Genomic DNA, 115,343 nt, shown 5'->3' with positions numbered 1-115,343 from the left:
TGTCAGTAAGATACCAAGCACAAACAATAGCAGCTGACTGAAATTGACTTGATGATTCAACAGGACGCTATCGATGATTTTACCGATCAACATACTTTGTGTGATAATGACTCCTGCAAGCAGTAACGCAGAAGTAATCATAAGTAGGTGAAGGTAAAGGTAGCGTCTCGATAAGTTTGTTAAGTATTTCACATTATCACATCCTAACTAGTATTATATAGCAATAGCTTAAAAACAAAAGCAATTTGATTACAGAATAAGTAGAAGATATTTTGTCCATTATGATATACTTTTGAAAGTATTTATTTCATAGAAGGTGGTTACTCAATGGAATTATTTGAACTCGTCAAAGCATTTATACTCGGTGTTGTCGAAGGATTGACTGAATTTGCACCGATTTCTTCTACAGGTCATCAAATTTTAGTGGATGATATGTGGCTCCATTCAAAGGAAATATTGAAATCACAGGACTCTGCCAACACATTCAAAATCGTTATCCAGCTCGGCTCAATAGTTGCAGCGGCATGGGTGTTCAGACACCGTTTCGTAGACTTGCTCAGCTTCAAAAATGATTCATCAGAACATCATCTTAAATTATCTCATGTCCTTATCGGTTTGGTTCCAGCTGGTATCGCCGGTCTACTGTTCGATGATTTCATTGATGAGCATTTATTCTCAGTTCCTACTGTTTTGATCGGACTGGCATTAGGAGCCGTATTGATGATTATTGCAGATTTATACGCTAAAAATGTCAAAAATCCTATTTCAGTTGATGGGATTACTCATAAACAGGCGCTGATTATCGGTCTGACTCAAGTGTTAGCTCTATGGCCGGGATTTTCGCGTTCAGGGTCAACCATCTCTGCTGGTGTCCTTACTAAAATGACACATAAAGGGGCTTCAGACTTCACATTCATTATGGCAGTTCCAATCATGGCAGCTGCCAGTGCTAAAAGTCTACTGAGTAATTATCAGTATATTACAGGAGATACGATATGGTTTTATATTGTCGGCTTCATCGCCGCCTTTATATTCGGCCTGCTCTCCATCAGATTATTCCTCGATTTAATCGGCAGAATCAAATTGATTCCATTCGCTATCTATCGACTTGTGTTAGTAGCAGTTATTGCCATTCTTTACTTTGGCTTCGGTATCGGTAAAGGAATTTAAGCCATCCATTATGAAGACAATCCTTCCTAAAGAAAATTAGGAAGGATTGTTTTGTCTTCAGGTCATATAATTAATTTATTTATTTTTTAATCTCTTAATATAATATAGCTTTATATTCATTAATAACCATGTTATTATTAAAATGTTATTTTAAATGCATAAATACATAAAGGAGTTTCCATGAAAAATGATTCGAGTGTTGCTTACCGCTTGTACCTCGCGCAGCGTGAAATTATTAAATATTATAATAGAAATAAATTAAAACCATATGAGTTAAGTTATCAGCATTATCTTGTCCTGATGGTGCTGGTTGAGAATGGTCCAATCCCTGTGCTTCAGCTTGGTGAATATCTTGCTTTTCAATCCGGGACAATCACCCCTATCATTAAAAAGATGGAATCTCGCGGTCTTATTGAACGTGAACGTCTGAAGAAAGACGAGAGAATCGTGCTCGTCCAGCTCACGGAAGAAGGTCGAGAGCTGATCAAGCAGTTAAACCATATTCCAGAGGAAATGCTGGATGCATCCCGTCTAACGACAAAAGAATATACGACATTGATGCAGATTACGCGCAAAATCGTCCGTAATATGCGTTATTAATAACGGCCCCGCGCTTTGCGGAGCCGTTTATTGTGTATATAATGAGGGTAGGAACAAAGTATTCAGTTTCATCAACAAGGAGAGATAATCATGAATCAAAAAATTAAGACAGCAGTCAATGTTGGAGCCGTCATTCTCGTTCCACTCATCAAAGAACGCCACCGTCTCAAGCAGAATCAAGACTATATCAGAATGCGCAATCGAACGATGCACACATTATCTACTACTAAAGATCTGGCTGTGATGACGAAAGATAAGACCGTCACAACAGGTCACAAAATTACTGATAACGCAGCCAATGTCAAAGACCGCACTGTCAGAACAGCAGCTTTTGTCTCTCAGACCACTCATGATCTTCAGCAGAAGAAAAAGATGAAGAACGAAGAGAAAATGAACCAGCACCTTGCAAAAGAGATGGAGAAGCGCCACTCTGAAGAAGAAAAAGAAGCTAAGAAACGTCAAAAAGAAATGGTCAAAGCCATGAAAGCAGCAGAAAAACGCGATAAAAAGATTCCACTTGAAAGCAAGCAGGCAACACAGTTTGTTCAGCACCAAGTGACCCAGCAGCGAATGAAAGACGAAGACCGTCACAACATCAATGACTACATTGAAAACCGAGTCATGGCTACCAACTATACTGAAAATGTTGATAACCCTCCTCTATTTGAACAACACAGAAGACAGATGGCAGAAAAAATCAGACTTCGCGGAAAATATTAATCCATGATTCAACGAATTATCGTCGATGCTGACGCATCACCCGTTATTAATGAAATCATCGATATTGCACAACAAAAAATGATTGAAGTTCTTCTCGTCAGAAACTTCAATCATTTTTCTCATCGTATTTATCCCGACTTCGTTAAGATTCAGTATGTAGATGACGGATTGGACAGCGCTGATTATAAAATTGTCCAGCTGTCGAAACCTGGCGATCTTGTTGTCACTCAAGATTATGGACTTGCTAGTCTGCTGCTGAATAAAGACGTCATCGTCATGCATCATAACGGCAGACAATATACATCAGATTACATTGATCAGCTGTTAATGATGCGTCATGAGTCCAGCCAATTACGGCAGGCAGGCATAAGGACAAAAGGTCCTTCAAAATTCACTGCTGACCATAGACGGACATTTAAGAAGACACTATCAGCTCTGCTGAATGATTGACTTAGCTAATACTTTAAGCGTATACAGTCTTTTCACCGTTCTCTGCTGATCTTTGAATCCAGCTCGGATAAAGGCATAGTAGGCATCATCATTGTGGACATTGACCATTACATATAAGTCAGTGATGCTGCTATCCTGTCTGTTAATATATTGTTCTACGGCTTTTATTACTTGCTTGAAGTAACCTTTCTTCTGATGCGGTCTATCAAAGGATAGATCCCGCAAGCAAATAGCTGTTGTCGGTGCATTGATTGGTATAAGTATGTCTCCTCGTTCCAGAGCAAATGCACCGATGATTTCGTCATCCTTCACGATAATAAAAGGAAAATAATTGGACCGCTGACGGTTAATGACGTATCTCGGGTGAGCCGCATACAGCATCTGCTTAAGTGTTAACTGATAATGATTGAAGGAAATCTCCATAGTTGGGTCTACTTGTAGGACTCTTAACATAATAACACCTCATTTCAATAGTCATATCATATCATACAAAAGGAAGGTATTTATGAAAACAGTCGCAGTATTCTGCGGATCACGTCTCGGTGACCCGATTTATGAAGAAAGTGCCAAACGTCTCGGCGAATGTCTGGCAGCAGAAAACATCACCCTTGTCTATGGCGGAGGGAAAGTAGGTCTTATGGGGGTTATCGCTGATAGCGTGATGGCGAATGGCGGCACAGTGATCGGTGTCATTCCTGATTTTCTTCATCAGCGTGAAATCGCTCATAATCATATTACAGAACTTTACGTTGTCGAAACGATGCATGAGCGTAAGAAAATGATGGCGGACTTTGCGGAAGGATTTATTATGATACCCGGCGGGGCGGGAACGTTAGAAGAATTCTTCGAAGTTTTTACTTGGCGGCAGATTGGACTTCATCAAAAACCTATCGGTATTTTAAATACTGCTGGATTTTACGAACCTTTAAGAACGATGTTAACAGCCATGACCAATCAAGGATTTATAGATACACTTCACCTTGATGCAGCCATTTATGAAGATGATCCAGCCGCACTGATTTCAGCCATGCAGCAATAGTTGAATCGAACTGGAATCAAACCGAAAATGTATATTCATTATGGACTGTAATGCCATTTGCTGTCAGTAAAGCAGTGGTGACACCTGGTGCATTAATTTTGCTGCCAGTAAATGAACCGTCATAGATTGCTGCTGAACCACAGCTCGGGCTGTTCTCTTTCAGCACGACGGTTGTGATGTAGTGATTGTGACAAATTTCAAGAAACCGCTTTGCTCCTGACTGATAAGCCTGTGTGACATCACGCCCTGAAATAGTCACGACACGTGCTGTACCGTTCCATACATCTTCACCATTTCCCTCGATGATTTCTGCAGGTTCACGCGGGATGAGTAGTCCTCCCATCACTTCCGGACATGCAGCCATAGCTTTACCCTCATCCACCAATGATTTCAATAGTGGATTCAACTGATGCTTTCCGTCATAACGGACTTCTTCTCCAATCAGGCAGCTGCTTATAAGAATCATTGACTCACATCCTTGTAGAGAACCTGCAAGTTCATCGGATGCCGTGAATCGATCAGTGGATGTTTGAACGTCTTGATGCGTTTCAGACCGATTTTCTCCATCACATTCATGCTGGCTTCATTATTAACACTTGTGAAACTATAGAGCGGCAGATCAATTCTCGGTCGTACATAGTCGAGAACAGCCTGTGCTCCTTCTGTAGCATAGCCTTTCCCCCATGCCTGTTGAATGAGGCGCCAACCAATTTCATAACACGGCATAATATCCATTGAATAATCAGGTGTCGCTTCCATATACTGTACACCAATGAAACCAATGAATTCACCACTTGCTTTCTCTTCAACCGCATAGAGTCCAAGACCTGTCGCTTCAATTTCTTTCTGCATATGCCACAGTGCCATTTCAGACCGTTTGAAACTCATCATATCCGAAAAATACTTTCTGACTTCAGGATCAACGTTCATATGCTTGAACACTTCAAGATCTTGCTGCTTATAATCTCGTAGTTTCAACCGTTCTGTCTCGATATAAATCATCCGACTCACCCCTTTCTTCCATTATAACAAAAACAATGTCCAAAAAAATACACTCATGACGTCTCCCATTGAAACTGTCATGAGTGTATGATAATTATTTGTAAATAACGACTTTACCTGTAGATTTGTCTTTAGATTCGCCGACCACTTGTACTTTTAGTCCGGTATTAGGTAGGATTTTACCTGCATGCGGTTGTTCAGGGTTAGAGTAATCTTTAGAGTCATCAAATATTGGGCTTGATTTTAAGTTTTTGTCAACCATTGTAGAACCATCAGCGAGTTTCAAGCTCAGTGGATCTTGTGGTGTCAAGCTGAATGATGCATCGCGTACTTGATACTGAGTAGACGCCACTGAAGGTGTTGTTCCTTCCCATTTCAGAGCATTCTGATCAGCATCGACGATACCGACGAAGCCGTAACCTGGGTGCTTTCCTACATGGTTATCTGTATAGCTCTTATCTACATAGTAGACATTTAATCCAGTGTTGTAGCTCATCAATGAACCGCCTCTTGGGATGTGAGCAAGTCCTGCATCCACTTTGTTGTGACTTCTCCATTGTAATAAGTAATAGTTTTCATCGTATTTCTTACCATCACTTACAGAGAATCCATTCAAACCAAATTTAGCATCGCCTTCAGCACCGTCTGAGAAGACAGTAGAACCGTCAGCAGTCACTTTAATATCATCTACATAGAGACCTGGTGCTGTGAATCCAGCATCTGTCACATATAAATAGCGTAATTGAACATTTTTGCCGGCAAATGCATCAAGATTAAAAGTTGCATCAACCCAGCTATTGCTCTGTCCATCAATACCGTTACCTGCATTAGCACCGGCACCTTCTGGATCATCATTATTAGTGATGTTTCCTTCTAAGTTTGTCCAAGTCTTACCGTCAGTAGATGCTTGAACATACGCGTAGTCATAGCCCTTTTCAATGTCATACCAAGCTTTGAATGTTAACTCAGCAGATTGTTTACCAGTTAAATCCACTTGTACTGATGCACTGTTTGTTAAGTCATCGCCGGAACCACTGAAGTATGCCTTTTCACCTTCAGCAGATTTCAACACTTCTGTCACTTTGTCAGGAAGATTAATACGTACTGTATCATTATTTGTACCTTTAGTTACTGCTTCATCTAATAAGAATTCTTGTGGTGTTGAAGTGACATCATCAGCGTCAATTTCGCTGCCTGTCTGCCAGTTACCACCATGCATATCCTGCAATTGTTCTTTCATGTATGCATCAAAACCAGTCGGTTCTGTCCCTGGAATCTTACCAGCCCAGCTGCCGCTTGACATGATTGACCAGAACGATACCGGTTCACCTTTACCAGAATAGATCGTATCATATTCATCTGGTAATCCTAAATCGTGACCATATTCATGAGAGAATACGCCGGCAGCACCATCTTCAGGTTGAATCGTATAGTCGATAACTGCTAATTTACCACCAAACTGCTTCTGACCGGAAGAAGTCCCTGGAATTGTGTAGGGCTCGCCTGTATTCGTGAAGTTCAAGCTCCATCTGTGAGACCAGATTGCATCAGGACCTAATTTACCACCACCTGCTTCTTCGCCAGGAGAGGCATGGATGATCATGACATGATCAACGATGCCATCTTTTTCATTTAATACGCCGTCACCATCAAGGTCATAACGGTCCCATTGATCGTATTCAGATAGATTGATGTTTGGATCTTTTGCAGCTTGTTCCAACGCTTCTTTGACTAATTCTTTCGGACGACCATCACTGTCATCAACAGTCGGGTAGTTACCACCGTAGTATTTCGCAGGATATTTTGCTTTGTACCAGCCATGTACTTCACCATCCACATCATAGCTGCCGCCTGATTGGTTTTGGTAGAACTGTTTCATACTGACTAAATTCTCACCATTCGGTCCTTCGTAACCATTTTCACCGAACACCATGTCCTGGAAGTGGCTCATCGGATAATCTTCATAGAACATATCCGTCTCTTCTTTAGTGATGGTTGAATTTTGATAATCCGGGAATTCAATCGCTAACAACAGAACTTTGTCTGTACGTTTCTCGCCAGTATAATTTTCTTCAACAACCGGCTTCAAGTTTTTAGCATGCCCTTTTTTCTTACCATTCCCTTTTGTGTACTTGCTGCGTTTACCATTGCTGTTTTTCTCAGTCACTTTTTTATATTTTTTTACGAATTTTCCTTCGTTTTTAACTTTGTTGTCAGAATTTTCCTGTTTCTTGTTTAAATAATTAGAGACTGCTTTCTCAGCTTGCGCACGGGTCGCATTTTTACTGATGACACCTTCATCTTTCAGCATCTTGATCAGACGATCTTCATTGGCAATGACGCTATCATGACTTGAGCCTGAATAATAATGATCCTTCTTTACTTTTAAGGCTTCGTCTGCATATGCCGCACCACTTGTCAGCCCTAAGCTCGTTACTCCTAACGTTACCGCAAGTAATGATGATACTACTGCTTTTTTCTTCATGTACTTTCCCCCGTTAAAATGATATGAATTACTTAAGTACATTATGTATAGAAATTTCTGAATTGTAAATAACAATTTGAATTTTCAGATATTAATATTGTGTTACAAAAATGATTGAAGCAGTATATTTATACATTATAAAAATGCACATCATCATAATAGATGACGTACATTATATTGATAGGGCTTATTTATAGATTTTAATTTTAGCGACTGTACCGTCTTTATTCTGATCGACGACTTTAATTTTCAGTCCAAGCTGAGGCAGTACTCTGCCGGCTTCCTGGATGGTCAATGAATTCAAATCTTTTTGTGTGTAATTTTTATCACTGAACGTTGATACTGGTTTTGTGGAAGGTTTCTTAAAGTAATAATCAGGCTTTGAATTATAATTGCCGTAATCGCGTGTATTAAAAGCAGCATCATATATTTGTGTATCTGTGATTGGACTGAAGCCGCTTTTTGCCATAATAGATTTCGGATTGGCATCAACCACACCGAGAAGACTCTTACCTGGATGTTTCACTAAATTACCGTTATTCTCATACGATTCATCAACATACCAGATGACCAGGCCTTTTCCATATTTATTGCGGCCGAACGGATCGTAAATAGCACCCAGTCCTTTGTCCAGACCATTATGACTCCGCCATTCAAGCAAATAATATTGATTAAAGCGTTTAACTTTGCCGCCCCGAATCTTTTTGACCGACGGCAGATTGACTTTGACAACGTCATTGTTCGATCCTTTAATCCCCGCTTGATCTAATAAGAACTCCTTCCCCTTACTGTCTATCGTGCGGTAATTCACTTCAGAGCCGAGCGTCCAGTTACCACCGTAAAGCTGCTGTAAGTCAGATTTAGCAAGTGGACTCATACCGACTGGCTGCGTGCCGTGAATTTTTCCTGCATCTGCTCCGTAACTCATCAATGACCAGTATCGTACCGGTTCACCGGCATGATCTACTGAACTCGGTGATACATCATATTCATCAATCAAGCCGAGCATATGACCGAATTCATGAGCAACTGTACCGACCGTGCTGTCTTCAGCCATAATGCCGTATTCTGCAACTGCCAGACGATCTTTGTAAAATTTTGAGTATTTGCTTTTAGTACCGACGATGGTCTTAGGGTTACCGTGTTCAGTGAATGGAACTTCACTGACATGTTCCCATATAGACTTGCTGCCGAGTTTGCCGCCACCTTCACTTTCTCCGACACCACTGAAGATGACAACTAGTTTATCGATTAAGCCGTCCGGCTCATATATATTGCCGTCATTATCAAAATCATAATAATCATAACGGTCATAATCTGTCATTTTTACTTTTGGATCTTGTGCGGCTTTACGCGCCGCTTCCATTATCAGTTCACCGACCTTCTTATCGTCTCCGCCACCGTAATATTTAAGCGGATGTTTCGCACGGTACCATCCTGAGACCTGCCCCTTAATATTGAGACTATTGCCTGATGCCTGCTTGTAATACGTTTTAAGCGTATTATAGGATTTACCGTCCGGCGCCTTATACGTATCACCAAAAAATAATTGATTATAATAAGACTTCGTGTAGTTCTCATAATAATTTTGAGTATCTTTCTTCGTTAATGTCGACTGCTTGCTGTCAGAGAAATCCATCAATACAACGAGTACATTCTCATTTCTAACTTTCCCTTTATATTGGCGCGCCTTAAAATTAGGGACCTTGACCGTACGTGCCATCTGCTGTTTTACGACGACCGGTTCATTGACTTTTACCTTCTCTGTATTTTCGAACTCTACTTTGTCACCATTTGTCTTCGTCTCGCTGAAATCTCCTTCTGCATGAGCGATGTTCATTGTCAATGTAGACAATAGCAATGAAGAAATAATTGTTTTTTTCATATGACTACTCCTATTCGAGATTCAGCTGTGCTGTCGCTGCAGTCTCATTATTCTGAATGACTTGAATCGTTAATGGCCCTTGTGCTTCTCTTGCAATTCTACCATTAAAATAGCATTCGTAATAATCATCATACTGCTTTGGTATATAAGCATTGGATACGCCGGGTGGACGGCCATTGAACAAGCCGACGTGCTGACCATTTGCCATGACAATTGCTATTTTTGTGGACTCAGCACTTGCTGTTCTGACTTTCACTTGAATATTTTCTTTTGGTGCAATGGCCGCTGGACTTAAAATCTGAATGTCATGATTCATCTGTTGATGCGTCCGTTCTTCATTGACCACAGCACCGTAACTTCCTTGTGCATAAGTTGAACGGTCGTACCATAAATAACCAGATTCAGGCTGCGCCCACGGTTCTTTTTTTGGTTCAACTGATGTTGATGGATTTTCTGATGCAAGGAGCGGTGTCACTTTGTCCTCATTCTGATCGAATGACGCGTCCTCTTCTTGAGTCGTCAGCCACTTTGTAAGATTGAGCAGCAGTTTACGGTGATCCGCTTCCTCAAAGCCATCATAAGTTTTTTTGTCACTGCCGTTGTCTTCACGTTTATATTTTGGTGAAGCATCTTCAACAATCGAGGAATCCCCGATAAAGGCGGCCTTCCCTTTCCCTGTTTTACTGATAGCAATAAACGGCCCTTCGTCTTCACCACCCCCGTTGTAAACGCCTTGATCAACAGCATGTTCCCAGCGATATCTGTTACTGAGCTTCGGCAGAAAGACCAGGCCTTTTGCTTTCTTTGGATCGGTGATAGCAAGCGTCGAACCCGCGTGCATCGTTACTTCATCGACGCCATCTGTAATATCGAATATATCCGACATTGTTGTCATCGTCACATCATCAATAGCATTATACCTGAATCTGACGCCGAATGTATCACTCAGAAAATCACTTGATGTGACGTCAGTCATCATCTCTGATTGTCGTTCTGCCTGTGACATGCCTTTTGCCGGGTCTGAATACGCACCTCTACGATATCCATTGAGTACTTCAGAAGCATCAAACCGGTTCATATTGCGGTCTGCATTGTAATGATCACTAATGAACAGCAGACTGCCACCACTTTCTGTATATTGCTTGAGCGCCGCCTGTTCACTGCTTTTCAGTGGAATATTAGGTTCAGCAAGCACAAACAAATCATGACTTTTCAGTAAATCATAAGTCAATAAGTCATCTGCTGCGGTCTGTTTCAATGTATAACCGGAACGTTTAAGAGCATCTCCGAAGTCGGAGAAGGCACCGTCTATGACCCAGTCAGCTGCTCCTGCTGTTTCTCCGTGCGCTGTATCAAATAATATAGAAGACTCTGTTGCTGTCGGTTTCAAACTCTGCATCTGCTCGCTGCATCCTGAAAAGGCGAGCAGTAGTACAAACATCCATGTTTTTTTCATATAAGATCTCCAATAGCTAAACATAAAAAATTAACACTTTAATTAAACAATCAGTGCTGTTTAAAGTAAAGTGTTAAATCATATATTATCGTGATTTGTATGACAATAATCGTAATTTTACTGAATCTGATTTAAAATTAATTTTTTCATCGCGCGGCGTGATGACCGTTGCATCGACAATATCATCTGATTCATTGAACTCATAAGTCACAAGAAAGCTTTCAAAGTCATCATCAAAATTAGGTTTTTGTGCGACGATGCGGTTCACTTCACCGAAGCTGTCCTTCACTGTATAGCCGGTAATCGCTTCAAGTTCCTGTGCGATTTCATTTAACGTCATGGATTGGTTTTCCATCAATACAAATTTTTCTTCATGCATGTCAATTCCCTCTTCCCACTTGTTTCTCTATAAATTCCCGTTCAGTGTTTCATACAAACATTTATTTGAAGGTATATTCTCCCGATGCTAGTTCTGATTTATCAGTGAACTGTGCATCAGAAGCGATACCTCCTTGAATGACTAACGATGCTTTACCGTTCTTTAAGTCGTCATATTCATCGGTAGCCAGAACAATGGATTTATAACTTGTCGTCTTTTCATGAGGGGCATATTCATTAAAGTTGTTTTTACTTTTCTTCATGCTCATTTCCTGATAATCACTCGGTATAAATGATGCATAGTCCGAGAATTTTGTATGACCTCCGACCGTCAACTTCGTATCGTTGTTATAATATAGTGTCTCATCTGATGTATTCTCGGTCGTCACTTGATAGATAATGACATAACCCTCTGTTTCACCGTCAAACAGCAGCACTTGGCCTTCAGGCATTTCTGTGACACTGAATATTTGAAGCTGTCCGATATTGACCGTCATCCCGCTGTCTTTTAGTTCGAGCGGTAGATCATCTTTTTTCAGGACGACTTCTGCTTTGCCGTTAGTGGAAGCTTCTATTGTATTCGGCATAACGGCTTTGACAGCTGCAGCTGATTGAGATTTGGCCGCAGCTTTTTTATCTTCTTCCTGCTGTCTTTTCTTTTCAAGTTCTTTTTGTTTTTCTTCTTCTTCGATTTGTTTCTTCAGTGCATCTTCTTTGTCTTTCTTAATAGTTGCAAGTTCTTCTTCTTTATCTTTTATCTCTTTATCTTTTTGATCATTCTGCTCTTTAAGTGCGTCATATTCTTTCTGAGCTTCAGTTTTTTTCTTTTCGAGTGCTTTAATGTCCTGAGACAGTCGATCACTGTCATCATTACCACATGCAGTCAAAATCACTGAAGTTGAAACGAGACTGATTACAAGTCGGTTCAATGTATTTCTCCACCTTCTATTACTTTAACTTGATTTTAGCACAACAGATATCATTCAACTAATATTTCACTAATGTTCATGTGAACTGAGCAGTGCCATCTCATCGTAATTAATGGACTGTCTCAGTTTCACTGCGACTTCTGAGGATATTTTCTCCTGCTGCCCAAGTCGATAGATATAATCACGCTCAAAATTCAGTACGTCCAGTGCAAACAGGGTTTCGTCTGTATTCACCCCTTCTGTCACAGCACTTCTATTTAACTGATTGATTCGATTCAAATAGCTTTCTGTCACAGTAACGATTTCAATCTTATTGCTTTTGACCATCTCTTTTGATAACCGCTCAACTATATTACTATGAACAATTTTAGCAATTCTCTCTATTTCGATGATATTATTTTTAAACGATAATGAACTAGCCGCATTAGTTTGATTGATGAAGTGTCTCGCTTTTCTTCTCATTTTGAAGATAAAGGATAACTTCGTAAAAAAGCTCGAGTTAGCGAAGTTTCTTGTACGTTCTACATAAGTCACATAGTTATTGAACATACTTTCGTTAATTTCTCCGGACTCAATCAGATGATCCAATGTTTCCATCTCTGTATTCATGGCAATGGTCTGTAGTCTTGCCAATTCTTTCGTGTTTTGCCCATTGTCCTCCACTTCCCGGAAAAATTTAATCTGAACTGCATACTGCCGTGTTAAATTGCTGGCAATCAACCGGTTATCAGCTCCGGTATTACGCTGGATGTACATCAAACCTTGTTCTTTCATCATCAGTCGCGCTTCTCTGAACGACAGTTTTGAAACATTGTTTTTAGCTTCAATCCTGGTTAATAACGGCAGAACAATTTGTGCAGTGATCAAACTGATGATGACTACACCGGCTGCTATAAAGAGCATATCATCTCTCGTCGCAAAAGATTCATTATTGAAAATATGAGTCGGCAAGGTCAGTGCGATAGCCATTGAAATCGTTCCATGCACACCACACACCGATGCCAGCAATGAATATTTAAAGCGAGAAGGTCTTTTTTCTGCTGAAGTCACTGGTTCATTGTTCAATATTCTTTCGAACCGGCTCTCAGGAATGAAAAATCTATTATAAAGAATATAAACCCAGACAAACCTGAAAATATAGACGAGCAGCGCAATAAGAAACGTATAGATGAGCAGCTGCATGATAGTTTCTGATTCATTGTTAAATATCGTCATCGTTACTTCCGGCACGATATAGCCAAGCATCGTGAAGACAAAACCATTCAGTACTGTGGATAATAATCCCCACGTATTATCGTAACCAAGCTGCAGACGAGTCGTTGCCTGACTGATTCGGTCGCGTTCCATACCATGGATGATACCGCCAATGACCGCTGCAATGACACCTGATACATGAACTGCTTCTGCTGCCAAATAAAGAACAAACGGTGTTAACAACTGAATTAAGATGAAGACGTAGTCATTATGAAATCCTGTTCTGATCAACCACATCCGTGTTTGAACAAAGAGCGTGCCAATGACAATTCCGACGACAAGGCCACCGACAGTTGTGACTACAAACTGCAGAACAGCTCCTTGAACACTGAATGCTCCAGTCGTCAACGCAATAAGTGCAATGTTGAAGCTCAATATACCAGCTGCATCATTCAGCAGTGACTCTCCGCTAAGGATGGTCATCAGTCCTCTAGGTAATTTCCGTCCTTTGGCTATGGCCTGTACGGCAACCGCATCTGTCGGACAAATAATGGCAGCCAGTGCAAAACAAGCAGCAAACGGGATGACAGGCAGCATCCAATGGACGATATAGCCAAGTCCGATCACTGTCGTAAAGACTAGACCGATTGCCATTAAAATAACTGGTTTCAAATATTTAAGTAGATTAATACGGGAAACATGATTCCCCTCCAAAAAGAGCAGCGGTGCAATGATACCGATTAAAAACAATTCCGGCTCAAATTCCAGATGAATAGGAATAGGCGTTAAATAGATTAACATCCCGAGACCAATCTGAATAAAAACAAGTGGAACTTTACTGAAATAATGATTGATGACCGCTGATATAATAACAGCCACAATAAAACTAGTAATGACTATAAAATTTTCCATAACTCACCTCAAACCTCTCGATTAAATCATATAATAGATATGTAACGTATGCGATTAATTACTATGTGATCAGGGAATAGTCTTTATTATAACCATATCAGGAGGTTTTTAAATGTCTTACAAAATCATTCATGCACCTGTTTCACCTTCCACACCGAACCACATCATCTATCCAGTGATTGTCTATCCACAAGCAGTGACCGATCCTGCTGCAACATTTCAGTCAAACGGCTGGACTGGCGTATGGGAAGACGGCATATTCGATTACCATCATTTCCATCCTAACTCCCATGAAGTGCTAGGCGTCAGATCAGGCGAGGCAGAACTGATGATCGGCGGAGAAAAAGGACAGAAACTCAAAGTACAGACCGGTGACGTCCTGCTGCTGCCTGCAGGATACGGCCACCAATGTCTGAGTCAGTCCGATGATTTCAAGGTAGTCGGTGCTTACCCTGAAGATAAAAATATAGAATTATTGACATCCTATGACGATCTTACCAAAATCCAGAGCCAAGTCAGCAGTGTCATGCTGCCTGATACGGACCCTGTTGAAGGAAACAGCGGACCGATGTTTAAAGAATGGGCAGGCTTATATCACTGCAGTACAGTGACCGGCAGGAAATAATTAATTAAACGGCTCTCTAATTAATAGAGGGCCGTTTTATAATACTGCTAAAACCATTTCATCTTCTTGAAATAGCCGATCAATCCAAATGAAATACTGATCATTAAAATCCATACTCCTAAATAACCATATTTCCAGTGCAGTTCCGGCATAACATCAAAATTCATGCCATAAATACCGACGAGTAATGTCAGCGGCATGAAGATTACAGAGTAGATAGTCAAAATTTTCATAATGTTGTTCATCTTAAATGAGTTAAGAGAAATATAATTATCTCTTATATCCGCCGTCATTTCACGTGAAGATTCAATCATCTCGGCTTGTTTTACAAGATGATCATTAATATGGTGCATGAAGATTTTCTGTTTTTTGGTCAGCGGCATGATCCGTCCTTCAATGAGACGATAGACGAGATCTTTCATCGGCAGCACCGTTCTCCGAATGATCAGCAAGTCTTCTCTCAAATCAAATGTTTCCTCGATCAGTACTTCTGTTGATATATCAACTGAGTGACGATCTTCAAATGAAAAGACTTTGTCTTCAAGTTCATAAACAAAGGGAAAGTAATTATCGACGATAGCGTCAAGTGTACGAAACATCACTTCAGCTGTCGTCAACTTTTCATTTGCCTGTTTATATATGACGGAATTCCATACTTTGTCCACTTCTTCTGAATGTTCTTTGTGATACGTGACTATCATATTGTTGTTAATGAACACATCAATTTCTTCCGGCAGCATCGTATTCAAATCAATCGCATGAAAGACAAAAAATAAATAGTTGTCATATTCTTTATACTTCGGCCGCTGTCTAACCGATACTGCGTCTTCAATAGAGAGCGGATGAAAGTGGAAGTATTGACTTAATAACAGATTTTCATGCAGTGTCGGTTCAGACATATCGACCCACAACCATTTTGCCTGACCGGTCATCTCGTAAGGCGAGTCGCATGTTTTGAGTTCATTCATTTCGTCGATATAGAGCGTTCTAATCATTGGGCACCTCTAATTTATAAATCATTTCGTTTCCTATTTGATCATAGCCGAGTTTGTGATTCAGCTGTATCATTTTTTTGTTATGCGGATGAACGTGACTAGTGATGGTCATCACTCCAGCCGCTGACGACTGTTGTTTGACGTAGTTCTTCAGCTTTATAGCGAGTCCTCTACGCCTATAAGACGGGGCTACCCACAATGATTTAATCGTTGTGACGTCACTGATGACGTACCAGATAAATGCAATCACTTCTTGTTCTTCAACGATAGCAGCAATTTCATCTCCCGAGTAAGTCATCAATAACTTCATAGATTCAAGGCGCAGTTCAATGTCCATAGAAGTGACATTCCAGTCTTTGTAATGCTTTGGAATCCGTTCATGGATCTTGGCGATATCTGCCAACCGTTCATCGTCAATTGTTATTTTTTTCATAAGTTCACCTGTCATCAGTTTATCAATTAGCACGCTTCTTGACCATCAAAAAAAGCTTAAAGCTTTCGCTTTAAGCTTACTCTGAATCTCGTGATGGTCCATAAATCGGTGGAACATGTAGTTCCGCCTGACGCATCAATACAGTCATCTGTCCACGATGATGCACTTGGTGTGTAATGAAACTAAAAAGAAATGCATTTTTAGGTGTAGGATGTCCAAAGAAATCTACATCATCTGCCAAATTGTCATCTGTGATATGGCCTTCGTACGCTTGTAGTGATGATTGAAATTCCTGTTCATAAGCCTGTGCCAGTTCACGGGCAGTTGCAGGTTGTGCAGTGCCATAAGTCAATCCTTTGTAATCAGGTACGACGCGAGAAGCAAATTCACCGACTGTTGCAGTGATGTGCCACGCAATCTCACCGAGTGTTCTATCTTGTTCAGATACTGCCTGACTTAACGATTCATCAGTCAGTTCTTTCAGACAGGCAAGCGTTAATTCACCTTCCTGACGATATGCCGTAGCAAAATCTTGTGCTGTTCGGAACATGTCATGACCTCCTCAATTATTTCCCTTGTAAGTTTAATGCATCTATCATCACTGCGCAACTGATTGACATCTTATTGTCAGTCAATTATGATAATAAAAAAGGAGCGTGATGACCATGAGACTATTAACAATGACGATGTTTCTGCAATTACGGTCATCACTGGCTCGTTAATTCTTTTTCAGTGTGCCCGTGGTTGCTGCCACGGGTATTTTTTTATTATCTGAAAAAGGATGACAGACATGAACCGACTTAAACAATTAGGATTTACAGACGACCAATTAGAACAGAAAGAACTCTATGTCCCTGGTAGAATTTCAACACAATCAAAAGGCATCTATAAAGTAATGACCGAACGTGGGAGTATCCTTGCGACATTGCCCGGGAAATTTATGCACACATTGACTGACCCGCTTGATATTCCGGCAGTCGGTGATTTTGTATTGTTGACATTGCAGTCTGGGGAACAGAGAGCATTAATTGAACGAGTCCTACCAAGAAAACAAGCATTTATTAGACAGGCTGCAGGTAATGAAACAAAACCTCAAATAATCTCAACTAATATCGACTATGCATTTTTAGCAATGAGCTGTAACGAAAATTTCAATGTCAATCGTATGCAGCGCTTCTTAATCGCTGCACGCGATTCTGGTGCAGCACCGATTATCTTGTTGACGAAAGCCGATCTTGCAGATGAACTGGAAAAGGAAATTATGGCCGCTGAATTGTCATGTATTACTGAAGAAGTTCCCGTCTATTTCATCAGTATGTTAACGACTGATCACATAGCTGACTTACGTCAATTGCTTACGGACAATAAAACTGCCACAATACTCGGTTCAAGTGGTATCGGCAAATCGACTTTAATCAACCAGTTGATGGGACAAGATGTGATGGCGACAAATGACATTCGTGAAAGTGACAGCAAGGGAAAACACACGACAACACATCGGGAGCTGCTGCTGCTTCCGAGCGGAGGTATTATTATAGATACACCCGGGATGCGTGAATTTCAACTATGGTCATCGGGTGAGCATACAGGATTAAGTGAAGAATTTTCTGACGTCGAGGAATTGATGACACAGTGTCGTTTTAACGATTGCAGTCATACTAACGAACCAGGCTGTGCTGTAAGACAAGCTTTGGAAGACGGCCTGTTAAGTGCTGGCCGCTATGAACAGTACAGAAAGTACGAAAAAGAACTTGCTTATCAGGAACGCCGCAGCAACGAGGCGATGCAGCGTGCGGAGCTGGATAAATGGAAGAAAATCACTAAAATCGGCAGACAGAATCGTGATAAAAAGGGTCGTAGATAATAAGATAGTGGATTTGTCCTGATATGTGTTAATCGGGACAAATCTTTTTTTGATTTGTTCTGATAATAAAAAATCCTGAACCTACTTGGCCCAGGAACTAGAAAACATCTATTAAAAACCATATTGTCATGATGACTAATATTAAGAACTTAGCGAATGTACTCGTTAAAAATCCAAATAGTGAACCGATACTCGCCTTAACTGCACGTTCAGGCTCTTTCACCACAATGAGTTCTATTACAAAGACCGCAATCAACGGTACGATGATGACACCAAACGGCGGCATCACAAAGCTACCGACGAGAACACTTAGCGCTGCAGTGATCCCTCCTGCTTTACTTCCGCCATAACGTTTAACAAAATAACTTCCGGCGATATAATCACTGACTAACGTGATCACAGTCAATATGGTCATCACTACCCAGAAAAACCACGACAACTCACTGTCATCAATCATGAAATGATACAAAAAGAATCCAATCCACATCATCAATATGCCAGGTATCACAGGTACCGCTAAAGCAACAAAGGCTAAAATAAATGCGGCGATTATCAACAGCCATATTAATGTTGTCATATGACGTCCTCCATCTTAACAGGTTTAGTAAATATCAATAGCACGAAGGCAACTGCTATGAATGCTGCAGAAACATAGAATACATTTCCTAGACCGACCATATCACTCATAACGCCTCCAAGCAAATTCCCAATCAATTGACCAGCAATCATTGCGTTCGAAAACAACGTCGATGCATAACCCGGAAAGTCAGGAAGAATGTCCTGAAAATAGCTGATGCCTAATCCAAGCAGAATGGCGAGGAAGAAAGCAAGTGCCGATTGACCGATCAGCATCGCCATGACTGAATCAAACAATCCGATTGAGAAATAATAGCCTCCCCCAAGAAGTGCTCCAATCATCAATAATGTTCTCGTTTGAAAGCGACTTGCCAATAAACCAAGAATAATCATAAAAGGAACTTCTAGTCCTGCGCATAAACTCGCTAAATATCCGACATTGTTTTCGGATTCCTGCAAGTATTCTGTAACAAACAGCGGCATGTTAAGCGTATACATCCATTGACCGACATGCAGCATGACAAATGCAAGAAACGGTATCAGTAAGTACATGTCTTTAAACAAATTAGGTGCTACTGGTTCTATATAGTTCTGCGTTCGTGTCGGGCGTTCCGTTGTCACATCGCGGAATAAGAGTATCATGGATACTAATACGACCAAGTACAATAAAATGGTCCCGCCAAACAGTCCGTCATAGCCAAATTTACTTAACAGCACTGTCCCAACCAATGGCCCGAACAAAAATCCAAGACTGAACATAGAACGTAACACAGTGTTTGCGAATACAGCATTCTTATTGGAAGCAGAAACGTTGATGCTTTCACGGGCAGAAGCATACATCTGCGGCATAGCAGGTGCGGCAAATCCAGTGAAAATAGTATACAAAATAATGAACCATAGAACATTATTTATGAAGAAATAGACACTGAACGCGAAGGCTGCCATGAGCAATGAGAAAATAATCAACGATTTACGGTTAACGCGACCCGTATCAGAGAATCCGCCCGACAAACGTATTCATCAAAAATCCGGCCAGTGCCGCGAGTGCCATCAATAGACCATACTGCCCTTTCGTCATCCCAAGCTCCTGAGTAGCATAGAGTATGAAGAATGGCACTGTGACAGCAAGCCCCATCCCTAGAAGGGCCATATTAATCAGAAATAACTTATAGTTTTTAATACTCAACAGCTGCTTAAACATAGTTTCACAAACTTTCTACTTAATGATATTGTTTAATTATATAGTAATTCAGTCAAATGAAAAGAGCGGGGGAATTATCATGAATTATGACATCGTCAAAATTTGTACGGGTAAAGTCAAAACTGAAGTATTCGGGACACATCCTCCGAAAAGGACAGCAGTATCAAAAACACCTATTACTCAGCCGACATACTTATCTTTCCTCGGTCTTGAAGGTGATGAGCATGCATACCATGGCCATGGAGGCATCAATAAAGCTATCTGCCTCTATGATCAACTGGATTATGAATTATGGCGTCCATATATTGATGACATGCCTGACTATGCAGCATTCGGTGAAAATATTACAACAGTCGGTCTGACAAAAGATTACGTTGCCATCGGTGATACATTCAAGTTCGGCGGCGCCATCATTCAAGTCACTGAAGGCCGCGGTCCATGTCACACTATCGCCAAAAAGTATGGCGTGCCGAATCTCGTCAAATTGATGAGTGCGGCTCACGCAACGGGATGTTATTTCAGAGTGCTCGAAGAAGGAATCGTTGAACAAGACAGCTCACTCGAACTACTCGAACTGCACCCTGTCCAGTTGACACTCGAAGAATATAATGCACTGCAGTACACTGACAAAAAAAACGTTGCTCTACTGGAAAAAGCACTCAGTGTCGACGCATTGCCTGAAGAACATCAAGTGAAATTCCGGAGACAACTTCATAAGCTCTCGCTATAGCGATTCATCACTGACAGCTTTTCTTTTCATCAAATCAATGAATGCTTTGACCTGCGGCAGAGCGAGCACATCATTTTCATAGCTGATATACGTTTCCCGCAGCAGCTGATGCTGATTGACTTCAAGCAGTTCGACAGCAAAGCGGTCGTGATCGATATCACCGATGACGATTTCAGGGAGGACAGTCACACCGACTCCTGACAATAACAGCTCTTTACACGTTGCAATTTGATCTGTTTTGATCTGCGGAGCATAAGTCTGATTGAACTGTTCCGTATACCATAGCTCGATTTCCTTCAAGTAGACAGGATCAGCTTGAAATTCAATCATCGGCAGCGTATGCAGCTGGTTCTTTTTAGACTTGGGATATATGAAATAATGCTTATCCGTCAGCAATACATCGTTGTTTAAGTTCATAATTTTCATTCCTCGAATGACTGCCACATGGAAATCATGACGATTTGCCATAATCCTGCCGCTTGACCCGACCTGCAGCCGAATCTTCACTTCAGGATACAGCTCAATATATTCACCGAGAACACGCGGCAAGATCGTATGGCCGATCAATGATGATACACCGATAGACAGCTTCCCGTTGACAACGCCTTCAGACGACTGAATCATTTCTTTAAGATTAGTTTCTTCCTTCAGCATTTTGCGTGCGTGCTGCAAAATGATTTCGCCATTAGTCGTGACGATGAGTTTTTTCTTAGTACGAATAAAAATAGCCGTCCCCCACTCCTGTTCAATCGATTTTAGACGCTGACTGACTGCAGGTTGTGAGATATAAAGCGTATCCGCTGCTTTTCTTAACGTTTCTTCATCTGCCAGAGCTACTAGCAGACGATAATCATCGATCTTCATTCATAACCTCATTTCTGATAACCCGCTTCGCTGAGTTAATCGATGCAATCTCATCCATTATAGCAGACAAATGTCTCATCATTTCAGTTATATTTGTTTTACATATTCATATTGAGGTATAGAAGATTATCAAATCTTTTAAGGAGAGGTGTCATCAATGGATAAATTTGAAAAACTCGATAAAGAAATTAAAGGTTACACACAGGATAAGCAGCCCGGCAGCGAACGTGAGATGAATCCAAAACCGATTGCTGAAGATGACGATTATCAGGCGGGCGGTAAGCTGAAAGGCAAGATTGCTTTAATTACAGGCGGCGACTCTGGTATCGGCCGTGCAGTAGCGATTCTTTACGCTAAAGAAGGCGCAGATGTTGCTATCGGCTACTATGACGAGACAGATGACGCTGAAGATACTGTAAAACGTCTTGAAGAGCTCGGCGCTAAAGCGAAAGCTTATGCATTTGATTTAAAAGACGTCGAGCAGTGCAAAAAATTAGTGTCGGATGTCGTGTCTGACTTCGGTGGTCTGAACATTCTTGTCAATAACGGCGGGGTTCAGTTCCCGCAGGAAGACTTTCTGGCGATTACGCCTGAACAGATTCAGACGACGTTCTCGACGAATATATTCGGTATGATGTATGTCTCGCAGGCTGCCATCCCTCATCTGTCTGAAGGGGATACTATTATCAACACGAGCAGCGTGACAGCTTACCGCGGCTCTGAGTCACTCATTGATTACTCAGCGACAAAAGGTGCAATCACTGCTTTCACCCGCTCTTTAGCACAGAACTTGGCACCTAAAAAAATCCGCGTCAACAGCGTCGCGCCAGGTCCTATATATACACCGCTAATTCCTGCTACATTCCCAGCCGAAAAAGTAGAAAAACACGGTCAGGAAACAGCACTTGAACGTCGCGGTCAACCTAGCGAAAATGCTCCTGCCTATGTCTTCCTTGCCTCTCAAGATTCCACTTACATTACCGGACAGGCCATTCATATTAACGGCGGCGATTATATTTCAAGCTGATAACAAATAACACGATCAGAATCATGATTCTGATCGTGTTATTTGATTTCTGCAGTAATCAATCATCGACGTGAATGTTTCAAAATCGTCTTGAACGCTCTTCATCAGCTGCTGTGCTGTTTCATAAGCAAAATCATACTGTTCTTTTGTGATAGTGCCCTTTTTGAGAGCAAACTTCAAATCTGCTTCATCTACTAGTTCATAGGCGCCGTTTGGCAGTACCAGTACATCCAGAAACAAATCATGTGCACGAGCTTCACCCAGTTCAATGAAATTATGTTCATTGATGTCGATATAATATTGAACTGGGCGGCCGTGATTATCATACATCGCAGTGATGCTGTAAAACTTATCTTTTGGCAGTATTTGCAACCACTGATAACCTGCATCTGCTACAGTAATAGAGTGACCTACCACTTCGACTTGTAAGGGAGATTTGACTTTTCGCATTGTCACCAGACCGATGATTCCATCAAATGTCTCATCTTCCAGTCGTATTTCCTTGTAGTCTCGCTTCTGCAGTCTACGCCAATGCCTTTTATCGATATATTTAATCTTCAAGTCGTCCAACTCCTTACAAATCATTATATAAAAATAAACAAGTTGAAGAAATAGTTAATTTCAACTTGTTTATTACAATCGTTATTTACGCTTCATCTGAACGATAATGATCTTTGCCTTTCAGGAAGAATGACAGTATGAAAGCAAGCAGACTGAAGGCAGTAGCCAGCCAGAAAGCATCTGTAATACCATTGACTGTCGCGAGCTGCTGCAATTTACCCATCATTGCCTGCATCCCTAAAGTAGATCCTGTTGCCTGACTCATCTGGCTTAATTGATCTGCAGTTGATGGCAATGTTTTGTCCATTGCATTGGTCATATCGCCAATGTGAGCAGTGGCCTGCTGTGTCATCACCGTGACAAGGATAGCAGTACCAATTGAACCAGCGAGCTGACGTACAGTATTACTAATAGCATTACCATGAGGAATCATTCGTCCTGGTAGTGCATTCATCCCTGCTGTCATAATCGGCATCATAATAAACGACATACCGAATGAACGAAGGACGTAAATCCCTAAAATAGTGCTGTATGATGTATCTAAATTAATACGAGTCAATTCCCATGTTGCATAAGTCATAATCGCTAGACCGAAAACAGCCAGTGGTTTAATACCAAATCTGTCAAATAATCGTCCGGCGATAGGTCCCATAACACCCATCAATAATGATCCGGGCAGTAACAATAGCCCAGAGTCAAGAGGGCTGAATCCACGAATAGATTGTAAGTATACCGGCAGCAGAATCATACCACCGAACAAACTCATCGTTACGACGATGTTAATTAATAATGTGAATGAGAAACCTGAATATTTGAGTGCCGTCAAATCCATCATTGGTGCTTTCATCGATAATTCTCTAATGACAAATGCAGCTACGAAGATGAGACCGATGACAATTGTCGTAATAACAACGGGTGAATCCCATCCTTTATTACCTGCTTCACTGAAACCGTATAATACACTACCAAAACCGAGTGTACTGAAAATAACACCGAGAACATCCAGTTTTGCATTGAAAGTAGGCTGCACAATCTTGAACCAGAATAAACCGATAACTAATGATAATACACCGATAGCAAACATACCATAGAACATCACATTCCAATGATAGTTTTGGATGATCCAGCCTGTTAATGTGGGTCCGATCGCTGGGGCAAGGATAAATGCAATACCCAATGTCCCCATCGCTGCCCCGCGCTTTTCAGGCGGAAATATAGTCATAAATACGTTAGTCCCCAGCGGCATCAGAATACCTGCGCCGACAGCCTGGATAACACGGCCAGTCATCATCATCGGGAAGTTAGTGGAAATGGCACAGATTAATGATCCGATTGTAAAGAAAATCATCGCTGTCAAAAACAGCTGACGGTACGTAAATCTCTGAATCATATAGGCACTGATCGGTACAAGAATCCCGTTCACTAACATGAATCCTGTCGTCAACCACTGCGCTGTTGCTGTTGAAACATTGAAATCACTGATCATGACGGGTAACGCCACATTGATCAATGTCTGATTCAAAATAGCGACGAACATACCGATCATCAGCGCCGTCACAATCTTACCGATAGTAATGCCTTTACCTAATGTATGAGAAGGTTGAGTCGCTTGTTGATGAATAGGTTCTTCTTTTTGAACGTCTTCTTCATAAGGTTGTTCAACAATGAGATCATCATCTTCATTGTGTTCGCCTTCAACATATTTATCCCGACGTGACTCACTATTATAAATCACTTCATTATCTTTGTCCTGTAGTCTTGGTGCTGGTTCTGGTTCTGGACGAACAGGTCGCTCAGGACGGTGTTCATACACCTCATGTGTATGAGTCGCCTCTACTTCGGGTTGGACCGCATTCTGTTTTCTTCTACGATTAAGCAGAAAACGATTCAATAGGAAGAAGATGACCAGTGACAGAAGGACATAGCCTATAATCATGAAGGTCATACAAATCCCCCCCTTAGTTTTTATGAATGCGTACAGTTACATTCATCCCTGGAATAACATCTAATGATTTTTCTTTTGATAACAAGATTTTCACTGGAACTACTTGCGTTACTTTAGTAAAGTTGGCATTTCCGTTAGATGCTGGTAGTACTGAGAAACTTGAAGCTGTCGCTAAACCGATTTTTTCGACTTCTCCGTCTAATGTTGTATCTTTGAAACCATCAACGTATATATCAACGTTCTGCCCTTCTTTAATTCCGTCAAGATCTGTTTCTTTAATGTTAGCTGTCACATATAATTCTTTCATGTTATAGGCATAAGCAATCGGTGTCCCTGCTCCGACAAAACCATTTTCAGTGGCTTGTGTTTTTACGATTGTACCTTCCTGAGGCATTTCGATATCTGTTTTAGATGGTTTACCATCTGCGCCCATACTAGTTACTGAACCGACTGTATCACCTTTAGAAACTTTGTCCCCTACTTCTTTGTCGAAAGATGTCAATTTACCTGCAACTGGACTTGCAATCGTTAGTTGTGTTCCGTCGATTTTTGCATTGTCTGTTTTTACATAGTTAGTTGCTTCATCGTAGAAATGAAAAGCAGTAATTCCAGCAATCGCTAGAATAATTAATGTAAGAATGTTGATTAAAACTAGTTTTTTCATTGTAATTCCTCCATTTGATATTTTTTCACATAACCATTATTATAATCGCCTCAAACTTTCTTTCAACCAACAATATTTGTCTAAATGTCGGTTTTACTTTAAAATAGTTCTATCAATGAAAAATAAATAGTGAGATATGTGATAACCATGAAGGAAAAACACCATTTAATAGAAACTGAATTTTTAAATTTACTGGAAATCCATCGTTTCAGAACCATCACCATTAAAATGATCTGCGAGGCAGCAGATATCAACCGTTCAACTTTTTACGCCTACTATCTGGACAAATACGATCTGTTGGACCGCATGATTGATAATCACTTAAATGCGATCAGTCAACTCGTTGAAGAGACGTCTCACAATATGTTATCTGCCGAAGACAAAAAACCACTGATCAAAAAGTACTTCATTGATTTGTTTACCTATATATATGATCACCAGCAGTTCTTCCGAGTATTGATGACTATCCACCCTGCACAGGACTTCACTCAGAAATTAATCAAAACACTGCGAATGAACTACACGAAATCCATCAATGATAATGCTTCTTTGAAGGATCCCAAATACTTCGTCAACTATACACTGGGCGGCCAGTTCGGTATTATTTTCTTCTGGCTTCAAAATCATTGTGCAGAGCCGCCTGAATTGATCGCTGATATTGTTTATCGCAATATGATTCGACTGAATAGATAATTATTAAAATCTTGTAAAAGCAGCCCGATATCATGTTATTTCATGTATACTGTTTTTAACTAGCTGACGGAGGTAATATATGAAGTATTTAAGGAGAACATTAGGCTTAACCGCAGTATCGATGTTACTGCTGTCGCAACATGTGTCTGCAGCTGAGAATCTACGCGTAGGTAACATTAAAAATACCAACGCCGTCATTGTGACCAATAAAACAATGCTGGCAAAAAAAGTGGCTGGAGATTATGCAAACTATACATTGTATATCAACGACAAAGTCACAATCGAAGATGAAACGTATTATAGAGTACAGACGTCAGAAAATATTAACAATGCGATCGGCTACGTCAAAGCAGCGGATCTAACAATACAGCCGGTCAAAGCTGTAAGTCCAAAGGAACAGACCATTACATTCGGCACAAGCACTAAAATTTATAACGTTCCTGCTGGTACTGAACGACAAGTGATAGACCGGGCAGGTAAAAATGAAACAATGACAGTCGCTGAAGCCCTCAAAGTAGGTCAAGATACCTACTTATACGGAACATTCACAGCAGGAGCAACCGGCTGGGTCAAAGCAGATAAGAATGTTACAGTGAAACAACCAAAGGTGAAACCTGAAGCGAAGCCTCAACCTAAGACAGAACCGCAACAAGTTCAAGAAAAAGTCCAAGTGAAACAAACTGAAGTAAAATCTGAAGAGCCAGCTGTCGAACCTGCAGCTCCTATCCTTCCAGGAGCTGCAGTGACTCATACAACTGTGCCTGTCACTTTAAAAGACGCACTTAATCATCAGATGAAGCTCAATCCCAGCCCTCAAATATCCAACGGGGTCAAATGGAAAGACGCTGATATCAAGCTGGTGAAAGACTATGTCGACACTGAACGCTTGATCAGTGATGCCGTTAATAAATATCAATTCCTTGTGCTTAATGAACCTCAAGGGCTGACGGCTGAACAGTTGAATGTCCTGTTAAAAGGGAAAGGGATTCTTGAAGGCCGAGGTCAGGCATTCAAGACAGCTAGTGAAACCTATCGTATCAATGAAATCTATTTGATTTCACATGCATTCCTTGAGACGGCTGAAGGTAGGAGCAAGCTGGCCAATGGCCTGAAAGTCAAAGGTGAACCGAATGACAAACGTTTCTATAACATGTTCGGTGTCGGTGCTTATGATCACAACGCACTGAAATACGGTGCTCAATATGCAGCCAATGTCGGCTGGGATACCCCTGAAAAAGCCATTATCGGCGGTGCTGAATTTATTTCCAACGGCTTCTTATCAGAGTCACAGAATACACTTTATACGATGCGCTGGAATCCGTCATCACCTGGTGACTCACAATATGCGACAGATGTCATGTGGGCTTCTTCCAATGCCCGCTATATTTCAGGGTTCTATCAGCAGCTCGGTATTGAAGGCGGCAAATATCACTTCGTCCATTACACGAAATAATGACCCGCATAATAAACAGGCGGCATGATCAATAAACAGTTGTTCATACGATATATCTCACAGATCATGGCATTGACTTCTTTTCTTTAAGATCCATTAATAGCTGTCACAGACGTGATGGCTAATGATGGATCTTAAATTATTTTTCAACCTCTCCATGCATCTTTTAGTATGATCATGCCTCATTAATAAGATCTCAACAATCATGAATGGTCATTCATTTGCATATCAAGTTTCAGTTTTGTTGTCATGCAGGCTGCAATTCATTAAAAAACTTCCTCTTCAATGAAGAGGAAGTTCCCTATTCAACCCAGCGGCCTTGTCTGAATATCGGTTCGCTTGTACCATCTTTGTAGATACCGTCGATATCCAGCTGGTCACTCCCAATCATAAAATCAACATGCGTCAAGCTGTCATTGATGCCCATCTCGACTTGAGCTTGTATCGATTGGTCTTCTGCACCGTCGATGACTTCAGCAAATCCGCTGCCGAGTGCTATATGGCATGATGCATTTTCATCGAATAATGTATTATAAAATAACAATCCGCTTTCGTAGATCGGGGAATTAACTGGCACTAATGCAATTTCACCTAAGCGTCTCGCGCCTTCATCTATTTCAAGTAAGTTTTTCAATGTTTCATAACCTACTGCAGCCTCATAATCAACAACTGAACCATTTTCAAAAGTCAGCTTGAAATCATCCACGATCTTACCAGACAGACTGAGCGGCAGTGTATTTGAGACGTAGCCGTCCACACGTTCCCAGTCAGGTGTCGTATAGACTTCTTCTGTCGGCATATTGACAATAATCTCTGTTCCCTGTTTATTGACTTTGCCTGCTTTCAGCCAGTTACCATTGTTATGAAGCCCCACTGTCAGATTGGTTCCCGGAGCGCTGTAATGTAACCGATCGAATCCTTTTTGTGTCAGCCACTCTGCCCGTTTGTTCAAATGATCAATATGTGATTTCCATGCATCCACCGGGTCATTCTGATCGACACGCACTGCTTTGTAGATGGCTTGAAGAAGCGCGTCTGTCGCTGCTTCACCTGATAAGTCGGGGAACACCATTTCCGCCCATTCAACAGACGGATAGGCTGCAATGCACCATGTCTGCTTAAAGTTACCGAGACTATCTGACAGACTTTCGTTGGCTTTCATCATCACTTTACTGCGGGCCGTAATGTTTTGTGCGGGCTGATCTTTCAGTGCTTCCGGTGACACACTAGTAATGCTTAGCAGCGTTACCTTTTCATCTTCATAATACTGAATTTCCTGCTTGATATAATCCGGTACTTCCTGCAATGTTTCTATCGTCTGATAATCGTATGTATGTTTGATGACTTCTATATCTGAATAGTTGACGATGACTTTTTTCGCTCCTTGCTCATAAGCGATTTTGACAACCGGTCGCACTAATGATGATGCATTGATATCTGCATCGATGACTACAATTTCATTGTGCTGGACGTTCAATCCTATTTTGACGATGACACTTGCATATTTCTCTAATAATTGCTGGTTGTTCAAGTAAATCGCTCCTATCTAAATTTTCTGATAACTATATAATACTGGAATACCCCTTGATTTCCAACAATAATCAACAAAAAAGACCACCTCTTCTATAAAAGGTGGTCGAGAATTTATTTCAAGCTGTCTTCAATTTCATCAATCTCTTGCTGTGATAATTTTTTGACGATTTCACCGTCGTTTGAATCTTGTTCAACTGCTTTTACCGCTTCATCTGAATGATAATATTCGATGATTTTTTTGTAATCTTTATTATCTTTGTCGCTTGTTTTAGCAGCGATGACGTTGATATAAGGTTTAGCACCTTCTGATTCAGGGTCTTCGCGGTAAATCGGATCATCTTTAGGATTCATTCCTGCTTTACCTGCTACACCATTATTGATAATAGCTACAGCCACATCCGGTAATACACGTGGTGTCTGCTGTGCATCAATCGCTTTGATTTTCAGGTCTAGTTTGTTTTCAGTGATTTTGGAAGGATCTCCGAACAAGCCAAAATCATCAGCTAATTTGAGGACTCCTGCTGTTTCCAATAATTTCAATGAACGTGCTTGATTCGTGACGTCGTTTGGAATGGCAATAGTATCGCCTTTTTTCAATTCTTTAATATCTTTGATTTTGTCAGAATATGCACCAAGTGGAGCAAATACTGTTGTACCGACTACAGATAAATCCATGTTGTGGTCTTTTTTGAACTGATCGAGAAATGCGAAGTGCTGGAAGGCGTTCAAGTCGATATCTCCTTCGTTCAACGCATTGTTCGGTGCTGTGTAATCTTGAAATTCAACAAGTTCAATTTTCATGCCGTCAGCTTCAGCTTTCTTTTTGACGACATCCCATACTTTGCCGTCTACACCTGTGACGCCAATTTTGATCGTTTTCTCTTTTTCATCTTTGTTACCACACGCTGCCAGTAATAGTACTGTAGTCAACACTAATAATAATAATTTTTTCATATGATTCTCTCCTTATAATCTGCTTGTATATATATTTGCAATCTTATTGCCGATAAACTGTGTGATCTGTACGAGGATGATCAGTATCAATACAGTGACAAACATCACTGCCACGTCAAATCGCTGATAACCATACGTAAAAGCAAGATAACCGATACCTCCTGCTCCAACAAGGCCTGCCACTGCGGAAAATTCAATGAGCGAGACCGTGGTGAAAGTCAGACCGAGAATTAAAGATCCTGCTGCTTCTGGAACTAATACTTTGAATAAGATATCGAATTTAGATGAGCCCATTGCTTCAGCCGCTTCAATGACGCCTTTATCCACTGAGATGATGTTATTTTCTACGACGCGGGCAATGGATAATGAAGCGGCGAGAGTCATCGGGAAAATGGCTGCCCATATACCGATTGTAGTCCCCACAAGAAACCTTGTAATTGGAATCAATGCCACCAGGAAGATGATGAAAGGGATCGGTCGAACCGTATTGATAAAGAAGTTCAAAATGATATTGACTACTTTGTTCTCAAGCACATGTCCTCTTCCCGTGGCATAGAGAATGATGCCAAGCGGTAGACCGATAAGCACGGCAAGTACTAAAGTAATGCCTACCATTATCAGAGTATTGATTGTTTCCTGAATAATGACCGGATAGAATTCTGTTAAATCAGTTTTCAAAGCCGTTAACCTCCTTAATCTGAATATCATGACGTGTCAGCTCATTCAGTGCATCATGAATATTCACCTCATTGCCGACTGCTTCAATCAGTAGATTACCGAACAGCTTATCTGTCAACTCTGTAATCCCGCCGTACAAAATATTGAAATCAACATCGAACTCTCTACCGATTCGACTGAGCACCGGCTGCAGAATCTGCTGGTGATTGAAGATGAAGCGATATAGCTGACGTGACTTGACATCTACTTCAGCCGGAATATCATCATTCAACACAGAATGAACAAAACGTTTTGTCGTCGGATGGACAGGATTGGTAAACAGTTCGAATACTTTGTTCTGCTCAACAATCTTACCTTTTTCCATGACGGCGACTTCATCACAAATACTTTTTACGACTTCCATTTCGTGAGTAATCAGGACAATGGTAATATTCAGTTCTTCATTGATGCGCTTCAACAGCCTCAAGATTTCATCTGTAGTTTCAGGATCAAGCGCTGACGTCGCTTCATCACAGAGAAGAATATCAGGGTTCGTTGCAAGTGCTCGTGCGATACCGATACGCTGCTTCTGACCACCCGACAGCTGACTTGGATAGTCATATTTCTTATCCAGCAGTCCGACGAACTGTAATAATTCATCGACTCGCTTATCAATATCAGCTTTTGAGTACTTCTTCGTCAGCTTGAGTGGATATTTGATGTTATCCTCCACTGTCTTCGCACGAAACAAGTTGAACTGCTGAAAGATCATCCCGATGTTTTGACGGCGTTTACGTAGTAATGCCTGTTTGAGACTTGTTATATCTTCACCTTCGATGATGACGCGTCCTGCAGTTGGCTTTTCTAATTTGTTGATCAATCTGACGAGCGTCGACTTACCTGCACCGGAATAACCGACGATGCCAAATATCTGCCCTTTTTCAATAGTCAGTGACACGTCAGACAATGCTTCAACGATGCCTTTTTTCGTTTGAAACTGTTTGGTCACATGCTCGATTTCAATGATTGCCATAACTTCCTCCTCTGAATAAAAAAACGACTTTCCGGCAGATGCCGGAAAGTCGTTTTACGTCCCTTTATCTGCCAAGCCTCGCTTGATGGATTTAGCACAGTGCTCAAATGAGTCCGCTGCTGAGATGTCATCGGGCCATATCCCTCAATCTCTCTTGATAATTTTTTATTAAGTTAATTGCATTATTGCAAACATCCATAGAGCCTGTCAATCACTTTTTTTGATTAGAAGCTTGATAACCCTGTGAATTCCTGTATTCGATAGAGCACTGTCTTCAGGAACGACGCATCTTTTTTCACTTCATAGTGGTCGGTGATATGCCCGTAATCATTGGTCCATTTGGCGTCGAAGTCCAAATCCAGCTGCTTAAATACCGGCAGATCTGATCGACCCGTAATAATAACATCTGTCTCCATGTTGTAATCACCGATATTACGGCGTGTCAAGTTGGCACTGCCGACAAATAAAGACGACTCCTTATTGCGGTCATCAGTCAGCAGAATGTATTTCGCATGGAACTGTTCGCCGTGTGACACTGCCCATTTTACTTGAATGCGATCATTACTTCCTGCCACGAGTTCATGGGCAGCAGGCTTATTCGGAATACCCGGCTTCTCTTTACCAAATGCTTCTTTGTTAACGTCAAGTATGACCTTCACATGGACACCGCGCTCTGCTGCGCGAATCAGCGCCTTAATGACATCGCGGTCAGCGAGATAGAACATCCCCATTTTAAGTTCATCATTATCATTGGCAAGGTTGATATATTCAATTAATGATTCTTTGATTTTGCCTTCAGTGACAAGTGTCGTTTCGTAGTCCATCGTATTGTCATAAGCGCGCGTATTAATCGCAAAATCACTGCGGTCAAGCTTACCACCGCTCATATTGATGGCTGCAACTTCACTGTGTATTAAGTCTTCCTGCAGCTGTCCGCTCAACTGAACAGCGATGTTTTGATGATGACCACTTGAATCATGCGGGTTGCTGCTGGCAATGATAGCCGATTTTTCAGAGACGATGGTCTTACGGTGATTCGCTTTGAAATTCAGCATTCGTGCATAGCCTCTCACGGTGACATCAGGTTCTTTTTTTGAGAATATATTGGGCAGCGTCCCATTGTCACTATTGCCTAACCAGTGGAAAGTCGACCGCCATAACCCTGAATAGAGTGGATTTGAGTCACGTAATTTCGTCAAGTCCGTTTCGTATACGAATATGCCATTGTCACGAAGTTTCTTGTAATGGTCGGGTGTATAGCTCCCGTAGAATGAATTGATTGGATCAGTCAGCACATAGATCGGCATGTCCGGTCGCTGCTCTTTCTTCGCAATCAAGTGCCGAGTCAGCTCAGCAGATAATTTCGGGAAGTGTTGCGTGCCGTCATAAGCCGCATTGAACAAAAACATATCCATGATAATAAAATCTTCTGCGTCATCGATGAGCTGATACACTTCACTGAATATATGGTGGTCGTAGGTCATAGTGCCGTCCTGCTCATAACTATTATCGAGCAGCAGTTTGACATCATTAGTTCTGCTTGGTTCATAGCGTTTCGAAATTCCAGCAGGCAATGGTTTGAAGATGTTCCATACAGTGACCAGTAGTAAAACAAAAAACAATAATCCGGCAATCCACTTAAACCGTATCTTATGTTGTTTTTTCGGTTTAGTTTTTTTCTTCTGCACTGTTTTTGCAGCAGGTTTCTTCCTGCTGACTGTCTGCTTTTTTACTGTTGATTGTTTTGCTGCGGTTCTTTTCTTGTCAGCCACTGTCATCCCTCCTTTTTTTAATTATAACAAATTGATTTGACAACTTGTCATGTTGATGATAGATTTATATGCAATCCGATAGCAATCACCATAAAAAGAAAAGTAGTAAATCATTCATTTCCAGCGAGCTTGTGTCTGGTGAAAACAAGCATTGAATCTTTATGAAGATGGTCTTTTTGTGATTACAATGTGAGTCTGTGATGAGCATTGTACGTATACTTACGTTACAAGTTTGAGGTGACAACACGTCACGAATTAAGGTGGTACCACGAAACTTTCGTCCTTTTACGAGGAGGGAAGTTTTTTTATTTTATACAGAAAAGAGGAATATATATGTCAACTATACCGTTCAAAGCAGATCATGTCGGCAGCCTGCTCCGCCCGAAAGAACTATTGCAGGCAAGAGAAGATTTCAAGAAACAGCTTATTTCACAAACTGAATTGACTCAACTTGAGAATAGATTGATTTTAGATATTGTGACTAAACAAGTGGATGTCGGCCTACAAAGTATCACAGACGGCGAATTCCGTCGTGCCTGGTGGCATTTCGATTTTCTTGAAGGATTGAATGGTGTAACAGGTTATGTTCCTGATGAAGGCCTGCAGTTCAGTGGCGTTCAGACAAAGGCCTATGACGTCAAGGTCACAGCTCCAGTCACTGCAAATTTAAACCATCCGCACTTTGAACATGCTGACTTCTTACGCAATGCAGTAGGCAGCCAAGGAACCGCAAAAGTGACCATTCCAAGTCCAAATCAATTGTTTCATCCCAATATTTTAAACGATGAGCTCTATCCTGATATCCACGACTATCAGCGCGATGTATCCAGAGCCTATCACGACAGCTTGACAGCACTTTATGACATCGGCATCCGCTACGTCCAGCTGGACGATGTCTATTGGGCCGGTCTTGCAGCTACCGAGCACCGTATTAAACGAAGACTCCGCTCAGAAGAAGACAAGCAGCAAGCCATTCAAATCGCAGCTGCAACTGTCAATGAGGCTATCGCGGGACTGCCGGATGACTTACATATCACGACTCATATTTGCCGTGGTAACTTCCGCTCCAGCTGGGCGATGAAAGGCGGCTACGGCCCTATCGCAGAAGCACTGTTCACAGAAAATCTGGACGGATTCTTCCTGGAATATGATGATGAACGTTCCGGTGACTTTGAACCGCTCAGACACTTTAAACGCGATGATGCTAAAATTGTACTCGGCCTGTTCACTTCAAAACACGGTGACTTAGAAAACAAAGAGACAATCATTGAACGTGTCGAAGAAGCGAGTCATTATATCCCAAAAGAACAACTGTCACTCAGTCCGCAGTGCGGCTTCAGTTCTACAGAAGAAGGCAACATCCTGACTGAAGAAGAACAATGGCGTAAACTCAAATATGTCGTTGAAATTGCCGAGGAAATACTCTAATTAGAAAATAAGTCCTGACGCTGCCTATAGGTGCGTCGGGACTTATTAATTAGTGAGATCGGTATCCATATAAATCAATGAATAGCTATCTTGATTGATGAACACATAGGCGTATTTGCCGTCTATTACTGCATGTTTATTATCCAGCGCCTGTCTCATAGTTTTATCTTGAATTTCCACACCTTTTCCTTTAGTGATTGTATCAGCATCTATAGATGAATAACTATATTTATCTTCAGGATCTGTCAGCTGATAAAACTGCCCCTCTGCAAAGATGTCACTCTGCCGGTTAATCGTTCCTTTGTTGATTAAATAGTCTATCGTTGCATGATAATACGGAGATAACGCTGCTCTTTTGTCATTTCCATATTGCGTCTTCGAATGAAGCAGGATTTCAGATGAAGAGGCAGAAAGTTTAGTCAATGGATCTACTAATAATGCTTTATTTATATCTTGTCTGAAGGCAGTATAAAACGCACTGTTTGATTTGAACTGCGCTGTGGAGTAAGCATTATTCATCAAATTCGTCGGAGTATTGATCTCCCCTTTGTATGAAGCAATGTCTTTCCAGTTATATCCTGCCGCAATGACATCACCATACTTTTCAGTTCTGAGAAGTTTCAGCATGTTGTGCTCTTGCTGTTCAGAAATCGTTTCATAAGCTCTATTCACTTCTCGGCCATCTGTCATCTTGTAGCTTAATGCAGCCATCGCTGAATAATCATCACGTCGCGTATCTTTATCTGTCTGCAGCTGTACATGCAGATTTCTAACTTCGTCAATATATGACTTATCAGTAACCGCCGACGGAAACCACAGTTCGTCAGAGTATTCATCATAGTAATAAGGCATTACAGATACTGAAGCGACTTCATCAGACGCCGGTACGTACTGACGCTCCCAGTTGCCATAAGCAAAAATGCCAACGATCACTACAGCTATCACCGTCAACGTGATGAACATATTTTTCAGGTTAAGATGCACTCTCACAGTCTTCTGATTGAACATCAGGAAGATGATATAAATGATGATGAATGCCAGCAAGTAAATGACAACCACCATAATGATGTTGCGAAACACTGCAGAAAACATCCATCCTATAATCATCATACCGATAAGTGTCAGCAGACTGCCGACAATCCATTCGATCCAGACATTTTGAAAAGCATTTTTGACATTTTCATTTTTTCGATAACGGTAGATTATATATGTGCAGAGGAGTAACAGTAATCCAAAAAACATGACGATACTTAAGTAACCCCATTCTATTTTGTCGTGAGTCACCTGCTCGATGATACCTTCAGGAAGTGTCCATGCAAAACTTTTATCGTCTATATTCTGACTGTTATATGGACGAGAATATGACAGTCCGTTAAACAGATTGACATAGGTGCCCTGGATTAACCCGCTGAGTAACCATGGCAGTATGATGATAAGCAGCGTCATACCAAGATGAGAATAATAGTTATTGACCCACTGACCGATGAAAAGCGTCAGAAAAAAGATAGTGGTCGCAATAATAATAGTCACCATCATCCATTGTCCGATTTTTGCCAATGTAATTTGTGAATAATAAAATGATAGCAGCCATGTTAATGCACCGTTGATCATTAAGTTGATAATCAAGTGAGTCATAAACACGACGACAATATGGGCAAGCAGTGTGCCTCGTCTAAATTTCAGACTATGAAAGAAATCTGAGGCCTCTTCACTCTTCAGGAAATACGTCATCATCAATCCGGAGATCACTGCGTATAACATCGTTCCAACATAGAACCAGTTGGCAAAAAACGTATCTGCCCCGAGATGCACTGACTGATACTGTTCTATCATATCTATATTCGTCACAGTCATCATGATATAAGAGAATGGAATCAGTAGAAACGTACAGATGATATTGATCAGTGACATCATCATGATATGATTTGAAAAGTGCTGGAGCAGTCCTTTATTCAACGATAATGTTTTCAATGGCATAACCATGGCCTCCCATCTCATAAGTAAATATTTCTTCTAGTGTCAAAGGCAGCATGTCGTACATCAACGGATGATACTTCGTAATCTGTTGTTCGATATGCTGATTTCTTCCTTTGACAATGCATGTGACAACGCGTCCACGAATCTGCCGGTCAACGACGTCTAGTTCTTTATAAAATGACTCCGGAGGTAATTTTTCAAAGGCAGCTTGAATTTTAAAGTGTTCTTTTTTAAGATCATCCAGCTGTTTGTTCAGCAGCATCTCTCCTTCATGCATGATAGCGATACTGTCACAGAAATCTTCCATTTCACGTAGATTATGACTCGATACAAGGAGCGACATATTACGATCAGTCACATCTTGTATCAATAAGTTTTTAATGATATGCTTCACGACTGGATCCAGTCCATCGAAAGGTTCATCCATGAGCATCACTTCAGGATTACTGGATAATGCCAGTACAAATAATGCCTGTCGCTTCATCCCTTTAGACATTCGGTTGAATCGCTGCTTTGGATTTAGTTTTAACATTTTGATGAGCTGAGCAAAGCGCTCAATACTGAACTGACTATACGACTGACGGTAAAATGCACCCATTTCGTATAGATTGGACGCTGTGAAAAAGTAAGGATGGTCAGGCATAAAGATGACGCGATCTTTAATGAGGCTGTTCTCATAAACAGGCTGTCCATCATAAGTGATAGTCCCTGAATCCTCGGTATAAATACCTGCAAGTAATTTGAGCAGCGTTGTCTTTCCTGCACCATTTGAGCCGAGTAAACCTTGAATAGTGCCCGCTTCAAGAGAAATATCGACATGGCTGACGGCGACTTCTTGTTCAAAACGCTTGGTCACGTTAGCTGCGCTGAGAATCATTCTGCTTACCTCCTGATATTTGATTAATGGTGCTGATAATCTCTTCTTTTGACATGCCTAAAAACATCAATTCTTCTACTAACTTCTCAAGTTCAGTTTTCAGCATAGTGACCCGCTCCTTGTTGATAGTATCTTCAATTTGCTGCACAAAACTTCCTTTACCAGGAATTGAATAGGTGAATCCTTCCCGTTCAAGCTCACGATATGCCTTTTGGATGGTATTCGGATTTATCGTCAATTCCTGTGCCAGTTGTCTGACGGACGGCAGCTGTTCATCTTGTTTAAGTACACCTTTCATGATCTGCAGCTTAAATGCCTCGATCAGCTGTTCATAGATTGGCATACGACTTCGGTAATCAATAGAAATCATCCACTGATCTCCCTTCTGTATTAACTGTACTATTTAATATAATACAGTTATTCTAAAAATAATCAAGAAAAAAAGAAACCTGAATCATTATCAGGTTTCTTTTTGTCAAAGCGCAGGTGATGTTCCGCCGTCTATATTGACTGCTGCACCTGTTACATAGCTTGCAGCATCCGATACAAGGAATGATATGACGTTCGCTGCTTCTCTTGTGTCACCGATCCGACCAAGCGGAATATTAAATTTTGGATCACGGGCATAGTCATCCCACGACTGTTCGGGTGCTTCAGATTGCCATCGTTTTTCTATTTGACTGCTGCGGATTAAACCGATACATACAGCATTGACTCTTATATTAAAAGGTGCAAGGTCCTTACTTAATGTATTCGTTAGTGCAAGACCGGCTGCTCTAGAGACAGAAGTCGGTGATGTATTGGCTGGAGGTGTCTTACCTGCCACAGCTGTTAAGTTCAAGATAGCACCGCCATGTTTTTTGAGTTCCGGCAGCGCTGCATGGATCATATGAATCCAACCGAACAGTTTCAAGTTCATATCATTCTGCCAATCACTTAACGTCACATTCTCAAAAGGTTCCGCAAACGCAGAGCCTGCATTATTAATCAGAATATCCAACCGACCATACGTTTGAGTAGCCATATCGATGATTTGCCTGGCGTCGTCTTCACGTGTTACATCTCCGACGACATATTTGAGTTTCCTGCCCGTTCTTTCCTGAATATCCTCCACCGCTTGTTTCAGCCCTTCTTCATGACGGGCAGCAAGAATGACTTTTGCGCCTTCTTCTGTCAATACGACAGCTGTTTCTTTACCGATTCCCTTGCTAGAACCTGTAATAACAGCAACTTTGCCAGTTAACTTGAGATCCATAATCACCGGTCCTTTATTTGTATGATATATGTGGACATTCAGTTCCACAACTATAATTCCCGCTACGCGAAATCCTGCCCTACTCTCCGAATGATGGTAGGTTCAACTGCCAGCTGACGCCAAATCGGTCTTCAACCCATGCAAACTTTCGTGCGACGGGTTCCATAGGTACGAGGTCCATCATCACTTTGCCGTTAGTAGATAGCCGTGCAAATAAGTAATCGATTTCTTCCTCGCTGTCACAGTTGACCGCAAAAGACATGGCCGGTGTAAATGGCACGTCTGTCCCATTGGCATTGTCGAGCGCCATGAACTGCTGGTTATTCAATGTAAATATACTGTGATTCACTGTTCCTGCTACGCCGGGTCCGTCTTCACCGTACTTATCCATCGAGATAATCTGACTGTTTCTAAAAATCGTCGTGTAAAAATCAACTGCTTCTTCAGCTTGTCCATTGAACATTAGAAATGGTACTACTTTTTGCATTCTCATTTCATCAGCCCCCTTTTTTCTTCAGTGTAAAGAAATCCCCTTAAAAAAGCGAAAGAAACGCCTAATCTATTCAGATTGGCGTTTCTCCTTAATCTCTTCCAGCAATGGCATCAAGTCCTTTTTAATATAAGGTGCCAATGTTTCATTGAATGATTTTGTCATATGGCCTTTATCAAAGTAACCGACAACGTTACCGATAACTGGTCGACATCGCTCTTCCGGACAGATTTTATCGGTATAGTCGAAGTAATGAACATTTGCCGGGGGATCGGCAAGTTTTGACCAGTCTGTTTTTTCGGGAACAACACGGTCTTTCTCAACTGTACATTTGATGCTGTTGCGACCATATTTTTGGATGCATGTCGGTACATCAATTTTGAAATACGGTGTATCTCTTACGCCGAACACTTCGATGCCTTCGTCCGCCAGTGCTTCAAACTGCTCAATATACCCCTGTGGAACATCTGTTACATTGAAATAAGAAATTTCTGCAGTTGTAAATACGAGATCCGGCTGTTCCGCTGCAATTTTTTCAATGACGTTTTCGTTCCACGTATCACATGACGGTAGTCCTTTTCTATCAGTTGATAGGCGACAGCCACTCTTTGTAATATTTAAGAGGCGTATATTTTCTTCTGCTGCGATTTGAGCTAATGCAGGGTGCCAGTGAGTAGAATGAGAACCACCGACCAGCGCCACGGTATAATCATAATTGTTGTCTGATCCGTACGTACATATTTTGACTTCTGGATCATCTCCAGCCACTTGACACCCATCAGCATAAGGGGCTGCTTTGTCTGACTTAATGGACGCATCTCGCGGCAGATAGTCTTTCTCTTCAACATGTGACAGATCATAGACTTGTGCCCCCGGATAATCTCTTGAACCGATGAGTTTATCGGCTCCTTCTGCCTGTGATACGGCATAATATTTCCATGCACTATTGAAGAGCAGTACTGGTGCCATGATGAGCAGCAGAACACCTGCCAGCTTCCAGCTGGCATTGTTGAATGGAAGCGTCCGTACCGGCTTCTCTATAATGTAAGTCAGCAGCCATGATAAGACCGCCGAAATCAATATGATCAGCAGACCGTCTATTAATAGTACATCCTTACTGTCCTGCCATATGTAATAAAATGTAAGTATTACCCAGTGCCATAAGTAAAAGCCATATGATATACTACCAAGTTTGACCATGAATGGTAGTCCGAGAAAACGCTCGACTCCGAACTTTGATGAATTTTCACCGGACACTAAAATAAAGACTGCTGCAAGTGTCGGCCATAGAGCAATATAGCCTGGAAACATAGATGAGACGTTCAGTAATAAGCCACAGAACAGCAGCATAAACAGTCCGAACCAACCGAGTACACCTGCCACTAATGAATTCAATTTGAGCTTAGTCAATGTCAGACAAAGTAGACCACCGAGTGCAAACTCAAAGGCGCGTGTTCGTGTATCAAAATAAGCCCAAGGTTGATTTACTGCTGTCAAATAGACCGAATAACCTAGTGACAGTATGAATATCATGACGAGCATGACAAAGAGCGGCAGACGAATGTCCCGCTTCAGCCATTTACTGATCCAGAGCGCTGCCGTGATGACTACAAACCAGATGACATAGAACTGCCCTTGTATACTCATCGCCCAGAAATGCTGCACCGGACTTTTTTCGTTGGATGCATCCAAGTAATCTGTCGATGAAAGCGCCAGCTGCCAGTTTTCATAATAGAGTGACGATGCGAATACTTCTTTGATTGTCTGCACCCATCTGACTTCCGGCATGAAAAAGAAGCTCAGTATGACTACGGTGAGCAGCACGAAAAATGCAGACGGCATCAATCGTTTCAATAAACCGAATATAAAATCAAAGAAATGAACAGTGCCGTTTTTTCTGACTTTTGATAACAGACTTGTCGTAATCAAAAATCCGGAGACGACGAAGAACACGTCGACGCCTCCAGATACTTTGCCGAGCCATATATGATAAATAGCGACGAGTAATGCTGCGACTGCACGCAATCCTTCAATTTCAGGCCTGAATTTCTTGTGAGTTGGTACTTGTTGTAATTGCATATGTTCACCTATCTATTAAGAAGTTATTACTTAATGATATACAATTAATGTTAATTCAATGTAAATCTATTATGAAGATTATAAAGCATATTGACTGATGACTGCTTCATGCTCCGGGTAGATCGGCAGCAGGTCTGCTTTTTTAAATAATTCGAAGTCATCGAATGAAAACCCCGGTGCAACCATACAGCCGACAAAGCTCCACTGTGCATCATCATCCACGGTTGAAGCAAATATCGTACGTGCAGGCACGAGAAACTGCGGAACTTCTCCTGCTGCAAGGTCCATACCGAGCTTCACTTGTTCATAACGATGATCTGGATGAATCATGTGAATCGTAATCGCATCACCTGCGTGATAATACCATAGTTCGTCCGATGCTATCCGGTGGAAATGAGAAATGTTGCCGGACTCAATCAAGAAATATATGCTTGTGAATAAATGGTGGTCATCCATGGTCTTATCAGAAATATAAGATTGATGGAAATAGCCGCCTTCAGGATGCGGCAGTAAATTCAATCGTTGAATAATCTCTTCTTTCGTTATCATAAACTCTCTCCTATAAAAAATGCTGAGACTCATGCCTCAGCTCTTTAAGTTTATTCTGTTAATGCAACGTTATGGTGAACCGTTTGTACATCTTCAAGATCTTCAATAGCATCGACCAGTTTCTCAAAAACTTCCAAGTCAGCTGCTGACAGCTCAAGTTCATTCTGTGCCACCATGGACAATTCAGCTACAGTAAACTCTTCAATACCTGACTGCTTCAATGTATTCTGTACAGCAGCGAACTGATCAGGCTCTGCATAGACAATGACTTGTCCGTCCTCTTCAACAACGTCGCGCACATCAATATCCTCTTCCATCAGCAGCTCCAATGTCTCATCAGCTGTCTTACCTTCAAAGCCGACGATTGCCGTGTTGTCGAACATATAGGCAACAGAGCCTGATACACCCATGTTTCCGCCGTTTTTACCGAATGCTGCACGGACATCACTCGCTGTACGGTTGACATTGTTTGTCAGTGCATCAACAATCAGCATAGAACCCCCTGGTCCGAATCCTTCGTAGCGAAGTTCATCAAAGTTTTCTTCAGCGCCGCCCTTCGCTTTTTCAATCGCACGGTCGATGATGTGCTTCGGCACTGAATAAGTTTTCGCACGCTCCAGTGTGAATTTCAAGTTCTGGTTGGATTCTGGATCCGGTTCCCCAGACTTAGCAGCCACATAGATTTCACGGCCGAACTTTGCATAAATACGGCTTGTATTTTTATCTTTTGCAGCTTTTTTCTCTTTAATATTATTCCATTTACGACCCATAATGTTATCCTTCTTTCAAATAATATAATCCTATTATACACCAATTATGCCACAAAAAAAGAGACGGTATGACCGTCTCGTTAATCTCTTAAAATACTAGCTAGTCTCAGCACATCCATAATGATGTTCAGCAGATTGATGAACAGATTGAAGCCCATCTCACGCGCTGAAAAATTGCCCCGCTTCATTCTGTTGAAATCATAAATCGTATATAGCAGGAAGATGGCAAGTCCAGCAATCGTGATCACTAAGTGGAACATCGGCATCTGAATGAATAATCCGACAAAACTAGCAAGTACGAGAACAACTAATGCCGGAAACAGCAGACGTCCTAAGTTTGTTGCATCACCGACAACAAAATAACCGAGGAAGCCGAAAGCAAAAAACGCACCGACCGCTAAGCCGACATTCTGATAGAAACCAACTGTTCCTAAATCAGCGATATAGTACATGAATGCTGTATAGCTGACGACACCGAGTAAAAATGCAAGAATGTTCGATAACATTGAATCGAATTTACGGGATGCTTTGACAAACAATGAAATCAGCACGATAGCAAAAATTAAGATGGTAATCGGAAATCTTAAAGCATCAGGCACAAATTGTCCGACAAATGTCCCTGCTAAAAAGACCACCCAGTAGTAAATAAAATATAACCAGGCTTGTTTAACGCTGCTTGAGCGGGATCCTGAATATGATGTTTGATAGTTCATAGCATAACCTCTTTAATATAGAATTCATCCGGTAGGATTAATTTACATTTTACATGGTCAGCCGGACAATTACAAACTTTCAAATTAGACGAACATGCTGAGCAGCAGAATGAACATCAGACCAGTGACAGAGATGATTGTTTCAAGCAGTGTCCATGTCAATAGAGTCTCTTTCACAGACAGACCAAAGTACTCCTTGAACATCCAGAAGCCTGCATCGTTGACGTGAGATGCAATAACGCTGCCGGCGCCAGTCGCAAGAACGACGAGTGCCACATTGACATCACTTGCTGCCAGCAGCGGGATGATAATACCGGTCGTAGAAATGGCTGCGACAGTGGCAGAACCAAGTGCAATCCGTAATACAGCAGCAACCAGCCACGCTAAAACAATCGGTGAAAAGCTGGAATTTGTAAACAATGTTTCTACATGTTTGCCGACGCCGCCATCAATCAGCACTTGCTTGAAGGCCCCGCCTGCTCCGATAATAAGCAGCATCATGCCGATTGGATAGATGGCGTCAGTGACTGACTGCATGACATCTTTCATCTGACGTCTGCGTCCAAGACCCATCGTAAAGATGGCAAAGATAATAGACAGCAGCATAGCAGTCGATGCATCCCCTAATAAGTAGAGCGCTTTAATGCCATTGCCCGGTGTTATATGTTGTGCACCAACAATCAGTTTAACAATGGTCGCCATAAGCATTAAGATGACCGGAAACAATGCAGTCAGTGTACTGATACCGAAGCCCGGTGTGTCTTCAAGCTTGAAGTGAACATTCTTTCCTAATGACGAAATATCTCCTTCTTTTGTGAAAGCAGTTGGTGCGATTTTCTTCGCGAGTTTATTGAATACGGGACCTGCGATAATTGCGACCGGAACACCGACGATGAAACCATACAGCAGCACTTCCCCTAAATTCGCACCGTATTCCTTAGCGATCAGCACAGGACCTGGATGCGGTGGCAGGAAGCCATGAGTGACAGAGAGTGCAGCGGCCATCGGAATACCAAGATGAAGCGCCGGTAATTTTGTTTCTTTTGCAATCGTGTAGACAATCGGTATCAGTAGTACAAGACCGACTTCAAAGAATAAAGCAATACCGATAATGAATGAAGCGATGACAACCGCCCATTGAATGTTTTTCAGACCGAAGCGGTTGATCAGTGTGCTGGCGATACGGGTTGCACCGCCGCCGTCAGCTAACAGCTTACCGAGCATGGCACCTAGGCCGAAGATCAACGCGATATGGCCGAGCGTCCCACCCATCCCCGTCTCAATGGTTAATACGACCTTATCCAGCGGCATCCCCAGCAGCAGCGCCGTCGTGAATGCCGTGATAATCAATGCGATGAACGTGTTCAGTTTTAGTGCCATAATCAGGACAAGTAGTATCATAATTGCGATGGCTACTGTAATCAGCGGCCATTGTTCTACAAAAAAGTTCATTTAATAGTCCTCCTGTTTTACTTCTCTTCGAGCAGCTGTTCATGACGGCGCTGGAAGGCGGCGATTGCTGCGTAGTTCTCTTCCAGGCTCTGTGTCAAGTTAATATAAAGCGGGAGTATTTCCCGGTAAATTTTCACGTGGTCAAATAATGGTGTATGTTCGAACGAAGCACCGACCATGTCGCTGATATGAGAGAAATCCTTTTTTATCCCTAAGGCGACCTGGCCAAGTGCCATCGCACCGAGACACGAGCTTTCATGGCTTTCCGGCACGATTAAGTCGTGCTCGAAAATATCCGCCATCATTTGACGCCACAGTTCACTTTTAGCAAATCCACCGGTCGCCTTCAATGACTTGACCGGCTCATCCATCAAAACATTCAGCGCGATGAACACGGAGTACAAGTTAAAGATGACGCCTTCCAGTGCCGCACGGATCATATGTTCCTTCTTATGGGACAATGTCAGCCCGAAAAATGAACCTCTGACGTCAGCGTTCCAGTGCGGCGCCCGCTCTCCTGCTAAGTACGGATGAAAGAGCAGACCGTTACTGCCGGCAGGTACGCGTGCTGCAATCTTCATGAGGACATCGTAGCTCTCGACACCGAGACGTTTTGCGGTCTCTGTTTCGCTCGCTGCAAACTCATCGCGTATCCATCTGAGGACGATGCCGCCGTTATTCACCGGCCCGCCGATAACCCACTGGTCTTTCGTCAGTGCATAACAGAACAATCGGCCCTGTTTATCTGTCTTCGGCTGGTCGATGACTGTGCGGATTGCACCGCTTGTACCGATAGTGACAGCAACTTCACCCGGTTTAAAGGCATCGACACCGAGGTTACTGAGCACTCCGTCAGAAGCACCGATAACAAACGGTGTCCCGGCATCGATGCCCATCATATCCGCAAACCGTCTGTCCATATCTTCATAATATGTTGTTGTATCAACGGGTTCAGATAACTGTGAATCATCAATACCCAAGAGCTGCAGCACGTCCTGATCGTAGTTAAGCTCATGAATATTGAACAGCCCGGTCGCTGAAGCGATGGAATAATCAATGACGTAGCGGTTGAACAGCTTACAGAAGATGAACTCCTTAATGCCGATGAACTTCTTCGCCCGCTTGAACAGTTCCGGTTTCTCTTCTTTCAGCCACATTATTTTAGAGAGCGGGCTCATCGGATGAATCGGCGTTCCCGTCCGGTGATATATATCAAGACCGTTATAATCTTCATTGATCTTCTTCGCATACTGGTAGCTTCTGTTATCAGCCCACGTGATGCTGCGAGTCATCGGTTCATTATCAGCATCCATGACAATCAGACTATGCATGGCACTTGAGAAGCTGACAAAGGCAATCTCATTTTTGGCGGCTCCTGCTTCCCGGACAACATGTTTAATCGTCATCATGACCGCATCAAATATTTCATTCGGATCCTGCTCAGCCGTATCAGCGGTCGGTGTGTGCAGCGGATATTCTACGTGATGGACGGCTTTAATCGTCCCCTTATCATCATAAATGACAGCTTTCGTACTTGTCGTACCGATATCGGCACCGATCATAAATTTCATGTTACTCACCCTTCCTATGTTTGCTGGAATGCCATAAGGCGTCAATGTGACTGTCGACATCGTCAAAGTTCAAATGCATCGCCTGCTTGAATAATGTTCTGTCATTCGTAGCAATCGCCTGAATATATAACAAGTGATTGTCAATCACGCGGTCAAAATCGTGCATATCCTCAATCATCCGCTTCCTCATCGAAATCAGAATGAGCGTCTCCATGATCGGCTTTAAGTTCTGCCATAAATAAAGGACCTGCTGATGGTTGGCGAAGCGAATGATGGTCTGATGGAACAGCATATCCTGCAGACTGAATTCATCAGCATCCTTGAACTTAACGGCCACTTCCATCATTGCGATAATTTTATTCAGCTGGTTTAACAGTTCAGCTGACTCGAGCTTCATCAGTTTTTCGAAGACGAACCCTTCAATCAGCAGTCTAATATCATAGATTTCTTCAATATCTTTTGGTGATAATCCAACGACTGTCACGCCCATCCGTTCGCTGCTGATTAAATTATCAGAAGCGAGCATCTTAATAGCATCTCGTATCGGCGAGCGGCTCGTTTCATACATTTGTGCCAGCTGGTTTTCAGTCAGCTTATCACCCGGCTTGTAGCTGCCGTCGATGATTTTCAGTCGGAGGTCAGCTGCAATTCTCTCTCCAGATGATGCTTTATCGAGCCATTGTTCAGGAAACATATCATCCCTCCTACATACTTGTATACAAGTATATTAATATAAAAACGCTTTCTTGTAAACGATTTCTCTTTACTTCTTCCTGGATAAGATAAAAATCTCCATAAAAAAACAGGTAGACTATTAAAATAGTCTACCCATTAAATAAATATATTCAGACCCCAGAAAATCAAAGCTGCAGTCAAGGCCGAAATCGGCAGTGTGATGACCCATGTAATAATCATACGCTGTGCCGTCGTCCATTTCACACCTTTGACGCGGTGAGATGACCCGACCCCGAGAATAGATGATGAGACCACATGTGTCGTTGAAACCGGCAGATGAATATGCGTCGCACCGAAGATGATCAATGCTGAACTTAAGTCAGCTGCAACACCATTCGCGGGACGGATTTTCATAATGTTGCCACCTACTGTTTTGATGATTTTCCATCCGCCGATCGCTGTTCCGAGACCCATTGCAGTGGCACATGAAACCTGTACCCAGTGCTGAATGTCATCGCCTGTCTGCAGTCCTGCAGTAATCAGCGCCATCGTAATGATACCCATCGCTTTTTGTGCATCATTCGTACCATGCGAGAACGCTTGAAGTGCCGCCGTAAAAATCTGTACAAATCTGAAGTTACGATTAGTTCTTGTTAAGTTGTTATTTTTGAAAAACACCTTGAAAATTGAATACATGATATAACCGACAACAAATGCAAGCAGCGGTGATACAATCAAGGCAATGATAATTTTGATGAATCCTGAATAATGCAGTGCACTAAATCCGGCAGAAGCAATCGCCGCACCTGCAACAGCCCCGATCAAGGCATGTGAAGATGAACTTGGTATACCGTAATACCATGTCACTAAGTTCCAGATGATTGCTGCAAGCAGCGCTGCTAGAATAACGACTGAACCATTGTTCAAAGTGAATGGGTCAACGATATCTTTAGTGATTGTCTTCGCTACTCCTGTAAACATCAATGCCCCGAGAAAGTTCATGATGGCTGCCATAATAATGGCATGACGTGGTTTAAGGGCTTTAGTTGACACGGCAGTTGCAATCGCATTGGCAGTATCATGGAATCCATTGATAAAGTCAAAAGCCAGCGCACATATAACAATCGCTATCGTGATAATAAATATAGGTTCCATTCAAAAAACTCCTTAACTGTTTTTCATAATGATAGATTCAAGATTGTGGGCCACCGTCTGACATTTATTCGCAATATCTTCAAGTGACTGATAAATATCTTTGATCTTCATAATCGTGACTGGATCTGTTTCAACAGATAGGATGTGCTTGATTGATTGACGAAGAATACCGTCGCAGTTCGTTTCATGCTCTTTAATGTTGATTGAATGCACACGAATATGTGAAAATTTCTTCTGTGCAACTAATTCTACAGAAATTTTAATTTCATCTGCGCAAGCTTGTATATTTTTGACGAATTCAGCAGTGAATTCATCTGTATATTCAATAGAGTACATTTCGAACATGGCAGCCGTCTCTTCCATACCATCAAGAACATCATCAATTGCATTGGCAAGTGCCAGAATGTCTTCACGTTCAATCGGCGTGATGAATGTCTGGTTCAAGTCAGAGATGATCTGATGCATTAAATTATCACCATTCGTTTCAAATGCTTTAATGCCATCTGCGTATTTTTTTAAATCAAACGCTGTATGGAAATTCATTTTTCCGAATGCTAATGATGCACGCTGCAGGTTTTCTGCCATCGCTTCAAGCTGTACTGCAAATTTGTCTTTTTTTCTGTTAAACATTATGTAATGCCTCCTATAGGGATATCCATCAATTATTGTGCAAGGTTAACGTTAATATTCTATATGATATTGCGCTATAACGATAGCATATTTGTTAAGAAAAAGTAAATTTCGTGTACTTATTATTTAATTAGTGAATAAATAATGACGTTTGTAAATTTAATATTTATTTTATGTTACAGAATTGTAAATGTGTCTTATAACAATCGGGTTTATGTAAACATCAGTCATACGATAGATTCATTAAAGATAATAAAAACCAGCTGAAATTAAATTCAGCTGGTTTTTATTATGATTTTATTTCGTGTATGACCGAATAATTCCGTTATTCTTATCTTCATTGAACCTCTGAATCCTCATCTCTACATCAAATACACGTGTTGTGATGAGATGGAAGGGAGATTGACAGAACTGATAGAACCATTTAGGCATGGATGGAATATAATCATATATACCGATGATGATTTCATCAGTTTCTATCATCCGTCTGAATTCAAGTCTGCCTTTACCGTCATGACGCTGCTGTACTAATGAGCCTGCTGTAATCTCAAATAATTGTCTGTCATTATTAGTGCCATCCGTCAATTGCTTCAATATAACGAGATCCATTGATCTTGCCCGTAAATAATAAGTATCATCCAAATGTCTGACTTTCGATACATTAGGAACGATATCATTATAATAATTAAAGTAATGGCTGACGAAGCGCTCAAGTGTCCATGTATCAGGAATTTTGTATCGGGCAAGCACCCGCACATCATCATGACGAGACGACTGGTCAGAGGCCATGATGCCTTGACGTCTGATTTTAGTGTTTGTCACTATGACCGGCGTTTTGTAATGCCTTAAAATTTTCAGCGTCTCTTGATCTTTTGTGTCTCCTGCAATATAGATGACTGCCTTGACTTGGTTCTTCTCAGCGGCACGTGCGTAGTTATCGGCAGCAAGCGCATTCAAATCAGTGAATGTCGCTTCTGTCGTCTTACTTGAACGCTTTGTGGGGTCAAGATAATAGATTGCAAAGTCAATACCTTCCATTGCATGTTCGACATCTTCAAGATTGAAGATGTCGCCTTGAAACCACGACAGATTCGCCTTTCTTGCTTCAGGATACTTTGACATCGTGACAATATCCAGATCTTCTTTCAGCATATGGTATAGATGACTACCGATATATCCTGATGTCCCTGTTAATAGAACTTTTGACTGCATATCTCTGCCCCCTTGTTCAACATAACTCCATTTTAATACGACTTGCTAGTTGGTATCAATCATCGTTGTCTGTTGCGCATACGGTGCCTGTTTCGTATACCGGCCGAGAAACATCAATAACTTCTGATATGTCAACTGAGATTCTTTCAGCTCCATATGAAACTGATATTGATGACGAAGATCGTGTGTCCCGTCAAAAAATGATGTTTGGAACGGGACCCCTTTTGCCTTGAATACTTGTACAAGTTCTCGTGCCTGCGAGTCAAATGGATCGGCATCCCCGACCGTCAGAAAGGTCGGCGGGTAGTCTTTAGTCACATGTCTAGTCGTTGACATTTGATTGATCGGCACAAAGTTTTTTTCCCACTCAGCCTCGCCGGTGTAACTTTCCATAAATAATTTAATTCGAGGAAATTTAGTTGCTCTGACAGTCTTCATATCATAGAATCCACCGAATAATATGACGGCTTTCAGCTGCTCTTTAGTGAAGCTCTGTTTGATTTCCATTGTCTTTCGTAACTTGTCATTCGTCTGAATCGCGGCAAATTGACTGGCAAGCTGTGCGCCTGCGGAATCCCCGCCAATAATAATTTGATTTTCATCTATCGGCAGCTCGAGTGAGTTCTCCATCAGAAATTGACTGGCTGCTGCCTGCTGCTTGATCGGTGTCGGATATTGATATTCGGGTGCAAGCGCGTAATTCATATTCGCAATGATGAATCCTTTCTCCGCAAGTTGTGCAAGATAAGGATTTTTATGCTTTTTGTCACCAGCAATAAATCCGCCTCCGTGTGTCCAGATAATCAGCGGCAGTTTATCACCTTTTTTTATCTTTTCAGGCATCAATATATCCAGTTGACTGCCGGGTATATCACTATATGTCTGGTTGTAATATACCTTAACATCTTCATTCTGCAGCGCGGCATCTGACACTTGTGCCGGTTTCTCTAAAATAGCAGTGCCGAGATAACACACACTGTACAGCCAGAGTACACTGCCGATGATCCATACTATATTCTTCATTCCAGTACTCCAATCAATAGTGAGCGATGATAACTTATTATACTATATGTTTCTTACCTAGACGCTTTCTCGAGAAATATTTCACGAGTATTCCTAGACATAATATCAGACCGATGTAGCCCATGGCAGGGTATAGTTTTCCGACTAAATCTACAAATCCGATAAAGCTTAGGAAATAACCGATCATCATAGCAATGATCAGTAACGTGACATATTTTTTTGAATAAGGTTCTGTAAATCTTGCAACGAATGAGTACATTAAACCGACAATCGTATTATAAATAACCGTCAGCATAATCAAGCTGAGTACAATTCCGATAGCCGGATGAATCATACGGCCTAGTACAAGGGATGGAATCGCTGAGTCTTTCACTACAGTCAATTCTGAAAGAAGCCCTGAATTGACCATTAACAGCAGTACGAGCAATACCATGCCCCCGATAGTGCCGCCTCTTCCTGCGATGACTTTGCGGCTGGAATCGCCGCCGATCGCTGTCAGCATACTGAATGCTGTCGAAAATGCCAGACCCCCGTATAATATACCGTCCCACCACCAAAGGTTAGAAGGTTGTATATCTTCATCGATATACTGGTTCACTTCGCTGAATGGTACTTGACCATTGAAGAAAAAGTAGACGGCGATAATCGTAACCGTCACAATGAGAAACGGCGTCACTATACCGAGTGCACTGACAATCTTATTGAAATCCATCATTAATGTCACAATGACTGCTATCAGCATGATGAGTGACCCGATCCAGATCGGAATACCGAAACTTTCATGAAATGCACTCCCCGCTCCAGCAAGCATTATGATAGAAATCGCGTACAGGAAGAACACGAGAACATAATCGATGATTTTTCCAAATTTTTCACCAAATAGGTAATTGATAGCACTTTGATGACTATCGGCATCTAAGCCTTGACCGATCTTCGTAATCTCACGGCCGAAAAATGCGAGCATCAACCCCGATATTAAAATTGCCAAATAGCTGTACGTACCGTAATTCGTGAAAAATTTCAAAACTTCCTGCCCTGTTGAAAAACCTGCCCCTACTACGACACCTACATAGGCAGATCCTATTTTAATTGCTTCAGTGTTTTTTGACACATCGTCTCCTCCTTATGATATGTTATGTCTGTAAAACAAAACGAAACATCTCCATGAAGTATGGGGATGTTTTGAAATGCTGAAAAATAACGACTTTATAAGGTTACCCTGTTTTTTTCGTTTTAATACAGAAATTTTCGGTATAATGAATACGTACTACATAAACGGAGGGAAAAATGATGGAAATTAATAAGCAGGTCGTTCATATGTTTGTCAGAGAACTCCATGTCAGAGACTTTGAACAGACCTCTACAGAAGTGACAAAAATGCACCGTATCGATATTGAACAGAATGACAAAGATCCTCAAGTGTTTGAATTTACATTGAATTTCATGTTTGCACATTTCGGCACACAGGTAGACGGTGTCATTGAAGCAACCATTCTCGCAAATAGTGACGATGACTCAGTCGATGTACTCGCTGAATTAAGAAGTGATGAGAAGATGTATGCAGTGCCGTTGTTCTCGAAAGCCTCTGCATTAATTGTAAAAGCAACTGAAGACAGAGGGATGTTCCCTGTGATTTTACCAGTTGAAGTATGGCTGGAAGATTAATGTCTTCCAAATTAAAACGCCTGAAGTTCTACTTCAGGCGTTTTTCATATGATTGAAATCAACAACGACTGAATCAAGTTTCTTCGCTGTCTCTTTCATAATATTACGTGCTACTTTGTTGTTAGGATCAAGTTTCAATATCTCTTTTGCTACATTGAATGCTTCCTTATGTGAAATAACCGGGTCCGGTATCGCATATAAAAAGAGCAGCTGAAGCAAGCTTTTCACTTCTTTGTGCTCTGTCAGGCGGACAGAGCATTTGGCATGGTGGTAAGCAGCATTAAATGCTCCTCTCACTTCGCTTAATGGATAGACGAGCAGTAGGAATGCCAAATCATGCAGTTCAACTGATTCTTCATCTTTCATCATTTCGACGATGAATGTATAGAACATCATTGATTCACTATCATGAGCAGCACTGATGAATGCTTCTTCGAACACCATAAAATCACTTTCAGACATCATCTTTTTTACGGCAGCGAAATTTCCGCTGAGGATTAAATATTCTATTTCATCTCTCATGATGTCCCTCCTTCGTTATTATAGCTTTCTTATTTTAACACATTCTACTCAACATGCCTATTAGTTACATCGCAATCGACCCATTCATTATTCCAAGTATGTTATCTTACGCCAGATGTATTCGAGCGGCCCCTGCTTGAATCTCTTCAAATACAATGAAGCGAACAATATATTGACTAAATAAATCAGTATGGCGATAGCATACGTCTCAATGAGGTTCATCTTACCATACAGCTGAAAGCCGTAAATCATTGCAAACATCAATAAACTTTGTGTGATATAGGTCGTGAAACTTATCTTGCCGACTTTACTGATCGGTAATGTCCAGCGCTTAAATGAGTCATTTTCACTGAGCAGTACAATCGTCGTAATATAACCGGCAGCGAGAATGATGCCGCCTGTATAAATACCGACTGCATCAAGGCTGTAACGCCCGTAATACATCAGCGGCAGACTCTTGATAGCGAGCCCTAGTATAAAGAATATCCCAGCAAGCAGAATAGATAGTCGGCGATTGCTGACAATCAGCTGAAATAAATTCACCCGCTTGGCAAACATACCGAGTAAGATGAGTGGAAGTAACGACGTTGCTCTGAACAGAAATGAATTCACATCGCTCACAAAGAAGTAAGTGAAGAAATTGTCCTGCGTCAACTCAATAATCTGACTTAAGTCACGGCTGTTAAAGACATTCATGCTATAGGCAGCGGCGTTCGGATTACTGCTCATATAATCCTGGTCGGGATGCTGCAGTGCAAATGCGAGAGTCGGTACCCAGTACAATGCGGCATACATCAGCCAGAGAAATAATGCAGCAATCAAGCTGTAGAGCCGGTCAACAAACAGGAACAAGGCCCCGACCAGCGTCACGATAGCATAGGACTGCAATATATCACCGGAGAAGATCAACATCCCGTGAATGACACCAAAGATGATCATTGCGATCAGGCGACGGTAGACAATCGGAACAAAGTTTTTGTTTCTCTTTTTTGCACTGTCGTGCATCATCGCAAGTCCGTAGCCAAATAAAAATGCGAAGATCGGATAGAAAGAATTTTGTACAAATAATACTTCGAGACTGTATAACACCCGGTTCCAGCCATACTGAAACATGACATAAGGATTCATATGAAAGGTATCATGTGTAAATCCGATGATGTTCATCAAGATGATACCGAATAAACTAAACCCCCGAAGAACATCCAGACTATAAATACGTTCTTTAGTGACAACCTTATTACTCTGCATAACTGATTCCTTCTATATCAAGCAATTGCCGTTTAATATGAAGACCGCCTGAAAACCCTGTTAGTCTGCCGTTTTTACCGATGACTCGGTGGCAGGGGATAGCTATCATCACTGGATTTCTGCCGATTGCTCCGCCTACCGCCCGCACTGCTGACTTCTTATTGAGACGTTCAGCAATTTCACCGTAAGTGACCGTTTCACCGTATGGCACTTGAAGCAGCTGCTGCCATACTTGCTGCTGGAATGGAGTCCCGCGCAGATCATACTTCCAGTCGAAGGTCTGCAGACTGCCGTCAAAATATCTCTCCATATCTATAAGATAACGATGGTTTTTGTCATCTGCCATAGGGCCGATCATCACATCTTCTTCATAATGCTCGGTCAATAACGTCATGACCGTACTGCGTGCTGCATTACCCAGATAACAGACACCTTTGTCTGATGAAGCAATCGAATAATCACGCCATTCACTGAAATAAATCATTAAGCCATCTCCCTTAAAATTGATTGGATGCTTTAAATGCTGGCCGCTCCATGTCGATGTGTGGAATCATATCTTCAAGATACACGTCTGATACTGCTTTGAATCCGAATGAAGCATAAAAATCATGTAAGTGCGCCTGTCCCTGCAAATGGACTGGCGTATGTGCATGATGAGTCTTGATATAGTTCATCACTTCATTCATCAGTGCCCGCCCTGCACCAGCACCACGCCTACTTTCTGCTACGATGACTCTGCCGATGTGCAGCGGTTCATCCATAATCAATCTGGCATAACTCAGTACTTCACCATCTTCCCAGTCATATATGTGAACAGCACGGAGGTCTTTGTCGTCTATTTCAGGATAGGCGCACTGCTGTTCGACAACAAATGTATCTACGCGCAATTTGTAAATTTTGAACAGTTCTAATGTCGACAACTGTTCAAAAGTTTGATACTTCCACATCTCGATCACCTCAAGTAGTTTTCTTCATTCTACTATATTCATTATAGCGTTACCTTAATTTTAAGAATAAATTCTAAAAGTCTGGGTAAATAATAATTAACTTATTTTTTTGAGGAGGATCCGTATGGCTAAAATATTAGTAGTTTCAACGAATGTTGAAAAATATGACACAGCTGACCGTGCAACCGGTGTCTGGCTTGGAGAAGTGACCCACTTTGTTGAAGCGGTGACAAAGGCGGGACACGAAGTCGATTATGTCAGCCCGAAAGGGGGCTATGTCCCGATTGATCCAGCCAGTTTAAAAGCTGCTGATGACACAGACTGGAAGTGGTATCACAACGAGACATTCAAGCAGCGTGCACTGGCTGACACATTGAAGCCGGTAGACGTCAACCCAGCCGACTACGCTGCCATCTATTATGTAGGTGGTCACGGAGCGATGTGGGATTTCAAGAATAACAATGAACTGAAACAGCTTGCGGAATCCATCTACGCGAATGGCGGCTACGTCACAGGTGTGTGCCATGGGGTCGTAGGTTTAGTTAATCTCGTTGACCCATCAAGCGGCAGACGCATCATTGAAGGCAAAAAAGTGACAGGTTTCAGTACGATGGAAGAACGATTGAATGGAACAAAAAAACAGATGCCCTACTTAACTCAGGACGCCCTATCTGCATCCGGCGCTAAATATAAATCAAAACGTCCCATGAAATCACACGTTCGTGTCGATGGTCGTGTCATCACTGGACAGAATCCGCCATCAGCAAAGAAAGTCGGCGAACAATTAGCCACTGCACTGCAGCAATAAAAAAACCGGACAGCATCTGCTGTCCGGCCTTATCCTTATTAGTATCTGTAGTAACCTGTGACTGATCCGCTGATGTATGATACTGCACGTTGTCCAACGCCTGCAGCTGGATTCAATGCATCAACCATTTGACCGTTACCGATGTATACGCCAACGTGTGATCCACCGTTGAAGAATACTAAGTCACCTGGCTGTGGAGTTGATACTGGTGTACCAGCAGCCATTTGAGCGTAAGTTGTACGAGGTACTGATTTACCAAGTGCAGCTAATACTTGTTGAGCGAACGCAGAGCAGTCTACTGCTGAAGCACTGTTAGAACCGTATACGTATGAACGTGATGCAGCCATGCTGTTTGCAAGGGCAGCTACATTGTTGTTAACGTTTGTTGTTGATGCAGCTGGTTTTTTAGCTACTGTTTCCTGGCTGAATGATCTTACTGATGCATCAGCTGAAGTTGACACTGTACGTACTACTGGAGCTGCTGCTTCTGCTGTAGTGTTAGATGCATAGCTTGCTGCTGTCGTATTAGATGTATAGTTTGTTGTAGTGTTTGTTGTATAGTCATAAGAATAAGAATAGCTGTAGCTGTAATTGTTAGTTGATGCGTTAGAAGTGTAAGTGACATTGCTTGCAGCGTCGTCTCTACCGTGTGCTGCTGCGTCAGCGTTGTTTGCTCCAAGAGCTGATAAGCTTGCTAATGTTGTTAAGGCGATTACTGTCTTTTTCATAGAAATAAATCCTCCGATATATGTTTTGTATCAATTTTTATAATATTTGCTGTCGTATCTGTTTCTCTAAGACAAAATGAATCATACCACACAAAAAAGTAATAGTGATTGATGTTATCGATTTGTCACGACATTGAAAATAATGAGGGGTACGATGTAACAAAGAACATTTTACACTTTTATCTCTTGAAAGCCGTGCTGACAACAGTTATATTCTAAATTTAACCATTTAAATGACATTAAATGGTTAAATTATTACATCGCTATTTTTAACTGCAATATCTTGAAATATTATATGACTACGCAAAATCCCTTCGCCTAAGCGAAGGGATGCTTCATATTAATATCTATAAAATCCAGTGATTGTACCATAAATATAGTAAATAGAACGTTGTTTTACACCATCACGAGGATTCAGTGCATCCACCATCTGACCATTACCAATATAGACGCCGACATGTGATCCACCGTTGAAAAATACTAGATCTCCAGCTTTCGGACTATAGACACGTTTACCTGCTCTCATCTGAGCATGTGTCGTTCTTGGTACATTTTTGCCGACAGCACGCATGACTTGCTGAGCAAATGCTGAACAATCTACTGCATAGCTGTTGTTCGCACCATAACGATAGACACGGTTTGCTGCAATGCTTCTTGCAACGGCACCTACATTGTTTGTTGATTTTTTATATTTGACGGTTTTCTTTTTAGCTGCTGCATCAGCCTGCTCTGCAGGCAGTGCAATTCCAGTTGTTAATAAAGCTGCTGTCGTCAATGCTAATAATGTTTTCTTCATATTATAAATCATCCTCCGAAATTTTTTAATCAATGGGCGTTGTCAGCTCTCTTCTTTAGTTGAGTTCATCATAGCATGCAATGATGAGTCAAAAGGCATTGTCACGCAGTTGTTACATAAGTGATATAAAATATGCTGTTATATTACAAATGTTTAGAAAATTAACCGTATTATTGAGGAGGAGTGTTATGGCTTTTAATTATGAACAGGATTTCAGAACGATAGATTTTCGGAAGCACCCGGAATTATATGAAGTCGGCCGCGGAGAGCAGGGCGTCCTTCTAGTCGAACCATACAAAAGTGAAATACTACCATATTGGCGCTTCAAAACACCGGAGATTGCCAAAGAATCCAGCGCTAAAATTTACGAATTATACGAAGCCTACAAAAAAGACGGAGATTTTGTCGGTATGGATATGGCTAGAAAATTCATCCAGATGGGATACACACGAGCGATGCGTTATGCGCATCACCGCTCCGGCCGAAAATACGACGAAGATAAAAAAGTTCTTCCAAACGAAGATGATGATATCAAGCGGCAGTCTGCTGTTATCTTCAAAGAATACTGGGACCGGATTCGAGCAGATGACATCTATCAACAGATGAAAAAAGAACACAATGATCACTATAAAAAATAATCTCTTGCCGCTTCATTAAAAATAGACCACCGGGATGTTCCCGGTGGTCTATTGATATGCTATTTTATGACTGGCGATTGACGATTTTTTCTGTTCGGTCGACCAAATATTTGGAATCCAATGTTTTAGCGAGCAGCTTTGTCTCGTAACCAAACAATGTCATGACAATCAAATGAATTCTTGCCTGTGTGACCGTGTATAAGAACCACGGTAATGTCGGTTCATATTCATGAATTGCAATTAAACATTCATTGGTATCCAGTACCCGCCTGAACTCCAGTCTTGCTTGTCCACCTTCTACTGATTTGGCAAACTTACCGCCTCTAATAAAGAAGAGCACGCGATTGTCATCTGAGCGATCCGTCGATTTCTCGAGAATCAATATCGGATCTTTAAATATCGGGAGACTGATCATCAATTTGTTATTTTCAATCGCTGTATTAATGAATGAGTATCCGATACGTGACAACCAGTTAGCATAATAGTTGGCTGTTTGTTCAATCGTCCAGCTCGATGGAATCATAATGCGCTGCACTGATTTGACATCACTCTTCTTCAGTTGTTCTGCAATGGATTGTGATTGCTTCTTATTCTTCTTGCTGTCCTGGTCTTCGTCCAATGCTTTTCGAATACTTTCTTTTGTTGATGTCTGCGCATTGGAAATCCCTTCTACATAGTTTTCCTTGCTCGGAACCATGTCATGCACAAGGCTATCAAGAAGCGGATAAACCAGTTCTTTCGATTCACCGGCAATTAATCTGACCCATAGCTTTGATAACCAGACTGGAATAATCGGCAGATCCATCATCGGCAGCTTTTTATCCATCACTTCTGCTGTTTCTTTGAACATTTCTTTGTAGGTCGTCACTTCATGACTAATATCAATTACTTCATTATGTTCAGGCTTACGGTCAACCAGCTTGGTCAATCCTTGTACGACATCGTCAAGTGCAACAGGGGCCGTTTGACTATGGGCCCATGATGGTAATACTAATGCCGGCAGTCGTTCAGTTAATTTTTTAAGAATCGGGAATGATGACCCTTTCGGCCCGATAATCAATCCTGCTCTTAAAGTAGACACTGGAACACCATAGAATCCTAAGATCTTCTCACATTCTTTACGACTCTTCAAATGATCAGATAAGTCATCTTCATCTTCATTCGGCGGCATAATACCACTCATAAAGATAATATGCTTAACTCCTTTGGTTTTTGCTGCACGACCGAAATTATCAGCAAGAATGGCATCCATATCGATGAATGACGCCTGTGTGAGTTTAGCAGACGGCATCATCGAATGGACGAGGTAGATGGCTGTATCGATACCTTCCATGGCGTCTTCTACATCTTTAAGTGAGAACAAATCGACTTTCTTCCATTCAACATTCTCTTCGTTCTCTTTATTTTTAATACTACGTGATGCTGCAACAATGTGATGCTCTTTTTTAAGTTCTTTGAGTAAGTTTCCTCCAATATAGCCGGATGCGCCAGTTAATAATATTTTGCCCATTATTATCGTCTCCTATGAATAGATATAACTACCTATACCCGTATCTTACATCTCTACACTATTGATTGATGCAGGAAGTGACAGTTTTGGGACAGACGGGTATATACTCCTCATGTCACCGGTCTTGTGGGAAAAGAGATTACTTTGACGATAAAAACACTTTAATCAAAGGAAGCTCTTGAGCCAGTAACTGCTTTTGAGTCATCCCTTTTGCGCTGTCACCCCAGAACGATAAAGCAGAACCCGACGACCGCGTCGTTGTGACTGCATCATAAAAACGGTTGTTCTGATGGAACGTATAAGGTGTGTAATACTTCTGAATATATCGCGACTGTTCTTTAATCGACGCACTGCTATATTTTATTGAAGGAATGAAATAAAGTGACATTGAATTGTAATTATAAACATTAAATCCTTTGTTTGTTATATCTTGTACAGTGACGTTTGAACCACTCGACTTACCGCCATTTTGAGCCCAGTATAAGATCGATACTTCCTTATACAGCTTGTTGAGTCCAGATGATGTTAAACTATCATTCCATATTTGCGGCTTATAGCCGGATTGTTTGCTATGTCTGGCGATCTGATTGATATAGTCAATGAGTTGATTTTGATATTGATGTGCACCTGCCACTTCATCACCACCAATGACAATGCGCTGACGGCCGTTATACTTTGACTGCTTGAACTGCGTCATCACTTCTGACAGTAACGCTTTTGAATGTTTCACTGCTGACTTGTTGTCAAAGTAGTCGACAATGCCTGCATCAAAGTCAGTGGTAATACGTTCTCCTTTTTTCAATCTCGGTTTCACTTTAGTCAGCCAGCTTGTTGAATGGGCCGGCATATCTATATCAGGAATGACCATAATAGAACGGTCATTGCTGTACTTAATAAAAGCCTTTAATTCAGCTGCAGTTAAATAGTGCGAGTTGGTTTTTGTGCGCGTCTGCTTTAAATAATTTGATGCAATCGCGTAATTTTGATCATCTGAAAAGTGAAGTTGGATGTAATGTCCTTTATTTTTCTTGATTTCATCGACGATGGTTTTAAGTGTGGATAACGAATAATATTTGCGGGCAATATCAATCATGATCCCCTTTTCATAAATAGGTGATTGTGCTACTTTTTCATTGATGGGCAAAGAAATGGTGGATAGTAACAGAAAGGACAATATAATCTTCGTAATCATCGATAACTCCTTTATTTTTCTCTGTGCTCATTATATAAAGGAATTTTCAATAATACTAGCTCATTTTGTAAAGATATAATATTTTTTATGTTAATATACATTTTTAAATCGTGTTTCTTCTATTTCATTAAAATCCATCAATCTGTTCGAACTGGGACATATAGAGTTGATAGTAGCGACCGCCTCGTGCCATCAAGTCATCATGGCTTCCAGATTCACTGATGGCTCCATTCTCGATATATAAAATACGATCGACGTCACGTATCGTCGATAAACGATGCGCAATAATCAACGACGTTCGACCTTCAGACAGTTTTTTGAATGCCGCCTGAATTTTATTTTCTGTTTCGACATCAAGTGCACTTGTCGCTTCGTCAAGAATAATAATCGGTGGGTTTTTCAAGAACATTCGTGCAATAGAGACCCGTTGTTTCTGACCGCCTGACAGCTTGGTCCCCCGCTCACCGACGAGTGTATCCAGTCCATGCGGCAGGCCATCAACAAATTCCTTTAATTGTGCATGTTCAACTGCCTCCATGATGTCTGCATCCGTTGCCTCCATATTGCCATACTTAATGTTTTCTCTTAAGGTCGCAGCAAACATGAAGACATCCTGCTGGACAATGCCGATCTGCTGTCTGAGGGATGACAACGTATAACGGTTAATATTGCGGCCGTTAATCCGGATTTCACCAGAAGCAGGATCATAAAATCTCGGCAGCATTGAACAGATGGTTGTTTTTCCACCGCCGCTCGGTCCGACAAGAGCTATTTTCTCACCTTGTGACACAGTGAATGACAACTGATCCAATACAACCTTATCCCCATACTTGAACGTCACTTGATCATAGTCAATCACATTCGGTGCTTCAGTGAACGGTACGGCATCCTTCTCATTTTGAACATCTGGAGCTGTAGACATGAGCTCTTTGAAATTTTTGAAACCTGCGATGCCTTTAGGAAACAGTTCAATAATTAAATTGATGGATTGCAGCGGTTTGAATAGTAGATCGGTAATCATGACAAATGCGACAAACCCACCATACGTCATGCTGTCTTGAATGACAAAGTAACAGCCGAGTATTAACACGATGACAAGCGTCAGCTTCTGAGCCATATATCCGATAGACGAATTCCATGACATGTAGGAATATGCCTTCAATTTAGTCGCACGGAATTCTTCATTGGCCATTTCGAATTTAGCACGTTCGTGACGTTCGTTCGTAAATGCCTGGACAAGGCGGATGCCCCCGATGCTGTCTGCAATCACTTCATTGAATGTCGATACATTGCTGAACAGCCGTTCGAATGAAGTCGTCATCTTCTGATTGAAGAATATCGTCAGCACGAATATGATCGGCACGATACAGAAAGTGATGAGCGCAAGCTTAACGTCAATCGTCAACATAATGACCAGTGCCCCGATGACCGTCATCACTGCCACGAACACTTCTTCCGGTCCGTGATGAGCCACTTCCCCGATATCCATCAAGTCATTCGTCAAGCGACCAATGATTTTACCTGTTTTCTGATTGTCAAAAAAACCGAAGCTTAATTTTTGGATATGTTGATACAGTTCATTCCTGATATCTCGTTCAATATTCGTTCCGAGCTTATGCCCCCAGTACGTGACAATAAATTTCAGCCCTGAGACGATAAGGAATGTGATAAGAAGCAGTGTGCCTGAGATGACAATCCACTCCCAGTTTCCGGACGGCAGCAGTTCGTCAATAAATACACTGGTCAACAGCGGAAACAATAGTTCCAGCACGCCGACAAATACGGCTGAACCGAAATCCAGCATAAAGAGCTTCTTGTACGGTAAATAATATTTAAAGAAATCTTTCATAATGCCCTCCACGTATACTGATTGAATATTAAAACAAAAAAAGCCTGATACAGTTATCGCATGTTTCTGATAATTGTCTCAAGCTTGTCAAAACTATACTTCGTGACTCACTGCTTCACTTTTCTTCACGAGATTCAATGCTTCGGATACTTCTTCATTCACTTGTCTGAACAGTTCTTCGTTATCACCCAGCTGCTGGCCGTAAGAAGGAATCATTGCTTTGATTTTCGGTTCCCATTCAGGCATATCATCTTTGAAACATCTGCTCAAGACATTCAGCATCACGTGAACCGCAGTGGATGCACCAGGAGATGCGCCGAGGAGTGCAGACACCGTACCATCTTCTGATGTAATGACTTCAGTACCAAATTGCAGCGTCCCTCTGCCTTGTTCTGTATCTTTAATCACCTGTACACGCTGACCGGCAACGACCACTTCCCAGTCATCCGCGTTGGCATTTGGAACAAATTCACGCAGTTCTTCCATACGGTCTTCGTGCGACTGAATCACCTGGCTGATCAAATACTGTGTCAGTTTCATTTCTTTCGCTCCGGCAGACAGCATAGTGAACAAATTATTCGGTTTGACAGAGCCGAATAAATCGAAGTATGAGCCTTCTTTAAGGAACTTCGGTGAGAAGCCCGCATAAGGTCCGAATAATAATGACTGTTTACCGTCAATATAGCGCGTGTCTAAATGCGGTACAGACATCGGCGGCGCACCGACTTTTGCTTTGCCGTATACTTTCGCGAAATGCTTCTCGACGATTTCTTCCTTATTACATACTAAGAAAATGCCGCTGACCGGGAATCCGCCGATGTGTTTGGATTCCGGAATATTGGTTTTCTGTAACAGTGGCAGGCTGTAACCACCTGCACCAATGAACACAAACCGCGCCGTATGTGTGTCGTTTTTACCTGTTTCTTCGTTATGGACTTTCACTTTCCAGCCGCGGCCGTCACGTTTCAAGTCTTTTACTGAATGGTTGTAATTCAGTTCAACACCTTGTTCCTCTAGTAACTGGAACAGTTCTTCAGTCAATCTGCCGAAGTTGATATCTGTCCCTGAATCCATCTTCGTAATAGCGATTTTTTCTGAAGGATCACGGCCCTCCATCATCACTGGAACCCATTGTTTTAATGTGTCGTGGTCTTCAGTAATTTCCATACCGCGGAACAATGGATTGTCCTGCAGTGCTGCTAGACGACGTTTCAAGAAGTCGATGTTCTCTTCACCCTGCACAAAGCTCATATGCGGCACTGTTCTGATGAAGTTTTCAGGATGGCTCAGCTTGCCTTCTTTTACTAAATGCGCCCAGAATTGTTTGGACAGCTGGAATTGTTCATTGATATTCATCGCTTTGCTGATGTCGATATTACCGTCTGCATCTTCTGTCGTATAATTCAATTCACATAAGGCTGAATGTCCAGTTCCTGCATTATTCCATGCATTGGAACTTTCAAGTGCTGGTGCTGGCAGCTGTTCGAACATCTTTATGTTAAGATCCGGCTTGAGTTCTTTTAAGAAGACGCCGAGTGTTGCGCTCATAATTCCGCCACCAATTAAGATGACATCTGTTTTAGTTGAATTGCTGTTAACAAAATTGCTCATACCTTAGTTGCCTCCCGAAATGATATACAGCGCAAATGATAGCGCTTAAACTCTTTGCCTTTTATTATAGACCTTTTGAACTAAAATCAATAGGGGAACACTCAACTTTTACCAAAAAAACCGTCTGTGACGAATCACTTCAGACGGTTTTATTATGAGTCACGAGCTTCATGATGAAGATGACGGACAATACTATTACTGCGGCAATGATGACCCATGAATCTGACAGTACTTTCATTCTGTCCCATAACGACGGGTCTCCAACTGTCCGCGGTGCTTTCGGGATGAGGGTCGTGCCGTCTTTAGTCGTACGTTCAGCGTAGATTAACAGCCGCTCTTCACCAGAAGGGGTGCATGTCAGCAGTGTCAGAATATCCCTCCCCTTCTTAACAGCCATCGCTTCTACCTGGTCAGGCGTCACAATGACGCGGTCGTAGACAGTGTAATACAACGTCTCCTTGAAATTATTGATAATCACCTGATCGCCGTTTTTCAGGCGGTCGATATGCGTGAACCATTCATGGTAAGGCGAATAGCTGTGTGCAGCAAGGACGCTGTTGGTCGAGCGGCCGCCGACTGGGTAGCTCGTGCCGGCTACTCGGGAGACGCCGCGATTCAAGTTTTCAGGCGTCGCTTCGTCATAGACCGGGTAATGCAGCTTAAGTGCGGGTATTTTGACGGTTGCGATGACGTCATCTGAGAACATCTTCTCGTCGGCAGCATCATCTTTTTTTACCTGCACAGCCGGGGCTTTTATTTCCTGTTCTTCAGTCATGCGACCGTTATATTCTTCGAACTGAAGGTACCTCTGTTTCTGGTCATCAGAATCCACTTGGAACTGCTCGTTTATTTCGTCGGACTGTCGTGACATGTTGTAGTTATAATAGACTTTTGTGACGAGCGGATAGAGGCAGATGACAGCTCCTAAGACAAATATAATGACAGCTGTCCGTTTTCTCATCGTTCTGAACGCTTCTTCCGACGTTTATTCCATAGACGGTATAATAAGTACAGTGCAAGGGCAACAGCAATTCCGATCAAATAATTTTTGTAGACATTCAGGAACTTATACCACCACGGCTCCTGTGCTGCTTCATGCTTCTTCGCTTCTTCGGGTGTATAAGGTACACGGTGACCCGTCACTATCAGCCGGTGCGAATTGATCATATATGGTGTACACGTCAGTAACGTTAGCTGGTCCTTACCTTTATCAATCTTCAGCGGGCTGAAATCATCCGGCTCAATCACCTCAATATGATCCACTTTATAGGCAATCACGCCTTGAATATTGTGTACGTAGATCATATCACCGACCTTCATCTTATCAAGATCCGTGAACAGTTTCTTATCCGGCAATCCCCGGTGCCCGGTAATAACACTGTGCGTCGACTCCCCACCGACCGGCAGAGACGTGTTCTCCAGATGACCTAATCCTTCCTGCAGCACCCGTTCAGAAGTCCCTGCATAGAGGGGCAGATCCTGATGGATTCTTGGAATTTCAACGTGCCCCATCTTTTCGCGGACTTCCAGCATCTTGGCATATTGTTTCTTACCCGCCGCTTCTTCTTCCTTACTATAAGCGTCGTGCAGCACTTCATTGCCGCTCAGCGATTCATTGTATGCTTTCGCCCGCTCAATGCGTGCGTCAATTTCCTTATCAGACAGTAACTCCACTTCTTTTTTGAAGTCGTTCACTTCAGTCCCTGATTCATAGTCATAATAGACAGCGCTGATCATCGGGTAAATCAATATCCCAAGACCAATGAGAAATATAAGGGCGAATATTAAATTAGAAAGACGATTATTCTTTTTCTTTTTCTGTTTTTTCTCGGAGCTCAAAATGATTCTCCTCCTTATAAAAAATAAGGCAGACCAAAGTCTACCTTATGATTATACAGCATGATGTTAAGCTTGTTGTCTTCTTCTTAACAATACGAACGCAAGTAACATTAATGCAAGACCTACGACCGTGAAGATCACTGTACCGATACCACCTGTGTTAGGGATTTCAGTCTTCTTGTTGATGACTTCCTGTGGTGCAGCGTCTGTTAACTGTGCAGCTGTAGGATCTGCATAATATGATGTTGAATTTACTGTGAATGGTGTTTCAGGATTAGTCGGTAAAGTATAACCTGCTGGTGCAGTGATCTCTTCAATTTTATAGTCAGTTGCACCTTTATTATTCGAGCCATCTTCACCATAAGCGAGACCCTTTACTTCGAATGAACCATCAGTTTCAGAAGTAAACTTTGTTGCTGTGTCTTTACTGTCAACCCAAGTAGCAACTAATTTACTATTTTGTACTAAATATTTGCCTTCTGCATTTTTAACAACGAATACTGCACCTGGAAGATTTGTTCCAGATCCATTTGTTTTAATGAATTTTTTACCGCCTGTATAAACGATTGGTGTGTCTGTTGGTGGAACTGTCGGCGGTGTTACCGGTGGATTCTGACCACCCGGTTCAGTCGTCACACCGTGACCGTTATCAAATGATAAAGTAGCATTATTTTTAATAGGAAGCCCCATGACTGCTGTATCATTGATTACTGTCGGGATGAATATATTCAATTTTGGATTTTCAACTTTTAATTTTGCTAAACCTGCTTTAGTAAATTCTACAATAACTTTTGAATCAACAGTCGTTACTTTGTAGTCTGTATCAGGCGTTAATTTAGTTCCATTAATTTCTACAACTACTTTATCTGCTCCTGCAAATGTCAACTTTGAATCAATAGTATCTGTTACTTTGAACATATCGTATTCTTCTATACCAACTGGTACTGATGGCTGGATGATCCAGTTGAATTCTTCACCGACAGCAAATGATGCAGATTTGTTTCCATCTGTTTTAACATCTTTGTCGATAGTCGGTAACTCTTGTAATGTATTTTTCGGGAATACATTTAAGTCTGTGATGTAACCATTACCTGCTTCATTTGTAATCGGTAATTCAAGTGCAAAAGGAACAGCGTTTGATGTTTTCACTGCTGATGAATAGTCTTCCACGAACCAGTAGAAACCTTCAGCTAAATCAGAAATTGTTGTTTTACCATCTGCTGTAGTTTTCGCTGTTGTTCCAAGTTTAGTACCAACATATGCTGTTACTGCATCTTCTTTACTGTATTTTGTCTGATCAGCTTTCAGTGCCTCTAATTGTTCTTTAGTTACTTTCCAATAAGTAAATGAAATATTTGAAATCGGTTGTGATCCTTCTGGCGCCGTTCCATTAACCAGTTGATTGTAAGTTGCAGCTTGTTCTGTTGAACCTGTTACTTTATGAATTGTTAAATTCGTTGCAGGACCTGCTGCAAATACTTTTGCGAATGGCGTCACAAAACTTAAAAGTAATGTGATGATAAGAAATAATGATATACGTTGTGTAAATTTAGACATATTAGCCTCCTAGATAAATTTTATATTTTATCTTAATCCGCATTAGCGGTTTAATTAGTAATCAATTTTTGCATTAAATTTTCTTCTAAAGAGTAAAGAACTGATAATCATTACAAGTCCAACCCCTAAATACAACAATGGTCCTGGGCCGCCAGTATTAGGTAATATTGCTGAATTGCTCTTATTCGCTACCTTTATAACTACTTTAGTATCATTAGTCACTTGAACAGTTATAGGATCGGTTTTCAGCTGATAACCTGATGGTGCTTTTGTTTCAACCAAAGTATAACTTCCAAGCTGCAATGAACTAAATAAAGCCTTTCCATCTGTTCCTGTAGTTACTGTATTAATTACTTTACCTGTAGAATCTCTGAGTTCAAAACTAGCTCCAGCAAGTAATTTGCTTTCATCACCACTCTGGTGTTTAACGACTTCAATAGAACCAAGTATTTTCTTATTGATGACCTTGAAGACATTCGTACCTGTGTATAACACGCCGTCCACTTTGATATCGCCGTTACTTGCAATGACAACTGTATAGGTCTTTGGATCTTTGCTGTAATTGGACGGAGCAACAGTTTCGGTTAATGTATACGTTCCTTTCTTCAGGTTGTCGAATTTAACCAAGCCGTTTGAACTGGAAGTCTGAGTCATCACCTTGCCGGTAGCGTCTTTCAGTTCGAAAGTAGCACCACCTAGCGGCGTATTGCTATCACTCAGTTTATTGAAGCTGAAACTATAGACCGGACTCGTCGCTCTCGCTTCAGGAACCGGATATTCTCTTAATTCAGTAGCATTTGAACTTGGCTTTAACGTAGTGGTTCCATTCATCGGATACCACTGGTTTTCAACAAAGTTGTCATCTGTAACCCGTAACTTAACTTTATAGTTAATATTGACCCATTCGCCTTTACCTAATGTTAAACCGTTAAGCTTAATTGTTCTTGTAACAGAATCATAGGTAACTGTAACACCTGTTAATAGTGCAGAATCAGATGCTGTTAATGTGTAATCTGATGCATCAAACACATTGTTCGAACCTAGATTTAAATCATACATTGTACCAATCGGATCAGTAATTACACCATTTGAGATGCTATTTGAAACATTTTGAGAAATAGTATTAAGTACATTCGAAATATTACTGGATGAACCGGTAGTTTGATAAGCATAATCCTTTTTTGAAGCAATACTGTTTAATACATTGTAAAAGTCTTGTTTTGTTGCAGTAGTCCCATTACTATAAGTTTGATCATTCACATCAATACCTATAGAGAAGATATTTATATTAGGATTATTCGTCTTGTTCAATAAGGCTTGAGAAATGGTTGGCTGACCATGATTAGATACAGAGAAATTATTAACACTATATGGTGTTACTTGAAATGAAGTACCATTTCCTTTTATCGTTTCATTGAATTTAGTCATAGTTACTGCACTTGCACCATCGGTTCCTTGATAGCTTAACGTTGGCGCTCCATCAGTTAAAACAATCATTGCTTTTTTAACAGCTTTTGAACTGTTTAATAAACTAATCCCACTATTCAAGCCTGCTTGAGTAAATGTACCTCCACCCTGTCCACTTGGAACATAACTCGGATATAATTTTGACTTAATTACATTAGGGTCTCCAGAGAATCCCGCATTGAGTGTTGGCCTAATAGCAGAAGCATAGTTCACAACATCAATTCTAACTCGAGGATTTGTCGTACTATTGCTTCTAGTAACGTCATCTATGAATGTATTAATACTGCTTATCATATTCTGCCATCTAGAGACTCCATTAATAGATTCACTCATACTAGCTGAGTTATCTACTACAAGTACGATATCTAACGGATCGTCAGTTACACTGGCTCGTCCTTGGGTTTTTAAATCAATTGCATACTCATTGGTCACTGTAGTGGGTTTAGCCGCTTTCCATTGAAATGATTCGTTATATTCTACCGGTTGAGGAACTCTATTACGGTATAACCCACGTTCATCCCAGTTCATATCAGATATTAAGCCCTTATATGTCGGACTCGGCTCAATAATTGTTACGCCGGTTCCTGGTGTCCCTGTACTTGCAGCAGCAAGGACAGTTGTAGTTGCTGTTTTCATGCCAACAGTAGAAACCGCTTCACCCGTAATCATCGTTCCTGCGCTTAAAGGACGATAAAGTTCAACAAAGTAAAGACCGTCAGGAGATGCTTTGGTGCTGCCAAGCACTGTCCCCATTGAATTTTTAATAGTAACCATTGCCCCAGGTTCTGCAGTCCCGGTTACGTAAGTCTGATTGCTATAAACACTATTTATAGTCATAGTCACAGAACTAGAAACAGTCACATTTGTTGGATCACTCACCCGTTTGTTTGTTTCAGTTGAAGTGATACTTAAAACTGTTCCTGCCGTTTGTTTAGGGATTGTCACTGAGTAATTACCCGAACTATCAGCTGTCGCCGTTCCTAGTTGGGTTGTACCTTTCATTACATTGATTACAGCCCCAGGCGCTGCAGTTCCTGTTACTGATGAATCTACTATAGATACAGGTTTTACAACAGGAGCTGCAGATTTCGCTTTCAATGTAAAAGTACCTGTAAGATTCAGCGGCAAGGAATTAGATGCAGATATGCTCGGGATAGTCAGTGTATATGACTCTTTATTAGTTGTAGTAATAGGTGTGGAAAATTTCAGGATAGTGTCATATAGTCTTGCTGTAAAATTCTCACTTGTACCATTGCTATAAGTAATATTTCCATTAGTTAAGGAGTTCGAGTAGCTATATGCCATTGTTGTTGGAAGTGAGATATTGATGCCATTGAGATTTTTAAGAGTAACATTGTAGATAGTTCCATAATTATTAGAAAATGTGAAAGTCCAATCGATTTTACTCTGATCAGCTGACATGACACCGTCCAATGTCGCTTTGTAGCTACCACTTGTATAAGTATTACTTGTGTACGTATAATCACTAGCTGTATAAGAAGTTGCCGCCGCTAATGATGCAGCTGTTGTTGGCGCTGCTAAACTGAAACTTCTTAAACTGAATTTACTTGGAGCAGGTGGTGTATAAACAATAGAATCTTCTACTGGTGCTTTTACTACTGGCTCACTTGTAGATTCACTTTCTTCTGATATCTCAACAGCTGTTTCAATCGTTGGTTCTTCTGTGCTCTCTCCAGCTGCATCAGGTTTGTCTTCAGTAGTTGATTGTTCTGTACTTTCTTCAGCAACAGCTTCTTCCGTTGTCGGTTCTTCTGTTGTCAGTTCTTCTGTTGTCAGTTCTTCTGTTGTGACATCCGCTTCTTTTGTCACTTCAATATCAAACGTATCAATATCTGTTTGATATCCTTCTAGTTTCTGCACAGACACCTCATAATCAATTTTCTGCCCTTGTTCATCATTCAGAGGCAGTTGATCGGCAGCGTATGTTTCAGCATCTTTATCAACCGTAACTGAATCGATCGTTTCCTTCGTACCTTGATTCACGACATCAATCGTAAGTTCTTTACCCGATTCATTCTTAATTTCTCCACTGATCTCAGTCGTCAAATACTGCTGCTCAATATTCATCTCTTCGATAGTCGTTTTATAATTACCCAGCGCTTCTGTCGTCACTTCATACTGGATAGGTTCGTCTTCATCATTTAATGTTTTTATATCTTTAAATATATAATTTGTCGTTTCAGACGTTAAAGTCTGCTTGCTTACCACTTCTTTTGTGTCTGCATTCACTAATGAGAGAATCGTTTCGGGAGGTATCACTTTATCAGGTACTTCTTTGTATACCAGCTCGCCGGTCAAGTCGGTCTTCTGGTAATAGGTGTCTTGCGCAGTAACTTTGACGTTGTTGAATGTTGTTGCAAGTTCAACCGTATCGTTCGTTTTATCATCAGTCATCGTTGACTCGAATTCAAAACTCACTGCTTGATCAATTTCTTGTAAAGTGATCACATATTCACTTACCATCTGATCCGGCTGCGTTATAACAAGTTTCCTATCGTCTGCCTTCAAGCTTTCGTTGATCTTGTTTAAATCAATGACATGATGGCCTTTCAGCGTCATCTGAATCATTTGATTGTCAAGCTTAGCGTTCTGCTTATTAATATCGACATGCCATTTTACATCATTACCATTAATACCAGTTTCCTCTACTGATATAACATCGCTATTATCTGATCGTTGTGTCGTTGTATCAGCAAACAAATCAGGGCTGTAAAATGATGTCATTACCATATTGAACAAAAGTAACAGCAAAATGTAAATTGTTATTTTTTTAATAAAAATACTTCCCTCAGAAGTCTTTCCTACTGGATATTAACACTTGTCAAATAAGTATGGCAATACTTATTTAAAAATAAATTTTATTAGAGATTAAAATATATGACTTAATATTTAGAAATTTAAAGTTTTTTAACATATAAATATTATATTACAATAATTTTTATTTTTGAAAATTATAAGTAAATACGAATTTGATAACTATTTAAGCGTTTACATTTGACATATTACAAAAGTATTCAATTGTTAACAAATGAAATATCATCGGAACACGAAATATATGTTAACTTTTTATTTAAATTGTTAACTTTTCTGTACTGGATTAAATGATTAAAGCGTTTATAATTAACACTTTGACTAAAATTTCTTTATAATATGACTAAAGGGAGTGGTTAATATGAAGGCAATGGCAATCGAAAGATACGGTAAAAAAGTCCCGTTGAAGGAAATGGAATTACCTGTTCCAAAACTTGGCGCAGATGAAGTGCTGGTCGAAATTTATGCGGCGAGCATCAATCCTGTTGACTACAAATTGCGAGACGGTGCTCTAAGAGTGCTGCGCAGCTATAAGATGCCGCTTATTCTCGGTGGTGATTTCGCCGGGGTCGTAAAACAAGTCGGTATAAATGTCACAAAATTTAACGTCGGTGATGCTGTATATGGTCGCGTTGAAAATGACAATTACGGAACATTTGCAGAATATGCAGTGATCGGTGAAGATAATGCGGCCCTTAAACCAGACAGCTTATCATTTGTCGAAGCTGCTGCGATTCCGCTCGCTGGTCTGACTGCTTATCAGGCATTGACTGAAAAGATGCATGTCCAGCCCGGAGATCATGTGCTCATTCATGCAGGGGCAGGTGGTGTCGGCAGTTATGCTGTACAGCTCGGCAAGGCACTCGGCGTTCATGTGACGACTACTGTCAGCAGTAAAGGCGAAGCACTCGCAAAAGAGCTCGGTGCAGATGAACTGATCAACTATAAGGAAGTCGATTTCAGTGAACCAGCCGGCCGTTTTGACAGCGTATTTGATACCGTCGGCGGCGATACAACTAAGCAGTCGTTCAAAGCTGTGAAAGACGGCGGTCATGTGGTGTCAATAGCCGCTGTTCCGAATGCACGGTTCGCTGTCGAGAATAACCTCGGCTATTTGCGCCAGGGACTGTTTAAAGTAGTCGCTGCAAAATACGAAAAAGCCGCTAAAGAACACAAGGCTCATTACAGCTATATGTTCATGCATCCAAGCGGTGAACAGCTGGAGTATTTCAACGAATTGATCGCAGAAGACAGACTCCGCCCCATTATCGACCGCGTCTTCTCCTTCAGTGAATCACAGAAAGCTTTAGACTACGTAGAGAACGGCAGTACTAAAGGTAAAGTCGTTATTCAGATGAAAGAGTAATGTGAATGGAATTTCAGCTTTCAGCATCTATATTAAGAAATCTCTCATGACCTGGTCATGAGAGATTTCTTAATATTTCACTCTGTTTTTAGGATCTTCTCCGTATTTATTAGCTCCGCGTGTGCCATCAAGCGCAAACATAATGATGAAGACAATAAACATAACAAGCAGAACGGCTAATACAAGTAACGCCGTTGTGATTACCACTCCAGGGTTAGCTGCTTCCTTTAAAATGCTAAAAATAATCGCTCCTACGCCTACCAGTGATATAACCATCGGTACAAGATTCACCCAGCCGTTAATGTTGATATCCTGAAGACGTCTTGCACCGACCGTAAAGTTAGGAACAAGCAGAATCAGTCCTGTGAGCCCTTGGACAACTTGAGAGACAGAACTCGGATCTTCTGTATTCCGTCCCATACTAGAATCGATAAAGCCGGCAAGCAGAGTAAGAACAATGGACAATGCCATATGTATCAGCACAGGAACCCAGTATTCTTTACGCCTCGCTCTTCCCTTCATCACAAATGCTTTGCGCCAGAAATTCAAGTAAGCATCTTTAAACGACAGTTCTCTTTCCAATATTACCACCCCTTATATATTATTCTATTTAATGGTAACATAAGACCTGTTTTGTTAATCTTAAAGTTTCCTTAAAAATTACATACTGTCATTTTTATCAATCATCCACCACTTCGGATAAGTTTTATGATCAGAGAAAACAAGCTGCGAAATCAGCAGCATAAGAAGGCGTGTACGCAGACGACGGTATTGAACAAATGAAAGAAGTGAAATGACAAAGAAACCCCGACAATTAAAATTGTCGGGGTAATCATTATTTCTGTTCTTCTAATTTCAATGGAATTTTGATTTCTTTTTTGACTGCTTTATCATCTTTTAAATCTTTCACAGTTTTGACCGCTTTTTTGCCCATTTCATCTGGCTGCTGAGCAATAGTTGCATCCAGTTTACCATTTTTAATAGATTTCATTGCATCATCATTACCATCGAACCCTACTACTAAAATATCTTTGTTGCCGATCGCTTCGATAGCACCTAATGCCATTTCATCATTATGTGCAAAGATGGCTTTAATATCTGGGTTTGACTGCAGAATATTTTGAGCGACGTTTAATCCTTCTGCACGATTGAATTTAGCGGTCTGCTTCGCTACAATATTTAATTCTTTGTCCGCTACTTCATGGAATCCTTTACCTCTTTCGCGTGTTGCACTAGCTCCTGGGACACCTTCAAGTTCTGCCACTTCTGCGTCTTTACCTACTTTTTCGACGATATAATCGCCGGCCATTTTACCACCTTCTACGTTATCAGAAGCGATAAATGCTGCGACATCGCCGCTATCAACTGAACGGTCTAATGTCACTACTGGAATGTTCTCAGTATTAGCATTCTCAACTGCTGAAGAAATAGCTGCTGAATCTGTTGGATTGATGATTAAATAATCTACATTTTGTTGAATTAAATCATCGATATCGTTTGATTGTTTTGCTGAATCATCTTGAGCATCCACTACTTTTACTTTGTAATTATTTGCTTTTGCTTCTTCTTCAATGGCATCTTTAATAGCAACGAAAAATGGGTTGTTTAATGTAGACAAGCTGACACCAATCGTAATATCCTTGTTTTTCTTATCCTTGCCTGCACTGCCTTTTTCTTCCGGTGATTCTAAGCTGCATGCTGATAATACAAAAATAAACACGAGTAAAGATACTAACATCTTCTTCATTTGTAACACTCCTTATATGTTTTTTATTACTGCTTATTTTTTGCGGTCGATCAATACCGCAATCAAAATGACAATCCCTTTAATGACCTGCTGATAGAATGATGACACGCCCAGCAGGTTAAGACCATTGTTCAGGACACCAATAATCAGCACACCGATCAACGTACCGAATATTCTTCCTTTACCGCCTGTCAGCGATGTTCCACCCAGCACAACTGCTGCAATAGCATCCAGTTCGTAAGATGTTCCTGCTGTCGGCTGTGCTGAATTAAGTCGTGACGTTAAAATGGCCCCTGCGAGTGAAGCCATTAATCCTGATATGGCATAGATCATAATCTTAACTTTGTTCACTTTAATGCCGGAGATGAATGCTGCTTTTTCGTTACCACCGATGGCATACGTATGCTTACCGAAAACTGTTTTATGAAGTACAAAGTAAAGAATCAGGAAAATAACAAACATCGTTATCGCCGGCACCGGTATGCCGAAGAAGTAACCTTTTCCGAACATCTGGAATAAAATGTTATCTCCTAGGTTAGTAATCGGGTTGCCTTCAGTGACGACTAATGTCAGTCCTCTGAAAATAGTCATAGTCGCAAGTGTCGCGATAAATGGAGCCATGTTGCCAAACGTCACTAATACGCCGTTAAAGGCTCCGAGAATAATACCTATCAATGCACCGAGTAATAATGCGATGATCGGGTCGATACCATTGGTCATCATCAGTGCTGTCAGTGCGCTGGATAATGCGAGAATAGAACCGACACTCAGGTCAATCCCACCAGTCAGAATAACGAATGTCATACCGAATGCAATCAATCCATTGATTGAAACTTGTCTTAACAGATTAAAAATATTACTTGGTGCAATGAAATTATTGTTCAGCACTGTAATCACAACGACTAATAGTACTAACCCGAGCAGCGGCCCTAATTTTTCTATAATACTACTCTGCTTTAATGATTTATCCATTTAATTGCCCTCCTGTAGCTAGCGTCATGATATTTTCCTGGGAAATATCCGCTTTATCGAGTTCACCTGTCATTCGTCCTTCCTGTAATACATATACTCTGTCGCTGAGTCCGATGATTTCAGGCATTTCAGAAGATACCATGATGATAGATATTCCTCGCTCAGTCAATTCGTTCATCAATGTATAGATTTCACGTTTCGCACCGACGTCGATACCTCGTGTAGGCTCATCAAGAATCAGTACTTTCGGACCATTACCCACCCATTTAGCGAGTACGACTTTTTGCTGGTTCCCACCCGATAATGATGACACCATTAATTCTTTGTCTGATTTGATCGTTAAGCGGTCTGACATTCGACTGACAAATTCATCAAGCGGCGCATTCATGATGACCCCTTGTTTTGAAAAACTCGATAAATTAGCGAGTGACATATTATCTTTAATAGAGGCACCGAGTACTAATCCTTCATCTTTACGGTCTTCAGTAATAAAGCCGAATCCATTTTTAATAGCGTCCTGAGGGTTGTTAATCGTAATTTCTTTGCCATTCAGCACAACGCGTTTACTTCCTTTATCAAGACCGAACAAACTGCGCATGATCTCAGTACGTCCTGCACCCATTAACCCACTGAATCCAAGGATTTCACCTTTTCGGAGTGAGAAATTAATTCCATCCATACCAAATGATTGATTGCTTAAATCCGTCACTTCAAGAATGGTTTCACCTGGTACAGTCGTTCTATCAGGAAATTGCTGCTCAAGACTGCGCCCCACCATTGCATGGACGATGTCATTATAATTGGTCTGTTCTGTTGGGCTGGACATGACTGATACACCGTCACGCATCACTGTCACTTCATCAGCAATTTTGAATATTTCATCCATCCGATGACTGATATAGACGAATGATACACCTTCTGATTTCAATTGATTGATCATATCAAACAATCGATCAATTTCTTTGTCAGTGAGTGCTGCTGTCGGTTCATCCATAATGATCACTTTGGCATCGGTCATCAACGCTTTCGAAATTTCTATCATCTGCTGTTCACCAATAGAACAATCTCCTGCGCGTTTATTAAGCGGAAGTTTGAAATCAAGACGGTCAAAAATTTTATTTGCTTCAGCTGTCATTTGGCGTTCATTCACCTTACCGAACACATTGCGGATTTCTTTGCCGACAAACAAGTTTTCAAGTACAGTCATTTCCGGCCAGACATTCAGTTCCTGATGGATGAACTGGATACCAGCCGCTTCAGAGAATTTTGGAGATTGGTAATCCACTTCTTGTCCATTGACTCGGATAATCCCTTTGTCTCTTCGGTGAATACCGGCAAGAATATTCATTAATGTCGATTTACCTGCCCCGTTCTCACCCATTAATGCATGGACTGTTTGATCATTCAACGTGAAATCAACACCTTGAAGAACGTTATTCCTGCCAAACGATTTGTAAATCTGATGCATTTCTATCATCTTGTCACCCCCTTAAAAATTAACGCTGCTTCTTAAGATGATATTAGCGTACGGCGTTGCTTCCCCTGTTCGAATAATAGCTTTTGCTGTCTGTGATTCATGTTTGAATGTATCATGGTCAACATATATGGTCTCTGTTCCTTCAAACAGCTGTTTCACTTGCTGATGAACTCCATCATTAGCTTCGTTAATTTCCGCGGCTAGTGTTATTTGTTCAATTACCATGTGAGATCGCACTTCTGTCAGAACATCGATGAAACTTGGCAGTCCGTGTTTAACAGCCAGATCAATTTTCTTGACCCCATCAGGGACAGGCAGGCCGCAGTCGGCAATCACAATAGTATCTGTATGTCCCAGGTCACTTAGTACTTTGGAAATGTCACTGTTTAATATTCCTGTTTTATACATTAGTTCATCTCCTCTCTTTTTGGCATGCCACCTTGAGCACCAAGTCCAGTCACTGAAATACCAGCTGCCTTATTACCGAATGCAATGGCATCAGCCAGCGACTGGTCTTCGCTGAGGGCAACTGCTAATGCACCATTGAAGGTATCCCCTGCTCCTGTAGTATCTACGACCGTTGTTTTGAGTGCCGGAACGTTGATGAGTTCATCATCAAAGTAAGTCGCACCTTGTTCACCAAGAGTCACAATCATCTGCTGTGGATATTGACTGATGACTGCTTCATATTGTCGGCCGAACAGTTCATTCACTTCTGTTTCATTCGGTGTAAAGTGCGTGACTTTGTCAAGCAGCTCATGATTCATTTCTATATAGGGTGCTGGATTATATATAATCGTTAAATCTCTTTGAGCGGCAGCATCAATGACAAACTCGATGACTTCAACCGGAATTTCATTTTGGAGCACGATCAAGCTATCATCACCTGCCTGCTCGATAACGGGTCTGACTTGATCAATCGTGATTTCGAAGTTCGCGCTCGGAACGACAATAATCGAATTATCGCCCTCTGCCAAAGTGATGGATGCAGTACCACTAGCCACACCTGTAATCGTTTCCACATTGTCGATGTTGACATCATTGGCCTGCAAATTTTCTAAAATCATCTGGCCGAACTGATCATCGCCGACACAGCCGACCATATAGACACGACCACCGAGGCGCGCTGCACTCACTGCTTGATTTGCCCCTTTGCCACCTGTCGTCATAAAAAATTTGCTGCCAAGAAGCGTTTCTCCTTTTTTAGGACTTCTCGCTGCTTCAGTCACTAAATCGACTGACATACTTCCGATGACATAAATATCTCTCATCTGTTAACACTCCTTGTACTATTTCTTTTGATTAATTCAACAGGAATCTCTATATGCTGCTGAATAGGTTCACCTTTGATCAATTGAATCAGCTGCTCACAGGCGATTTTGCCCAGCAAGTAAGCAGGTTGTCTAATAGTCGTCAGACTCGGATAATAATGCCGGCTCATCTGAATATCATCATAGCCGACTACTTGAACTGTATCTGGAATACGGATGCCATTATTCTGCAGCAGGCCCATCACTTGAATAGCCATCAAATCGTTATAGCAGATAATACCGTCAAATCGTTCGTTTTGTATTTTGTACAGTAATTCGTCATTAATCTCTTCCGGCTGCACTTCGATACTTTGATAATCAATATTACTTGCCTTCAAGACTTCTATCGCTCCGTTTAATCGTTTGCTGAAGGAATTATAGACAGGGTTGCCGCTGATAATGAGAATACGACGACATCCACCATCAATCAGGCACTTGGCTTGTGCAATCCCGCCCTCTGTATGCGCCGCTTCAATAGAATAAGACGTTTCGTCGGTCCGGTCTAATGTCACGTGAATCATACCAGATTGTTTGACATAGTCAGGAAAATCATCCATCAGTAAGATTGAAGAAATAAATCCCACACAATTGTTCACTTTGAATGTATCAATATACTTGAGCTCTTTGTCTTTACGTTGATCACTGTTGCCAATAATAATATGAAAGCCGTTCTCAAGCGCTGTATCTTCCACACCACGTGCCACTAAAGTGAAGAATGGATTACTGATGTCAGGTAATAACAATCCAAGAATTTTGGATTGTCTGTTATAAAGAGCTCTTGCCGTTTCATTAGGTTTATAGTTTAAAGCGCTGATAGCTGCATTGATTTTTTTCAATGTATCTTCATGCACATAGCCAGAACTGTTGATCGCCCTCGATACAGTAGCTACAGACACACCGGAGTATTTTGCTACATCTTTGATTGTCGGCATAAAGAACCTCCATGTGTAATCGTTTACACACATACTAACATGGATAGAAAACGCTTGCAATAAATTTTAAAAAATAAACTGTACATTTGCACTGCACAGTTTGATCATCTCATATTTTTTCGGCCTTTGTCCTTCTTAGCCAGTCAGAATGTTATTTACTCTCTTCAGCAATAATGATTATCTAAAAACTTGATAAACTTCTCAACAGCATACATAAAAGTTAGAAACACTATAATAATAAAAAAGATATCAACTATAAATGAATCTAACATGGAATCAATCACCATCACTACAACGGATAATAATAAGTGAATCGGTAAATACAAAAAGCATTTATGATTATGCCGCCATGGATCATATCTATTTTTGAATACCTTAATAGTCATCATATTCAACACGACAAGCATGGAAAGTGATTCATCCACTGGTTTCATAAATATTGAAAGTCCTATGAGTAACAGTAAATTAGAAAACAATGAAAAATAGAAATAACCCATCTTTACCTCAAACTTCCTTTTTTGAAATTATATCATATTCTCATAAACATAGATGGATTCCACATGAAAACGTTACATTTTATTTTTGCTTTCTAAAACTGATATGATAGTCTTATCAAACATAGGGGTGATGAAATGTCTGAAACAGTGAACAACAAAGACTTTGATAATGCATTTGAAGATGTCTTCAAAACTGAAACGAAGAAAATCAACGATCAGTTAGCGCAGCAGATTATGATTGCATTAGTAGGTGACGTCAACAGCGGAAAATCATCCACCATCAACCAGTTAATGCAGGAAGAACTTGTATCAGTCGGTGCCAAACCTGGTGAGACGGTGGCGCTGAAGGAAATTCCTTATATGGATAATATTCTGTTCGTCGATACGCCTGGACTTGATGATGTTAATGCGGTGAACTCACAAGTGACGCTTGATTATTACAAGAAAGCTGATGTCATTTTATTTTTCTTAAATGCAGCAGGTACGGTGCTGTCGGATAATGAACTGAAGAACTTAAAGGACATCAGCAAAACCAATAAAGACATCATCATCGTGCTGAACAAAATCGATGCGTCAGATGACGTCCCTGAACAAGTGAAGTATATAGAAGACAAAACAGAGAACAAGTTTCTCATTGCACCGATTTCTTCACGTACGGGTGAGAATATGACGATGCTGCAGAAGCATTTACTTGAAGTGCTGCAGAAAAAATCAAAAGATTTATTGATGGGAAAGCATATGAAGGATAAAAGCAGCATCGCGACTAAATGGATATTAGGTGCAGGCGTGTCCGCAACAGCTGTCGGTGCACTGCCGGTTCCAGGCTCTGACTTTATCCCCCTTACGTCTATTCAAATCGGTATGATGCTGAAGCTTGCCAATCTCTATGACAAACCGCTGTCAAAGGAAAATGCACGTGAACTCATCATCGCAACAATTGTCGGTAATGCGGGAAAAACTGCATTCAGACAACTGGTGAAATTAGTGCCAGCCGCCGGTTCAGCAATCGGCGCAAGTATTGCTGGAGCAACGACCGTGTCTCTCGGCTACGCGATGAAATATATGTATGAACACAATATCGACATCAACGAACAGCAGTTAAAAGCTGTTTATGACCGCTTCTTAAATGAAAAGAAGAATACTCCGCAGTAAAAACCAGACTGAGTTTCATACTCAGTCTGGTTTTTTGTGGATGACAAAAATTTTTATTGTATTAATATGCTTACTTACTTATAATAAATTAATATTCAGAAAATATAGAAAAAAGCCCATGTGGATTCGGAGGAATTACTAATGAAAAACAAAAGTCGTTTATTTTTAGCATCATTAATCGCAGTGTCAGGTTTTACGGCTGCATGCTCCAATGGAAATGAAGAATCAGATGATAAGCAGTCGGCCGTTAAAGCGGATAAGCAGGTGCTGAACTTAGCTTCACTGTCTGATATTCCGACAATGGATACTTCTCTTGCGACTGATATGGTGGCATTCAATGTCTTTAATCAAGTGATGGAAGGTCTCTATACGCTTGATGACAAAGACAAAGCGGTGCCTGGAGTTGCTGAAGGCGATCCAGAGAAATCAGCTGATGGTAAGACATGGACGATCAAACTTCGTGATGACGCTAAATGGTCTAACGGAGACCCTGTCACAGCACAGGATTTTGTCTACTCATGGCAGCGTACATTAGCTCCAGATACAGGTTCTGAATATGCATATATTATGTATGATGTGAAAAATGCTGAAGCTGTCAACTTAGGTAAAAAGAAACCAGAAGAACTCGGCATTAAAGCTGTAGATGACCATACACTGGAAATTCAGTTGAATTCAAATGTTCCTTACTTCGAGGAACTGCTTGCTTTCGGTACATTCAATCCACAGAACAAGAAATTCGTTGAAGAACAAGGTGATAAATACGGAACAACTGCAGAATCTACATTGTATAACGGTCCGTTCGTTATCTCAGAATGGAACATCGAGAAGAACTACAAACTCGAACCGAACAAAGAATACTGGGACAAAGATAACGTCAAACTTGATGAAGTCAACTATCAAGTCATCAAAGATCAGCAGACGTCAGCCAATCTCTATGACACTAAAAAATTAGACGTCGTGCAGCTGACTGCTGAACAAGTAGACAAATATAAGGACAGCAAAGAATTCGACACGCAGCTCGAAGCGCGTACGTACTTCATCCGTTTCAATCAAGACAAAGTTCCAGAATTCAAAAACAAAAATTTACGTCTTGCACTGGCAAAAGCAGTAGATAAAGAAAAGTACGTCAACAATCTGCTTAACAACGGCTCTGCACCGACAGACGTATTGACACCGACTGAATTCGTTCTTGGCCCTGACGGCAAAGATTACGTCGATGGTGTTAAATCGCCGCTCAACTATGACAAAGCAGAAGCTCAGAAATATTTCGAAAAGGCGAAACAAGAACTAGGTAAAGACAACTTTGAATTCGAATTTCTGACATATGACCAAGATACAGCGAAAAAAGAATCTGAGTATGTCAAAGAACAAATCGAAAGCAACTTGCCGGGCGTCAAGTTAAAAATTAAACAGCAGCCATTCAAGCAGAAGTTAGCCCTTGAGTACAAGCAGGATTATGAAATGTCGTTTGGTCGCTGGGGTGCAGATTATCCAGATCCAATGACTTATGTCGATTTGTTCTTATCAGACAGCCCGAACAATGAGATGGGATGGAAAAATGATGAGTTCGACCAAAAAGTCAAAGATTCGAAAGGAAAACTGCTTGCTGATCCAGACAAGCGCTGGACAACGTTACAAGAAGCAGAATCCATTTTACTTGAAGATGCTGCGATCTCTCCAATGTATCAAAGCGGAATGGCACGTCTCGTCAATCCAAAAGTCAAAGGAATGGTGCTCCACAAATTTGCTGGAGATACATCATTAAAAGAAGCGTATATTGAAGAATAAAAAGGATGCTCTCAAATGAGGGCACCCTTTTTTATTACGTGATATGGAGATGAGTGACATAGATTAAATCAGTAACTATGTTTCAACACTTGCCATCCTGAATAACCATACAGAGATTCTGCACCGGCGAGTTCTACTTTGCCGTATTTATCATCGTTGACGTTGTAGAGTTTATGGCTGTATGTTCTCACACCATATACTCTGAAATTGGCATCGACAAGAGGTGATCCTGAAGCACCTGACCTGAATCTGTCTTTCATCATCAGCTCTGTCTGATTAGAGGAGTGTCCTAGAAACACCGCCTGATTCCAGTAACGGGTCGTGTAATCATCTGTTCCGTGGTAAGGATAGCCGACTGAATAGAGCGGTGTGCCTTTCTTGAGTCGCATGATCTGTGCGTCCGTTGCAAGTGTCAACGGCTTCACATATGACGTCAGACGTTTTTTCGTATGCAGCACTGCGAGGTCTGCAGATGGAATTTTAACGATATCTTTCACTGCAAAGCGATAAGGAATCTTCTTACCGTCACGGTTCATCATAAAAGTGATGTATTTCGCTTGAGCAGCTCGTCCGTTTTGATCATCGATGACATGAGCATTGGTCAGTACTGTATAATCATCAATGACAAAACCTGTCCCCATAGCTTCAATCCCTTTGCCGGCCCAGCCATTGGTGTTAGCAATATAACCGACTGCTTTGTAGCGTGACGCATTGCTGTTACCTTGTGTTCTTATGATCGTCTTACTATTGCTGTAAGACTTAGCGAGCTGATACCCTGTTTTTAAGTTGTTGGGTTTTAAACCATCATAATAATAATTCGTCTCTACCGCTTGTGCCTGACCAGCAATCGTCAGTGTCAGCAGCGTTGTTAAAACAGTCAGTTTGCGTCTCATCGTTCGCTCCCCCTTATATTTTAATACTATTTAAATATATCATGGAGTGAATCCGTGGGATAGAGCAGATAGTGATCATTTTTATAGATTATTTTTAGTTTGAAGGCCAAGAAATTATGAATTCCGATCAAACATGGCCCTCTAATCCCGTTTGAGGGCCAAGAAATCACAAAAATCGCGAATTTCACTCAAACATGGCCCTCTAATCCTGTTTGAAGGCCAAGAAGTCATAAAAATCACGAATTTCACTCAAACTTGGCCCTCTAATCCAATTAGAAGGCCAAGAAATCATAAAAATCACGAATTTCACTCAAACATGGCCCTCTAATCCCGTTTGAGGGCCAAGAAATCACAAAAATCACGAATTTCACTCAAACATGGCCCTCTAATCCCGTTTGAGGGCCAAGAAATCACAAAAATCGCGAATTTCACTCAAACATGGCCCTCTAATCCAATTAGAAGGCCATAATAAGAACTGTTACTATCCTATTATCTTTATAATGTTTCTCCGTTTGTTGCGATGACTTGTTTGTACCAGTCGAATGAGTCTTTTTTCAGACGTTCTCCTGTTCCGTTGCCATCATCGTCTTTGTCGACATAGATAAAGCCATATCGTTTGCTCATTTCGCTCGTTGACATAGAGACTAGATCAATCGGCCCCCATGCCAGATAGCCCATTAAATCAACACCGTCTTTGACTGCTTCTTTCATCTGCTCTATATGAGCTTTCAAGTAGTCGATGCGGTATGAATCATGAATTTTGCCATCTTCTACTTTATCATACGCGCCGAGGCCGTTCTCTACGATGAACAATGGTTTCTGATATCGGTCCCACATGTCATTCAGCAAAGTTCTTAAGCCGATCGGGTCAATCTGCCAGCCCCAGTCCGATGCTTCTAAATAGGGATTTTTCAGACTGTTCATCAAGTTCCCTTCTGTCACATCGCCTTCTGGTGAATCCGATGACAACAGTGTCATATAATAACTGAATGAAATATAATCTACCGGATATTGTTTGAGTGTCTCTAGATCCCCATCAGCCATGTTGATTTCCATATTATTATCAGCTAAGTAGCGCTTGAAGAAATTCGGATATTCGCCTCGCGCATGAACATCTGTATAGAGCAGATTCATCTGATTATCCATCTGAGCTTTACGAACATCTTTCGGATCACATGTATTTGGATAAAACAGCATTCTTGCAAGCATACAGCCCATCTGTGCCTCAGGATCGATCTCTTTCAGTTTCTTAGTTGCCAGACTAGATGCGACTAATTGATGGTGCAACGCTTGATAAGCCGCCTGCTCTGGATTTTCTTCAAGATCGCTCAACACACCACCACCAGTAAATGGTGAGATGTTGATGATATTAATTTCATTGAACGTCATCCAGTATTTAACCTGACCTTTGTAACGGTTGAATACTGTTTCAGCATATCTTACAAAATGATCGATTGTGTCACGACCTACCCAGCCGTTATATTTTTCAATTAAGCCGTATGGTGTTTCGTAATGGCTGAGCGTTACAACCGGCTCAATATGATATTTCTTCAGTTCTTTGAATACATCGTCATAGTGTTTCAAGCCCGCTTCATTCGGTTCAGCGTCATAACCATTCGGAAATATACGTGACCAGTGGATGGATAACCGGAATGCTTTGAAGCCCATTTCGGCAAACAGTTTGATGTCTTCTTTGTACGTATGATAGAAGTCGATGCCTTCTCGTTTCGGAAATCGTCCTGAATGCTCGCCGGCAAGGACTTTCTTGATAACGTCGCTCGTAACTTCCATATGGTTATCTTTCGTCCGCTGTTCTTTCGGAATATATTCTACAAAGTCAGCGGCAGACAACCCTTTACCGTCTTCGTCGAATGCGCCTTCGATTTGGTTTGCTGCAGTAGCGCCGCCCCATAGAAAATCATCTTGAAATCCTGTAATAGTTTTCATCATCATTCCTCCTATTGATTAATCCAGCCGCTCATCAAATGACTGCCCGACTTTCTTGCCGAATGATAGACCTTTACCCATGACTACTGTTTCTTCACCGTTCATCTCGACGATGACCACATTGTTATTCAAGATCTTCTGAATGATCATTTCTCACCCCACCTATTTCAATATATTGAGATAAGTGTAAATCAAATATGGGGAAAAAGAAATAGCTGGTCGACTGCCCGTTATTATTCGTTAAAGACGCGTTCGGCCACATTGATAAACATCTCAAAGCCCACCTTGAAGCTATCTTCATCAATTTCAAAGCGTGGATGGTGATGCGGGTAACGCGCTGACGGATCTTCCAGCCCTGCACCGATGAATGTATAGACGCTTGGCACGATATTGCTGAACGCACTGAAGTCTTCACCGCCCATCATCGGTGGTTCGGATACGACATGCCCTGGATATAATGATTCCGCAATGTCTCTGACCCTTTCAGTCAATGTTTCATCGTTGTGAACAGCATCATAGCCGCGGTGATACTTGAAGTCATAACTCGCCCCGTACATATCACACATACTGGCAATCATACGTTCCAGCTGGCGTTCGATGAGGCCCCGCGTTTCATCAGTCGTGGTCCTTACTGAGCCTTTTAAGACCACTTTGTCTGGAATGACATTCTCTGCACCGATGACCCCTGCTTGAAACACCGTATTCGAAATCACTGCTGAGTCATAAGGGTCCATCTGTCGTGAAGTGATTGTCTGAATAGCCGCGACAAACTGGCTGCCGATGATCACGGGATCCACACAGAGATGCGGCTGGCTGGCGTGGCCGCCTCTCCCTTGAATAGTCAATTCGTACAGATCTGAATTCGCACTCGCAGGACCTGCTTTGATATCTATCAAACCGGTATCCATTATAGACCATAAGTGATGACCGTATATAAAATCAAAATCATCAAAGTAATGGGTCGCAACCATCTCTCTTGCGCCGCCTGGAATCAGTTCCTCAGCATGCTGGAAAATACAGTGGATCTCGTTCACCAATTGATCATGATGATCATTGAAATAATGAGCAGCCCCGAGCAGCACTGCTGTATGACCATCGTGGCCGCACGCATGCATCTTCCCTTTGTTCTGTGACTTAAATTCTAGATGATTGCACTCTTCTTCAACCGGCAGGGCATCGATATCAGCTCTTAAGCCGATCTTCTTGCCCTGTCCTTCATTGAACACAGCAACTGTGCTTGTCTCCGTCAGATGAACCACTCGACAGTTTTGCATATCCGCTAAAATACTGCGGATATACTTCGCTGTTTCATATTCTTCAAATGACAGTTCAGGATGTGCATGGAGATGTCTTCTATAAGTAATCACGAGCTCTTTATAGTGATCATAGGCATTCATATCATTGACCTCCTAAATGAATCGGTCCACCTGGCCCAACCGGGATACCGAGGTAGTACCATACTAATAACAGAATCGTCCAGAATATCCCGAATCCAATGGAATACGGCATCAGTGCCGCAATCAGCGTACCGAGCCCGATATCTTTTTCGTATTTCTGTGCAAATGATAACAGCAGCGGCATGTAAGGCATCATCGGCGTAATCGGGTTCGTGATGGAATCACCGACACGGTAGATGACTTGCGTGAATGCCGGGTGGAAGCCGAGCAGCATCATCATCGGAATGAGGATCGGCGCAAGAATCGCCCACTTAGCGGACGCACTACCCATCAACATATTGATACCGGCTGACAGAATGAGTATCCCGATGATCAACACGAAACCATTCTGACCTTCCAGCAGCTCAGCCCCCTTAATTGCTACAATCGTACCAAGATTACTCCACGTAAAGAACGCCAGCATCTGTGCCGCAAAGAACACGATGACGATGAAAGAACCCATGGAACTCATAGAGTCCGCAAGCATTTCCGCAAAGTTCTTAGAAGAACGCAGTGTCCCCGCCTTAATCCCGTAGACGACGCCGGGCACCAGGAACAGCACAGTGATCAACGGCACAATCCCGTTCATCAACGGAGAATCTTGAATGAGACTCCCTGTTTCAGCATTTCTCAGAAGCCCATTCTCAGGAATAGCAAGCAGAGCGATGATCAACCCTGTAATCAGCAGACTGATATTCGCATAGAGCATCGCCTTACGTTCACGAGGCGTCACATCATCACTTTCTTCAACCTTCGCTGCATGATAAGGACCAAATCTCGGAATCGTAATTTTTGTCGTCACATACCAGCCGACGATTAACAGTAAGAACGTCGATGCACAGAGGAAGTAATAGTTCATTGCAGCATTGACTTTAACACTACCGTCAATCAGCTCTGTCGCAGGTTCTGTAAATGATACGATCAATGCATCAGTCATCCCGATCAACAGACTGGCTGAGAAACCACCGAGCGCTGCGGCATAAGCCATGACTAGACCCGCCACCGGGTGATAGCCGAGCTTGATGAACACAAGCGCTGCAATCGGCGGAAGAACGATCGGCGCCGCATCCCCGGCTGCGTTACCGAGAATGGCAACAAAGATAATAATAGGAATAATGATTTTCTTCGGTGTTTTTTCAATCGTGTATTTCATGACTGTTTCAAAGTAACCGGTCTTTTCAGCAATACCGACACCGATCATTACGACCAGTACTAATCCTAGTGGTGGAAAGGTTGCAAAGTTCTTCACCGCTTCAGAGATGATGCGGGCAATGCCGTCTGCGTTAAGTAAGTTAACGGCTTTTACAACTTTTCCATCAGCAGGATTGACCGCTGACACACCCATCGTGCCGGTGATGAATGAAGCGGCTAGAATCAAGGCACATAAAGAGATAAAGATAACGACCGGATCAGGCAGTTTATTACCTGATTTTTCGATTACATCAAGGAACTTGTTCATCATACTTTTTTTTTCAATGTTTTCGTTCATAAGTCATCTCCTTATTTTTCAGAATATTTTGTTAGTTACCATCATAGAGATAAATACAGTTAATTTCAATGACTTTTTAGGAATCTATACATTATACATTTAAAAAATGTATAGAAAACGATTACATCATAAATAATATAGAAAACAACCTCTTCATGAACTGTTTCAGGCAAATAAAAATAACCTACTCTATCGAATAGGTTATTAAATCAGTCTATGCACGGTGCAGTGATTCGCTTGTATAATTGAAGAATCTGAAGAATGGGTGTTCAAGCATATGTCTGATGAAATAATCAATACCCCATCTGCCTGAGTTATAGCCGCCCATTAATATCAATACACCGAGAATAATGTAGAGCGGGTTAACAGAGATCGCACCGGCAAACAAGAACATGAAATTCATCAGCAGACCTACCAACGCTGCCACCGGAGTGAACAATCCGATGATGAGCAGAATACCTGCCGTCACTTCAGCGAACGGGATTAAGACGTTGATTAAATCTGCCTGAGGCAAGACAATGTTTTCAATAAATGCATTAAAAGTTGGGTACTGGACATGACCGTCGAATGTCATGACCGGATTTTTAATGACATTTTTGAGGAAACCTGATGAATCGAAACCATCAGTATACTTATGGATGCCGCTCATTAACCATCCATAACCAAGATAAAGACGTGCGACCAGTAAGAGCATTCGAGCAATCAGATGTGTCTGTAACCAATGAATCATATAAATTCCTCCCTGTTTTTCTTTCACCCTTATTATATAGCAGCAGCGCGGTTTTTCATATTACTTTGTGAATTAATTCACAAAATATTAACAAACCATTAATGAATTTAAAGCAGGAGGAAATGGATGGAAAAATAAGTGTTTTAAATCTTTCAATTATTGTATAATGTAATAAAAATAGTGATTATCTTTGGACCATCTGCAGAAAGAAGGACAGAATCATGCCGAAACCCATTCGTCGCAATTTAATCATTGCTTTTGTAGTTTTTCTAATATTAATTGTTTTTGCCTATCAGATCAGCATGCCGGATGACCCATTGGTTGCTGTATTATTAATAACATTTTTAGCAGCATGCATGCCTATCGCATACATCGATGAATATGCAAGATACTACAAAAAGCAATCAACTGATCCAGAGCTTGCGTATAGATGGCAGAAACGCGCAAATCTCTTAACACTATTGCTCAGCAGCTTATTTATCGGACTCTTTTTAGCTGCTGACCATTATCTGGCGGATTCTCATTTATCATTTGCAGGGATATACGGTTCAATGACAGGACTCATTATTGGCACTGTCATAAAACTATCTTCAGCACGTTCAGAATACAAAACCTACTGCCGGCAGCAGAAAAATGCGGAAACATAAAAAATTCCTTGTGATTTCATTCATCAATCACCGGGGATTTTTTATAATGTTTTAAGAACAATGACAGAATTCCAGCTCTATTGATTTGACATTATTGATGACAGCACCTATACTATGTCTAACTACTTTGTAATGCAAAGTAGTTAGTTTTACCAGCACTACCTTGCATTACAAATTAGAGGGGTGAATCGATGAGCATCAGAACTCAGCTCCTTAAAGGGCTGCTGGACGCCTGTGTCCTTTCAATCATCAAAGAAAAAGAAATCTACGGTTACGAACTGTCACAGAAACTCCTGGATTCAGGTCTCGGAAATATCAGTGAAGGCACCATCTATCCTGTACTTCTACGTCTTCAGAAAAAAGAGCTCATCACCAGCGAAATGCGTGAAAGTGAGCTCGGACCTAAACGTAAATATTATTTCATCACCAAGTCAGGTATTCAGGCACTTGAAGAAATGACAGAAGAATGGAATGAGATTCAAGGGCCCATTACTGAGCTATTGAACCATAATGAAGCTATCACCTCTATGTGTTCAAAAAAAGCGGATCAGGAGGATTAGATGATGAAATTTACTTCTTCATCCATCACGATGGGTGTTGCATTCGCCATAAGTATGAGTATTGTGTTTTACCAGAGCTTAGGCATTTCCGGTATTGCTATAGGTATAATGTTTGGATATTCAATGGCAATGGCTTTTGCACAAGATGAAAAAGAAGAGGAGGACAACGATGAAGACGAGTGAACTGATCGAACTCAATAATGAAAAAAGAGAATTACTGACTGAGGACAATAAAAGAGAATATGAAAAAGTGCTGCTGTACTTGCGGTTGGAATGGCGTCTCAGCAATCATGCTACTGAGGAACTGCTTAACGACCTGCTTGATCATCTGCTGGAAGCGCAGCAAAATGGAATAACGACTGAAGAATTCTTCGGTCATGATACAGAAGGATTTGTAAAAGATTTAATAGCAGAACTACCGGTAGAAAGCAGACGGAATACAACTGCACTGCTGAGCATAGTGACTATCATGCCTTTGGGTTTTATGTTAGTTGTGAATGGTCTAGCGGACTTCATTACTTCATTTTTCATCGAATCAAAACCCGTTGATGTCGGTGCGTTTGTTGTCAGCTACATCTTATTGATCACTTCATTCCTGATCATGCTCAAATACGTCATACGCTATCTCAAGAAAGATGAAATGGATGCAACGGGCGAAGCTTCTAAAAAGAAGCGGTTGTTACAATTTATTCAGCTCTATTTATTGAGTGCCATTGTCTTTGCACTATTCATCTTGCCTCTGGTCTTCCTCCATACCCCTTTCGTCTATGACATCCCCTGGTATATCAATGCGATAGCAGGTGGAATCATACTCATGGTTATGTATGTCATCTTAAAGAGAAATTAGAAAGAATCCCTGCATATCCATGCAGGGATTCTTTCTACAATGCTGTCTTTGTCGCCACTAAAAATTCATACAGTCCTGTCAGGTCATCCAGCTGTTGGTTGCAACTCCTGCTGTCGTGACAGATGTAGTTGCCGTTCTTGGTATAAGTACCGTCTCCCGCAATCTTAGTCGTTGCGAGAAACATCGATACCTTGCTGTCGTTCTTACAGATCGGACAGATGCCTTTGTTGACGTTTGGTGATAAGTCACCGTATAGCCCTCTCAGTTCACCTTCGTGGTAGAAGATGATGAATTTCTTCTGCTGACCTGGATCATTCCAGCCGATATAAGTCGATTCGGTGAGATCGTAATCCGCCCAGTTCGGATACTTCAGCTTCTTCACTTTCTTGAAGAGCTTATCCAGCTGCTGATTGGACGGTACTTTGAATGGTTCAACGTAAATCTTCAGCAGTTCCAGCTGTTTATCCAGCTGGTGCCTCGTCATCGTGCGGTCCATCATCACATTCAAGAATGCTTCCACTTCAGGCAGTGGTTCCGTGAAAATCTGCTCAACACTTTCCTGGATCAGACTCTGGTAAGTCTCAATCATCTTCGGGTCATTCATCGTCTGATATGCTCTCATCAAACGCAGACTTTGACGCTTAATACCGATATATTGGTAAGGCAGTATGTTGTTCATTAAAGTCAGTCCTTGTATTGTGGCTTGTGTATCCATTATATCATTCAGCTCTTAGTAACTAATAGCAACATGACGTCAGTCAAATAAAAAGATTTAAATACCACCTAACTAAAAGAAGTGACCATCCTTAGCAGTTAGTCACTTCTCATGCATTACTTCTTCAGTTTTTCGTAAACATTCTGCAATGTGTCCACATCTCCGACATTTCCCGGGAAAATGATATACGGAATGCCTTTATACTTAGCTTCTTCGCCTGTCAGCCACACTTTTGTCAAGTATTTGCCCGATGATCTGCCTGGAACCAGCAATGACCGTTAAAAGAATTATGAAACTTTAACTGCTCGTTCCTTGCTTATATTGCCGGACTTATCTTTCAAATATACTTTAAGCTGTGTGCCTTTTTTCTGTTTGGTGATTTTCACGTTAATGATACCTTTAGAAGTAACAGAACTAGACAACCAAAGCTTCCCTTTCTTATACACTAACACTTTAGATGAAGCTTCGCCTTTACCAGTAATTGCAACGGACTTAGTCGTCACCTTATTAATGCTCGGCACCACAGGAGCTATTTTATCAATTACTTTTGTGGTCGCTGTCTTACTCTTAACATTTTTATAGACAGTATATACCGAAATTTTAGTTCCTGCTTTTTGCTTAGCAATTTTTAATGAATACTTACTATATTTGGCCTTACCTTGGGCAATCACTTTCTTATTAGCCACTACATAAACTGTACTATAAGACTTCGCCTTACTACTCACAGTAGTAGAATTATTGCTGATAGTATTAATAGTCGGCGTAGTATTTGTTACAAGTGGCTTTGTTGTTGGCTTCTCTGTTGTCGGACGTTCTGTTGTTGGTTTTTCTGTTGTTGGCTTCTCTATCGTTGGACGCTCTGTTGTTGGTCTCTCGGTTGTTGGCTTCTCTGTCGTTGGTCTCTCGGTTGTCGGCTTCTCTGTCGTTGGACGTTCTGTTGTTGGTCTCTCGGTTGTTGGGCGTTCTGTCGTTGGTTGTTCCGTCGTAACTACTTCCGTAACCTTATCATCAGATCCAATATTAACATTCAAAAAGCTGTAATCCTTTGTTCCTACCCAACTTAATACCTGATTATTGCTGATGCTCAGATTATTGTCAGATGTGTCATACGCCGATACTGTCACAACTCTCCATGTTCCTGTTTCAGTGGCATCTGTCACAGTTTTTTCAACCTGGTAAGTCAGGACTTACATAATTGGCTGTAAGGTATTCGTCTTTTTCTGTTTGAGGGCTTCTCAGTGAAAGACTAACTCTTCTTATCCCGACATTATCTGTAGCTTTTATGGTGTAGACAACTTTTTCTCCTAATTTTGCCGATTTTTTATTCACTGAAATAGTTTGGATCACTGGTTTCTCCACATCAGCAGCCGCTTCAGCAAATGATCCCACTGAATTGAAGCAAAGAAGGAAAACCATTAAAACACTCATAAACCCCTTTGTTATTCTGTTCATATTATTCCTCTTTCTATGCTTTTTTCATACATTTCAAATATAATGTGTTGTCATAAAATTGAATATAACCATTTTAAAGAAATCCTACACTTAATTGAATTCTTTATTACTGCTGTTTTTTATCTTTCTTTTGATCATCAAAGAACTACACGAACTGATTGCTATATCAAGAAGACAGCCCTTGAATCGAGACTCGGTGCACTAACTGGCGGTTCATACGCTTTCAATAAAGCGACTTACGTTCTTCGTAATTATAAAATATTTCTGCCAGCTACTATACTGTGCTGTTGTAATATTGTCTGTCACCGGTGTATGGTCGATAACCTAACAATTAATAACAATCGTTCCCGTAATAATGATGGTAGCTGGCGCAAGAAACGCAGTGATGCCGGTTCCGTCAGAGGACAGTGAGATGAATCGTCTGTTTGGATTGCTGGGTAATGGTGCTAGGTTTGCCGGTGAGAAGTTAGGAGAAGGGATTGGCTATTTAATCGATCATCGTCATGAGATTAAAGACGGGGTTATTAAGCAGGCAGAGAAGACACGTGATCATATTGATAAGCAGAAGGAACGTAATGAGAAAGAAGTCAGTCGTCTTGAACGCAGTTACCAGCACTATGATAAAGATGAGCTGATTGCCATCATTAAAGATGAGGAGCGTAGAATGACTGAACGACGCGCTGCAAAGAATATTTATGAGATGAAATACAAATAGTATCAGCATCATACTGAAAAACATCTGTTCTCTAAGTCCAGAGACAGATGTTTTTATATTATCTTCAGAATCAATAAACAAATCAATTCTTAAGGTTGTATTTTATTTTTCTATCTCACGGATTTAATACTTCGCGCAGTTTTAAGTATACCTCACCCGGAAGTTCTACGCCGCTCACTCCGACAATTTCTGAAGAGACTTTATTGCCGAATTCGGCGGCTGCCACTAAAGGACGACCGGCGGCTTGGCCTGCCATTACAGCTCCTACATGACTATCGCCCGCTCCAATGGTATCCACGACTTGCTGCGGATAGCCTGTAAGCTGCGTGAAATCCCCATCATAGACAAGCACGCCATCAGCTCCTTGCGTCACAATCACAGGGCGTCCTGTTCTCGCATTCATCTTCAGCACTGCTTTCTGCACGTCATCTTCATCCGTCAATGTCATGACTTCCTCAGCATTCAAGTGGACGATAGGAGAGAGCGCATAGACTGCTGACAGACGGCCCTGATCGATCAAATGCCCTCTCGGACCCGGTGCAAAAATAATCTGACCTTTGTATCCTTCCAGCACAGCAATAAGTTCAGGCCCATCTGTCTCCTCAATCTCAAGACCACATATGTAGACGTATGCATAGTCATCAAGATTCAGATCATCCAGCCACTCTGCCTGAAACGAATACTCAACCCCGTGGTCTGACATAAACGTACGATCGCCATTCTCTTCAACGAAACAATAGCAGCAGCCATTATTGCCGGATAGACGAACAGTCGTCTCGATACCCTTAGCCGCTAAGTGATGCTGTACGAATTCACCATATATACCACGACCGACCGGCGAGATGAATGTGTAGGGTATCTTTAGATGATGCAATACAGAGACAACATTATAGGCACATCCACCCAGTGACATCATCTGCTCTTTAATATGGACATCCCCTTGGCTCGTCGGCAACCGATCAACATAAATGATAATATCACAAACCGTAGAACCGATAACAAGGCACTTCTTCATAGCATCACACCTTTATCTGTATTTCCTCCATTTTATTTGATTAGGTAGCCAATTGCTATAAATAAAAGGTCTTCATTCCTTGATAACTGATAGAACCTAAACAGTATCCATAAGATATCAAACACCCCAAAAGTCAGATTTGATTCTAACCTTCGGGGTGTTTTTAACCATTCTACGCTTATCTGATTTTACTTTACCTTAGTATCTTAACCTTTTAAAGGCAGCGCCATATCCTTCAGTTTATCGAAGAAGAGTACTTCATCCTGGTCATAGTGAAAACGCCCGTCCTCGTCTATATGATACTGATTGGTATCAATCGTCTTCTCGATGAAGGCAAGGAAATCATTCAATGACTCGGCAACGACATACTCATTATCATATAGTCGTTTAATATCCATACAATACCTCCCCGTTTAATAGTTGATTATTCCTTTTGCGGTAGATATTTACACACTATTGCACAGCATTAGATCTATGATATAATGGCTAAAATTACCCTAATCACTAAAGGAGACCTATATGAACAGAACCGACGCTATTCTTCTTTTCAGCCAGATCGGCATGCTTATCCTCGGCTTGCTGTTTATACCTGACATCATCAGATCAGGCCTCACTTCAGATAATCTATATGGCCTCTTCATGCTACTAGGTGCATTGACCTTCGTTTCAGACTTTGGTACAAGCATTTTCACCAATACCCTGAACCGCGAAGATTACAGCAGACACTATCCCCTCTCAGTCCGGCTGCGCTGGTCATGGATCAATACAATCGTTCAGGGACTCTGCATCATCGCCTTCGCCGCCATCTGTTATTACCTCACCTTTTATCTGAGTGACGAGTGGTTATGGCGTATACTGAGTCTTCTCTGGATTCTGCTGTGCTTCTATAACATTTACCGGGAATGGCGGCAAAGAAGAACTTGGATCGGAAGGGAGACAAAAACAGGCTCCAGTATTTAAGATTTCTTCTTATAAAGTCCCTATATAAAAGACTGTTGCTGAGACAATAGTATGAATCAGCAGAAACAACAGGATGGAATTAATGGACGGCGGCTCATATTCCTCCTCCAGGACGACAAAGTAGTCAAACAACATCTTCTTGAATTTATCCATGTGCAAATGACCTCCTTTTTATAGGAGTATATGGTAAGGCTATGACAAGAAATGACGCAGGTTGTCAGGAATGTTAGGACAAATTAAAAAAATCTCCTCTTAATCTATAAGAGGAGATGCCGAGTTAAGTTGTTTAAAATCTTTTTCATATTAAACCAGCTCAAGTAAATCAGCTAGCTACTTCCGAATGATAAAGTACTTCCCTTCATCTGATGACTTTCATCATCTGAAACAATCGTCGTCATCCGTAGTCTTTTGCAATTAATCACAATTGATAATAATATTATAGACAGTAAAAACGTCAATTAAAGTTTTTGGCATGGTAATCTCATCTCCATAACCCAACCTTCTATTTCCATTCACACAATATATAGCGCTTCCATAAGGATTCGGGGGTCACTTCAATGGGTCACTTTTTTTAAAGTGTCTACCATTTGGGGTGCGGTTCATTTATCCCTTACCCTTCTCCTTCATTCTTTAAATCACTAGAGTATTGTATAAAGAACTGTATTTGCTAATGTAATCATCGTTAATAAAATTGTATTCAGAAATGCCCCAACATAGACATTTCCAGTTTTTCTGAAGAAGTAACGATTGTAAACTGCTGCTACTAAAAGGATCGGCACAAGCCCGATTACAATAATCGATGATAATGACTCTGCAGGATAGCCGCCCGTCCCTGTAATGAACAACAAGCCATAATGATAGATCAAATATAGGATCAGTCCACCGATAAAGTGGAGAATGGATATGCCATAACCTTTCCATCCATCATAAAAACTGCTGGCTGTATTGACATTGACTGATATTCCCACGATGAAATAGTAGATGAAGAATAATGGCGCATAGCGTAAAAGAGCCCATACATGCTGTTCTTCAAATGTTTTTACTGCTACGGTCCATAGACGGAAATCGACTCGGAAAATTGCATCCACTAAATAGAGGACAGCATATCCGATAATGACAGCAAGTATAGCGGTAACAAAAGTTGAGATGATCGTTTTGATGTTAGCACGTAATCCATAATTCGCGAAACGTGCTCCTTCTGCTTTTTTCGAAACAAAGTGATAACCAACCAAAATCATCAGCGTCACTATCGCAACATTGATAGCCCAGAAGAGAATTGGATTGACTGTAGCTCCGCCAAACCATTCTGTAGTCGCAAAAAATCGTTCCTGCTGATGGAGGAAAATATATTGTACGATGCTTAAGCCAAGAATTAGCCCCGAGCCCATTTTTACTGACTTGGCGGAATTTTTTACAAGGCTGAACAATAATATCAGCGCAGATAATCCAATGGTGATCATGCTGATTTGACGCAGCAAGGTCATCCCTGTTTCATTAGCACTGTATAATGCCGTAAAGAAAAGGGCCGGATAAAGCGCTCCCACAATAAGCAGTATATAACTAGCGAGTTTCGCACCATCTGATTTTGGTGCAGAAAGCGCCGCCGGACGCTCTGTGTAAACCCAATTGAAGAATGGCAGTTTCGTCAACAAGTTGATAACTGGAATGAAAAGGAGGAAAAAACCTATCAAAGCTATAAATGAAAACCATTCTTTCCACATCCATGTTTGTCCATCTTCACCGATTGCCACTAAATTACCGTAATCCGAAAAAGCTGTGTCATAGAAGTCGATTGCATATTCAGTAGACTGCTGTGAAAAATGATTCCATGGATGTGTTTCGTTAGGCTGGTAAATAATCCGTTGACCGCCATCCACTTCATAAAATTTACCCGCTTGCGCTGATTTCAGTCCGCCTAAAAACCCAAGGCCTTCGGCTGTGCTGACGTAGTTTTTCTTAACGACAGGCTGACCTGCCGCAGCTGCTTCTGCATTAAAGAAAAATTCATCGTAAACGCCAGCAATTTTCCCTGAAGGACGCGGCCCATAGGAAGCGTTGATTTGTTTATCTGTATAGCCAAGTGTTTTCAACCACTGATAATCAGAACCCATCGTCAAGGAACTTTGAATTTTGCGGATACCTGATTCCTGGAAATCAACCTCATCCAACATCACTGCGTGCGTTGAAGAGAAGCCTCCCATGGAGTGCCCGGAAACAGCAATAATCCCATTTCCTTCGCCATCTTTCAATACATAATCCTGTTCATACATGTATTGCACCGCATCATACATAGCTTGCGGCCAGAAGGAGAAGAACGGAGCTGATTTCTCCATCGTTCCAGTAGAATGTCCATGATCATACATATCCAGTGCCAGGACTACATAACCCCGCTTGGACATTTCGATGGCTTGGGCATCCTGCATTTCACCAGAGTTCAAATACCCGTGCGTGGCGATGATTGTCGGCCTTGCCTCTTCGTCTGCCCCTTCTGGTTTATAAAGCAAACCCGACAGCTCTCCCCGCTCAGTGTCAAAATAAATACGGGACACATCTACATCCCCGCCGGCGCTGTTAAAGCTAGCAGCAACTGCACTGCCGATACCAATAAGTAATAGTGCAACAATCAATAAAATTAATGGTCTTTTTACATTTTTCATGATGATTCCCCTTGTTTCACAAAGTTATTACTTGTAACTCAATGTAATTTTAAAATCTGAACTCTCCCTTGACTCCTCCTGTTCCCATACTCATAACACACAAAAATACACATCAAATACCTTCGGGGTTTACCCAAAGTACTCAATGTGTCTCTTAATCTCGTCACAAGCTGTTAACTTACAACTAATATAGTAGTTTATGAAAGCGTTGTCAATTCAATTGTATTAATTTTTCTAATTATTATAAATTCGTTTCTTATTCATAACTGTCTTTCGCATAATTTTACCATAATTTCACATTATATGTAGTTACAGCATGAGCCTCGGATTTGATAGCCATATCCCCATCCTCTTGTGTTCGAATCAAGCCTCCGGTTATTACTGGTATCGCAGTGGCATTTTGAATCTCTTTAATAATACTTGGAATTATGCCTGGAAGTATTTTAATAAATTCCGGTTGTATTTTCCGACATATATCCATTATATTTTCCAGTCTTGATTTTTCCTCTTCAGGAAGATTAGAAATAAAAGTAATGAGCGTATCCTTAAGTCTTAAGAACTTTATATTATTTATATTAACTTCTTTTTTTAGACGATCTAGTACTTCTTTTGCTTTTTCCTCTAAATCCTCACTTAACATATCTTTTTGCGCCTTAATTAAAAGATGAATCAAGTCTAATTCGCTTATATTTTTATTATTTACTGTCGTTATATAAGCTATACTAGCAGTTATAATCAATCCTAGTGAAGTAAGTATAGGTGTACCTACTGTTTTTAAAATATTAAGTGATTCTTTAAACTCCCATTTAAATATTATATAGATGGAAAGAAAAAATAAAATCATTTGCGGAAAAATGATAAGTAATATTAAAAATGTTTTTAATCCATAGACATTTCTCTCATATAGCAATTTTCCCAATATGAAAATGATAAACAATAAATCTGCAACAATAATTAAGCCGAATAAAATCTAAAACACCTTCTTTTTATAATTCAATTCACTCCCAAAGCTTTGTAAACTGCATCTATCGGATCTGAGTAAAAGAGAGGCTGAACTTTAACTAATAAATCCGGTGGTACGGTTTGCAAATCCATTACACATGCTGCAGGGATCAGCACTCGTTTCGCTCCTGCATCGACACAGACCTGCAAGACATTTGCAAACTCACTGACTTTTGCAATTGTGCCACCCACTGTCATATTACCGATAACAACTGTACTGTCTTGAACAGGCTTATCTAATGCAGCTGAACTTAAGCCGATTAATTCAGCAATTGCTAGTTCATCTGTCAGCCCGACTCCTTGCAAATCAGTAATATGCATCAGATAGTCTTTCGTTTTAGTTGAAATAGAATTACTAATACTTTTGCTGTTTGCTGCAAAAAATCTATAAGCGGTATCCAGACTTTCTTTGGCATCCCTAGCAGTTCCTATACCTGATTTATCGAACTTTCCACTGCCGCTCACCATCTGATTCTCTATCTTATAGACACCTATCATTCCACTCATTGACTGCCCGCAGACGTAAACATGACCTGGTTTACTCATTCCTTCAGGTATCAGTTTTCCACCGCCTTGTTCAGGCACTGATATATGTTCCTCGTTAAGTGATTCTTTATCAATATAAGTAAACATGACATCATAGAACTCCATTCCACCAATCTTTTTCAGCTGCTCTTTAACACGGCGGCGTCCTTCTAAAGCGTATCGTAAAACTTCTTCGACATTTTCTTTTGTATAAATACCATTAGGATAAATAAGTTTAATCAATCCAGATACCGTTTTACGCACTGCTATGGTGTCACGTTGATTCAGATTATTACCCAGAATAAAATATTTATCAATTGCATCAGCATATGAGCGTTTACGCATTTCTCTGAAGAATTCTGCTATATAATCCACAATAAAGCCATAACGGTTTGTAAAGAAATCTGGTCGCATCTTCGGTATTTCCCAGCCCGGCATATAATAATGCATACGATCAAGGAAAGCTGTATCATTTGCCATCTCTAAAGGAAAAGGAGCAAACAAACTAGATGTTTTTAAGAGGACATCTACACTCTGATTAATATTGCCGACAAAAACCATAGAGGCAGAAGCTGTTTTTTCTTCTTTGCCTCGTGCAAATGAACCGCTAGCCATATAATCTTTCATAATCTGTATACCATCTTTATCTTTAAAACGGATGCCAGCCACTTCATCAAAGGCTACACAGTCCCATAAACCGACTAATCCTATTGTTCTCGAAGACATATTATAAAATAAATTGGCGACTGTCGTCTGGCCACCTGATACTAAAATAGAATTAGGTGAAATCTCTTTATACACATGAGATTTCCCAGTACCTCGTGGACCTAACTCGCACATATTAAAATTATTTTCTACTAATGGGACCAACCGAAGCAACAAATGCCACTTCACTCGTTCATCTAGCTGGGTCGGTTCCATGCCAGTTGAGCGAATCAAGGCATCAATCCATTCATCTTTAGTGAACTGTTTTCTACCATCAAATACTTCAGTAATGTCCATATTCGGCATCTGGATAGGTTGCAAATTAATTACATTAAACGGATTAGCATTTCTTGCTTCTTCGTCATAATAGTAGTCGATTTTGACCATGCACCAGATACCGCCAGCGAGTAACTTATCATATTCTTTAACAAATCTAGATGAAATAGGAACACCTTTTAAACCCAGATTAGAAAACTCTGCTTCATAAGTATCAATTTTAGGATTCAAAGAAACAGTTATCTTATCAATCACTGAGTATGAACCTGTTTCACGTATTCGTGATTTTATTTTTTCAGCTTCATCTGGACGAACAAAGTTTTCAGATAAAATCTTCTTAACACGCTCTACTCCCTCTCCTATACTTTCTTCATCATCAGTAGCAGCATACATCCCCAGGAGATATTCAAGAACATAGATAGGTACATTCGCGCCTTCTTTAATCAACTTAGTTAAATCTTTGCGAACAACGCGTCCTGCAAACACGCTATTTAATTTTCTATCTAACTCGACAACACTTTGTGATTCCAATTAATTCACCCCTCTAGAAATCAAAATCATTTACAAATCCGAGATTAATGCTAAATGGAACTTGTTCTACAACCAGTTCCGTTTCATTATCAACAATACATAAGTAATAATTTCTATTCTTATCGTATGATTGATTCTTTAAAGCAAACCGAATTCTAAAAAGACGATTAGCTGGAACAGCAGTCTCTCTATCAGCGATAATTTTTTCTTCATTTGAGATGATATTTTCATTTTCGTCTTTAAAATAAACCATCACTGTTCTCCCTGAATACTTGTCCCCAACACTTTCTGTCTGGAAGAACTCCAGATTAAAGATTGAATTAGTAATTCTACGTGACTGATTTGTTAAAGCCACCTTAACTTTTGGAATAAGGGAAGTTAAACTCTGTCCTACACGCTTACTTTTAAAAGTAACAACTGGCACGACTACTTCCTGCAGACTCGCTCCACCATGAACAAAGTTAACACCTGTACCTTGAATTCTATTCCTCATCGTACCCAATGGTATATAAGCATTAAGCCGCTGTTCATTTTCAATGATGTGCGATAAATTAATTTTTAGTTGACCCTCTAGTTGCTTGTCTTCTCTGGATAACATATACCGACGTTTCAGTTCTAATTTGTTAATAGCATCTATTTGAATTTTATCAGAAGGCGGTAACTCTTTACGCTGATAGATGAATCCGTGATCAGCAGTAATATAGATATTGGTTCCGCTCAAATCATCCTTAATCAATTTAACAATTGAAACCAACTGATCTATTGCTCTCTCAGCAGCTTCAAAGGCACCATCCTCACTTGCAGCATGATCTCCTACTGCATCTATTTCATTGTGGTAAATATATACCAGTTTCTTACCTTTAAAATGTTCACGACGTTCAACCTTCTTCATTCCCAATACTCGCTTCGCTTCAATAGTCATTGCATCATCCGAAACTTGTGTTAATATGTTTTCTCTCTCATGACTCACAGAACTCATGCCGTCCACTGTAACATTTAATTTAGAATCGAAATCAATTTGACGATTGGGAAGTAAAGCGGCCATTCCCAACTTCGTAATAGAAGGTAGAACAGATAGCATGGATTCCACGTTTATAGAGTGATGATTCACTTCTTCCAATTTAACTGCAAGTTCTTCACCTATTTCATATCTCATAGCATCTGAAATAATGACAAATACACGCTCATCCTTCCTTATATGACTCGCTATATAACTGGAATAGAATCTACGTTGTGGAGTCACACCAGCAATATTCCAGTTGACTGCCAGTTCATCAGACACTATATTCGACCATTTAGAGTTCAGTTCCTCTATAAACTCATGCGTATATTTAGCTTCGACGATTGACTGTAATGTTTTCAAGATTTCATGCTGCTCCTTATCAAAAGCTAAGTAAAACTTACGATAATAGGAGTCCATCAAATAATACTTCTCGGTATAGGCTTGATAGAGTTGATCTGCGTCATTTTCAAGAATCACTTTATTATTATCCGCAAAATGAACGATTTTCAGTGTATATTCTAAAGCTTCATAAATATTTTCATATACGTCATAAAAATGTTTTGAACGTCTAAGTTTCAGCAGCTTAGTATATTCATCATAATCTATTATGTCGTGTGATAAACCATTACAAATTGAAGAAATAATCTTTTCATCGATGACAGGAAAAATATCAGCAATCTTGTAATCCTCAATATGCAGTGTTTCTAACATTTCACTAATCGAGAGTTCTTTTTCAATTAAACGTGCATAGTTATTGTAAACAACATAATCCTTCTTATGTTGCTTCCAGCGGTCAATAAATATATATGAGTTGTTACCATTATAAGTCGCTATAAAATTGTTTACAGACTTGAGCTTATTACTTTCCACCTGATGACTTAAGGCAGTAGCCATTAAATACATAAGAAATGTTTTAAGCGACGGAAGCTCTCGTGAATAATCATAAACACGTTCAATATACTTCCAGAACACTTGTACATCAAAGAATTTTTCAAATAAAGTCAGGTATTTATTATCATCAGCTACACTTTCTACTAACACTGTTCTGACAACATCCTCGAAATCTGCGTTTCTTAAATTACAGAGAACACTCATAATTCCAACTTCAATCTGCTGTTCAGTTACCCCTTGTATATTCAATGCTTTAAACTTTGCATATCGCTCTTTACTATTAAAGAACTTCATATAGTTTTTAACAACATTTCTTAAAGCCGTATCAATGCCCAAATCATTTAATATCATAGAAAGACGATCTGCATAGAAGACTTCCGAATACTTCACCGTATCATATAACCAGTTGTCTTCTGATTCCAAATCTAAATATGTATAAATTAGATACGACCTATTTGTATCTTCTTCTTCAACCAGATATTTAATCATAAACAGATTACTTTCAGTCATTTTATGAACTCTAATATCCTCTAAATTTAAATTCTCAATATCTTCTTCAAATTCTCTATCTTTATCATTCCAAAAAATAATCTTGCGGTTTTCTCCCTCTTTTAAAGGTGCATTAAATAACCGCTTCAGACTCTCTTCAATTCGATTGATATCCATATGGGCACCTCTTCATTTAAACGTATATACTCATCTTATAATAACAACTCAGAATATACACGCAAAAAAAGGATGCGACAAGGCATCCTTCTAGTTATTTAATTTTCGTCACAAGGCCTTTAAAGAGTTCATAGTTATGCTTTACACCATCATCCAGATCGATTTCAATCATCTGATCTGCCATGTGGTGAAGCAATTCATCGTAATCCTTTAATTCCTTAATTTTCTTTTCAAGTAAAGCTAATTCTTTCTTAGCAGCTGTGATCTCTTTCTTAGAATAATCACCATTAATAACTGATTGCAGATCTTTATATTGAACATCCATACGTGATTGAACAACATGTAAATAATCCGTACGAATACGTGATAAAGTCGTTTTATCATAACGATGTATATAAATAAGACAGTTAAAAGCTTTAAGCTTCCCAGAACTAAACTGCCAGTAAATTGGGCGTTTTTTGTACATTTTGACATGATCATTATAAAAATCATTTAAAAAGTAACGACGAATAGTCTCTCGAGAAGTTTCGTTTGGTTTACGTACTAAAGAATCTGCAATGAAATTTAAGTTTTCCTCAAATGTTTCTTCACCATATATACAACACAGAACATTTTCAAACTGAACTATGATATCGTCAATAAAGTAAGCTTGGTTAATCAGAGGGATAATATTATCATTGTCCGGTTTACATCCTCTATATTCCAAATCATCAAAATTACCTCCTGCATATTTTAATCCTTTTTCATCCAGTGAGTATCTTCCAAATATCACACCAACTATATAAGAAATAAAATTAGTCATAATTACTTTTTTAGTTATTAAGTAGCTATTACCTTTAATATTGGAATCAATTTCTTCATTAGAATCGAAAATTTTAGTAATAGTAACGTCCCTATCAATGACGGTATTCATCAAATCATTTGAAAGATTATAACGATTAATGACTATTTCATTCAATAATTCTTCATTTTTTTTTAGATTCTCAAATTTATCATTAATAATATTTTTAAGAGCAGTATAGCTAGAAGATATAGACCCTCCTAAATTGATTAATGGATTTACTTCAAAACCCCAAGTAGTTTCATACATATTCCAATCCCTTTTAGCAATCTCAATCTGATGACTGACAATATCAATTATCTGTTGTTTATTATCTAATTCTAAAATTGGGAGTCTTTGAAAGTCTCCTATCTGCATACTTAAAGTTGGATTTAAAATTTTAGTCATAAAATTTACGACATTCGTCGAAGTGATACCCATGATATACTTCAAAGTATCTGTATCAAAATGAAAAGCAGACATTCCCTTAACATCATGTATGCTCCCAGGCTCTCTATATCTCACTGCAAATTTTCCGCTAGTAACATCAGACCAAGTAATCGCTTCTTTGAAATAATAATTTGTATTCTGAGGTCTTGATCTCACTTTACCTTTATCATCAGTAAAATTTTTAATTTCTCTTCCATCATCTTCCCAGTTTACAACATAATCATAATTGCCGTACCACTGACGTCTTTCTCCGCCTTTATTATAGGGGTACCATTTATAATCGCTATTTTTTGTATCCTCCACTGAGTGAGCATCAAATTTTATTTTGTTGAAATCGACTTCCCACCAATAACGTAAAAATCGATCATTATTAGCAGTGGCCAAACCTTGCTTAGGATCAACTATATCTCCCAATGGCGTTCCGTTTTCAAATGCCGATAACACGTTATCACTTGCCCAATATGCAATGGGTGAGCCAGGGATTTTTTTATAGTTTTCATGACCATTTCTATATCTATATTTGACTAAAGGGTGCTTAACAGCTTCTTTAGTTTTTAATGACTGATTTAATACACCTGGAAAATCAGACAACTTTATATATTCTCCATCAATACCAAGTTTGGTATTACGCAATGTAAATGTACATATCGGTACTGTAGCTCCATCAAATCCCGAATATTCCAGCTGAACTAAACTACTAATATTTTTTTCATCAATAATTTTTTTTCTTAACTTTTCGTATGAACTTATAAACATCCATACAAACGGACTCATAAAACCAATATGTCCATTAGTTTTCGTTTTGCTAAAACTGTATTCAATAAATGCACTAAACACATCAGTTTTAACAGTTTTATAATGTTTATTAAGATAGTTTGCTAATTCTGGTGATAAGTACTTATTACCAATGTAAGGAGGATTGGTTACTAAAATATCGTACTCGAAATTCATAATTTCAGTCTGCTTAATTAAATCGGTAAATAATGAAGACAAATTATTTTGGTATTCACTTGTAAATAAATCATTTCTATTATCTATATATTTCAATGTTTTTGTTATGTCTTCTGTAGCATATCCAAGTTTCAGTAAAGAACCAATTGACTTAGCATCAAAAAATTGATTAATAAAGCCTATAACTTGTTCATCTTGATTTACATTACTATTATTAAAATATTCAATAGCTTCTGACGATAAATAATTAGTCTCTTGTATAGAAGCTAAGTTTAAATGAAATTTATCTTTCTTAATTTCATTTAAAAATTTTGAATTATAAGATTGTGCTTTCATGACCAAAGCAAAACAGGCTAACTGATATGCTCTATCATCAATATCCAAACCATAAAGATTTTTCTCTATAATTAGTCGTGGAATTTCTTTCTTCGTATAGCCATTCTTTTGATAAATTTCGTATAAGACATCAAACATATAAGAGAGTATATGCCCACTTCCCATGGCAGGATCAAAACACTTTATCTCTTCTACTTTCAAGCCAGGATTTATGACATTTTTTATTTTTTCTTTATCACTTTCACTTGAATTAGGATTCTCTAAATAATACTCCCAATTACTAATTAAATCACGGTCTTCTTCATGTGATTCAATCCAATAACGTCCTAATGTATTTTGGACCATATATCTTACTATCCACTCCGGAGTAAATAACTGAGTCGCAAACGGAATTTCTTCTTTTTTGTATCTTTTTTTTGCTTTGATGACTCTATCTTTTTCATCAGAAATATAATATTGATACAGCCATCCGATGACTTCAACACTATTCCAGTTATCAGAAGAAAGAAATTCTTCATCAGTCATTTTTTCTATTAGAGCACCTTTTTGCAATAAGCCATCAGGAAAAAGGATTTCTGTGTAGTCTTCTACTTTCTCAAACATAAAAGGCATATATTGATTAAGATCATGACAATGTACTTTAATGAGATATTTAAACAACTCATCCTGCTGGTTGTTCATTTGATAATTTGCTACTCGTTCCTTGTCTATGTCCAAATCAAGATACATGACTTCTTTAAACATATCAGGTTCATTGCTGCCAGTCGAAGATGACAATACTCTTACTCCTGTTGGAAGATAATCGTTTACTTCCATGAATCGTAGAGCGATGAAGCGATTAAACCATGTATAAGCCGCTTCTTCCATCACTCTAGCGTAACCAATTTCTTTAATTCGTTTAATCAGGTTTTCACGTTGTTTTCTCTCAACATTAGAAAGCTGCTGACCTGCAACAAAGACTGTATCTGAACTTTCAAGTGTGACTTCTTCAATTTTATCTTTTGATATCCCAATTTTAAGTGCTTGCATTTGAACTTTATCAATCAATTCTTTTCTTGCTTCTATCGCAAATTTCTTAAGCTCTGTTTTATTCATTCCACCATTCCTCAATCAACAAATTCTATTCTGTCGTTATCTTTTATCATGTTCTTCAATTTATTTGATAACGTTTCAACATAACTATCTATATCTTGTTCGTTAGATAATGACTGCAAAGGAAGTATTTCATTTCTCTTAACTCTCATGATTTTAGGTGATGTTAAAGGTTCGCCTTTTTCAATCACAGTCGTTCTATCTTTTAATAGTTCTGTCTGTCTCTTTTCTGCTGCGTCAATATCTGCATTAACTAGTCTTTTTACTGTTTTAATATATTCTTGATTTTGAAAGGTTATCCCATCAATCATTGTTACTACATTGCTGTTCTCTATACTCGCTTTATCACTGTGAAATCTTTCTTCAACTATATTTTTCGTTTGATCAGTGACATGATATTGTCCTATTAATAACTTTGCTTCTTGGAAGTTTTGATTGATTATATCAAGGGCAGCTATTTTCTTGTTTTTGAGTATGACCTCAAGTTCATTATCAAAGAACTTCTCTATTTCGGGAATTTCTCTAATTCTGCTATAAGGTATAGGATTAGTAATGATTTCAATTAAACTATTAACTTGTTGATGGATTTCTTCACTATCAAAAGCCCCTTTATTCTGTTCATAGCGTTTTAATAAACTTCTACCATTATCAAAGATTTCCCTCTGATTAGACCCGAAGAAACTTATTACATTCTCAAAGTCTTCCTGCCATTGAGTTAGTTCTTGCTGATTATCTTTAAGTGAAGTGAAGAAGTTGATATTATCAACATCTTTAATAAAAGGCATTAACAATTCCAGGCCTTTATCAATTAAACCTTTACCTGGGTACTGATAGAGGTTATACTCCGCTTCATATCTTTTGATTTCGCTGATTTTCTCTTCAATGAGCTGCTTAATATCCTGATGCAATGTATCTTCTTCACTGCCGACATTTGTTTTATTGAAGACCTCTTTTGTAATCCTTTTAGCTATTCTAATCAGGTTGTCATCAACCATTACTCGCTTTTTAATAATTGCTCTATCAATTTCACTGTTTTTTGTTAATACAGCAATAATCGTTTGCACGTCATTTGCCGGATTCAAATTTTTAGAATTATGACTGATTCTAATCTTCTGATTAACCAATAACTTGATGATAAGAGCGGCAATATCTAATTGCTCCCATCCGTAAGGTATTGAACTGAAGTGATCGTAGACGACTTTTGGTCTTAATTGCATCCGGGATCTTTCAGCATTGTCTATATACTGAATGACCTCATCGAGCGCCGACTGATTTTCATCACCAGCTATATTAAAATCAATAGACTGGTTATAATCTCCAACGATTAAATCTTTTAATTCTACTTCAGTGTTAATAGGTTCTTTAATATAATTTAATTTAGTAAAAACATTTTCAATAAGTTCTTTTAGACCGTTATCTAACTTTTCTTTAACAGTCGATCCTTTTACGGTTACTTGTCGACCATTAATATAAAGATCTGCTTGTTTAATAGCTTCTTCGAGAAGTGATTTGACTCGTCTTCTTCTTTCATTAACTTCTAATTGCTTATTAGATAAGATGCTATTTACTATCTCCGACTGCTGCATTATGTTTTTCTTTTTACGATATTCTTCAATTCTCAATACTTCAGTCATTTCATCTATATAATCATCATTTCCCATCAATCTTAAAATCATTTCACCTGTGCCCTGCGAAAACATCATGAGCTCTTGGGCTGATTTATGATAAAGATCTGATAATGGACTCAGGATGTTCATACCAATTGGAGCTAACTGCTTACCCCTATTCTTTTCATCCATTTTCTGATTAAAAGCAAAGTCATAGTCTTTGTTATAACGATACTTTTTAACTGGATAGAGATCTTCAAATACGTAGTCAGCCAGTTCTCTTTTAACAAGTTCTTCATCGATAGTTATTTGTTTAATCTCTTTATTAATATCTTGTTCATCATCAGTTAAGAATGAATAAATATCGCCGTTCTTCTGAATAAGAGTCTGAGATTCTAGTTTTTTAAGAGATACCTTAATGTTTTCTTTAAGAGCAAGTTTGTCTTCATCTATTTCAGTGACCATTAATGTGGCTATATTTTCAATATTTTCTGGAATTTCTCTGACGTGTTTAATCAGGAATAGAACTTTTAACAAGTTGATATTAAATTCATCGTCAGCTAATTCTGTATTGATTTTCGCATTTTCAATGACCCGTGTCACTGATGGATTCAGGAACTCCTGAATGGTGTCGTAGAATGCATAAAACGGAACGAGAGCTCCCACTGATTTATCTTTTATTTGATACGCTGACTCTTTGAAAGCTGATAACATTGAACGTTCACCTTCAGATAAATGTTTACCTGATGAACCATGGCGCCGCACTTGTTCAAATACTTTCTGTAATAAAGTAAACTGGTAAGGGACAAAAGGATAGACTTCAGCAAAGTCAATATCATCACTATATCCTTTAAAATCTGCAGTACTTTCTTTGAAACTGATGAGGTTTTTTAAAATTGCGCTTTTTTCAGTATAAAGATTTCTTAGTAAGTCATTAGCATATTTATCCTTTTCTAAAATGCGCTTTTTAATAACTTCTCCTACTGAGATAGAAGAAAGTGATAAACGAGTATCAAATCGTCCTTGTATTCTGGAGAAGTCATCTCCTTTTACTTTGACAATAGAATCAATACTCTCCTGAGAAGTCACCATAATCCACACTTTTCCTTCTGCATGCGTACCTAAATCTTCAGTTAGAGTCTGCAGGTTAAGCATAAGATTTCTATTATCTCCAATGTACTGTCCGATTTCATCGATTAGGAAGATAAGATGGAAGTTCGGTCCTTTACTATCAATATATGCTTTAATATCCTTCGCAAATTTCTCAATGCTGATTTCAAAGTTTTCTACACCATTATCAAACCAGTTTTCTGCTGTTTCTTTAGACATATTTGTAGCATAGATAAGTGATTCGATTATATAATCCCGATCAAAGTAGAAAGCACTTCTTCTTTCTTCCCACGATTCCCCTGAAAGTTCTTTAAATCTATTTTTGAAAGTTTCATATTGATGATTATCATCAAGATATTCTTCCATTTTTGCAATGCCTGGTTCATCCCCATAATAGCCACGATGTTCATTAAATACTTTCATGAAAACTTTTAGAATAGCATCTTCTTTAGATTTATTATCCAAGGCACTTTTAGAATCAATATTGAAAAGAATAACTTCAGAATCAATCTTTGAGGCACGTTGCATATTGCCAAATAAAATGGGATCTTTTATTTTGCTTTTAAAATATTCAACAGGCTTTTTATCTTTAACTTCTTTATCATCTAAAAGATATGCGAGTATTTTTAAGAAATGTGATTTACCTGACCCAAAGAAACCACTAATCCAGACCCCCATTTTATCTGTGTGTCCATCAATTCCTTTTAAGTAGTTGTCATAAAACGTTGCTATATGTCGATTCAGTTCTTTTGTAACCACATATTCTTCAAGTTCCTGCTTAATATCTTCTTCACTTGTTTGTGCTACTTTAATGACGCCTCTGATATCACGTTCTATATCTTTCTCAAACATCTCTTTAATAATCATGATATTTCCCCTTTAATCAACTAGTCTAAATGCTCTATAATAATTATCATCTTTAAATTTCCCGAATAATTCTAATGACTGCCCATTATATTCTCCCGGAAAAAACATCACAACCGGGGTCTTCTCCAGAACTTCCTGTAAGTTATTTAGGATATTGTGTGACCTAACAAATGGGTAGACTTTGCCGACTCCTGTTATAAAAAGGATATCGTTCGTTTCAATGTTTTCTTTAATCTTTGTTAAAAAAATTTCAGGTTTTGCAAATGTAGACATCGCTTTAAAAAGTGCTTCTTTTCCTTGTTTTTCTTCCATCTGAAAAATACGTTCAAAGATCCGTTTCTCTTTCGTGATTTCAATAAGCATTTTATATAAATCAAATTCTTTAATATTTCTTGTGCTACTTGGGTGTGTAAATTCTCGTTTTACGAAGTCAATATGTTCTCTAACAATCAGTTCATCTTCAGCTTTATAATCAAAGATATAAAAGCTAATTTCATTACCAAGTCCTCTTCCAGCTAGGAACTTTTCTTCCTTAAGTTTAGGAATTATCATATCTAGTCTTTCATGTAAATTACTCATCACATAACCCCATTGCAGTGATATATTGTATGTCTTCATTAGCTATGATGTGCTTTATGATTTCTTTTTCTAAATAGACAGGAGATAGCTCTGTACCATTCCTTTTATTTATATAACCAGCATGATAAAGGAGACCTTTAAATATACTTTTTAATCTTTTAATACTTTCATCTGATAGATTAGCTACAAATTCTGTTTGTTCTATTTTATGATTAAAAAACATATTAAAGTCTTTAGTTTCTAATTGAAAATCATTTGTCCTAAATTTTTCGGCAATCACTTCATTCATGAACTCGTGGAATAGTCGCTCTGTTTTAACAATTGCCAATAAGTTAATCATTTTAGAAGTAGATAAATCGGCTTCTAAGAATTTATTTAATAAATAATCGTCCAAAGCATTTGCTCTATCAATTATAGAAGGTAAGAGTCTTTCAGAACTTAGGACTTTTTTTACTTGAAATAAGTTTTCATTAAGGACTTTCTCACGTATTTCTTTATCAGACATACCATTAAGTTTTAAAGGTGCTATTATTTTCAGTTCTCTGTGGAGAAAACTTGCACCGTTTAAACGTGCGGAATATTGCTTTTTATTCATACTATTGACCTCTCAATAAAACATCATTTTTGTTTTCAGTTTACAATCTGTCAACAATATTATAACAATATTAAAGATACATTTAACAAAAATTCGTAAGAAAGATCCTGCTATCATATGCAGGATCTTATTATTTTATATATTTTCTTTCTTCACAAACACTTCATTTCTGATTTCATCAGGTATAATGCCGAATAAATAATTTTCAATCTGTTTCCAGTACCATTTCGTATGCATAACCTGCTTCTTCATAATATTCTGCTCATCAAATTCTTTTGTGAACAAGTATTTCAGCATAGCCATACCGATTTTGTGAGCAGTATACTGATAATTCAAGATATCATTCTTTAATTAGTTCTTTCAATTCCCCTATCTCCTCCGGTCCCACCTGGCAGCATCCTCCGATAACTTTCACACCTTGTTCCTGCCACTCGACTGCCGCTTCTACCAGCGAACTGTCCGTCTGGTCAATCCATCGTTTATTCACTGCGTCATATTTTCTGCCGCCGTTCGGATAGAGGATGAGTGGATGCTTACTGTGCTCCAGAAGATTTTCAAGCGCTGCATCGATGATTTTGACACTCGTGCAGTTGACGCCGAATGCATAGACGTTCTTTATCGTATTAACGACGTTGCATGCTTCTTCAAGCTTTGTCCCGTCAGACAGATGAGCGCTATCTTTCAGCGTAACGGACAGCCAGCATTCGATGTCAGTATAGTCTTCCAGCAGCGTCTTGATTGCCTTGATCTCCTCTATATTCGGGATGGTCTCGAAGGCGAAGACTGTGAGACCTGCTTCTATCAGGATGTCCAGGCGTTCTTTGTGATAATGTATATAGTCCTCCTGGGTCAGCTGATAATCGCCCGTATATTCTGCGCCGTTACCGAGCATCGCGCCGTACGGTCCGAGTGAGCCTGCGACGATGGTCTGATTTGTTGCGGCACGTCTTGCCAGTGTCACTGCCTGCTGCAGGTAGTAAGCTGCATCTTCTCTTTTTAGTCCGATATTCAGGAATGATGGTACAGCTGCCTGATACGTATTGGTCAGAATGATGTCTGCGCCGCTGTCGACAAAGGCTTTATGGACATTGTATACCGCTTCCGGCTGATGCTTGATCAAGTTCGATGACCAGAGCGGATGCTTGACGTCGTAGCCGAACTGCTCGAC

General features: G+C 40.3%; 107 protein-coding genes, 2 pseudogenes, 1 riboswitch and 1 other annotated feature (2 of these 111 only partly in view). Of the genes and pseudogenes, 24 read left to right on the top strand and 85 right to left on the bottom strand.

Going from position 1 to position 115,343, the window contains the following annotated elements:
- Nucleotides 1–192: the 5' portion of an ABC transporter transmembrane domain-containing protein gene (locus tag AC3IPL_RS02490; RefSeq protein WP_489241523.1), read on the bottom strand. The gene continues 1,401 nt to the left of window position 1, outside the view; only the first 192 of its 1,593 coding nucleotides appear in the window; its start codon is at nucleotides 190–192; the stop codon falls past the left edge of the window.
- 135 nt (nucleotides 193–327) lie between these two features.
- Here AC3IPL_RS02490 and AC3IPL_RS02485 point away from each other — a divergent pair, with 135 nt between their 5' ends.
- The 4 genes from AC3IPL_RS02485 (at nucleotide 328) to AC3IPL_RS02470 (ending at nucleotide 2,940) form a co-directional block, all read left to right on the top strand.
- Nucleotides 328–1,170: an undecaprenyl-diphosphate phosphatase gene (locus AC3IPL_RS02485; RefSeq protein ID WP_489241522.1), complete on the top strand. Its 843-nt coding sequence runs from the start codon at nucleotides 328–330 to the stop codon at nucleotides 1,168–1,170.
- A 180-nt stretch (nucleotides 1,171–1,350) separates the two neighbouring features.
- Nucleotides 1,351–1,770 (top strand): MarR family winged helix-turn-helix transcriptional regulator, encoded by a 420-nt coding sequence (locus AC3IPL_RS02480; RefSeq protein ID WP_489241520.1) that lies wholly within the window; start codon nucleotides 1,351–1,353, stop codon nucleotides 1,768–1,770.
- A gap of 90 nt (nucleotides 1,771–1,860) precedes the next feature.
- Entirely contained in the window at nucleotides 1,861–2,490 is a 630-nt protein-coding gene (locus tag AC3IPL_RS02475) for a hypothetical protein (RefSeq protein ID WP_489241518.1), read from the top strand.
- A 3-nt stretch (nucleotides 2,491–2,493) separates the two neighbouring features.
- Nucleotides 2,494–2,940: a YaiI/YqxD family protein gene (locus AC3IPL_RS02470; protein ID WP_489241517.1), complete on the top strand. Its 447-nt coding sequence runs from the start codon at nucleotides 2,494–2,496 to the stop codon at nucleotides 2,938–2,940.
- Here AC3IPL_RS02470 and AC3IPL_RS02465 read toward each other — a convergent pair.
- Nucleotides 2,920–3,393: a GNAT family N-acetyltransferase gene (locus tag AC3IPL_RS02465; RefSeq protein ID WP_489241516.1), complete on the bottom strand. Its 474-nt coding sequence runs from the start codon at nucleotides 3,391–3,393 to the stop codon at nucleotides 2,920–2,922. The two genes, AC3IPL_RS02470 and AC3IPL_RS02465, sit on opposite strands and share 21 nt — an antisense overlap.
- 52 nt (nucleotides 3,394–3,445) lie before the next feature.
- Here AC3IPL_RS02465 and AC3IPL_RS02460 point away from each other — a divergent pair, with 52 nt between their 5' ends.
- A complete protein-coding gene (locus AC3IPL_RS02460; RefSeq protein ID WP_489241514.1) occupies nucleotides 3,446–3,979 on the top strand; it encodes an LOG family protein in 534 nt (177 codons plus the stop codon).
- A 16-nt stretch (nucleotides 3,980–3,995) separates the two neighbouring features.
- Here AC3IPL_RS02460 and AC3IPL_RS02455 read toward each other — a convergent pair whose 3' ends face one another.
- The 8 genes from AC3IPL_RS02455 to AC3IPL_RS02420 form a co-directional block, all read right to left on the bottom strand.
- Nucleotides 3,996–4,445 (bottom strand): 2-thiouracil desulfurase family protein, encoded by a 450-nt coding sequence (locus AC3IPL_RS02455; RefSeq protein ID WP_489241512.1) that lies wholly within the window; start codon nucleotides 4,443–4,445, stop codon nucleotides 3,996–3,998.
- Nucleotides 4,442–4,981, bottom strand: coding sequence for a GNAT family N-acetyltransferase (locus AC3IPL_RS02450; RefSeq protein WP_489241511.1), 540 nt, complete (start codon nucleotides 4,979–4,981; stop codon nucleotides 4,442–4,444). The genes AC3IPL_RS02455 and AC3IPL_RS02450 overlap by 4 nt, the downstream gene beginning before the upstream one ends.
- A gap of 94 nt (nucleotides 4,982–5,075) precedes the next feature.
- A complete protein-coding gene (locus tag AC3IPL_RS02445; protein WP_489241509.1) occupies nucleotides 5,076–7,466 on the bottom strand; it encodes an immune inhibitor A domain-containing protein in 2,391 nt (796 codons plus the stop codon).
- Between the two features lie 187 nt (nucleotides 7,467–7,653).
- The gene (locus tag AC3IPL_RS02440) at nucleotides 7,654–9,351 is read right to left on the bottom strand and encodes an immune inhibitor A domain-containing protein (RefSeq protein ID WP_489241507.1); all 1,698 of its coding nucleotides are present in this window, start codon (nucleotides 9,349–9,351) and stop codon (nucleotides 7,654–7,656) included.
- 10 nt (nucleotides 9,352–9,361) lie between these two features.
- Entirely contained in the window at nucleotides 9,362–10,807 is a 1,446-nt protein-coding gene (locus AC3IPL_RS02435) for a DNA-binding protein (RefSeq protein ID WP_489241505.1), read from the bottom strand.
- A gap of 85 nt (nucleotides 10,808–10,892) precedes the next feature.
- Complete coding sequence (locus tag AC3IPL_RS02430) at nucleotides 10,893–11,186, bottom strand: hypothetical protein (RefSeq protein WP_489241504.1); 294 nt, start codon at nucleotides 11,184–11,186, stop codon at nucleotides 10,893–10,895.
- A gap of 61 nt (nucleotides 11,187–11,247) precedes the next feature.
- Nucleotides 11,248–12,114: a DUF5068 domain-containing protein gene (locus AC3IPL_RS02425; protein ID WP_489241502.1), complete on the bottom strand. Its 867-nt coding sequence runs from the start codon at nucleotides 12,112–12,114 to the stop codon at nucleotides 11,248–11,250.
- A 69-nt stretch (nucleotides 12,115–12,183) separates the two neighbouring features.
- A complete protein-coding gene (locus AC3IPL_RS02420; RefSeq protein ID WP_489241501.1) occupies nucleotides 12,184–14,220 on the bottom strand; it encodes a cation:proton antiporter in 2,037 nt (678 codons plus the stop codon).
- A 112-nt stretch (nucleotides 14,221–14,332) separates the two neighbouring features.
- Between AC3IPL_RS02420 and AC3IPL_RS02415 the strand changes: the two genes are divergently transcribed.
- Nucleotides 14,333–14,845: a cupin domain-containing protein gene (locus tag AC3IPL_RS02415; RefSeq protein WP_489241499.1), complete on the top strand. Its 513-nt coding sequence runs from the start codon at nucleotides 14,333–14,335 to the stop codon at nucleotides 14,843–14,845.
- Between the two features lie 47 nt (nucleotides 14,846–14,892).
- Here AC3IPL_RS02415 and corA read toward each other — a convergent pair whose 3' ends face one another.
- The 3 genes from corA to AC3IPL_RS02400 form a co-directional block, all read right to left on the bottom strand.
- Nucleotides 14,893–15,840, bottom strand: coding sequence for a magnesium/cobalt transporter CorA (gene corA, locus AC3IPL_RS02410; RefSeq protein WP_489241498.1), 948 nt, complete (start codon nucleotides 15,838–15,840; stop codon nucleotides 14,893–14,895).
- Nucleotides 15,833–16,273 (bottom strand): GNAT family N-acetyltransferase, encoded by a 441-nt coding sequence (locus AC3IPL_RS02405; RefSeq protein ID WP_489241496.1) that lies wholly within the window; start codon nucleotides 16,271–16,273, stop codon nucleotides 15,833–15,835. Before AC3IPL_RS02405 ends, corA begins: the two co-directional genes overlap by 8 nt.
- A gap of 76 nt (nucleotides 16,274–16,349) precedes the next feature.
- Complete coding sequence (locus tag AC3IPL_RS02400; RefSeq protein ID WP_489241494.1) at nucleotides 16,350–16,823, bottom strand: DinB family protein; 474 nt, start codon at nucleotides 16,821–16,823, stop codon at nucleotides 16,350–16,352.
- A gap of 240 nt (nucleotides 16,824–17,063) precedes the next feature.
- Between AC3IPL_RS02400 and rsgA the strand changes: the two genes are divergently transcribed.
- Entirely contained in the window at nucleotides 17,064–18,137 is a 1,074-nt protein-coding gene (rsgA, locus tag AC3IPL_RS02395; RefSeq protein ID WP_489241492.1) for a ribosome small subunit-dependent GTPase A, read from the top strand.
- Between the two features lie 97 nt (nucleotides 18,138–18,234).
- Here the strand turns inward: rsgA and AC3IPL_RS02390 are convergent, their stop codons facing one another.
- Both AC3IPL_RS02390 and AC3IPL_RS02385 read right to left on the bottom strand, forming a co-directional pair.
- Nucleotides 18,235–18,714 carry a DUF456 domain-containing protein gene (locus AC3IPL_RS02390; RefSeq protein WP_489241490.1) on the bottom strand — a complete coding sequence of 160 codons (480 nt, stop codon included), beginning with the start codon at nucleotides 18,712–18,714 and terminating at the stop codon, nucleotides 18,235–18,237.
- Nucleotides 18,711–19,914: pseudogene (locus AC3IPL_RS02385) on the bottom strand (sugar efflux transporter). The gene AC3IPL_RS02390 and the pseudogene AC3IPL_RS02385 overlap by 4 nt, the downstream one beginning before the upstream one ends.
- A gap of 79 nt (nucleotides 19,915–19,993) precedes the next feature.
- Here AC3IPL_RS02385 and AC3IPL_RS02380 point away from each other — a divergent pair.
- Nucleotides 19,994–20,644 (top strand): MOSC domain-containing protein, encoded by a 651-nt coding sequence (locus tag AC3IPL_RS02380; RefSeq protein ID WP_489241488.1) that lies wholly within the window; start codon nucleotides 19,994–19,996, stop codon nucleotides 20,642–20,644.
- Here AC3IPL_RS02380 and AC3IPL_RS02375 read toward each other — a convergent pair.
- Nucleotides 20,639–21,508: a LysR family transcriptional regulator gene (locus AC3IPL_RS02375; RefSeq protein WP_489241486.1), complete on the bottom strand. Its 870-nt coding sequence runs from the start codon at nucleotides 21,506–21,508 to the stop codon at nucleotides 20,639–20,641. The two genes, AC3IPL_RS02380 and AC3IPL_RS02375, sit on opposite strands and share 6 nt — an antisense overlap.
- Before the next feature lie 157 nt (nucleotides 21,509–21,665).
- Between AC3IPL_RS02375 and AC3IPL_RS02370 the strand changes: the two genes are divergently transcribed.
- Nucleotides 21,666–22,535, top strand: coding sequence for an SDR family oxidoreductase (locus AC3IPL_RS02370; RefSeq protein WP_489241485.1), 870 nt, complete (start codon nucleotides 21,666–21,668; stop codon nucleotides 22,533–22,535).
- A gap of 21 nt (nucleotides 22,536–22,556) precedes the next feature.
- Here the strand turns inward: AC3IPL_RS02370 and AC3IPL_RS02365 are convergent, their stop codons facing one another.
- The 3 genes from AC3IPL_RS02365 to AC3IPL_RS02355 all read right to left on the bottom strand — a co-directional run bounded on the left by AC3IPL_RS02365 (nucleotide 22,557) and on the right by AC3IPL_RS02355 (nucleotide 25,705).
- Complete coding sequence (locus AC3IPL_RS02365) at nucleotides 22,557–23,096, bottom strand: ribonuclease FAU-1 family protein (protein WP_489241483.1); 540 nt, start codon at nucleotides 23,094–23,096, stop codon at nucleotides 22,557–22,559.
- Between the two features lie 85 nt (nucleotides 23,097–23,181).
- Nucleotides 23,182–25,041 (bottom strand): DHA2 family efflux MFS transporter permease subunit, encoded by a 1,860-nt coding sequence (locus AC3IPL_RS02360; RefSeq protein WP_489241482.1) that lies wholly within the window; start codon nucleotides 25,039–25,041, stop codon nucleotides 23,182–23,184.
- 13 nt (nucleotides 25,042–25,054) lie between these two features.
- A complete protein-coding gene (locus AC3IPL_RS02355) occupies nucleotides 25,055–25,705 on the bottom strand; it encodes a biotin/lipoyl-containing protein (RefSeq protein ID WP_489241480.1) in 651 nt (216 codons plus the stop codon).
- A gap of 147 nt (nucleotides 25,706–25,852) precedes the next feature.
- Between AC3IPL_RS02355 and AC3IPL_RS02350 the strand changes: the two genes are divergently transcribed.
- Both AC3IPL_RS02350 and AC3IPL_RS02345 read left to right on the top strand, forming a co-directional pair.
- Nucleotides 25,853–26,398, top strand: coding sequence for a TetR/AcrR family transcriptional regulator (locus tag AC3IPL_RS02350; protein ID WP_489241478.1), 546 nt, complete (start codon nucleotides 25,853–25,855; stop codon nucleotides 26,396–26,398).
- 79 nt (nucleotides 26,399–26,477) lie between these two features.
- Nucleotides 26,478–27,851 (top strand): N-acetylglucosaminidase, encoded by a 1,374-nt coding sequence (locus AC3IPL_RS02345; RefSeq protein WP_489241477.1) that lies wholly within the window; start codon nucleotides 26,478–26,480, stop codon nucleotides 27,849–27,851.
- Nucleotides 27,852–28,152: 301 nt separating this feature from the next.
- Here AC3IPL_RS02345 and AC3IPL_RS02340 read toward each other — a convergent pair whose 3' ends face one another.
- The 5 genes from AC3IPL_RS02340 to AC3IPL_RS02320 all read right to left on the bottom strand — a co-directional run bounded on the left by AC3IPL_RS02340 (nucleotide 28,153) and on the right by AC3IPL_RS02320 (nucleotide 33,806).
- Nucleotides 28,153–29,382 carry an aminopeptidase gene (locus AC3IPL_RS02340; protein ID WP_489241475.1) on the bottom strand — a complete coding sequence of 410 codons (1,230 nt, stop codon included), beginning with the start codon at nucleotides 29,380–29,382 and terminating at the stop codon, nucleotides 28,153–28,155.
- 113 nt (nucleotides 29,383–29,495) lie between these two features.
- Nucleotides 29,496–30,338 carry a MetQ/NlpA family ABC transporter substrate-binding protein gene (locus AC3IPL_RS02335; protein ID WP_489241473.1) on the bottom strand — a complete coding sequence of 281 codons (843 nt, stop codon included), beginning with the start codon at nucleotides 30,336–30,338 and terminating at the stop codon, nucleotides 29,496–29,498.
- A gap of 12 nt (nucleotides 30,339–30,350) precedes the next feature.
- Nucleotides 30,351–31,016 carry a methionine ABC transporter permease gene (locus AC3IPL_RS02330; protein WP_489241471.1) on the bottom strand — a complete coding sequence of 222 codons (666 nt, stop codon included), beginning with the start codon at nucleotides 31,014–31,016 and terminating at the stop codon, nucleotides 30,351–30,353.
- Nucleotides 31,006–32,022, bottom strand: a complete 1,017-nt coding sequence (locus AC3IPL_RS02325; protein WP_489242239.1) for a methionine ABC transporter ATP-binding protein — start codon at nucleotides 32,020–32,022, stop codon at nucleotides 31,006–31,008. The genes AC3IPL_RS02330 and AC3IPL_RS02325 overlap by 11 nt, the downstream gene beginning before the upstream one ends.
- A gap of 67 nt (nucleotides 32,023–32,089) precedes the next feature.
- Nucleotides 32,090–32,192: riboswitch (SAM riboswitch) on the bottom strand.
- Between the two features lie 60 nt (nucleotides 32,193–32,252).
- Nucleotides 32,253–33,806, bottom strand: a complete 1,554-nt coding sequence (locus tag AC3IPL_RS02320) for a phospholipase D family protein (protein WP_489241469.1) — start codon at nucleotides 33,804–33,806, stop codon at nucleotides 32,253–32,255.
- Between the two features lie 75 nt (nucleotides 33,807–33,881).
- Nucleotides 33,882–34,088, top strand: a binding site (T-box leader).
- A 45-nt stretch (nucleotides 34,089–34,133) separates the two neighbouring features.
- Here AC3IPL_RS02320 and AC3IPL_RS02315 point away from each other — a divergent pair.
- A complete protein-coding gene (locus AC3IPL_RS02315) occupies nucleotides 34,134–35,228 on the top strand; it encodes a 5-methyltetrahydropteroyltriglutamate--homocysteine S-methyltransferase (RefSeq protein ID WP_489241468.1) in 1,095 nt (364 codons plus the stop codon).
- Between the two features lie 45 nt (nucleotides 35,229–35,273).
- Here AC3IPL_RS02315 and AC3IPL_RS02310 read toward each other — a convergent pair whose 3' ends face one another.
- The 17 genes from AC3IPL_RS02310 to AC3IPL_RS02230 all read right to left on the bottom strand — a co-directional run bounded on the left by AC3IPL_RS02310 (nucleotide 35,274) and on the right by AC3IPL_RS02230 (nucleotide 52,767).
- Nucleotides 35,274–37,205, bottom strand: coding sequence for a hypothetical protein (locus AC3IPL_RS02310; protein WP_489241466.1), 1,932 nt, complete (start codon nucleotides 37,203–37,205; stop codon nucleotides 35,274–35,276).
- A complete protein-coding gene (locus tag AC3IPL_RS02305) occupies nucleotides 37,177–38,082 on the bottom strand; it encodes an ABC transporter ATP-binding protein (RefSeq protein ID WP_489241464.1) in 906 nt (301 codons plus the stop codon). Before AC3IPL_RS02305 ends, AC3IPL_RS02310 begins: the two co-directional genes overlap by 29 nt.
- The gene (locus tag AC3IPL_RS02300; protein WP_489241462.1) at nucleotides 38,063–38,452 is read right to left on the bottom strand and encodes a GntR family transcriptional regulator; all 390 of its coding nucleotides are present in this window, start codon (nucleotides 38,450–38,452) and stop codon (nucleotides 38,063–38,065) included. The genes AC3IPL_RS02305 and AC3IPL_RS02300 overlap by 20 nt, the downstream gene beginning before the upstream one ends.
- Before the next feature lie 105 nt (nucleotides 38,453–38,557).
- Complete coding sequence (locus AC3IPL_RS02295) at nucleotides 38,558–39,337, bottom strand: SDR family NAD(P)-dependent oxidoreductase (protein WP_489241460.1); 780 nt, start codon at nucleotides 39,335–39,337, stop codon at nucleotides 38,558–38,560.
- A gap of 79 nt (nucleotides 39,338–39,416) precedes the next feature.
- The gene (locus AC3IPL_RS02290) at nucleotides 39,417–39,830 is read right to left on the bottom strand and encodes a VOC family protein (RefSeq protein WP_489241458.1); all 414 of its coding nucleotides are present in this window, start codon (nucleotides 39,828–39,830) and stop codon (nucleotides 39,417–39,419) included.
- Between the two features lie 66 nt (nucleotides 39,831–39,896).
- The gene (locus tag AC3IPL_RS02285; protein ID WP_489241456.1) at nucleotides 39,897–41,906 is read right to left on the bottom strand and encodes an acyltransferase family protein; all 2,010 of its coding nucleotides are present in this window, start codon (nucleotides 41,904–41,906) and stop codon (nucleotides 39,897–39,899) included.
- Nucleotides 41,907–41,984: 78 nt separating this feature from the next.
- On the bottom strand, nucleotides 41,985–42,455 hold the full coding sequence (locus AC3IPL_RS02280) for a cupin domain-containing protein (protein WP_489241454.1): 471 nt from the start codon (nucleotides 42,453–42,455) through the stop codon (nucleotides 41,985–41,987).
- 50 nt (nucleotides 42,456–42,505) lie between these two features.
- Nucleotides 42,506–43,225, bottom strand: coding sequence for a YebC/PmpR family DNA-binding transcriptional regulator (locus AC3IPL_RS02275; protein ID WP_489241452.1), 720 nt, complete (start codon nucleotides 43,223–43,225; stop codon nucleotides 42,506–42,508).
- 80 nt (nucleotides 43,226–43,305) lie between these two features.
- On the bottom strand, nucleotides 43,306–43,938 hold the full coding sequence (locus tag AC3IPL_RS02270; protein ID WP_489241450.1) for a Bax inhibitor-1/YccA family protein: 633 nt from the start codon (nucleotides 43,936–43,938) through the stop codon (nucleotides 43,306–43,308).
- An 84-nt stretch (nucleotides 43,939–44,022) separates the two neighbouring features.
- The gene (locus AC3IPL_RS02265; protein WP_489241448.1) at nucleotides 44,023–45,390 is read right to left on the bottom strand and encodes a gluconate:H+ symporter; all 1,368 of its coding nucleotides are present in this window, start codon (nucleotides 45,388–45,390) and stop codon (nucleotides 44,023–44,025) included.
- Nucleotides 45,391–45,407: 17 nt separating this feature from the next.
- Nucleotides 45,408–46,961, bottom strand: a complete 1,554-nt coding sequence (gene gntK / locus AC3IPL_RS02260; RefSeq protein ID WP_489241447.1) for a gluconokinase — start codon at nucleotides 46,959–46,961, stop codon at nucleotides 45,408–45,410.
- Between the two features lies 1 nt (nucleotide 46,962).
- A complete protein-coding gene (locus AC3IPL_RS02255) occupies nucleotides 46,963–47,655 on the bottom strand; it encodes a GntR family transcriptional regulator (RefSeq protein ID WP_489241445.1) in 693 nt (230 codons plus the stop codon).
- Nucleotides 47,656–47,792: 137 nt separating this feature from the next.
- The gene (locus AC3IPL_RS02250) at nucleotides 47,793–48,791 is read right to left on the bottom strand and encodes an inorganic phosphate transporter (RefSeq protein ID WP_489241443.1); all 999 of its coding nucleotides are present in this window, start codon (nucleotides 48,789–48,791) and stop codon (nucleotides 47,793–47,795) included.
- Nucleotides 48,792–48,803: 12 nt separating this feature from the next.
- A complete protein-coding gene (locus AC3IPL_RS02245; protein WP_489241442.1) occupies nucleotides 48,804–49,421 on the bottom strand; it encodes a DUF47 domain-containing protein in 618 nt (205 codons plus the stop codon).
- Nucleotides 49,422–49,718: 297 nt separating this feature from the next.
- Nucleotides 49,719–50,633: an NAD-dependent epimerase/dehydratase family protein gene (locus AC3IPL_RS02240; RefSeq protein ID WP_489241440.1), complete on the bottom strand. Its 915-nt coding sequence runs from the start codon at nucleotides 50,631–50,633 to the stop codon at nucleotides 49,719–49,721.
- A gap of 45 nt (nucleotides 50,634–50,678) precedes the next feature.
- Nucleotides 50,679–51,656: an alpha/beta hydrolase gene (locus AC3IPL_RS02235; RefSeq protein WP_489241439.1), complete on the bottom strand. Its 978-nt coding sequence runs from the start codon at nucleotides 51,654–51,656 to the stop codon at nucleotides 50,679–50,681.
- A 37-nt stretch (nucleotides 51,657–51,693) separates the two neighbouring features.
- On the bottom strand, nucleotides 51,694–52,767 hold the full coding sequence (locus AC3IPL_RS02230) for a YkvI family membrane protein (RefSeq protein ID WP_489241437.1): 1,074 nt from the start codon (nucleotides 52,765–52,767) through the stop codon (nucleotides 51,694–51,696).
- Nucleotides 52,768–52,943: 176 nt separating this feature from the next.
- Between AC3IPL_RS02230 and AC3IPL_RS02225 the strand changes: the two genes are divergently transcribed.
- A complete protein-coding gene (locus tag AC3IPL_RS02225) occupies nucleotides 52,944–53,321 on the top strand; it encodes a hypothetical protein (RefSeq protein ID WP_489241435.1) in 378 nt (125 codons plus the stop codon).
- A gap of 33 nt (nucleotides 53,322–53,354) precedes the next feature.
- Here AC3IPL_RS02225 and AC3IPL_RS02220 read toward each other — a convergent pair whose 3' ends face one another.
- The 4 genes from AC3IPL_RS02220 to AC3IPL_RS02205 form a co-directional block, all read right to left on the bottom strand.
- Complete coding sequence (locus AC3IPL_RS02220) at nucleotides 53,355–53,843, bottom strand: hypothetical protein (protein ID WP_489241433.1); 489 nt, start codon at nucleotides 53,841–53,843, stop codon at nucleotides 53,355–53,357.
- An 87-nt stretch (nucleotides 53,844–53,930) separates the two neighbouring features.
- Nucleotides 53,931–55,091 (bottom strand): DUF418 domain-containing protein, encoded by a 1,161-nt coding sequence (locus AC3IPL_RS02215; RefSeq protein WP_489241432.1) that lies wholly within the window; start codon nucleotides 55,089–55,091, stop codon nucleotides 53,931–53,933.
- On the bottom strand, nucleotides 55,081–55,575 hold the full coding sequence (locus AC3IPL_RS02210) for a methylated-DNA--[protein]-cysteine S-methyltransferase (protein ID WP_489241431.1): 495 nt from the start codon (nucleotides 55,573–55,575) through the stop codon (nucleotides 55,081–55,083). Before AC3IPL_RS02210 ends, AC3IPL_RS02215 begins: the two co-directional genes overlap by 11 nt.
- A gap of 13 nt (nucleotides 55,576–55,588) precedes the next feature.
- Nucleotides 55,589–56,038 (bottom strand): GNAT family N-acetyltransferase, encoded by a 450-nt coding sequence (locus tag AC3IPL_RS02205; RefSeq protein ID WP_489241429.1) that lies wholly within the window; start codon nucleotides 56,036–56,038, stop codon nucleotides 55,589–55,591.
- Between the two features lie 124 nt (nucleotides 56,039–56,162).
- Here AC3IPL_RS02205 and AC3IPL_RS02200 point away from each other — a divergent pair, with 124 nt between their 5' ends.
- Nucleotides 56,163–56,846 carry a type 1 glutamine amidotransferase domain-containing protein gene (locus tag AC3IPL_RS02200; protein WP_489241427.1) on the top strand — a complete coding sequence of 228 codons (684 nt, stop codon included), beginning with the start codon at nucleotides 56,163–56,165 and terminating at the stop codon, nucleotides 56,844–56,846.
- A gap of 38 nt (nucleotides 56,847–56,884) precedes the next feature.
- Here AC3IPL_RS02200 and AC3IPL_RS02195 read toward each other — a convergent pair whose 3' ends face one another.
- The gene (locus AC3IPL_RS02195) at nucleotides 56,885–57,574 is read right to left on the bottom strand and encodes a C40 family peptidase (protein WP_489241425.1); all 690 of its coding nucleotides are present in this window, start codon (nucleotides 57,572–57,574) and stop codon (nucleotides 56,885–56,887) included.
- A 340-nt stretch (nucleotides 57,575–57,914) separates the two neighbouring features.
- The gene (locus AC3IPL_RS02190; protein WP_489241423.1) at nucleotides 57,915–58,370 is read right to left on the bottom strand and encodes a C40 family peptidase; all 456 of its coding nucleotides are present in this window, start codon (nucleotides 58,368–58,370) and stop codon (nucleotides 57,915–57,917) included.
- 188 nt (nucleotides 58,371–58,558) lie between these two features.
- Here AC3IPL_RS02190 and AC3IPL_RS02185 point away from each other — a divergent pair, with 188 nt between their 5' ends.
- Nucleotides 58,559–59,008, top strand: coding sequence for a DUF4385 domain-containing protein (locus AC3IPL_RS02185; protein ID WP_489241422.1), 450 nt, complete (start codon nucleotides 58,559–58,561; stop codon nucleotides 59,006–59,008).
- 64 nt (nucleotides 59,009–59,072) lie between these two features.
- Here the strand turns inward: AC3IPL_RS02185 and AC3IPL_RS02180 are convergent, their stop codons facing one another.
- From AC3IPL_RS02180 to AC3IPL_RS02145, 8 genes are all read right to left on the bottom strand, one after another.
- Nucleotides 59,073–60,518, bottom strand: coding sequence for an NAD(P)H-binding protein (locus AC3IPL_RS02180; protein ID WP_489241420.1), 1,446 nt, complete (start codon nucleotides 60,516–60,518; stop codon nucleotides 59,073–59,075).
- 139 nt (nucleotides 60,519–60,657) lie between these two features.
- Nucleotides 60,658–61,710, bottom strand: a complete 1,053-nt coding sequence (locus tag AC3IPL_RS02175; protein ID WP_489241418.1) for a family 20 glycosylhydrolase — start codon at nucleotides 61,708–61,710, stop codon at nucleotides 60,658–60,660.
- A 127-nt stretch (nucleotides 61,711–61,837) separates the two neighbouring features.
- Entirely contained in the window at nucleotides 61,838–63,562 is a 1,725-nt protein-coding gene (locus AC3IPL_RS02170; protein WP_489242237.1) for an ABC transporter ATP-binding protein, read from the bottom strand.
- A gap of 90 nt (nucleotides 63,563–63,652) precedes the next feature.
- Nucleotides 63,653–65,170: a malate dehydrogenase (quinone) gene (gene mqo / locus AC3IPL_RS02165; protein WP_489241416.1), complete on the bottom strand. Its 1,518-nt coding sequence runs from the start codon at nucleotides 65,168–65,170 to the stop codon at nucleotides 63,653–63,655.
- A gap of 139 nt (nucleotides 65,171–65,309) precedes the next feature.
- The gene (locus AC3IPL_RS02160; protein ID WP_489241414.1) at nucleotides 65,310–66,131 is read right to left on the bottom strand and encodes a class C sortase; all 822 of its coding nucleotides are present in this window, start codon (nucleotides 66,129–66,131) and stop codon (nucleotides 65,310–65,312) included.
- The gene (locus tag AC3IPL_RS02155) at nucleotides 66,128–67,009 is read right to left on the bottom strand and encodes a class C sortase (RefSeq protein ID WP_489241412.1); all 882 of its coding nucleotides are present in this window, start codon (nucleotides 67,007–67,009) and stop codon (nucleotides 66,128–66,130) included. The genes AC3IPL_RS02160 and AC3IPL_RS02155 overlap by 4 nt, the downstream gene beginning before the upstream one ends.
- A 66-nt stretch (nucleotides 67,010–67,075) precedes the next feature.
- The gene (locus tag AC3IPL_RS02150) at nucleotides 67,076–68,566 is read right to left on the bottom strand and encodes a SpaH/EbpB family LPXTG-anchored major pilin (RefSeq protein WP_489241411.1); all 1,491 of its coding nucleotides are present in this window, start codon (nucleotides 68,564–68,566) and stop codon (nucleotides 67,076–67,078) included.
- A gap of 54 nt (nucleotides 68,567–68,620) precedes the next feature.
- Nucleotides 68,621–72,778, bottom strand: a complete 4,158-nt coding sequence (locus tag AC3IPL_RS02145; RefSeq protein ID WP_489241410.1) for a SpaA isopeptide-forming pilin-related protein — start codon at nucleotides 72,776–72,778, stop codon at nucleotides 68,621–68,623.
- Nucleotides 72,779–73,226: 448 nt separating this feature from the next.
- Between AC3IPL_RS02145 and AC3IPL_RS02140 the strand changes: the two genes are divergently transcribed.
- The gene (locus AC3IPL_RS02140) at nucleotides 73,227–74,231 is read left to right on the top strand and encodes an NADP-dependent oxidoreductase (RefSeq protein WP_489241409.1); all 1,005 of its coding nucleotides are present in this window, start codon (nucleotides 73,227–73,229) and stop codon (nucleotides 74,229–74,231) included.
- Between the two features lie 69 nt (nucleotides 74,232–74,300).
- On the opposite strand, the gene AC3IPL_RS02135 is transcribed toward AC3IPL_RS02140, so the two are convergent.
- The 7 genes from AC3IPL_RS02135 to AC3IPL_RS02105 form a co-directional block, all read right to left on the bottom strand.
- Nucleotides 74,301–74,813, bottom strand: coding sequence for a DUF805 domain-containing protein (locus AC3IPL_RS02135; RefSeq protein WP_489241408.1), 513 nt, complete (start codon nucleotides 74,811–74,813; stop codon nucleotides 74,301–74,303).
- 253 nt (nucleotides 74,814–75,066) lie between these two features.
- Nucleotides 75,067–75,978, bottom strand: a complete 912-nt coding sequence (locus tag AC3IPL_RS02130; RefSeq protein ID WP_489241407.1) for a D-ribose ABC transporter substrate-binding protein — start codon at nucleotides 75,976–75,978, stop codon at nucleotides 75,067–75,069.
- A gap of 33 nt (nucleotides 75,979–76,011) precedes the next feature.
- Nucleotides 76,012–76,950, bottom strand: coding sequence for an ABC transporter permease (locus tag AC3IPL_RS02125; RefSeq protein ID WP_489241406.1), 939 nt, complete (start codon nucleotides 76,948–76,950; stop codon nucleotides 76,012–76,014).
- Complete coding sequence (locus AC3IPL_RS02120; protein ID WP_489241405.1) at nucleotides 76,943–78,427, bottom strand: sugar ABC transporter ATP-binding protein; 1,485 nt, start codon at nucleotides 78,425–78,427, stop codon at nucleotides 76,943–76,945. Before AC3IPL_RS02120 ends, AC3IPL_RS02125 begins: the two co-directional genes overlap by 8 nt.
- 12 nt (nucleotides 78,428–78,439) lie before the next feature.
- The gene (gene rbsD, locus AC3IPL_RS02115) at nucleotides 78,440–78,835 is read right to left on the bottom strand and encodes a D-ribose pyranase (RefSeq protein ID WP_489241404.1); all 396 of its coding nucleotides are present in this window, start codon (nucleotides 78,833–78,835) and stop codon (nucleotides 78,440–78,442) included.
- Nucleotides 78,835–79,698, bottom strand: a complete 864-nt coding sequence (rbsK, locus tag AC3IPL_RS02110) for a ribokinase (RefSeq protein WP_489241403.1) — start codon at nucleotides 79,696–79,698, stop codon at nucleotides 78,835–78,837. The genes rbsD and rbsK overlap by 1 nt, the downstream gene beginning before the upstream one ends.
- On the bottom strand, nucleotides 79,695–80,669 hold the full coding sequence (locus AC3IPL_RS02105; protein WP_489241402.1) for a LacI family DNA-binding transcriptional regulator: 975 nt from the start codon (nucleotides 80,667–80,669) through the stop codon (nucleotides 79,695–79,697). The genes rbsK and AC3IPL_RS02105 overlap by 4 nt, the downstream gene beginning before the upstream one ends.
- A 632-nt stretch (nucleotides 80,670–81,301) precedes the next feature.
- On the opposite strand from AC3IPL_RS02105, the gene AC3IPL_RS02100 reads away from it, so the two are divergent.
- On the top strand, nucleotides 81,302–82,318 hold the full coding sequence (locus AC3IPL_RS02100; protein WP_489241401.1) for a YcjF family protein: 1,017 nt from the start codon (nucleotides 81,302–81,304) through the stop codon (nucleotides 82,316–82,318).
- Nucleotides 82,319–82,459: 141 nt separating this feature from the next.
- Nucleotides 82,460–84,106 carry a peptide ABC transporter substrate-binding protein gene (locus AC3IPL_RS02095; RefSeq protein WP_489241400.1) on the top strand — a complete coding sequence of 549 codons (1,647 nt, stop codon included), beginning with the start codon at nucleotides 82,460–82,462 and terminating at the stop codon, nucleotides 84,104–84,106.
- A gap of 68 nt (nucleotides 84,107–84,174) precedes the next feature.
- Here AC3IPL_RS02095 and AC3IPL_RS02090 read toward each other — a convergent pair whose 3' ends face one another.
- The 6 genes and pseudogenes from AC3IPL_RS02090 to AC3IPL_RS02065 form a co-directional block, all read right to left on the bottom strand.
- Nucleotides 84,175–84,999, bottom strand: coding sequence for a S1 family peptidase (locus AC3IPL_RS02090; protein WP_489241399.1), 825 nt, complete (start codon nucleotides 84,997–84,999; stop codon nucleotides 84,175–84,177).
- Between the two features lie 495 nt (nucleotides 85,000–85,494).
- On the bottom strand, nucleotides 85,495–86,949 hold the full coding sequence (locus AC3IPL_RS02085; protein WP_489241398.1) for a glycoside hydrolase family 1 protein: 1,455 nt from the start codon (nucleotides 86,947–86,949) through the stop codon (nucleotides 85,495–85,497).
- 30 nt (nucleotides 86,950–86,979) lie between these two features.
- Nucleotides 86,980–87,096, bottom strand: a pseudogene (locus tag AC3IPL_RS02080) (CAT RNA binding domain-containing protein); the annotation flags it as partial.
- An 83-nt stretch (nucleotides 87,097–87,179) separates the two neighbouring features.
- Nucleotides 87,180–88,343, bottom strand: coding sequence for a M20 metallopeptidase family protein (locus tag AC3IPL_RS02075; protein ID WP_489241397.1), 1,164 nt, complete (start codon nucleotides 88,341–88,343; stop codon nucleotides 87,180–87,182).
- A gap of 1 nt (nucleotide 88,344) precedes the next feature.
- Complete coding sequence (locus AC3IPL_RS02070) at nucleotides 88,345–89,871, bottom strand: AbgT family transporter (protein WP_489241396.1); 1,527 nt, start codon at nucleotides 89,869–89,871, stop codon at nucleotides 88,345–88,347.
- Nucleotides 89,872–90,085: 214 nt separating this feature from the next.
- The gene (locus tag AC3IPL_RS02065; RefSeq protein WP_489241395.1) at nucleotides 90,086–90,601 is read right to left on the bottom strand and encodes a DoxX family protein; all 516 of its coding nucleotides are present in this window, start codon (nucleotides 90,599–90,601) and stop codon (nucleotides 90,086–90,088) included.
- 221 nt (nucleotides 90,602–90,822) lie between these two features.
- Here AC3IPL_RS02065 and AC3IPL_RS02060 point away from each other — a divergent pair, with 221 nt between their 5' ends.
- The 4 genes from AC3IPL_RS02060 (at nucleotide 90,823) to AC3IPL_RS02045 (ending at nucleotide 92,655) form a co-directional block, all read left to right on the top strand.
- A complete protein-coding gene (locus tag AC3IPL_RS02060) occupies nucleotides 90,823–91,248 on the top strand; it encodes a LapA family protein (RefSeq protein ID WP_489241394.1) in 426 nt (141 codons plus the stop codon).
- Nucleotides 91,249–91,439: 191 nt separating this feature from the next.
- Nucleotides 91,440–91,808: a PadR family transcriptional regulator gene (locus AC3IPL_RS02055; protein WP_489241393.1), complete on the top strand. Its 369-nt coding sequence runs from the start codon at nucleotides 91,440–91,442 to the stop codon at nucleotides 91,806–91,808.
- The gene (locus tag AC3IPL_RS02050; RefSeq protein ID WP_489241392.1) at nucleotides 91,809–91,991 is read left to right on the top strand and encodes a hypothetical protein; all 183 of its coding nucleotides are present in this window, start codon (nucleotides 91,809–91,811) and stop codon (nucleotides 91,989–91,991) included.
- Entirely contained in the window at nucleotides 91,978–92,655 is a 678-nt protein-coding gene (locus tag AC3IPL_RS02045; RefSeq protein WP_489241391.1) for a DUF1129 family protein, read from the top strand. The genes AC3IPL_RS02050 and AC3IPL_RS02045 overlap by 14 nt, the downstream gene beginning before the upstream one ends.
- A gap of 34 nt (nucleotides 92,656–92,689) precedes the next feature.
- Here AC3IPL_RS02045 and AC3IPL_RS02040 read toward each other — a convergent pair whose 3' ends face one another.
- The 4 genes from AC3IPL_RS02040 to AC3IPL_RS02025 form a co-directional block, all read right to left on the bottom strand.
- Nucleotides 92,690–93,334: a FusB/FusC family EF-G-binding protein gene (locus AC3IPL_RS02040; protein WP_489241390.1), complete on the bottom strand. Its 645-nt coding sequence runs from the start codon at nucleotides 93,332–93,334 to the stop codon at nucleotides 92,690–92,692.
- A gap of 152 nt (nucleotides 93,335–93,486) precedes the next feature.
- Nucleotides 93,487–93,609: a hypothetical protein gene (locus AC3IPL_RS02035; RefSeq protein WP_489241389.1), complete on the bottom strand. Its 123-nt coding sequence runs from the start codon at nucleotides 93,607–93,609 to the stop codon at nucleotides 93,487–93,489.
- 48 nt (nucleotides 93,610–93,657) lie between these two features.
- Nucleotides 93,658–94,530 carry an Ig-like domain-containing protein gene (locus tag AC3IPL_RS02030; RefSeq protein ID WP_489241388.1) on the bottom strand — a complete coding sequence of 291 codons (873 nt, stop codon included), beginning with the start codon at nucleotides 94,528–94,530 and terminating at the stop codon, nucleotides 93,658–93,660.
- Nucleotides 94,531–94,537: 7 nt separating this feature from the next.
- Nucleotides 94,538–94,822 carry a hypothetical protein gene (locus AC3IPL_RS02025; protein ID WP_489241387.1) on the bottom strand — a complete coding sequence of 95 codons (285 nt, stop codon included), beginning with the start codon at nucleotides 94,820–94,822 and terminating at the stop codon, nucleotides 94,538–94,540.
- 412 nt (nucleotides 94,823–95,234) lie between these two features.
- Between AC3IPL_RS02025 and AC3IPL_RS02020 the strand changes: the two genes are divergently transcribed.
- Nucleotides 95,235–95,537 (top strand): hypothetical protein, encoded by a 303-nt coding sequence (locus AC3IPL_RS02020; RefSeq protein WP_489241386.1) that lies wholly within the window; start codon nucleotides 95,235–95,237, stop codon nucleotides 95,535–95,537.
- 115 nt (nucleotides 95,538–95,652) lie between these two features.
- On the opposite strand, the gene AC3IPL_RS02015 is transcribed toward AC3IPL_RS02020, so the two are convergent.
- Nucleotides 95,653–96,552, bottom strand: coding sequence for a PfkB family carbohydrate kinase (locus AC3IPL_RS02015; protein WP_489241385.1), 900 nt, complete (start codon nucleotides 96,550–96,552; stop codon nucleotides 95,653–95,655).
- Nucleotides 96,553–96,758: 206 nt separating this feature from the next.
- The gene (locus AC3IPL_RS02010; RefSeq protein ID WP_489241384.1) at nucleotides 96,759–96,950 is read right to left on the bottom strand and encodes a hypothetical protein; all 192 of its coding nucleotides are present in this window, start codon (nucleotides 96,948–96,950) and stop codon (nucleotides 96,759–96,761) included.
- 121 nt (nucleotides 96,951–97,071) lie between these two features.
- On the opposite strand from AC3IPL_RS02010, the gene AC3IPL_RS02005 reads away from it, so the two are divergent.
- On the top strand, nucleotides 97,072–97,512 hold the full coding sequence (locus AC3IPL_RS02005; protein ID WP_489241383.1) for a hypothetical protein: 441 nt from the start codon (nucleotides 97,072–97,074) through the stop codon (nucleotides 97,510–97,512).
- A gap of 9 nt (nucleotides 97,513–97,521) precedes the next feature.
- On the opposite strand, the gene AC3IPL_RS02000 is transcribed toward AC3IPL_RS02005, so the two are convergent.
- The 11 genes from AC3IPL_RS02000 to mmuM form a co-directional block, all read right to left on the bottom strand.
- The gene (locus AC3IPL_RS02000; protein WP_489241382.1) at nucleotides 97,522–97,665 is read right to left on the bottom strand and encodes a hypothetical protein; all 144 of its coding nucleotides are present in this window, start codon (nucleotides 97,663–97,665) and stop codon (nucleotides 97,522–97,524) included.
- A 485-nt stretch (nucleotides 97,666–98,150) separates the two neighbouring features.
- Nucleotides 98,151–100,139: an alpha/beta fold hydrolase gene (locus AC3IPL_RS01995; RefSeq protein ID WP_489241381.1), complete on the bottom strand. Its 1,989-nt coding sequence runs from the start codon at nucleotides 100,137–100,139 to the stop codon at nucleotides 98,151–98,153.
- Between the two features lie 313 nt (nucleotides 100,140–100,452).
- Nucleotides 100,453–101,106 carry a glycerol-3-phosphate responsive antiterminator gene (locus AC3IPL_RS01990; RefSeq protein WP_489241380.1) on the bottom strand — a complete coding sequence of 218 codons (654 nt, stop codon included), beginning with the start codon at nucleotides 101,104–101,106 and terminating at the stop codon, nucleotides 100,453–100,455.
- 56 nt (nucleotides 101,107–101,162) lie between these two features.
- Nucleotides 101,163–103,208, bottom strand: coding sequence for a protease Lon-related BREX system protein BrxL (brxL, locus tag AC3IPL_RS01985; RefSeq protein WP_489241379.1), 2,046 nt, complete (start codon nucleotides 103,206–103,208; stop codon nucleotides 101,163–101,165).
- Between the two features lie 13 nt (nucleotides 103,209–103,221).
- Nucleotides 103,222–105,768 carry a BREX-1 system phosphatase PglZ type A gene (pglZ, locus tag AC3IPL_RS01980; RefSeq protein WP_489241378.1) on the bottom strand — a complete coding sequence of 849 codons (2,547 nt, stop codon included), beginning with the start codon at nucleotides 105,766–105,768 and terminating at the stop codon, nucleotides 103,222–103,224.
- Between the two features lie 94 nt (nucleotides 105,769–105,862).
- Complete coding sequence (gene pglX / locus AC3IPL_RS01975) at nucleotides 105,863–109,420, bottom strand: BREX-1 system adenine-specific DNA-methyltransferase PglX (RefSeq protein WP_489241377.1); 3,558 nt, start codon at nucleotides 109,418–109,420, stop codon at nucleotides 105,863–105,865.
- 11 nt (nucleotides 109,421–109,431) lie between these two features.
- On the bottom strand, nucleotides 109,432–113,001 hold the full coding sequence (gene brxC / locus AC3IPL_RS01970) for a BREX system P-loop protein BrxC (protein ID WP_489241376.1): 3,570 nt from the start codon (nucleotides 112,999–113,001) through the stop codon (nucleotides 109,432–109,434).
- Nucleotides 113,002–113,013: 12 nt separating this feature from the next.
- On the bottom strand, nucleotides 113,014–113,580 hold the full coding sequence (locus tag AC3IPL_RS01965) for a DUF1788 domain-containing protein (protein WP_489241375.1): 567 nt from the start codon (nucleotides 113,578–113,580) through the stop codon (nucleotides 113,014–113,016).
- Complete coding sequence (locus AC3IPL_RS01960; protein WP_489241374.1) at nucleotides 113,573–114,175, bottom strand: DUF1819 family protein; 603 nt, start codon at nucleotides 114,173–114,175, stop codon at nucleotides 113,573–113,575. Before AC3IPL_RS01960 ends, AC3IPL_RS01965 begins: the two co-directional genes overlap by 8 nt.
- A 135-nt stretch (nucleotides 114,176–114,310) precedes the next feature.
- Nucleotides 114,311–114,511 carry a hypothetical protein gene (locus AC3IPL_RS01955; protein WP_489241373.1) on the bottom strand — a complete coding sequence of 67 codons (201 nt, stop codon included), beginning with the start codon at nucleotides 114,509–114,511 and terminating at the stop codon, nucleotides 114,311–114,313.
- Nucleotides 114,512–114,515: 4 nt separating this feature from the next.
- Nucleotides 114,516–115,343, bottom strand: the 3' portion of a protein-coding gene (mmuM, locus tag AC3IPL_RS01950; RefSeq protein WP_489241372.1) for a homocysteine S-methyltransferase. Its footprint extends 63 nt past the window's final position; only the last 828 of its 891 coding nucleotides appear in the window; the start codon falls outside the window, past its right edge; the stop codon is at nucleotides 114,516–114,518.

This window comes from Macrococcus sp. GL_134, from assembly GCF_057834705.1.
Note: the sequence above shows the minus strand (reverse complement) of the source record. Positions and strands in the feature narration are given on the sequence as shown.

Excerpts from the sequence above, each read along its gene's own strand:
- AC3IPL_RS02485 (WP_489241522.1), top strand. The coding sequence starts at position 328 with ATGGAATTATTTGAACTCGTCAAAGCATTTATACTCGGTGTTGTCGAA.
- AC3IPL_RS02480 (WP_489241520.1), top strand. The coding sequence starts at position 1,351 with ATGAAAAATGATTCGAGTGTTGCTTACCGCTTGTACCTCGCGCAGCGT.
- AC3IPL_RS02475 (WP_489241518.1), top strand. The coding sequence starts at position 1,861 with ATGAATCAAAAAATTAAGACAGCAGTCAATGTTGGAGCCGTCATTCTC.
- AC3IPL_RS02470 (WP_489241517.1), top strand. The coding sequence starts at position 2,494 with ATGATTCAACGAATTATCGTCGATGCTGACGCATCACCCGTTATTAAT.
- AC3IPL_RS02465 (WP_489241516.1), bottom strand. The coding sequence starts at position 3,393 with ATGTTAAGAGTCCTACAAGTAGACCCAACTATGGAGATTTCCTTCAAT.
- AC3IPL_RS02460 (WP_489241514.1), top strand. The coding sequence starts at position 3,446 with ATGAAAACAGTCGCAGTATTCTGCGGATCACGTCTCGGTGACCCGATT.
- AC3IPL_RS02455 (WP_489241512.1), bottom strand. The coding sequence starts at position 4,445 with ATGATTCTTATAAGCAGCTGCCTGATTGGAGAAGAAGTCCGTTATGAC.
- AC3IPL_RS02450 (WP_489241511.1), bottom strand. The coding sequence starts at position 4,981 with ATGATTTATATCGAGACAGAACGGTTGAAACTACGAGATTATAAGCAG.
- AC3IPL_RS02445 (WP_489241509.1), bottom strand. The coding sequence starts at position 7,466 with ATGAAGAAAAAAGCAGTAGTATCATCATTACTTGCGGTAACGTTAGGA.
- AC3IPL_RS02440 (WP_489241507.1), bottom strand. The coding sequence starts at position 9,351 with ATGAAAAAAACAATTATTTCTTCATTGCTATTGTCTACATTGACAATG.
- AC3IPL_RS02435 (WP_489241505.1), bottom strand. The coding sequence starts at position 10,807 with ATGAAAAAAACATGGATGTTTGTACTACTGCTCGCCTTTTCAGGATGC.
- AC3IPL_RS02430 (WP_489241504.1), bottom strand. The coding sequence starts at position 11,186 with ATGCATGAAGAAAAATTTGTATTGATGGAAAACCAATCCATGACGTTA.
- AC3IPL_RS02420 (WP_489241501.1), bottom strand. The coding sequence starts at position 14,220 with ATGGAAAATTTTATAGTCATTACTAGTTTTATTGTGGCTGTTATTATA.
- AC3IPL_RS02415 (WP_489241499.1), top strand. The coding sequence starts at position 14,333 with ATGTCTTACAAAATCATTCATGCACCTGTTTCACCTTCCACACCGAAC.
- corA (WP_489241498.1), bottom strand. The coding sequence starts at position 15,840 with ATGATTAGAACGCTCTATATCGACGAAATGAATGAACTCAAAACATGC.
- AC3IPL_RS02405 (WP_489241496.1), bottom strand. The coding sequence starts at position 16,273 with ATGAAAAAAATAACAATTGACGATGAACGGTTGGCAGATATCGCCAAG.
- AC3IPL_RS02400 (WP_489241494.1), bottom strand. The coding sequence starts at position 16,823 with ATGTTCCGAACAGCACAAGATTTTGCTACGGCATATCGTCAGGAAGGT.
- rsgA (WP_489241492.1), top strand. The coding sequence starts at position 17,064 with ATGAACCGACTTAAACAATTAGGATTTACAGACGACCAATTAGAACAG.
- AC3IPL_RS02390 (WP_489241490.1), bottom strand. The coding sequence starts at position 18,714 with ATGACAACATTAATATGGCTGTTGATAATCGCCGCATTTATTTTAGCC.
- AC3IPL_RS02380 (WP_489241488.1), top strand. The coding sequence starts at position 19,994 with ATGAATTATGACATCGTCAAAATTTGTACGGGTAAAGTCAAAACTGAA.
- AC3IPL_RS02375 (WP_489241486.1), bottom strand. The coding sequence starts at position 21,508 with ATGAAGATCGATGATTATCGTCTGCTAGTAGCTCTGGCAGATGAAGAA.
- AC3IPL_RS02370 (WP_489241485.1), top strand. The coding sequence starts at position 21,666 with ATGGATAAATTTGAAAAACTCGATAAAGAAATTAAAGGTTACACACAG.
- AC3IPL_RS02360 (WP_489241482.1), bottom strand. The coding sequence starts at position 25,041 with ATGACCTTCATGATTATAGGCTATGTCCTTCTGTCACTGGTCATCTTC.
- AC3IPL_RS02355 (WP_489241480.1), bottom strand. The coding sequence starts at position 25,705 with ATGAAAAAACTAGTTTTAATCAACATTCTTACATTAATTATTCTAGCG.
- AC3IPL_RS02350 (WP_489241478.1), top strand. The coding sequence starts at position 25,853 with ATGAAGGAAAAACACCATTTAATAGAAACTGAATTTTTAAATTTACTG.
- AC3IPL_RS02345 (WP_489241477.1), top strand. The coding sequence starts at position 26,478 with ATGAAGTATTTAAGGAGAACATTAGGCTTAACCGCAGTATCGATGTTA.
- AC3IPL_RS02335 (WP_489241473.1), bottom strand. The coding sequence starts at position 30,338 with ATGAAAAAATTATTATTATTAGTGTTGACTACAGTACTATTACTGGCA.
- AC3IPL_RS02320 (WP_489241469.1), bottom strand. The coding sequence starts at position 33,806 with ATGACAGTGGCTGACAAGAAAAGAACCGCAGCAAAACAATCAACAGTA.
- AC3IPL_RS02315 (WP_489241468.1), top strand. The coding sequence starts at position 34,134 with ATGTCAACTATACCGTTCAAAGCAGATCATGTCGGCAGCCTGCTCCGC.
- AC3IPL_RS02310 (WP_489241466.1), bottom strand. The coding sequence starts at position 37,205 with ATGCCATTGAAAACATTATCGTTGAATAAAGGACTGCTCCAGCACTTT.
- AC3IPL_RS02305 (WP_489241464.1), bottom strand. The coding sequence starts at position 38,082 with ATGATTCTCAGCGCAGCTAACGTGACCAAGCGTTTTGAACAAGAAGTC.
- AC3IPL_RS02300 (WP_489241462.1), bottom strand. The coding sequence starts at position 38,452 with ATGATTTCTATTGATTACCGAAGTCGTATGCCAATCTATGAACAGCTG.
- AC3IPL_RS02295 (WP_489241460.1), bottom strand. The coding sequence starts at position 39,337 with ATGGATCTCAAGTTAACTGGCAAAGTTGCTGTTATTACAGGTTCTAGC.
- AC3IPL_RS02290 (WP_489241458.1), bottom strand. The coding sequence starts at position 39,830 with ATGAGAATGCAAAAAGTAGTACCATTTCTAATGTTCAATGGACAAGCT.
- AC3IPL_RS02285 (WP_489241456.1), bottom strand. The coding sequence starts at position 41,906 with ATGCAATTACAACAAGTACCAACTCACAAGAAATTCAGGCCTGAAATT.
- AC3IPL_RS02280 (WP_489241454.1), bottom strand. The coding sequence starts at position 42,455 with ATGATAACGAAAGAAGAGATTATTCAACGATTGAATTTACTGCCGCAT.
- AC3IPL_RS02275 (WP_489241452.1), bottom strand. The coding sequence starts at position 43,225 with ATGGGTCGTAAATGGAATAATATTAAAGAGAAAAAAGCTGCAAAAGAT.
- AC3IPL_RS02270 (WP_489241450.1), bottom strand. The coding sequence starts at position 43,938 with ATGAACTATCAAACATCATATTCAGGATCCCGCTCAAGCAGCGTTAAA.
- AC3IPL_RS02265 (WP_489241448.1), bottom strand. The coding sequence starts at position 45,390 with ATGAACTTTTTTGTAGAACAATGGCCGCTGATTACAGTAGCCATCGCA.
- gntK (WP_489241447.1), bottom strand. The coding sequence starts at position 46,961 with ATGAAATTTATGATCGGTGCCGATATCGGTACGACAAGTACGAAAGCT.
- AC3IPL_RS02255 (WP_489241445.1), bottom strand. The coding sequence starts at position 47,655 with ATGTTTCCTGAACAATGGCTCGATAAAGCATCATCTGGAGAGAGAATT.
- AC3IPL_RS02250 (WP_489241443.1), bottom strand. The coding sequence starts at position 48,791 with ATGGAACCTATATTTATTATCACGATAGCGATTGTTATATGTGCGCTG.
- AC3IPL_RS02245 (WP_489241442.1), bottom strand. The coding sequence starts at position 49,421 with ATGTTTAACAGAAAAAAAGACAAATTTGCAGTACAGCTTGAAGCGATG.
- AC3IPL_RS02240 (WP_489241440.1), bottom strand. The coding sequence starts at position 50,633 with ATGCAGTCAAAAGTTCTATTAACAGGGACATCAGGATATATCGGTAGT.
- AC3IPL_RS02235 (WP_489241439.1), bottom strand. The coding sequence starts at position 51,656 with ATGAAGAATATAGTATGGATCATCGGCAGTGTACTCTGGCTGTACAGT.
- AC3IPL_RS02225 (WP_489241435.1), top strand. The coding sequence starts at position 52,944 with ATGATGGAAATTAATAAGCAGGTCGTTCATATGTTTGTCAGAGAACTC.
- AC3IPL_RS02220 (WP_489241433.1), bottom strand. The coding sequence starts at position 53,843 with ATGAGAGATGAAATAGAATATTTAATCCTCAGCGGAAATTTCGCTGCC.
- AC3IPL_RS02215 (WP_489241432.1), bottom strand. The coding sequence starts at position 55,091 with ATGCAGAGTAATAAGGTTGTCACTAAAGAACGTATTTATAGTCTGGAT.
- AC3IPL_RS02210 (WP_489241431.1), bottom strand. The coding sequence starts at position 55,575 with ATGATTTATTTCAGTGAATGGCGTGATTATTCGATTGCTTCATCAGAC.
- AC3IPL_RS02205 (WP_489241429.1), bottom strand. The coding sequence starts at position 56,038 with ATGTGGAAGTATCAAACTTTTGAACAGTTGTCGACATTAGAACTGTTC.
- AC3IPL_RS02200 (WP_489241427.1), top strand. The coding sequence starts at position 56,163 with ATGGCTAAAATATTAGTAGTTTCAACGAATGTTGAAAAATATGACACA.
- AC3IPL_RS02195 (WP_489241425.1), bottom strand. The coding sequence starts at position 57,574 with ATGAAAAAGACAGTAATCGCCTTAACAACATTAGCAAGCTTATCAGCT.
- AC3IPL_RS02190 (WP_489241423.1), bottom strand. The coding sequence starts at position 58,370 with ATGAAGAAAACATTATTAGCATTGACGACAGCAGCTTTATTAACAACT.
- AC3IPL_RS02185 (WP_489241422.1), top strand. The coding sequence starts at position 58,559 with ATGGCTTTTAATTATGAACAGGATTTCAGAACGATAGATTTTCGGAAG.
- AC3IPL_RS02180 (WP_489241420.1), bottom strand. The coding sequence starts at position 60,518 with ATGGGCAAAATATTATTAACTGGCGCATCCGGCTATATTGGAGGAAAC.
- AC3IPL_RS02175 (WP_489241418.1), bottom strand. The coding sequence starts at position 61,710 with ATGATTACGAAGATTATATTGTCCTTTCTGTTACTATCCACCATTTCT.
- mqo (WP_489241416.1), bottom strand. The coding sequence starts at position 65,170 with ATGAGCAATTTTGTTAACAGCAATTCAACTAAAACAGATGTCATCTTA.
- AC3IPL_RS02160 (WP_489241414.1), bottom strand. The coding sequence starts at position 66,131 with ATGAGAAAACGGACAGCTGTCATTATATTTGTCTTAGGAGCTGTCATC.
- AC3IPL_RS02150 (WP_489241411.1), bottom strand. The coding sequence starts at position 68,566 with ATGTCTAAATTTACACAACGTATATCATTATTTCTTATCATCACATTA.
- AC3IPL_RS02145 (WP_489241410.1), bottom strand. The coding sequence starts at position 72,778 with ATGACATCATTTTACAGCCCTGATTTGTTTGCTGATACAACGACACAA.
- AC3IPL_RS02140 (WP_489241409.1), top strand. The coding sequence starts at position 73,227 with ATGAAGGCAATGGCAATCGAAAGATACGGTAAAAAAGTCCCGTTGAAG.
- AC3IPL_RS02130 (WP_489241407.1), bottom strand. The coding sequence starts at position 75,978 with ATGAAGAAGATGTTAGTATCTTTACTCGTGTTTATTTTTGTATTATCA.
- AC3IPL_RS02125 (WP_489241406.1), bottom strand. The coding sequence starts at position 76,950 with ATGGATAAATCATTAAAGCAGAGTAGTATTATAGAAAAATTAGGGCCG.
- AC3IPL_RS02120 (WP_489241405.1), bottom strand. The coding sequence starts at position 78,427 with ATGATAGAAATGCATCAGATTTACAAATCGTTTGGCAGGAATAACGTT.
- rbsD (WP_489241404.1), bottom strand. The coding sequence starts at position 78,835 with ATGTATAAAACAGGAATATTAAACAGTGACATTTCCAAAGTACTAAGT.
- rbsK (WP_489241403.1), bottom strand. The coding sequence starts at position 79,698 with ATGAGAGATATTTATGTCATCGGAAGTATGTCAGTCGATTTAGTGACT.
- AC3IPL_RS02105 (WP_489241402.1), bottom strand. The coding sequence starts at position 80,669 with ATGCCGACAATCAAAGATGTAGCAAAATACTCCGGTGTGTCTGTAGCT.
- AC3IPL_RS02100 (WP_489241401.1), top strand. The coding sequence starts at position 81,302 with ATGTCTGAAACAGTGAACAACAAAGACTTTGATAATGCATTTGAAGAT.
- AC3IPL_RS02095 (WP_489241400.1), top strand. The coding sequence starts at position 82,460 with ATGAAAAACAAAAGTCGTTTATTTTTAGCATCATTAATCGCAGTGTCA.
- AC3IPL_RS02090 (WP_489241399.1), bottom strand. The coding sequence starts at position 84,999 with ATGAGACGCAAACTGACTGTTTTAACAACGCTGCTGACACTGACGATT.
- AC3IPL_RS02085 (WP_489241398.1), bottom strand. The coding sequence starts at position 86,949 with ATGATGAAAACTATTACAGGATTTCAAGATGATTTTCTATGGGGCGGC.
- AC3IPL_RS02075 (WP_489241397.1), bottom strand. The coding sequence starts at position 88,343 with ATGAATGCCTATGATCACTATAAAGAGCTCGTGATTACTTATAGAAGA.
- AC3IPL_RS02070 (WP_489241396.1), bottom strand. The coding sequence starts at position 89,871 with ATGAACGAAAACATTGAAAAAAAAAGTATGATGAACAAGTTCCTTGAT.
- AC3IPL_RS02065 (WP_489241395.1), bottom strand. The coding sequence starts at position 90,601 with ATGATTCATTGGTTACAGACACATCTGATTGCTCGAATGCTCTTACTG.
- AC3IPL_RS02060 (WP_489241394.1), top strand. The coding sequence starts at position 90,823 with ATGCCGAAACCCATTCGTCGCAATTTAATCATTGCTTTTGTAGTTTTT.
- AC3IPL_RS02055 (WP_489241393.1), top strand. The coding sequence starts at position 91,440 with ATGAGCATCAGAACTCAGCTCCTTAAAGGGCTGCTGGACGCCTGTGTC.
- AC3IPL_RS02050 (WP_489241392.1), top strand. The coding sequence starts at position 91,809 with ATGATGAAATTTACTTCTTCATCCATCACGATGGGTGTTGCATTCGCC.
- AC3IPL_RS02045 (WP_489241391.1), top strand. The coding sequence starts at position 91,978 with ATGAAGACGAGTGAACTGATCGAACTCAATAATGAAAAAAGAGAATTA.
- AC3IPL_RS02040 (WP_489241390.1), bottom strand. The coding sequence starts at position 93,334 with ATGAACAACATACTGCCTTACCAATATATCGGTATTAAGCGTCAAAGT.
- AC3IPL_RS02025 (WP_489241387.1), bottom strand. The coding sequence starts at position 94,822 with ATGAACAGAATAACAAAGGGGTTTATGAGTGTTTTAATGGTTTTCCTT.
- AC3IPL_RS02020 (WP_489241386.1), top strand. The coding sequence starts at position 95,235 with ATGAATCGTCTGTTTGGATTGCTGGGTAATGGTGCTAGGTTTGCCGGT.
- AC3IPL_RS02015 (WP_489241385.1), bottom strand. The coding sequence starts at position 96,552 with ATGAAGAAGTGCCTTGTTATCGGTTCTACGGTTTGTGATATTATCATT.
- AC3IPL_RS02010 (WP_489241384.1), bottom strand. The coding sequence starts at position 96,950 with ATGGATATTAAACGACTATATGATAATGAGTATGTCGTTGCCGAGTCA.
- AC3IPL_RS02005 (WP_489241383.1), top strand. The coding sequence starts at position 97,072 with ATGAACAGAACCGACGCTATTCTTCTTTTCAGCCAGATCGGCATGCTT.
- AC3IPL_RS02000 (WP_489241382.1), bottom strand. The coding sequence starts at position 97,665 with ATGGATAAATTCAAGAAGATGTTGTTTGACTACTTTGTCGTCCTGGAG.
- pglZ (WP_489241378.1), bottom strand. The coding sequence starts at position 105,768 with ATGGATATCAATCGAATTGAAGAGAGTCTGAAGCGGTTATTTAATGCA.
- pglX (WP_489241377.1), bottom strand. The coding sequence starts at position 109,420 with ATGAATAAAACAGAGCTTAAGAAATTTGCGATAGAAGCAAGAAAAGAA.
- brxC (WP_489241376.1), bottom strand. The coding sequence starts at position 113,001 with ATGATTATTAAAGAGATGTTTGAGAAAGATATAGAACGTGATATCAGA.
- AC3IPL_RS01965 (WP_489241375.1), bottom strand. The coding sequence starts at position 113,580 with ATGAGTAATTTACATGAAAGACTAGATATGATAATTCCTAAACTTAAG.
- AC3IPL_RS01960 (WP_489241374.1), bottom strand. The coding sequence starts at position 114,175 with ATGAATAAAAAGCAATATTCCGCACGTTTAAACGGTGCAAGTTTTCTC.